General features: G+C 61.0%; 100 protein-coding genes and 3 pseudogenes (1 of these 103 running past the window's edge). 53 read left to right on the plus strand and 50 right to left on the minus strand.

What is annotated here, in order from left to right:
- From C6558_RS11045 to C6558_RS11060, 4 genes are all read left to right on the plus strand, one after another.
- Window positions 1-1,381, plus strand: the 3' portion of a protein-coding gene (locus tag C6558_RS11045; RefSeq protein ID WP_371412253.1) for a phosphoethanolamine transferase. Its footprint begins 347 nt before the window's first position; the window shows 1,381 of its 1,728 coding nt (coding positions 348-1,728); the start codon falls outside the window, past its left edge; its stop codon occupies window positions 1,379-1,381.
- Between the two features lie 182 nt (window positions 1,382-1,563).
- Window positions 1,564-1,941, plus strand: a complete 378-nt coding sequence (locus tag C6558_RS11050; RefSeq protein ID WP_107027245.1) for a hypothetical protein — start codon at window positions 1,564-1,566, stop codon at window positions 1,939-1,941.
- Between the two features lie 197 nt (window positions 1,942-2,138).
- Window positions 2,139-2,807, plus strand: coding sequence for a metallophosphoesterase family protein (locus C6558_RS11055; RefSeq protein ID WP_025428707.1), 669 nt, complete (start codon window positions 2,139-2,141; stop codon window positions 2,805-2,807).
- A gap of 124 nt (window positions 2,808-2,931) precedes the next feature.
- Window positions 2,932-3,606 (plus strand): HAD family hydrolase, encoded by a 675-nt coding sequence (locus C6558_RS11060; protein WP_057211217.1) that lies wholly within the window; start codon window positions 2,932-2,934, stop codon window positions 3,604-3,606.
- Between the two features lie 200 nt (window positions 3,607-3,806).
- Here the strand turns inward: C6558_RS11060 and C6558_RS11065 are convergent, their stop codons facing one another.
- Window positions 3,807-5,396 (minus strand): ABC transporter substrate-binding protein, encoded by a 1,590-nt coding sequence (locus tag C6558_RS11065; protein ID WP_057211215.1) that lies wholly within the window; start codon window positions 5,394-5,396, stop codon window positions 3,807-3,809.
- A gap of 748 nt (window positions 5,397-6,144) precedes the next feature.
- Between C6558_RS11065 and C6558_RS11075 the strand changes: the two genes are divergently transcribed.
- From C6558_RS11075 to C6558_RS11090, 4 genes are all read left to right on the plus strand, one after another.
- Entirely contained in the window at window positions 6,145-7,173 is a 1,029-nt protein-coding gene (locus C6558_RS11075) for an amino acid ABC transporter substrate-binding protein (protein WP_057211213.1), read from the plus strand.
- Window positions 7,174-7,247: 74 nt separating this feature from the next.
- Entirely contained in the window at window positions 7,248-8,396 is a 1,149-nt protein-coding gene (locus C6558_RS11080; RefSeq protein ID WP_057211210.1) for an amino acid ABC transporter permease, read from the plus strand.
- 3 nt (window positions 8,397-8,399) lie between these two features.
- Window positions 8,400-9,506, plus strand: coding sequence for an amino acid ABC transporter permease (locus C6558_RS11085; RefSeq protein ID WP_198956823.1), 1,107 nt, complete (start codon window positions 8,400-8,402; stop codon window positions 9,504-9,506).
- Window positions 9,499-10,941 (plus strand): amidohydrolase family protein, encoded by a 1,443-nt coding sequence (locus C6558_RS11090; protein ID WP_057211208.1) that lies wholly within the window; start codon window positions 9,499-9,501, stop codon window positions 10,939-10,941. Before C6558_RS11085 ends, C6558_RS11090 begins: the two co-directional genes overlap by 8 nt.
- A gap of 64 nt (window positions 10,942-11,005) precedes the next feature.
- On the opposite strand, the gene C6558_RS11095 is transcribed toward C6558_RS11090, so the two are convergent.
- Genes C6558_RS11095 through cysT form a run of 3 tightly spaced genes read right to left on the minus strand, consistent with a single transcriptional unit; the run spans window position 11,006 to window position 13,859 of the window.
- On the minus strand, window positions 11,006-12,115 hold the full coding sequence (locus C6558_RS11095) for a sulfate/molybdate ABC transporter ATP-binding protein (RefSeq protein ID WP_107027246.1): 1,110 nt from the start codon (window positions 12,113-12,115) through the stop codon (window positions 11,006-11,008).
- 15 nt (window positions 12,116-12,130) lie between these two features.
- Window positions 12,131-13,003: a sulfate ABC transporter permease subunit CysW gene (gene cysW / locus C6558_RS11100; protein ID WP_025428467.1), complete on the minus strand. Its 873-nt coding sequence runs from the start codon at window positions 13,001-13,003 to the stop codon at window positions 12,131-12,133.
- Window positions 12,993-13,859, minus strand: a complete 867-nt coding sequence (gene cysT, locus C6558_RS11105) for a sulfate ABC transporter permease subunit CysT (protein WP_225968517.1) — start codon at window positions 13,857-13,859, stop codon at window positions 12,993-12,995. The genes cysW and cysT overlap by 11 nt, the downstream gene beginning before the upstream one ends.
- 42 nt (window positions 13,860-13,901) lie before the next feature.
- Between cysT and C6558_RS11110 the strand changes: the two genes are divergently transcribed.
- From C6558_RS11110 to C6558_RS11120, 3 genes are all read left to right on the plus strand, one after another.
- Entirely contained in the window at window positions 13,902-14,144 is a 243-nt protein-coding gene (locus tag C6558_RS11110; protein WP_057208070.1) for a hypothetical protein, read from the plus strand.
- 264 nt (window positions 14,145-14,408) lie between these two features.
- A complete protein-coding gene (locus tag C6558_RS11115; protein WP_057208068.1) occupies window positions 14,409-15,017 on the plus strand; it encodes an alpha/beta hydrolase in 609 nt (202 codons plus the stop codon).
- Window positions 15,018-15,360: 343 nt separating this feature from the next.
- Window positions 15,361-16,767, plus strand: coding sequence for an FAD/NAD(P)-binding protein (locus C6558_RS11120; RefSeq protein ID WP_057225221.1), 1,407 nt, complete (start codon window positions 15,361-15,363; stop codon window positions 16,765-16,767).
- A 19-nt stretch (window positions 16,768-16,786) separates the two neighbouring features.
- Here C6558_RS11120 and C6558_RS11125 read toward each other — a convergent pair whose 3' ends face one another.
- The 4 genes from C6558_RS11125 to C6558_RS11140 all read right to left on the minus strand — a co-directional run bounded on the left by C6558_RS11125 (window position 16,787) and on the right by C6558_RS11140 (window position 20,250).
- The gene (locus C6558_RS11125) at window positions 16,787-17,623 is read right to left on the minus strand and encodes an ABC transporter permease subunit (protein WP_057208064.1); all 837 of its coding nucleotides are present in this window, start codon (window positions 17,621-17,623) and stop codon (window positions 16,787-16,789) included.
- Window positions 17,620-18,417: a taurine ABC transporter ATP-binding protein gene (locus C6558_RS11130; RefSeq protein ID WP_057208107.1), complete on the minus strand. Its 798-nt coding sequence runs from the start codon at window positions 18,415-18,417 to the stop codon at window positions 17,620-17,622. The genes C6558_RS11125 and C6558_RS11130 overlap by 4 nt, the downstream gene beginning before the upstream one ends.
- A gap of 99 nt (window positions 18,418-18,516) precedes the next feature.
- Complete coding sequence (gene tauA, locus C6558_RS11135) at window positions 18,517-19,524, minus strand: taurine ABC transporter substrate-binding protein (RefSeq protein ID WP_057208062.1); 1,008 nt, start codon at window positions 19,522-19,524, stop codon at window positions 18,517-18,519.
- Between the two features lie 177 nt (window positions 19,525-19,701).
- Window positions 19,702-20,250, minus strand: a complete 549-nt coding sequence (locus C6558_RS11140) for a flavin reductase family protein (protein ID WP_057208060.1) — start codon at window positions 20,248-20,250, stop codon at window positions 19,702-19,704.
- A 185-nt stretch (window positions 20,251-20,435) separates the two neighbouring features.
- On the opposite strand from C6558_RS11140, the gene ssuD reads away from it, so the two are divergent.
- Together ssuD and C6558_RS11155 are read left to right on the plus strand one after the other, a co-directional pair.
- Window positions 20,436-21,605: an FMNH2-dependent alkanesulfonate monooxygenase gene (ssuD, locus tag C6558_RS11150; protein WP_057208056.1), complete on the plus strand. Its 1,170-nt coding sequence runs from the start codon at window positions 20,436-20,438 to the stop codon at window positions 21,603-21,605.
- Entirely contained in the window at window positions 21,602-23,035 is a 1,434-nt protein-coding gene (locus C6558_RS11155; RefSeq protein WP_244494254.1) for an FAD/NAD(P)-binding protein, read from the plus strand. Before ssuD ends, C6558_RS11155 begins: the two co-directional genes overlap by 4 nt.
- A 49-nt stretch (window positions 23,036-23,084) precedes the next feature.
- Here the strand turns inward: C6558_RS11155 and C6558_RS11160 are convergent, their stop codons facing one another.
- Genes C6558_RS11160 through C6558_RS11180 form a run of 6 tightly spaced genes read right to left on the minus strand, consistent with a single transcriptional unit; the run spans window position 23,085 to window position 26,486 of the window.
- The gene (locus C6558_RS11160) at window positions 23,085-23,795 is read right to left on the minus strand and encodes an MOSC domain-containing protein (RefSeq protein WP_057208052.1); all 711 of its coding nucleotides are present in this window, start codon (window positions 23,793-23,795) and stop codon (window positions 23,085-23,087) included.
- A complete protein-coding gene (locus tag C6558_RS11165; RefSeq protein WP_198956849.1) occupies window positions 23,785-24,492 on the minus strand; it encodes a glutamine amidotransferase in 708 nt (235 codons plus the stop codon). Before C6558_RS11165 ends, C6558_RS11160 begins: the two co-directional genes overlap by 11 nt.
- Window positions 24,489-25,064 (minus strand): TlpA disulfide reductase family protein, encoded by a 576-nt coding sequence (locus C6558_RS11170; protein ID WP_057208049.1) that lies wholly within the window; start codon window positions 25,062-25,064, stop codon window positions 24,489-24,491. The genes C6558_RS11165 and C6558_RS11170 overlap by 4 nt, the downstream gene beginning before the upstream one ends.
- A 53-nt stretch (window positions 25,065-25,117) precedes the next feature.
- Window positions 25,118-25,666, minus strand: a complete 549-nt coding sequence (locus C6558_RS11175) for a carboxymuconolactone decarboxylase family protein (RefSeq protein WP_057208047.1) — start codon at window positions 25,664-25,666, stop codon at window positions 25,118-25,120.
- A complete protein-coding gene (locus C6558_RS39645) occupies window positions 25,653-25,889 on the minus strand; it encodes a hypothetical protein (RefSeq protein WP_146160878.1) in 237 nt (78 codons plus the stop codon). The genes C6558_RS11175 and C6558_RS39645 overlap by 14 nt, the downstream gene beginning before the upstream one ends.
- Window positions 25,890-25,904: 15 nt before the next feature.
- Window positions 25,905-26,486, minus strand: coding sequence for a MarR family winged helix-turn-helix transcriptional regulator (locus C6558_RS11180; RefSeq protein WP_244496086.1), 582 nt, complete (start codon window positions 26,484-26,486; stop codon window positions 25,905-25,907).
- Between the two features lie 264 nt (window positions 26,487-26,750).
- On the opposite strand from C6558_RS11180, the gene C6558_RS11185 reads away from it, so the two are divergent.
- The 5 genes from C6558_RS11185 to C6558_RS11205 all read left to right on the plus strand — a co-directional run bounded on the left by C6558_RS11185 (window position 26,751) and on the right by C6558_RS11205 (window position 30,953).
- Complete coding sequence (locus tag C6558_RS11185; RefSeq protein ID WP_107027273.1) at window positions 26,751-27,161, plus strand: pseudoazurin; 411 nt, start codon at window positions 26,751-26,753, stop codon at window positions 27,159-27,161.
- 115 nt (window positions 27,162-27,276) lie between these two features.
- The gene (locus C6558_RS11190) at window positions 27,277-27,828 is read left to right on the plus strand and encodes an MgtC/SapB family protein (RefSeq protein WP_057208043.1); all 552 of its coding nucleotides are present in this window, start codon (window positions 27,277-27,279) and stop codon (window positions 27,826-27,828) included.
- Between the two features lie 271 nt (window positions 27,829-28,099).
- Window positions 28,100-28,651, plus strand: a complete 552-nt coding sequence (locus C6558_RS11195) for a MaoC family dehydratase (protein WP_025428732.1) — start codon at window positions 28,100-28,102, stop codon at window positions 28,649-28,651.
- A gap of 8 nt (window positions 28,652-28,659) precedes the next feature.
- Window positions 28,660-29,820 (plus strand): CaiB/BaiF CoA-transferase family protein, encoded by a 1,161-nt coding sequence (locus C6558_RS11200; protein ID WP_025428733.1) that lies wholly within the window; start codon window positions 28,660-28,662, stop codon window positions 29,818-29,820.
- The gene (locus C6558_RS11205) at window positions 29,817-30,953 is read left to right on the plus strand and encodes an ABC transporter substrate-binding protein (protein ID WP_107027247.1); all 1,137 of its coding nucleotides are present in this window, start codon (window positions 29,817-29,819) and stop codon (window positions 30,951-30,953) included. The genes C6558_RS11200 and C6558_RS11205 overlap by 4 nt, the downstream gene beginning before the upstream one ends.
- A 117-nt stretch (window positions 30,954-31,070) precedes the next feature.
- Here the strand turns inward: C6558_RS11205 and C6558_RS11210 are convergent, their stop codons facing one another.
- A complete protein-coding gene (locus tag C6558_RS11210) occupies window positions 31,071-31,907 on the minus strand; it encodes an amidohydrolase (protein ID WP_057208039.1) in 837 nt (278 codons plus the stop codon).
- A gap of 117 nt (window positions 31,908-32,024) precedes the next feature.
- The gene (locus tag C6558_RS11215; protein WP_057208037.1) at window positions 32,025-32,813 is read right to left on the minus strand and encodes an IclR family transcriptional regulator; all 789 of its coding nucleotides are present in this window, start codon (window positions 32,811-32,813) and stop codon (window positions 32,025-32,027) included.
- A gap of 167 nt (window positions 32,814-32,980) precedes the next feature.
- On the opposite strand from C6558_RS11215, the gene C6558_RS11220 reads away from it, so the two are divergent.
- The 14 genes from C6558_RS11220 to C6558_RS11285 all read left to right on the plus strand — a co-directional run bounded on the left by C6558_RS11220 (window position 32,981) and on the right by C6558_RS11285 (window position 46,463).
- Entirely contained in the window at window positions 32,981-34,300 is a 1,320-nt protein-coding gene (locus C6558_RS11220; RefSeq protein WP_057208035.1) for a sugar ABC transporter substrate-binding protein, read from the plus strand.
- Between the two features lie 179 nt (window positions 34,301-34,479).
- Window positions 34,480-35,376, plus strand: coding sequence for a carbohydrate ABC transporter permease (locus C6558_RS11225; protein ID WP_025428738.1), 897 nt, complete (start codon window positions 34,480-34,482; stop codon window positions 35,374-35,376).
- Window positions 35,376-36,242: a carbohydrate ABC transporter permease gene (locus tag C6558_RS11230; protein WP_025428739.1), complete on the plus strand. Its 867-nt coding sequence runs from the start codon at window positions 35,376-35,378 to the stop codon at window positions 36,240-36,242. Before C6558_RS11225 ends, C6558_RS11230 begins: the two co-directional genes overlap by 1 nt.
- Window positions 36,243-36,247: 5 nt before the next feature.
- On the plus strand, window positions 36,248-37,345 hold the full coding sequence (locus tag C6558_RS11235) for an ABC transporter ATP-binding protein (protein ID WP_025428740.1): 1,098 nt from the start codon (window positions 36,248-36,250) through the stop codon (window positions 37,343-37,345).
- 1 nt (window position 37,346) lies between these two features.
- Entirely contained in the window at window positions 37,347-38,459 is a 1,113-nt protein-coding gene (locus C6558_RS11240) for a mandelate racemase/muconate lactonizing enzyme family protein (RefSeq protein ID WP_057208031.1), read from the plus strand.
- A 10-nt stretch (window positions 38,460-38,469) separates the two neighbouring features.
- A complete protein-coding gene (locus tag C6558_RS11245) occupies window positions 38,470-38,820 on the plus strand; it encodes an L-rhamnose mutarotase (RefSeq protein WP_057208030.1) in 351 nt (116 codons plus the stop codon).
- Window positions 38,813-39,892: a Gfo/Idh/MocA family protein gene (locus C6558_RS11250; RefSeq protein WP_057208028.1), complete on the plus strand. Its 1,080-nt coding sequence runs from the start codon at window positions 38,813-38,815 to the stop codon at window positions 39,890-39,892. Before C6558_RS11245 ends, C6558_RS11250 begins: the two co-directional genes overlap by 8 nt.
- A gap of 2 nt (window positions 39,893-39,894) precedes the next feature.
- The gene (locus C6558_RS11255) at window positions 39,895-40,341 is read left to right on the plus strand and encodes a MaoC/PaaZ C-terminal domain-containing protein (protein ID WP_025428744.1); all 447 of its coding nucleotides are present in this window, start codon (window positions 39,895-39,897) and stop codon (window positions 40,339-40,341) included.
- A 10-nt stretch (window positions 40,342-40,351) separates the two neighbouring features.
- Window positions 40,352-41,086 carry an SDR family oxidoreductase gene (locus tag C6558_RS11260; RefSeq protein WP_107027248.1) on the plus strand — a complete coding sequence of 245 codons (735 nt, stop codon included), beginning with the start codon at window positions 40,352-40,354 and terminating at the stop codon, window positions 41,084-41,086.
- 25 nt (window positions 41,087-41,111) lie between these two features.
- Window positions 41,112-41,957 carry a fumarylacetoacetate hydrolase family protein gene (locus C6558_RS11265; protein WP_057208024.1) on the plus strand — a complete coding sequence of 282 codons (846 nt, stop codon included), beginning with the start codon at window positions 41,112-41,114 and terminating at the stop codon, window positions 41,955-41,957.
- Window positions 41,958-41,978: 21 nt separating this feature from the next.
- Window positions 41,979-43,256 carry an L-fuconate dehydratase gene (locus C6558_RS11270; protein WP_084814741.1) on the plus strand — a complete coding sequence of 426 codons (1,278 nt, stop codon included), beginning with the start codon at window positions 41,979-41,981 and terminating at the stop codon, window positions 43,254-43,256.
- Window positions 43,257-43,503: 247 nt separating this feature from the next.
- On the plus strand, window positions 43,504-44,481 hold the full coding sequence (locus tag C6558_RS11275) for a C4-dicarboxylate TRAP transporter substrate-binding protein (RefSeq protein WP_025428748.1): 978 nt from the start codon (window positions 43,504-43,506) through the stop codon (window positions 44,479-44,481).
- Window positions 44,482-44,640: 159 nt separating this feature from the next.
- Window positions 44,641-45,153 (plus strand): TRAP transporter small permease, encoded by a 513-nt coding sequence (locus C6558_RS11280; RefSeq protein ID WP_025428749.1) that lies wholly within the window; start codon window positions 44,641-44,643, stop codon window positions 45,151-45,153.
- Window positions 45,150-46,463 (plus strand): TRAP transporter large permease, encoded by a 1,314-nt coding sequence (locus C6558_RS11285; protein ID WP_025428750.1) that lies wholly within the window; start codon window positions 45,150-45,152, stop codon window positions 46,461-46,463. The genes C6558_RS11280 and C6558_RS11285 overlap by 4 nt, the downstream gene beginning before the upstream one ends.
- Before the next feature lie 48 nt (window positions 46,464-46,511).
- On the opposite strand, the gene C6558_RS11290 is transcribed toward C6558_RS11285, so the two are convergent.
- Together C6558_RS11290 and C6558_RS11295 are read right to left on the minus strand one after the other, a co-directional pair.
- Complete coding sequence (locus C6558_RS11290) at window positions 46,512-47,807, minus strand: MFS transporter (RefSeq protein WP_025428751.1); 1,296 nt, start codon at window positions 47,805-47,807, stop codon at window positions 46,512-46,514.
- Window positions 47,808-47,845: 38 nt separating this feature from the next.
- The gene (locus tag C6558_RS11295; protein WP_025428752.1) at window positions 47,846-48,241 is read right to left on the minus strand and encodes a MarR family winged helix-turn-helix transcriptional regulator; all 396 of its coding nucleotides are present in this window, start codon (window positions 48,239-48,241) and stop codon (window positions 47,846-47,848) included.
- A gap of 239 nt (window positions 48,242-48,480) precedes the next feature.
- Here C6558_RS11295 and C6558_RS11300 point away from each other — a divergent pair, with 239 nt between their 5' ends.
- Entirely contained in the window at window positions 48,481-48,717 is a 237-nt protein-coding gene (locus C6558_RS11300) for a DUF6500 family protein (RefSeq protein WP_057208094.1), read from the plus strand.
- A 127-nt stretch (window positions 48,718-48,844) separates the two neighbouring features.
- On the opposite strand, the gene C6558_RS11305 is transcribed toward C6558_RS11300, so the two are convergent.
- The 7 genes from C6558_RS11305 to C6558_RS11335 all read right to left on the minus strand — a co-directional run bounded on the left by C6558_RS11305 (window position 48,845) and on the right by C6558_RS11335 (window position 54,062).
- A complete protein-coding gene (locus C6558_RS11305; protein WP_084814740.1) occupies window positions 48,845-49,831 on the minus strand; it encodes a TerC family protein in 987 nt (328 codons plus the stop codon).
- Between the two features lie 326 nt (window positions 49,832-50,157).
- Window positions 50,158-51,051 carry an SDR family NAD(P)-dependent oxidoreductase gene (locus C6558_RS11310; protein WP_057208021.1) on the minus strand — a complete coding sequence of 298 codons (894 nt, stop codon included), beginning with the start codon at window positions 51,049-51,051 and terminating at the stop codon, window positions 50,158-50,160.
- Window positions 51,048-51,833, minus strand: a complete 786-nt coding sequence (locus C6558_RS11315) for a hypothetical protein (RefSeq protein WP_057208092.1) — start codon at window positions 51,831-51,833, stop codon at window positions 51,048-51,050. The genes C6558_RS11310 and C6558_RS11315 overlap by 4 nt, the downstream gene beginning before the upstream one ends.
- A 10-nt stretch (window positions 51,834-51,843) precedes the next feature.
- Window positions 51,844-52,431 (minus strand): protein-S-isoprenylcysteine O-methyltransferase, encoded by a 588-nt coding sequence (locus C6558_RS11320; protein WP_025428757.1) that lies wholly within the window; start codon window positions 52,429-52,431, stop codon window positions 51,844-51,846.
- Between the two features lie 72 nt (window positions 52,432-52,503).
- A complete protein-coding gene (locus C6558_RS11325; protein WP_084814739.1) occupies window positions 52,504-53,088 on the minus strand; it encodes a hypothetical protein in 585 nt (194 codons plus the stop codon).
- A gap of 126 nt (window positions 53,089-53,214) precedes the next feature.
- Complete coding sequence (locus tag C6558_RS11330) at window positions 53,215-53,349, minus strand: hypothetical protein (RefSeq protein ID WP_025428759.1); 135 nt, start codon at window positions 53,347-53,349, stop codon at window positions 53,215-53,217.
- 122 nt (window positions 53,350-53,471) lie between these two features.
- Window positions 53,472-54,062 carry a L,D-transpeptidase gene (locus C6558_RS11335; RefSeq protein ID WP_025428760.1) on the minus strand — a complete coding sequence of 197 codons (591 nt, stop codon included), beginning with the start codon at window positions 54,060-54,062 and terminating at the stop codon, window positions 53,472-53,474.
- 234 nt (window positions 54,063-54,296) lie between these two features.
- On the opposite strand from C6558_RS11335, the gene C6558_RS11340 reads away from it, so the two are divergent.
- Window positions 54,297-55,052, plus strand: coding sequence for an SDR family NAD(P)-dependent oxidoreductase (locus tag C6558_RS11340; protein WP_084814738.1), 756 nt, complete (start codon window positions 54,297-54,299; stop codon window positions 55,050-55,052).
- Window positions 55,053-55,227: 175 nt separating this feature from the next.
- Here the strand turns inward: C6558_RS11340 and C6558_RS11350 are convergent, their stop codons facing one another.
- On the minus strand, window positions 55,228-56,400 hold the full coding sequence (locus tag C6558_RS11350; protein WP_084814746.1) for an MFS transporter: 1,173 nt from the start codon (window positions 56,398-56,400) through the stop codon (window positions 55,228-55,230).
- Between the two features lie 48 nt (window positions 56,401-56,448).
- On the opposite strand from C6558_RS11350, the gene C6558_RS11355 reads away from it, so the two are divergent.
- Window positions 56,449-57,021, plus strand: a complete 573-nt coding sequence (locus C6558_RS11355) for an Lrp/AsnC family transcriptional regulator (protein WP_057214751.1) — start codon at window positions 56,449-56,451, stop codon at window positions 57,019-57,021.
- A gap of 330 nt (window positions 57,022-57,351) precedes the next feature.
- Complete coding sequence (locus C6558_RS11365) at window positions 57,352-57,777, plus strand: DUF4168 domain-containing protein (RefSeq protein ID WP_084814736.1); 426 nt, start codon at window positions 57,352-57,354, stop codon at window positions 57,775-57,777.
- Window positions 57,778-57,961: 184 nt separating this feature from the next.
- Here the strand turns inward: C6558_RS11365 and C6558_RS40640 are convergent.
- Window positions 57,962-58,084: pseudogene (locus C6558_RS40640) on the minus strand (7-alpha-hydroxysteroid dehydrogenase); the annotation flags it as partial.
- Between the two features lie 128 nt (window positions 58,085-58,212).
- Window positions 58,213-59,166: a LysR family transcriptional regulator gene (locus C6558_RS11375; protein WP_084814734.1), complete on the minus strand. Its 954-nt coding sequence runs from the start codon at window positions 59,164-59,166 to the stop codon at window positions 58,213-58,215.
- A gap of 474 nt (window positions 59,167-59,640) precedes the next feature.
- On the opposite strand from C6558_RS11375, the gene C6558_RS11380 reads away from it, so the two are divergent.
- Window positions 59,641-60,483, plus strand: coding sequence for a cytochrome P450 (locus tag C6558_RS11380; RefSeq protein ID WP_158268926.1), 843 nt, complete (start codon window positions 59,641-59,643; stop codon window positions 60,481-60,483).
- Between the two features lie 57 nt (window positions 60,484-60,540).
- Here the strand turns inward: C6558_RS11380 and C6558_RS11385 are convergent, their stop codons facing one another.
- Together C6558_RS11385 and C6558_RS11390 are read right to left on the minus strand one after the other, a co-directional pair.
- Window positions 60,541-61,320, minus strand: a complete 780-nt coding sequence (locus tag C6558_RS11385) for an FkbM family methyltransferase (protein ID WP_025428767.1) — start codon at window positions 61,318-61,320, stop codon at window positions 60,541-60,543.
- 180 nt (window positions 61,321-61,500) lie between these two features.
- Window positions 61,501-61,791 carry a BON domain-containing protein gene (locus C6558_RS11390; RefSeq protein WP_057208004.1) on the minus strand — a complete coding sequence of 97 codons (291 nt, stop codon included), beginning with the start codon at window positions 61,789-61,791 and terminating at the stop codon, window positions 61,501-61,503.
- 272 nt (window positions 61,792-62,063) lie between these two features.
- On the opposite strand from C6558_RS11390, the gene C6558_RS11395 reads away from it, so the two are divergent.
- From C6558_RS11395 to C6558_RS11430, 7 genes are all read left to right on the plus strand, one after another.
- Entirely contained in the window at window positions 62,064-62,564 is a 501-nt protein-coding gene (locus C6558_RS11395; protein ID WP_084814732.1) for an invasion associated locus B family protein, read from the plus strand.
- A 37-nt stretch (window positions 62,565-62,601) separates the two neighbouring features.
- Entirely contained in the window at window positions 62,602-63,057 is a 456-nt protein-coding gene (locus C6558_RS41550; protein WP_107027274.1) for an SH3 domain-containing protein, read from the plus strand.
- Window positions 63,058-63,377: 320 nt separating this feature from the next.
- Window positions 63,378-64,610 (plus strand): glycine betaine/L-proline ABC transporter ATP-binding protein ProV, encoded by a 1,233-nt coding sequence (gene proV, locus C6558_RS11410; RefSeq protein WP_084814729.1) that lies wholly within the window; start codon window positions 63,378-63,380, stop codon window positions 64,608-64,610.
- A gap of 26 nt (window positions 64,611-64,636) precedes the next feature.
- Window positions 64,637-65,515: a proline/glycine betaine ABC transporter permease gene (locus tag C6558_RS11415; RefSeq protein ID WP_057207997.1), complete on the plus strand. Its 879-nt coding sequence runs from the start codon at window positions 64,637-64,639 to the stop codon at window positions 65,513-65,515.
- A 65-nt stretch (window positions 65,516-65,580) separates the two neighbouring features.
- On the plus strand, window positions 65,581-66,447 hold the full coding sequence (locus C6558_RS11420) for a glycine betaine ABC transporter substrate-binding protein (protein ID WP_057207995.1): 867 nt from the start codon (window positions 65,581-65,583) through the stop codon (window positions 66,445-66,447).
- Window positions 66,448-66,531: 84 nt separating this feature from the next.
- Window positions 66,532-66,786, plus strand: coding sequence for a helix-turn-helix domain-containing protein (locus C6558_RS11425; protein ID WP_057207993.1), 255 nt, complete (start codon window positions 66,532-66,534; stop codon window positions 66,784-66,786).
- A gap of 135 nt (window positions 66,787-66,921) precedes the next feature.
- On the plus strand, window positions 66,922-67,809 hold the full coding sequence (locus C6558_RS11430) for an aldo/keto reductase family oxidoreductase (protein WP_057207991.1): 888 nt from the start codon (window positions 66,922-66,924) through the stop codon (window positions 67,807-67,809).
- A 40-nt stretch (window positions 67,810-67,849) separates the two neighbouring features.
- Here C6558_RS11430 and C6558_RS11435 read toward each other — a convergent pair whose 3' ends face one another.
- From C6558_RS11435 to C6558_RS11465, 6 genes are all read right to left on the minus strand, one after another.
- Window positions 67,850-68,575 (minus strand): glutathione S-transferase, encoded by a 726-nt coding sequence (locus tag C6558_RS11435; protein WP_057225293.1) that lies wholly within the window; start codon window positions 68,573-68,575, stop codon window positions 67,850-67,852.
- A 164-nt stretch (window positions 68,576-68,739) separates the two neighbouring features.
- On the minus strand, window positions 68,740-69,855 hold the full coding sequence (locus C6558_RS11440) for a Glu/Leu/Phe/Val dehydrogenase (RefSeq protein ID WP_082523632.1): 1,116 nt from the start codon (window positions 69,853-69,855) through the stop codon (window positions 68,740-68,742).
- 334 nt (window positions 69,856-70,189) lie between these two features.
- Complete coding sequence (locus tag C6558_RS11445; RefSeq protein WP_057207987.1) at window positions 70,190-71,629, minus strand: NAD-dependent succinate-semialdehyde dehydrogenase; 1,440 nt, start codon at window positions 71,627-71,629, stop codon at window positions 70,190-70,192.
- A gap of 242 nt (window positions 71,630-71,871) precedes the next feature.
- Window positions 71,872-73,035, minus strand: coding sequence for an MFS transporter (locus C6558_RS11455; protein WP_057208075.1), 1,164 nt, complete (start codon window positions 73,033-73,035; stop codon window positions 71,872-71,874).
- 366 nt (window positions 73,036-73,401) lie between these two features.
- Window positions 73,402-73,701, minus strand: coding sequence for a putative sulfate exporter family transporter (locus C6558_RS41555; protein WP_082523631.1), 300 nt, complete (start codon window positions 73,699-73,701; stop codon window positions 73,402-73,404).
- A gap of 131 nt (window positions 73,702-73,832) precedes the next feature.
- Window positions 73,833-74,567 carry an IclR family transcriptional regulator gene (locus C6558_RS11465; protein ID WP_234907939.1) on the minus strand — a complete coding sequence of 245 codons (735 nt, stop codon included), beginning with the start codon at window positions 74,565-74,567 and terminating at the stop codon, window positions 73,833-73,835.
- 175 nt (window positions 74,568-74,742) lie between these two features.
- Here C6558_RS11465 and C6558_RS11470 point away from each other — a divergent pair, with 175 nt between their 5' ends.
- The 5 genes from C6558_RS11470 (at window position 74,743) to C6558_RS11490 (ending at window position 79,818) form a co-directional block, all read left to right on the plus strand.
- Window positions 74,743-75,720, plus strand: coding sequence for a tripartite tricarboxylate transporter substrate binding protein (locus C6558_RS11470; RefSeq protein WP_057207978.1), 978 nt, complete (start codon window positions 74,743-74,745; stop codon window positions 75,718-75,720).
- A 64-nt stretch (window positions 75,721-75,784) separates the two neighbouring features.
- Window positions 75,785-76,276 carry a tripartite tricarboxylate transporter TctB family protein gene (locus tag C6558_RS11475; protein ID WP_057207976.1) on the plus strand — a complete coding sequence of 164 codons (492 nt, stop codon included), beginning with the start codon at window positions 75,785-75,787 and terminating at the stop codon, window positions 76,274-76,276.
- Window position 76,277: 1 nt separating this feature from the next.
- The gene (locus C6558_RS11480; protein ID WP_057207974.1) at window positions 76,278-77,816 is read left to right on the plus strand and encodes a tripartite tricarboxylate transporter permease; all 1,539 of its coding nucleotides are present in this window, start codon (window positions 76,278-76,280) and stop codon (window positions 77,814-77,816) included.
- The gene (locus C6558_RS11485; protein ID WP_057207972.1) at window positions 77,813-78,997 is read left to right on the plus strand and encodes a CaiB/BaiF CoA-transferase family protein; all 1,185 of its coding nucleotides are present in this window, start codon (window positions 77,813-77,815) and stop codon (window positions 78,995-78,997) included. The genes C6558_RS11480 and C6558_RS11485 overlap by 4 nt, the downstream gene beginning before the upstream one ends.
- On the plus strand, window positions 78,994-79,818 hold the full coding sequence (locus tag C6558_RS11490; protein WP_057207970.1) for a citryl-CoA lyase: 825 nt from the start codon (window positions 78,994-78,996) through the stop codon (window positions 79,816-79,818). The genes C6558_RS11485 and C6558_RS11490 overlap by 4 nt, the downstream gene beginning before the upstream one ends.
- Before the next feature lie 204 nt (window positions 79,819-80,022).
- Here the strand turns inward: C6558_RS11490 and C6558_RS11495 are convergent, their stop codons facing one another.
- From C6558_RS11495 to C6558_RS11515, 5 genes are all read right to left on the minus strand, one after another.
- Window positions 80,023-80,883 carry a LysR substrate-binding domain-containing protein gene (locus C6558_RS11495; RefSeq protein WP_025428788.1) on the minus strand — a complete coding sequence of 287 codons (861 nt, stop codon included), beginning with the start codon at window positions 80,881-80,883 and terminating at the stop codon, window positions 80,023-80,025.
- Between the two features lie 201 nt (window positions 80,884-81,084).
- Window positions 81,085-82,152 (minus strand): ABC transporter ATP-binding protein, encoded by a 1,068-nt coding sequence (locus C6558_RS11500; RefSeq protein ID WP_025428789.1) that lies wholly within the window; start codon window positions 82,150-82,152, stop codon window positions 81,085-81,087.
- Between the two features lie 10 nt (window positions 82,153-82,162).
- Window positions 82,163-83,002: an ABC transporter permease gene (locus C6558_RS11505; RefSeq protein WP_057207968.1), complete on the minus strand. Its 840-nt coding sequence runs from the start codon at window positions 83,000-83,002 to the stop codon at window positions 82,163-82,165.
- The gene (locus C6558_RS11510; RefSeq protein WP_057214813.1) at window positions 82,999-83,883 is read right to left on the minus strand and encodes an ABC transporter permease; all 885 of its coding nucleotides are present in this window, start codon (window positions 83,881-83,883) and stop codon (window positions 82,999-83,001) included. The genes C6558_RS11505 and C6558_RS11510 overlap by 4 nt, the downstream gene beginning before the upstream one ends.
- A 92-nt stretch (window positions 83,884-83,975) precedes the next feature.
- The gene (locus C6558_RS11515; RefSeq protein WP_057207964.1) at window positions 83,976-85,052 is read right to left on the minus strand and encodes a PotD/PotF family extracellular solute-binding protein; all 1,077 of its coding nucleotides are present in this window, start codon (window positions 85,050-85,052) and stop codon (window positions 83,976-83,978) included.
- 366 nt (window positions 85,053-85,418) lie between these two features.
- Here C6558_RS11515 and speB point away from each other — a divergent pair, with 366 nt between their 5' ends.
- Complete coding sequence (gene speB / locus C6558_RS11520; RefSeq protein WP_057207962.1) at window positions 85,419-86,480, plus strand: agmatinase; 1,062 nt, start codon at window positions 85,419-85,421, stop codon at window positions 86,478-86,480.
- Window positions 86,481-86,604: 124 nt separating this feature from the next.
- Entirely contained in the window at window positions 86,605-87,576 is a 972-nt protein-coding gene (locus C6558_RS11525; protein WP_107027251.1) for an ornithine cyclodeaminase family protein, read from the plus strand.
- A gap of 229 nt (window positions 87,577-87,805) precedes the next feature.
- Here C6558_RS11525 and C6558_RS11530 read toward each other — a convergent pair whose 3' ends face one another.
- Entirely contained in the window at window positions 87,806-88,126 is a 321-nt protein-coding gene (locus tag C6558_RS11530; protein WP_057207959.1) for a ferredoxin family protein, read from the minus strand.
- Window positions 88,126-89,742, minus strand: a complete 1,617-nt coding sequence (locus C6558_RS11535; RefSeq protein WP_057207958.1) for an FAD-dependent oxidoreductase — start codon at window positions 89,740-89,742, stop codon at window positions 88,126-88,128. The genes C6558_RS11530 and C6558_RS11535 overlap by 1 nt, the downstream gene beginning before the upstream one ends.
- Window positions 89,743-89,834: 92 nt before the next feature.
- Here C6558_RS11535 and C6558_RS11540 point away from each other — a divergent pair, with 92 nt between their 5' ends.
- Complete coding sequence (locus tag C6558_RS11540; protein WP_057207956.1) at window positions 89,835-90,641, plus strand: phosphate/phosphite/phosphonate ABC transporter substrate-binding protein; 807 nt, start codon at window positions 89,835-89,837, stop codon at window positions 90,639-90,641.
- Here the strand turns inward: C6558_RS11540 and C6558_RS11545 are convergent.
- From C6558_RS11545 to C6558_RS11565, 5 genes are read right to left on the minus strand one after another with little or no spacing between them, the layout of a single operon-like run.
- A complete protein-coding gene (locus C6558_RS11545) occupies window positions 90,623-91,594 on the minus strand; it encodes an oligopeptide/dipeptide ABC transporter ATP-binding protein (protein WP_057207954.1) in 972 nt (323 codons plus the stop codon). The genes C6558_RS11540 and C6558_RS11545 overlap by 19 nt on opposite strands.
- On the minus strand, window positions 91,594-92,568 hold the full coding sequence (locus C6558_RS11550; protein WP_057207952.1) for an ABC transporter ATP-binding protein: 975 nt from the start codon (window positions 92,566-92,568) through the stop codon (window positions 91,594-91,596). The genes C6558_RS11545 and C6558_RS11550 overlap by 1 nt, the downstream gene beginning before the upstream one ends.
- Window positions 92,565-93,398 carry an ABC transporter permease gene (locus C6558_RS11555; protein ID WP_057207950.1) on the minus strand — a complete coding sequence of 278 codons (834 nt, stop codon included), beginning with the start codon at window positions 93,396-93,398 and terminating at the stop codon, window positions 92,565-92,567. The genes C6558_RS11550 and C6558_RS11555 overlap by 4 nt, the downstream gene beginning before the upstream one ends.
- A 2-nt stretch (window positions 93,399-93,400) precedes the next feature.
- Entirely contained in the window at window positions 93,401-94,375 is a 975-nt protein-coding gene (locus C6558_RS11560; RefSeq protein WP_057207948.1) for an ABC transporter permease, read from the minus strand.
- A 42-nt stretch (window positions 94,376-94,417) separates the two neighbouring features.
- On the minus strand, window positions 94,418-95,980 hold the full coding sequence (locus C6558_RS11565) for an ABC transporter substrate-binding protein (protein ID WP_057207946.1): 1,563 nt from the start codon (window positions 95,978-95,980) through the stop codon (window positions 94,418-94,420).
- Between the two features lie 248 nt (window positions 95,981-96,228).
- Between C6558_RS11565 and C6558_RS11570 the strand changes: the two genes are divergently transcribed.
- Window positions 96,229-97,182 carry a fatty acid desaturase gene (locus C6558_RS11570; protein WP_057208073.1) on the plus strand — a complete coding sequence of 318 codons (954 nt, stop codon included), beginning with the start codon at window positions 96,229-96,231 and terminating at the stop codon, window positions 97,180-97,182.
- A gap of 126 nt (window positions 97,183-97,308) precedes the next feature.
- Here the strand turns inward: C6558_RS11570 and C6558_RS11575 are convergent.
- Window positions 97,309-98,269 (minus strand): annotated as a pseudogene (locus tag C6558_RS11575) (IS30 family transposase); the annotation flags it as partial.
- A gap of 2 nt (window positions 98,270-98,271) precedes the next feature.
- Window positions 98,272-98,415 (minus strand): annotated as a pseudogene (locus C6558_RS11580) (ISNCY family transposase); the annotation flags it as partial.
- Window positions 98,416-98,630: the final 215 nt, after the last annotated feature.

A 98,630-nucleotide genomic window follows, 5' to 3' on the forward strand; every position in this document is an offset into this window, starting at 1 on the left:
CGGCAGCTTGGTGCTGCATCTGTTTCTCTATGCTGTCGTTCCTTCACTGTTCGTGGTCTGGGTCAAGGTACGCCACCAGCGGGTCCTGCCCAAGACAGCAACCACTCTTGCCATTGTCATTCCCTGCCTGCTCGTCAGCGGCGGGCTGATCTATTCGGATTTTGCAAGCGTTGCCTATGTCATTCGCGAGCACAAGGATCTGATGAAGCGCTTCAATCCCACCGGGCCGGTTTCCGCTGCGTTAAAATACGCATCCTCGACCTATAAGGAGCGCAATATTGCCGTTCAGCCGCTAGGCACTGACGCCCGGCAGGGTGCGCGTGTCGCCGCGGCGGGCAAGCCGGTTGTCGTGGTCGTCGTTGCCGGTGAAACCGCCAGGGCGATGAACTTCTCGCTCAACGGTTATGACAGGGATACCAATCCGGAGCTCAAATCTCTCGGCGTGATCAACTATACCGACACGACGAGCTGCGGCACGGCAACGGCGATCTCGCTTCCCTGCATGTTCTCGGTCTATCCGCGCAACGAGTATACGGAGTGGAAGGCCCGCTCGACCGAAAACCTCGTGAACGTTCTGACCCGCGCTGGCGTTTCTGTGTCCTGGTGGGACAATAATACCGGCAGCAAGGGCATTGCCGACCTCATCAGCTTCGCCAGCATGACGAACCAGAAGAACAGCCCGCTGTGCAACAATGGCGAATGCCTTGACGAGATTTTCCTCGGCGAACTGGACAAGAAGCTGACGGCGACCAAGTCGAACAGCGTTATCGTGCTGCACCAGCTCGGCAGCCACGGCCCGTCCTACTATCTGCGTTATCCGGAAAAGTTCCGGAAGTTCAAACCGGATTGCCGCACAGCTGAGCTGATGAAATGCTCAGTCGAAGAAATCACCAACGCCTACGACAATAGCATCCTCTACACGGACCATGTGCTGGCAAGCGTTGCCCGCCTCTTGGAGAAGCATCAGAACGACATCTCTGGCGCGATGATCTACATGTCCGACCACGGCGAATCCCTTGGCGAGAACGGTATCTATCTGCACGGCGCGCCCTATGCGATCGCGCCGCGCGAGCAGACTCAGGTTCCCTTCGTCACATGGTTCTCGAAACCGTATCAGGCGGCAATGGGCGTCGACACAAGCTGCCTTGCCAAGGAGACGGATCAGCCGAAATCGCACGATAACCTGTTTCACACCGTGCTTGGCATGATGGATGTCGAGACGAAGGTCTACAATCGCGAGCTTGATGCCTTCGCCAACTGCACCCGGCAGGATCCGCCCGGCAAATCGAACGGTTCCGCCTTCCAGGCCGCCGATACGGCAAAAGACCTGCCGGCGCCGATTGTCCCGGCAACGATCATGCCGGGTGCGAAGGCGCTCTAAACGATCGGTCCGACCGCGGATCCGGTACAAATCTGATCGACCGGTGGAACAAAGCAACCATCTGCGCACTTCCCTGAATGGCCACTCGTTTGCGCCACAGTGCGGCAATGCAAACGAAGGGTGGCAAAGACGCCAGCGCCAATCGGCGCCGGCGATCCATGCTTTTGCAGAGGGAGAGACTGATGCAGGTCGTCGGAATACAGGTTTCCGCTGAACGCGCCGGCAAGGCCGGCTTCACGGTCGAGTTCGTTGGCGCCGAGGGCGAGGTCGTCACGGTGACATGTCCGCAGGATGCGGAAGGATCGCTGAACAGGTTGAATGCGGTGACGAGGGCAAAGGACATTCTGTCCGCCGCGCTCGGAGCCGATGAAAAATTGCAGGATACGCCAGATCCGCGCGCAAGTGCCGCCGCGCTGCGCCCGATCCCCAATGCGCGGACTGCACATGACCGTAAAACCATGGAAGAACAACTCGACGAAGGTCTCGAAGATACCTTCCCGGCAAGCGATCCGGTCTCCATTGCCAGCTCGGCGATTGCCAAGGGAAACTCCCGCCGTTAATCAGTGGGTTCTCAGTGGTTCAAATCGAGCCCAAGATGGCGCACCATCCTTGACCGGCGCCTTGGCTGGTTTTTCGGCTTGATCATCGCTGGCCTTGCCGTGTTTCTGCCATCCATGCAGTCTATCGGCGCTCGCATCCAAGCGCCGAACATCCGTTGCGGCGTCAACCCTTTCGTCGAGTACCGGAGGACTGGCGCATGAGCGCGCAGCATCTGACCTTTGCCGTCGGCGATATCCACGGCTGTCTGACCGAGCTTCAAGCGCTCCTGAGGCAGATCGAAACTTATGCGCCCGAGGGCAGGGTGATCTTTCTTGGTGACCTGATCGACCGCGGCCCGGATAGCCGAGGCGTGATTGAATTGATCATGGCAGGGCCGCAGAAGCAGGGCTGGTCCTGGCTGACGCTCAAGGGCAATCACGAGGAAATGCTGCTCGGCGCCCGCAGCGGCGAGAGCGATGTCGACTGGTGGCTGCTTAACGGCGGCAAAGAGACACTGGCATCCTACGATCACACTATTCCCGCAGCGCATTTGAAGTGGCTGATGCAGCTTCCCTCCATTATCGTCGAACCGTTTCGCATCTTCGTCCATGCGGGCGTCGATGAAACCATGCCGCTGGAGCGCCAGGGCGAGGAAATCTTCCTGTGGATCAGGCGGCCCGACAATCACTCCGGCGATTATTGGGGAAAACACCTTTGCCATGGCCACACGCCGAGCCGCTCCAATCCACGCACCGTCGGCAACCGGACCAATGTGGATTCGGCTGCCGTGTTTGGCGGCAGTCTGTCCTGCGCGATTTTTGACGATGACGTTCCGGGTGGCCCGATCGGTTTTCTGAGCACCGGGCGTGGCGCTGACCATTCGTAACTTGCCGTTGCCGAAGATGATCACGGGGACACCGAATTGCGTTGTGCCCCTGATCTCCAGGCTGTACGTGTGCCGGGACTGGGCGGGCTTTCTCGCTCATCATCGCAGCTTCAGGGGATCACCGTTGGATACCGCGCCTTCATCTCTCTTTGCCAAGAACTTCGCCGCTCTCCTGTTCGATATGGATGGCACGCTGCTCAACTCCATGGCCGTTGTCGAACGCGTCTGGGGCGCCTGGGCTGTCCGCAACGGGCTCGACCCCGTCGAAATGATGAAAACGGTACATGGCGTTCGCGCCGTGGATACGATCCGCACGCTCGAACTGCCGGGCGTTGATCCGGAGCATGAGGCGCACGAACTCGCGCTCGCCGAAATCGCCGACGTCGAAGGCATCATCGAGATCGAGGGCGCTGTCGCCTTCCTCAATTCACTGCCGCCGGAGAAGTGGGCGATCGTCACATCGGCGCCGCTCGACCTTGCCGTTCGTCGCCTCGCGGCCGCAGGTATTCCCACGCCGAAGCTGATGATCACCGGCGAAGACGTGTCGGTCGGCAAGCCCCATCCCGAGGGCTATCTTTTGGCCGCCGAAAAACTTGGCGTGCGGCCGGAAGACTGCATCGTTTTCGAAGACGCTCCGGCCGGAATTCTCGCGGGCAAGGCCGCCGGCGCCGAAGTCATCGTGATCACCGGCGCGCACTCTGCCGCGGCAGACACGCCGCACCTGACGCTCGCCCGCTACAATGATATCGAGGCAGGCATTGCCGATGACGGCCTGCTGTCGCTGCGCCACCGTCGCTAGAGCGTTTCCGATTTAGACGGAACCGGACAAACGCTCTATCTGTTTGTTTTTACGCATTTCCTGACGGAAAGCGGCATCGCACTTTTCCTGGAAATGCGCTGAGCGCTGCCCTTGAAAGACGCGGGCCGCCATGGCGGTGCCTGCTCGCGACGTTGATGAAAGCCGGAGAGCCTGATCAGGGCCTCCGGCCGTCTCTTGGTTCAGGCCGTGACCCAGCACTTCGTCAAGGCATGGCCGCCCATCAGTTCGCCGTTCGGATCGTCGACCCACCCGCCGACCTTGTCGTTGGTGGCGTCGATATAGTTGTTGAACATCGGCACGATGACGCCGCCTTCGTCGCGCAGCATCATTGCGGCCTGGCGATAGATCGCCTTGCGCTTGGCCTCGTCGAGTTCGCCGCGGGCGGCGAAGATCAACTTGTCGAAGTCATCGCGCTGGAAACGCGTGTCGTTCCATTCGGCCTTCGACAGATAGGCAATCGAATAGACCTGATCCTGCGTCGGTCGGCCGGTCCAATAGGACATGCTGAAAGGCTGCTTGTTCCAGACATCCGACCAGTAGCCGTCGCCCGGTTCGCGCTTCAGGTCGATGGTGATGCCGCATTTGGCAGCGCTCATCTGGAAAAGCTGGGCGGCATCGACGGCGCCGGGGAAGGCGACGTCGGACGTGCGCAGCAGCACGGAGCCGTCGTGGCCGGATTTCTTGTAGTGGAACTTCGCCTTGTCAGGGTCGAAGACACGCTGCTCGATGTCGTTGTCGAAGAGCGGATAGCCATTGATCATCGGCGTATCGTTGCCGACGGTGCCATAACCGCCGAGAACCTTTGCCACCATCTCCTCGCGGTCGACGGCATATTTCAACGCCAGCCGCAGGTCGTTGTTGTCGAACGGCGCGGTGTTGCAATGGGCAATGAACACGTAATGCCCCTTGCCCGGCACATTTCGGATGACCACGCCGGGAAGGCGCTTGATCAGTTCGACAAGCTTCGGCTCGATGCGGTTGATCATATGCATCTGGCCGCTTTGCAGCGCCGCGGTGCGCGCGGTCGAATCGTTGATGACGACGATTTCGATCTGGTCGGCATGACCGCGTTCGGCCGATCCCCAATAGCCTTCGTGGCGCTCAGCGACGTGTTTTACGCCCGCCTCGTTCACGACAACCTTGTAAGGACCGGTGCCAATGCCGGCGGTCGGATCGTCCTTGCCGCCGTTCGGCTGGATCATCAGGTGGTAGTCGCTGACGATATAGGGCATGTCCGCATTGGGCTGCCGCAAGGTGATCACGACATTGTCGCCGTCAGCCTTGATCGTCTCGAACTCCTGCACAAAGGGCAGGGCCGCCGATTTCGAGTCTGCATCGCCGTGGCGCTCGAGCGTTGCCACCACGTCAGCCGGCGTCAAAGGCTTGCCATTGTGGAAGGTGACGTCCTTGCGGATCTTGAAGCTCCAGGTTTTTGCGTCGCTGGAGGCCTCGTAGGACTCGGCCAGGCGGTACTCGATCTCGCCGGTCGGTGCGACTTCCAGCAGTTGCTCGCCCCAGCAGCGACCGAGCGTGTATGGCACCTGGCTCGCCCATGTCGCAGGGTCGAGGCTGTTGGTCGATTCGCCGCCGACCAGGCCCGCCCGCAGCGTCCCGCCCTTGACTGGCCCCGCCGCACGGGCGGCACTGCCAAGCAATGTCTGCGCAGACGCGATCGTCACCCCGAGCGCCGCTGCCCTCCCCAAAAATTCCCGTCGTGACAGGCGGCCCGCTGCAACCTGTCGGCTCATGTATTCCAGTTCTGTTGGCATCGCTTACTCCCTCCCTCGCAAGACGCGCCCGGCATACCGGCAACGTTGCAGGATAGTGTGGGAGAAGAGACGTCTGAGATTCTCACCCGACGACAGTTCATGCCGCAGATGATGAACACAACGTCGTATTCGGCTCTGCCTTAATCCTTAAGTCCATCCGTCGCAGACGCGCGAAGCGGGCTAAGATCAACAAGCAGCGTGAGACCACCTCACGCACGAACCGTGTCTGCGCCGGGGTCCCGTCAGTTCGGCAAGCAGGATGTGATATTCGCCGGCAAGGCGGATGGAGAGCGGCCGCGGTCGGAGACACACGCACTCCTGTCGGCACTGAGATCGACGAAACCTTCGGCATTCAGGCGCACGAATGCACCGCGAACGCTGGTGCGACTGACCTTGAAATGATCGGCGATCGTGTCTTCGGATTGCTTGGTGCAGGGCTTCAGCGCGTGCTCCAGGACGGCCTGCGCAACAACCGATAGACGGACTCGCTGCGACTTGATCTCTCAGACAACGCTGTCCCCCCAAGCAAGCCGGGCGGGTCTGCAATACATGCCCCATAACCTCGATAGTGTCTCCAAACTATACGCGTCAATATTGTATACAATAATGTTGCCATTCGTATCCGGCTATCGTATGCAATTGGTGACACGGCGGGTTGATCCGCTGTGTGCCTAGGCGGGAGGAGGCATGCGACGTGGATCGCATGACCCGCAGAGGCGGAGATTGTCGAAGTCAACGGGAGGGGAAAATGAAGAAAAGAATTCTGCAACTTTGCGCCACCGCAGCAGGCATCGTGGTCGGCCTCACGGCGTTCACCGCCAGCGCCGCCACCACGCTTGAGACAGTCAAGGCGCGCGGCAAGCTGATCTGCGGTGTCTCGATGAGCACGCCCGGGTTTGCGACGGCTGACGCCAAGGGCCACATGCAGGGTTTCGATGTGGACGTGTGCCGTGCCGTTGCGTCGGCTGTTTTCGGCGACCCGGAAAAAGTCGATTTCGTTCTGACGAACATCAACACCCGGTTCCAGGCTCTGCAGTCAGGCGAAATCGACATGCTGTCGCGCCAGACCACCCATACCTTCTCGCGCGAAGTCTCGCTCGGTCTCGATTTCGGCCCGACGGTATTCTATGACGGCCAGGGGTTGATGGTGCCGAAGTCGCTCGGTGTCAACAGCGCCAAGGAGCTGACGGACGCAGCGATCTGCACACTGCCCGGCACGACGACGGCCCAGAACCTCAGCGATTTCTTCCGCACGATCGGCGGCAAGTTCGAACTGGTTGTTTTCGAAAGCCCGGATGAAAACCGCAACGCCTTCTTCTCGGGCCGTTGCGAGGCGATCTCGTCCGACCGGTCTGACCTGGCGTCGATCCGTGCGGTTGCCAACAATCCGGACGACTATGTCGTCCTTCCCGAGACCATCTCCAAGGAGCCGCTCGCTCCGTCGGTCCGGCAGAACGATTCCAACTGGCGCGATATCGTTTCCTGGTCCGTCTGGATGCTGATGGCGGCCGAAGAGCGCGGCATCACCCAGGCCAATGTCGACGAAATGACGAAGAGCGAGGATCCGGAAATCCAGCGCATGCTCGGTGTCAACGAAGAGCTCGGCAAGATGCTCAACCTCGACAACAAGTGGGGCTACAACATCGTCAAGGGCGTCGGCAATTACGGCGAAGTGTTCGAGCGCAACCTCGGCACCAAGACCGCGCTTGGCCTGACCCGTGGGCCGAACACCCGTTGGAGCGAGGGCGGTCTGCTCTACGCACCGCCGTTCCGTTGATATTCGTCGGCCCGCGCCCTGGCGCGGGCCTTTTTCGTCTTCGACGTTCCCCTTTGCCCGGCAGACGTGTCGCCATGTCCCTGTTTTATGACGCGCGCATCCGCGCCTTCCTCTATCAAACGATCGCGATCGGCGCTGTTGTCTTCGTCGCCTGGGCGATGTTCAGCACCGCGAGCGCCAACCTTGCCAAGCAGGATATTGCCACCGGCTTCGGCTTCCTGGCGCGTCAGGCAGGTTTCGTCATCACCGAGACTGCGATCGCCTACGAGCCGACCGACACATTCGGCCGTGCCATCCTTGTCGGCATCGCCAATACCGTGAAGGTTTCGGCACTCGCCGTCTTCTTCGGTACGATCCTCGGTGTGCTCGTCGGCATCGGCAGGCTGTCGCACAATCCGGTCCTGTCGCGCCTGATGCTTGCCTATGTCGAAGCGCTGCGCAATGTGCCGCTGCTCCTCTATCTGCTGCTCTGGTATTCGCTGATCATCTCCGTTTTCCCGCCGGTAAAGCAGGCGATCGAGATGCTGCCGGGCGTGTTCCTGTCAAATAGCGGTCTGGTCATGCCGGCCATGCGATGGGCGAGCGGCTTTGAATCGCTCCTCATCGCCCTGTTCGTCGGCGCCGCTGCCGCTGTTGCGATCGAGCGCGTCCTTGCGCGTCGTCGGATTGCCACGGGCAAGGAGATGCCCGTTGCCACCATAGCGGCGCTTGCCTTCCTGCTGCCGCTGGCGGCAACACTGCTGTTCGCCGACATCTCGGTCTCGATGGATGTCCCCGAACTCGGCCGGTTCCGCCTGACCGGCGGCTATCACGTGCGCCCGGAATTCGTGGCACTGCTGATCGGCCTGACGTTGAGCGCTTCGGCAAATGTCGCCGAGATCGTGCGCGCCGGCATTCAAGCCGTCAGCAAGGGACAATGGGAGGCCGCGACGGCCCTCGGCCTGCCGCGCTCGCGCACGCTGAAACTCGTCATCCTGCCGCAGGCGCTGCGTATTATCGTGCCGCCGTTGACCAACACCTATCTCACGGTCTTCAAGAACAGCTCGCTCGCGATTGCCATCGGCTATCCGGATCTGGTGATGGTTTCCAACACCATCATGAACCAGACCGGCCAGGCCATCGAAGCCATTGCCATCTTCATGGCCGTCTATCTCGGCCTGTCCATCCTGATCTCGCTGGTGATGAACTGGTACAACGCGCGCGTTGCGCTGAGGGAGCGCTGAGCCATGGCCCAGTTCGAAGGCTTCGTTGCCGACCCGATCCTGATGGCGCCCGCCGCCCGCCCGATGGTGCGCAACCGTACCTGGCTTTCCGCCTATTTCGGAACGCCGGGCAACGCACTGATCACCATCCTTTGCCTCGGCACGATCTTCGGCCTTGCCAAGCTCGCGATCGGTTGGCTGTTCGTCGACGCGATCTTTTCCGGCACGCCGGCGGAGTGCAAGGTTTCAAGCGGCGCCTGCTGGCCGTTCCTGTCGACCAAGCTGCGCTATGTCTTCTTCGGCTTCTATCCCTTCGACGAGCAGTGGCGACCGCTCACGGCGATGCTGCTGTTTCTCGGCGCTTGCGGCGTGTCGATGGTGCCGCGCACTTGGGGCCGGGCGCTTGCGGTCACATGGATCGTGGTGATCCTGCCGACGCTTTACGCGCTGATGGCCGGTGGCCTGTTCGGGTTGACCGTCGTGCCGACCACCCAGTGGGGCGGCCTGCCGCTGTCGTTCATGCTTTCCTTCGTCGGGCTCGCCTGCGCCTTGCCGCTCGGCATTGCACTTGCGCTTGCGCGTGCTTCGAGCCTGCCGGCGATCCGCATTCTCGGCGTCGGCTTCATCGAAATCGTCCGCGGCGTACCGCTGATCAGCATCCTGTTCATGGCGACCGTCATGCTGCCGCTGTTCATGCCCGATGGTGTCACCATCGACAAACTACTGCGGGCCCAGGTGGCGATCATTCTCTTTGCCGCCGCCTACATCGCCGAAATCGTTCGCGGCGGATTGCAGGCCGTTCCCAAGGGGCAGATCGAGGCGGGCCATTCGCTCGGGCTGCATTACTGGCAGATCATGCGCAAGATCGTGCTGCCGCAAGCCCTGAAGAAGGTTATCCCGCCGCTCGTCGGTCTGTTCATCGGCTTTTTCCAGGATACGACCCTGGTGACGATTGTCGGCCTGCTCGATTTTCTCGATACCGTGCGCACCGCCATGCGCGATCCGCAATGGCAGGGCATCGCCGTGCTCGAAGGCTACGTCTTTGCTGCGGTCGTTTACTTCTTTTTCAGCGCATTAATGGGCGCTTATAGCCGTTTCCTCGAGCAATATTTCAGGACCACGCATGACTAGCAATATTCACGTCATCCGCAGGGCGCATACGGTTGTCGGCTTCGACACCGAGACGAAAAGCCATGTCTATCTCAACGACGTCGACGTCGCCTATGACGATACCGGTTTCGTCCATGTCGGAGGACATTATGACGGCGCCTTTGCCAGCGAAACCTCCGGTGCCGACCGGATGGTGATGCCGGGTTTCGTCAATGTGCATTGCCACTCCGGCGAGGAACCGATCTCCAAGGGCATCTTCGAAGACGCGGGTACGGCAGCACTTTGGGGCAACGCCCTCTACGAGTATTCCAACCTGCTGGAAATCGACGATGGCGCGATCGAGGCGTCGTTGACCGTGATGCTCGGCGACCTCATGCGTAGCGGCGTCACCACGCTGCTGGACATTGCCGGGCCGCATGAAAGCTGGCTGCCGACCTTGGCGCGAAGCGGTGCTCGCGCCTTCGTCGCTCCAGGCTTCCGCGAAGCGCAATGGCATGTCGAAGACAGCCATCGCCTTGATTTCATCTGGGACAAGGCTCGAGGCCGCGAGGCTTTCGCCCGGGCGCTTGATGTCCTCGACACTGCCGCAGCCCATCCCTCCGGACGCCTTGGCGGGGTGGTGGCGCCATCGCAGATCGAGACCTGCTCGGCCGAATTGCTGCAAGACGCGGCCGCAGAGGCGCGCAAGCGCGGCATGCCGATCACCATCCACTCCGCCCAGACCATGGCGGAACATGAGGAAATGCTGCGCCGGACTGGCCTGACCGCGGTGCAGTATCTGGAAAGCCTGGGGATCCTCGGCGACAACCTGATCCTTGGCCATTGCATCTTCCTCGACAGCCATTCCTGGACGCGCCAGCGCACCGATATCGATCTCGGCCTGCTGGCAGAGCGGCGCACGACGGTCGCCCATTGCCCGGTGACGTTCTCGCGCAGCGGCATGGCGCTGGAATCGGTCGGGCGCTATCGCCGCGCCGGCGTCAACGTCGCCCTCGGGACTGACAGCTATCCCTTCAACATGCTTGAAGAAATGCGCCAGGCGATGATCTGTGCGAGGCTTTCGGGCAAATCCGTGTTCGACGTATCGACCGCGGATATTCTCGATACGGCAACGCTTGCGGGCGCCCGCGCGCTTGGCCGTGACGATATCGGCCGGATTGCCGTCGGCGCAAAAGCCGACTTTCTCATCGTTGACCTGAAACACCACGCGATGCAGCCGGTTTACGACCCCTTGCGCAATCTGCTGCATTGCGCGGCAGAGCGCGCTATCGAGGAAGTCTATGTCGATGGACAATGCGTCGTGCGCCATGGGCGCGCGACCAAAATCGACTACGACGGAGCCGTGGCGCTGCTACAGGACGCGCAGAATTACGCGTGCCGCAAGGCGCCTGAGAATGATCCCAAGAAGCGGCCAATGCGCGACTTGGCGCCGTTGTCGCTGCCCGTCCCTTCCTAGAACACGACGCGGGCGGTAATCATTGATCCAAAGAGCGCCGGCTAGGGCTGGCGCTCTTGCAAGGTCAGGCTTGCGCGACCAGTCGCGGTTTTTCGGTGGCGGCTTCGTCCCGTTTCGACTTCGCGACGGGCTGCCCCTCCCTGAACAACTTCCACTTTGTCGGGCGGAATGCGACCCTTGCGCGGTCCTGTGTTGTGGTGCGTTCGGGCGGCAGTTCGATTTCGGCATGCGGATGGTTGCGGCCGAGGTCGAGTTCGAGATGGCGGGTACCGGCGACGCGGCGGCTGGCGGTGACCAGGCCGGCGAGACAGCCGCCGCAGCCATCGATCAGCTCGATGTCGTGCGGGCGGAAGTAGAGGGTGGCCGGGCCGTCGGGCTCGGTCGGGGCTCTGAGGCCGATCGGCCGGTCCTCGAACCAGATCTCGCCGTTGGCAAGGGTGACGGCAAGCGCGTTCGACTGGCCGATGAAGCCGTAGACGAACGGCGACACCGGATGGTCGTAGATCTCGTCGGGGGTGCCGACCTGTTCGATCGTGCCCTTGCTCATCACCACCACCCGGTCGGCAAGCTCCAGCGCCTCTTCCTGGTCATGGGTGACGAAGATGGTGGTGTGGCCGGTGCGGTCGTGGATCTCGCGCAGCCAGCGCCTGAGTTCCTTCCTGACCTGGGCATCGAGTGCGCCGAAGGGCTCGTCGAGCAGAAGCACGTTCGGCTCGACCGCCATGGCGCGGGCGAGCGCCACGCGCTGGCGCTGGCCGCCCGACAGCTGCGCCGGATAACGCTTCTCAAGCCCGGAGAGCTGGACGAGATCGATGAGATCAAGCGCGCGCTTGCGGATGTCGGCCGCCGGTGGCCGGCGGTTGGCCGGACGCACCTTCAGCCCGAAGGCGACATTGTCGAGCACCGTCATGTGACGGAACAGGGCATAGTGCTGGAACACGAAGCCGATGTTGCGCTCTTGCACGGTCTTTTGCGAGGCATCCTCGTCGCCGAAGAAGATCGTGCCGTCGGTCGGGCTTTCGAGACCGGCGACCAGCCGCAACAGCGTCGTCTTGCCCGAGCCGGAGGGGCCCAAGAGCGCGATCAGCTCGCCCGAGCGGATGTTGAGCGAGACATCGTCGAGCGCCGGAAAGCGGCCGAATTCCTTGCGTATGTTCTGAACGCGGACTTCCATGACGATCCGGACCTTTCAATGCCTGCGGCTGGCGGCGATCTCGGCGCTGTAGCGAAGCTCGAGCGCCGTTTTCAAGACGAGGGTGACCAGCGCCAGCAGCGCCAGCAACGTCGCAACCGCAAAGGCGGCGACGAAGTTATATTCATTATAGAGGATTTCCACCTGCAACGGCATGGTGTTGGTCTGGCCACGAATATGGCCCGAGACCACCGACACCGCGCCGAACTCGCCCATGGCGCGGGCGTTGCACAGGAGCACGCCGTAAAGCAGCCCCCATTTGATGTTGGGCAGCGTCACATGCCAGAAGGTCTGCCAGCCGGATGCGCCCAAGGACAGCGCCGCCTCCTCGTCGCTGGTGCCCTGTTCCTGCATCAGCGGGATCAGCTCGCGGGCAACGAAGGGGAAGGTGACGAAGACGGTGGCCAGCACCAGCCCCGGCACGGCAAACAGGATCTGGATGCCATGGCTCTGCAGCCACGGGCCGATGAGGCTGTGCGAGCCGAACAGAAGCACGAAGACCAGACCGGAGATCACCGGCGAGACCGAGAACGGCAGGTCGATCAACGTCGTCAGGAAGGCCTTGCCGATGAACTCGAACTTGGCGATCGCCCAGGCGGCGGCGACGCCGAAGACGAGGTTGAGCGGCACGGCGATGGCGGCGACAATCAGCGTCAGGCGGATGGCGGAAAAGGTCTCGGCATCGCCAAGCGCCGACAGGAACTCGGCCGGTCCCTTGCGCAGCGCCTCGGTAAAGACGGCGGCCAGCGGCAGCAGCAGGAACAAGGCGACGAAGGCAAGCGCTGCAGCGATCAGGCTTAAGCGAGCAAAGCGGCTTTCCGAGGTGGCGGCGCGCACGTGATGGGCGGCTGTAGCGAGATCAGGCGACATAGACATATCTCCGCCGGCTCCAGGCCTGGATCGAGTTGATGACGAGCAGCATGGCAAAGGAGATCACCAGCATCACCGCGGCAATGGCGGTGGCGGCGGGATAATTAAACTCTTCCAGCCGGATGACGATCAAGAGCGGGGCGATCTCGGAGACGTAGGGCAGGTTGCCGGCGATGAAGATCACCGAGCCGTATTCGCCGACGCCGCGGGCAAAGGCGAGCGCAAAGCCGGTCAGCCCAGCCGGCAGCAGTCCCGGCAACAGCACCCGGCGGATCGTCTGGAAGCGGCTGGCGCCGAGCGTGGCGGCGGCCTCCTCCACTTCCTTGTCGATCTCCTCCATGATCGGCTGCACGGTCCGGACGACGAAGGGCAGGCCGACGAAGATCAGCGCGATGACGATGCCGACGGGGGTAAAGGCGATCTTGATGCCAAGTGGGGCCAGCAGCGCGCCGATCCAGCCGTTCGGGGCATACAGTGTCGCCAGCGCAATGCCGGCGACCGCCGTCGGCAGCGCAAAAGGCAGGTCGACCATGGCGTCGATCACCCGCTTGCCGGGGAAACGATAGCGCACCAGCACCCAGGCGAGGATGACGCCGAAGATCAGATTGACGATGGCGGCGACAAAGGCCGTGCCGAAACTGATCCTGAGTGCATTGAGCGTGCGGGTGTCGAGTGCCAGCGTCATGAACTGCGACCAGCCAAGGCCGCTCGAGCGCCAGATCAGGCCCGACAGCGGAATGAGGATGATCAGCACCAGCCAGAATAGCGTGACGCCGAGCGCCAGACCGAACCCCGGAAGCACGCTCGGCTGACGAAACCGCCAGCGCCTGTTGTGGCCATGCTCTCTCAAATCCAACTCACCTCTCATGCCCAAGGCAAAAAACCCAAGCGGTCCTCAATGATCGACCCGGCCGTTTCCAACCAGGCGATCGCCATTCCGATCAAGCTCAAACAAACCCGACGCCTTAGCACCGCCGGTCGGGCAAAACCTATCTGGTCCGCCGCCAACCTTGCTGTTCTTTCGCCCGGCTTGTCGAGTTGGCCGAACACAGCACCACTCCTCAAAACTTCGATTGCGCTTGCCGCCGAAGTCCTCGCGTCAAACTATCAATTTCGCAGGCACCAACAACGCAATTTTTGACTGCCGGGGGCCTCAAAACGAAACTGATTTCGCTGAGAAACGCGTCAAAGGAAACACTCTGCCTCAAGCATTGTTCCACAGCCGATACGGCAATTTCAGTGCACTGATTCAAAGCCGCAGAAAGCTATGCTATAGATTTTATGGATATTGGGTATTCCTTGCTTACCTCATGCCAGTTGCCTTCGCATAATCGCCCCATGAATTGTTTGATAGGAAGACGATCGGCGCACCGCCACTTGGCCCGTGTCGCAAGAGGCTGATACCATGGCAAAAACCTTGATCATCCCCGGTCTTTTCGGCTCGGGCGCGGGGCACTGGCAGCGTCACTGGCTGGACGACCAGCCGCGGGCGACGCTCGTCGAGCAAGATGACTGGGACCATCCGGTGCTCGAGCGGTGGCGTGACGCGCTGGAGCGCACCATTCTCCGTCACGGTGTCGTGGACGTTGTTGCCCACAGCCTGGGCTGCATCCTCGTTGCCAGTCTGGCGCGTCGACCGCTGGCACGGCAGATCAGAAGCGCGCTTCTGGTGGCGCCCTGCGATCTAGACGTGACGGGGCGGCTGCATCCCGGCTCGATCGCGTTCGGCGCCATGCCCGAGCATCCGTTGCCGTTTCCGAGCCTGATCGTCGGCAGCCTCAACGACCCCTATATGTCGTTCGACCGATTGCGGCACATCTCGACCCGCTGGGGCAGCCGGCTCGTCGATCTCGGTCATGCCGGGCACATCAATGTCGCGAGCGGTTTTGGCCGGTGGTCGCGCGGCTACGACCTGCTGACAGTCCTGAATGGCATCGCACGGCGCGAACAGCCCCCGGCGAGCGCTGCACAAATCGCTGAAAACCGGGAGGGTCGCGTCGTCGCTGGCCGATAGATACCGGCGCGGTTTCACCTTCTACGTGCGGCTCGAAACGCAGGGGCGACACAAAGGGCTTGATGTCCGCTGGAAATCGCGTTTTAATAGCGCATAAACTTTATAGAGTATGCCGTATAGGGATGACCATGTGCCGAGGTGCCAGGCCAGCCAGAACAACGGATACCTCCTCGCCGGCCCATGCGGCTGGCGGCACCATCCCCGACACTGCAGATTTGAGCCCCGTCAGCGGCCGATCTCGGTGCTGGGCGATACCCCAAGGTCCGATCCGTGTTCGGGATCGGAACAGCCATGCGTTTCAAACTTTGCCGACTGACCGCAGTCGGGCCACAAGGGAGCTCACATGACTGTCCACGGATTGTTTGCCAAGATTTCGCCCGACAGTGACAGCCCTCGGGAAAAGCCGCGCATTGCCATCATTGGCCGCGGCTTCTCGGGGATCATGATGGCGATCGCGCTGATGAAGTCGGTGCGAACAGCATTTCATGTTCATCTCTTTGACCCGCAACCGACCATCAGTGGCGGGCAGGTCATGGCCGCCGCCCAGAGCGGCGAAATCCTCAATAGCCGCGTGCGCGATCTGTCGGTGGCCGCCGGACAGCCGGAGGATTTCAACGATTGGCTCTGTGCCAACCAGGATTTTCGCTCCGCCGTCTCAGCCGCCATTCCAGGCTTCCAGCAGATCTTCGTACCGAAGAGCATCTTCAGCGACTACGTCTACCAGCGCTTTTCCGAAGCGTTGACGCGGCGGCCGGATATCTCCATGCAGCTCTCCTGCCAGGCGGTGCTGGGCCTGCGAAAGCTGCCATCCGGGCGCTTCCTGGTCCTGCAGGAAGAAGGCTCGATCGAATGCGACGTTGCGGTACTCGCCACCGGATTCGGTATCCGCGCGCTTGAAATGGAGGTTGCGGACGATGAACGTCCCCTGGTGAGAGCGCGGCGTCTGGTGGTGCCGCGCCATGCGGTGCTGCTCGGCAGCGGGGTGCGTGTCGTCGATCGCCTGCTGCAAATGCGCGACAACGGCTATGCCGGCGAGATCACCATCATTTCGCGGCATGGGTTCCTGCCGCAATCGCACACGCGGCTTTCAGCAGCGCCGACTTTCCCGGTGGATCCGATGCCGACGAGGCTACGCGACATCGTCCGCTTCGTCAGGCAAGCCTGCGCCGAGGCGGAGGCCAACGGTCTGAGCTGGCAGGCCGCCATGAACGGGCTCCGGCGCCGCGCGCGTTCTCTGTGGCAAGCTCTGCCAGAACAGGAGAAGCGTCAGTTCAACCGTCATCTGCGCTCGATCTACGACAGCCATCGCAACCGCCTGCCGGCGCCAATGCACCTGCGACTGCAGCAGGAACTGGCCGACGGCCGCACCGTCGTGCGCAAGGGCTGGGCCGGGCGGCGGCGGCCGGACGGGCTCATGGTCCGCTGGGCAGGAGCGCCGCAGGAAGATCTGCTGGTGGCAGATCAGGTCATCGACTGTCGCTGCTCTGCGCCTGACCTCAAGGCCCCGGTCATTCAGAACCTCTTTGCCGGCGGTCTGGCGCAGCCGGACGAGCTCGGGCTCGGCCTCGCCGTCAGCCCGGCAGGCGAGGTGCTTTCAGACAGCCACCCAACGGCCAACCTCTATGCGATCGGCCCCCTGGGTCTCGGTAGCCTGCCCGATATCGATCTGGTGCCCGAGATCGTCACGCAAACCTATGCTGCCGCCCGATTGATTGCCACGCGCCGCCGGGTGACGCAGAAGTCTGCATAGGAAGAGCCGTGGTTGCCCGTCAGCGGTGGTGCGACCACGGCACCAGCCGCCGCTCGATCCGTCGTGCAACGACTTCAAACAGGAAGGCGACGGCAGCGATCACCACGATGCCGGCTATGACGATGTCGGTGACCAGGAACTGGGCCGCCGATTGGATCATGAAGCCAAGGCCGCGTGTCGCCGCCACGAGCTCGGCGGCAACCAGGGTCGACCAACCGGCGCCGAGCGCAATGCGTGTGCCGGTGAGAATGGATGGCAGCGCGCCCGGCAGGATCACATGCAGCAGCAATTGCCGTCGCGATGCGCCGAAAGCGCGCGCGGCATTAATGTGGTCGGGCGATGCGGATTTCACGCCCGCAGCCGTCGAGAGAATGATCGGCGGCAGCATTGCGAGCGCAATCACGGCGATCTTCGATGCCTCGCCGATACCAAGCCAGATGATGACGAGGGGCAGATAGGCGAGCGGCGGCAGCGGACGCAGAAACTCGACGATCGGATCGAGAATGCCCTTGCCCCAACGGCTGGTGCCGATCGCAAGGCCCGCGGGCACGCCGAGGATGAGCGCGGCACCAAGCGCACCGAAGATACGTGAAAGGCTGGCGGCGATATGCTGGGCGAGTGTCGCGTCGACAAAGCCCGTCAGCGTCAGGCCGCTCAGCGCCCGAAGGACCGCGAGCGGCGATGGCAGGAACAGCGGCGGCACCAGGCCATAGGAGGAAACGAGGCTCCAAAGGCCGACCAGCGCAGCGACGGTTGCTGCTGAAATCCAAAGAACGGGCAGCGTGCGTGGCGGCTTGACCTCGATTTCGCCGCTTGGATCGGGGCGGGTGGACGTCGCTTCCAGGGAAAGGGTCATGCTGCCACACCTTCGTCTTCGGAATGAATGAGACCGGTCAAATCATCGTGCAACCGCTTGAATTCGGCAGCGGCGCGCAGCTCGTTTTGAGGTATTCCGGAGAGATAGTCCCGACCGAAGCTGACCGGAATGATCTTGGCGATCCGGCCCGGGTTCGCGGTCAAGACGACGATGCGCGTCGCTAGCATCAAGGCTTCATCGATGCTGTGTGTGATGAGCAGTGCACCGGCCCGGCTGGCCCGCCACATGTCCAGGAGAAAGCCTTGCATGCGCACACGCGTCAGCGCATCCAATGCGCCGAGCGGCTCGTCCATCAGTAGGAACCGTGGCTGCGAAGCCAGGGCTCTGGCAATGCCGACACGCTGGCGCATGCCGCCGGAAAGCTCCCAGACCTTGCGCTCTGCCGCATCCGGCAAACCGACGCGCTCCAGCAGCGACTGGGCTTCCTTCAATCGTTGGTCCTTGCCGACACCCCGCAGGCGCAAAGGGAATGCAACATTGTCGATCGCGCTCAGCCATGGGTAAAGCGCATCATCCTGAAAGACGACGGCGCGGCCGGAACCGGGGCCGGACAGCGACCGGCCATCAAGCGCGATCCGGCCGCTGCTTGGCGTCAAGAAGCCGGCCGCCAGATTGAGCAGGCTCGTCTTGCCCGAACCGGATCTGCCGATGACCACGACGAAATCGTCGCCGGCAATCTCCAGATTGATCCGATCCAGAACCAGCGGCGCTTGCGATCGCCCTTCGCCAGGCGCGTATCGTAAAGAGATATTCTCGAGCGCAAGCACGGACATTTTGTCGTCCCCATGATCCATGAAGTGGGCCGAAGGATGGGCTAGCGTTTCACGCCCTCAGTCGTGTCGCCAACCGTTCCCGCGGCAATCCCGCCTTGCTCAGAACGAGAGCTTGGCGGCTTCCTGCGCCCAGCGCGCCGAAACGTAAGGGCCATAATCGGTCAGAACTGCCGGGATCTTTTGCTGCTCGAGCAGGAAGGCCGACGTTTCTGCAATGGCCTTGGCCGTTGCGCCGCCGAGAAGATCGGATGTTGCCTGCTCCTCCAACGATGGGAAGTAATATCCCTTGAGCAGGGCGGGCACGTCCTCCGGCTTGGCGCCGGTCAGGCGGGCGATCTTTTCGGCCTGCTCCGATGTGGCATTCCATGTCTCCGGCTTGGCCCGGTAGTCGGCATAGGCATCACCGGTCACCTTGACGAACCCGGTGACGATATCCGGATGTTCTTCGGCGAATTTCTTGCTGACGATCCAGGCATCGAAGGTCGGGCCACCCCACTGGGCAACGTCGGCAGAGGTGGCCAAGACGGTCGATGTCTTCTTGATCTCGGACAGCACCGGATCCCAGACATAGGCGCCGTCGATGTCGCCACGCTGCCAGGCCGCCGCAATTTCCGGCGGGCGCAGGTTGAGGATCTCCACCGATTTAGGATCGATGTTCCAGTGCTTCAGCGCCGTCAGCAGGCTGTAGTGAGCCGTCGACACGAAGGGTGTTGCGATCTTCTTGCCGGCGAGTTCTTCGGGCTTGCTTACGCCCTTGACGGCCAGGGCTTCCGCGTCGCTGATCAGGCCGACGACGAAGATGGTTTCGAACGGCAGTTCCCGGCTTGCCGCAGCCGCCAGCGGCGACGAGCCGACATAGCCGATATCGATCGAGCCGGATGCAAGCGCCGCGATGACATCGGCGCCGCCGTCGAACTTCTGCCAGTTGATTTTCGCGCCGGTCACCTTCTCATAGGTGCCATCGGCCTGCGGCACGCGCGACGGCTCGACGATCGGCTGATAACCGATGGTCAGTGTGGTGTCCGCGGCCTGAGCCGCAAGCAGTCCCTGCGTCGCCAACACCAGCGCTGCGGTTGATACCAGAAGGGTACGTCTTGCTATTGTCATTGCCTGCTCCTCAACCGTTTGCCGATGGCCCCGTCGTGGAGCCTGTATTGATAATCTCAAAACCCATGGAATTTATAGAGATAAAAAATACCCCGTTTGTGCGACGGGGTATGAAGCCATTCCAAACTTCGGTCGATTGGGCATCATCTTTGCCCGCTCGAACGTGGTCCCCTCCAGTTACGGCAGGAAACTGCCGTAACGGCCGCTGTGGTAGAGGACGGGTTCGCCTGAGCCTGCCGCAATCGCCAGGACCCGTCCCAGGATGATGGCGTGGCTATGACGCTCGATGATCTCCTCGACTTCGCAATCGATCGCGGCAAGTGCCCCATTCAGGGCGGAAGCGCCGCTGACGAGGGTCCGCCAGTCTGCGCCGCCGTAGCGTGCCGCGCCTTTGAGACCACCAAAGCCCGCGAAGCGCTCGGCCACGTGCTGCTGCTGGCTTGCGAGAATGTTGACGCAGAAATGCTGGTAACGCTCGATCACCGGCCAGGTGGATGACGTCCGGTTGATGTTGACGATCATCGTCGGTGGATCGACCGAAAGCGCCGTTGCCGACGTTACCGTCGCGCCTGTGCGATCGTCGCCGATACCGGCGGTGATGACCGAGACGCCACCCGACAGGTTGCGCATGGCGGATTTCAGTTCCGATGGCGTGATGGGGTTAGGGCGATCGATCGCATGACTTGATGTCGTGAATGCACTGGAAGCGGCGAGAGCGATGTTCATGGCAAAATCCTCGAAAAATTTGACCTGCTTCCCGGTCGTGAAGCCGCGATCCGGGAAAAAATTTTTCCTCTACTCAAAAATGATCGCCGGATTTTTCATTGTCAATAAATTTTATAGAGTTTATCTTTTTTGGACTGCCGGCCCTGTCTGGCGCCTGCCGTCGATCGTGTCCGAGGAGAATTCACATGAGCAACACGCCTGACAAAGTCAACGTTCTCTGGTTCCTGCCCACTCACGGCGACAGCCGCTATCTCGGCACATCACGGGGAGGGCGCAATGTCGACCTCAACTATCTGAAACAGGTCGCCCAGGCGGCCGATGCGCTGGGCTACTACGGTGTGTTGATCCCCACTGGCCGCAGTTGCGAGGACAGCTGGGTGGTGGCGTCAGCCCTGGCACCCTTGACCGAGAAGCTGCGCTTCCTGATTGCGGTGCGGCCTGGACTGCTTTCACCGATGCTGGCAGCCCGGATGACGGCAACGCTCGACCGGCTTTCCGAGGGACGGCTGCTGATCAACGTGGTGACGGGCGGCGACCCGACGGAAAACAAGGGCGATGGCATCCACCTGTCGCATGGCGAGCGCTACGAAGTCACCGAGGAGTTTCTCAACGTCTACAAATCAGTCCTTCGCGGCGAAGACGTTACTTTCAAGGGAAAACATTTCGATATCGAAGGCGGCAAGCTGCTGTTCCAGTCGGTGCAGACGCCGCATCCGCCGCTCTATTTCGGCGGTTCCTCGGGCAAGGGCCAGGAGGTGGCGGCCAGAACGATCGACAAATATCTGACCTGGGGTGAGCCACCGGAAGATGTCGCCAGAAAGATTGCCGAAGTGCGCGCACTGGCTGAGGCCGAGGGCCGGGAAGTTACATTTGGCATCCGGCTGCATGTGATCGTGCGCGAGACCGCAAAGGAAGCATGGCGGGCGGCCGACGACCTGATACAATATGTCGATGACGAGACGATCGCCGCGGCACAAAAGGTGTTCGAGCGTATGGATTCGGTAGGTCAAAGTCGTATGAGCCGGTTGCATGGCGGCCGGCGCGACAAGCTCGAGGTGGCGCCCAACCTCTGGGCCGGCGTCGGGCTTGTGCGCGGCGGTGCGGGCACCGCCCTTGTCGGTGATCCGGATCAGGTCAAGGCGCGGATGGAAGAGTACCGCGAGATCGGCATCGATACGTTCATCATGTCTGGCTACCCGCACCTGGAGGAGGCCTATCGCTTCGGCGAGCTCGTGCTGCCAAACCTGCCGCTGGGTCACGCGGTTCCCGCGCGCGAAACATCGATCAATACCGGTCCGTTCGGCGAGACCATTGCCGGCGACCACAGGCCCAAGCTAAAGGTGTCGCAATCGTGAAGCGTCGACCCCGCCGACCGGTTGTCGCAATCATCGGCGGTGGCTTCACCGGGGCGGCGGTTGCCGCCAACCTAGCCAAGAACACGACCGGTCAGGCGGTCGATATCATCGTCTTCGAGCCTCGGGGGCGCCTGGGTGCCGGTCTTGCCTACGACACCTCCGATCCGGCGCATCGCATCAACGTACCGGCGGCGCGCATGAGCCTGATACCGGATGAGCCGGACGATTTTCTGCACTGGCTGGCCGCTGAAGGTGAGCCGCGCGACGACCAGGATGCGCTGACCGAAGACGGGAATCTCTACCCTCGGCGCGCGGTCTTCGGCCGCTATGTCGGCGACTTCATCGCACCTTTTCTTCGGAGCGGTCAGGTCCAGCACTGTCACGAACGGGTGGCCCAGATCGTCAGGACGGGCGAGCAATGGCGGATCGCGGCCGATGGAGGAACTGATATCCTGGCCGACATCGCCATCGTTGCCACGACCCACCCGGCACCGTGTGCACCCCGGCACATTGCCAAGGCGCTCGCCAGCCATCCACGTTTCGTCGCCGACTCGACATTGTCAGGCGCCCTATCCGTAATCCGCGGGGAGGATCGCGTCCTCCTGATCGGCAACGGACTGACTTCGGCCGATGTCATCGCCTCGCTCAGACGAAACGGCCACCGAGGGCCGATCACCGCCCTTTCCCGCCGGGGGCTTCGGTCGAGGGGACACGCGACAACGGCGCAGGAGCCATTTGGCGATTTCGTCACCGATCCTTCGCGAACCGCTCGTTCGCTGTTGCGTAGGATACGCCAGGCAGTTCAGGAGGCGCCGACGGCGGGTCATAGCTGGCACGCGGTTTTCGACGCGTTGCGCGCCCAGGGCGGCGAAATCTGGGGAGCCCTACCTATCCCGGAGCGAAAACGACTTGTTCGCCACCTGAGGCCCTATTGGGATGTGCATCGCTTCCGGGTCGCACCACAGATAGATGCGGTCATCGGCCAAGGGCTTGACCACGGCGATGTGAGGGTTCTTGGCGGATCGGTGAAAGAGATAGCCCGGGCCGGCGAGACCATCACCGCCGAGGTTAGACACCGTCATACCGGCAAGTGCGAGCAGATGACATTTGACGCCTGCGTCGTGACCACCGGCCCGGCGCACACGGCTATCCTCAGGAGCCAGGGTTGGCTGGCCGATATGGCCGATGCTGGCCATTTGCAACTGGATGGGGTGGGCCTCGGCCTTGCCTGCGATGAACAAAGCCGCGCAGCCGACCGCGACGGAAAAAGCGACGACGCGCTTTTCATCGCCGGCCCGCTTGCCCGCGGCACATTCGGCGAGTTGATGGGGCTGCCGCAGGTGAATGATCATGCGATCTTCGTCGCTCATCAGGTCGCGCAGCGTCTCGCAAGCCAGTCCCGGTCGAGGCCTGCGGTGCAAATCGCCTGACACAGAGCAGGCTTTCTACGTTTGCCGGGCAAGCAAGCCGGGGCCACATCTACCCTTCGTGCTGGCCCTCAAGACGCCGCGTCCAGTCCTCGACCTTGCGGGTCGCCAGCCGCTTGATCGCGTAGTCGCGCCAGTTCGTCGGCAAGATATCGAGGTTGGCAATCTCCTGAAGGGCGTCCCGGTTCATCGTGTCGACGTAGAGGTAATGCCAGAGTCGCCTGATGGTCCAAGTCGGGTATCGGCGCTCGACCAGAGCGAGGGCGTCTTCCGCGCAAACGCGCCCTTCCTCGATCACGCGGTAGTACCATCCGGTGCGACCGGATTGCTGGACACGGCGGGCCATGTCGCTTTGACCGAAGCGCTTGTTCAGTTTCCAGCACGGCTGCCGGCCCTGGCTGACTTCGAGCAGGGCACGGCCCAGGCGAAACCGATCTCCGACGGCCACATCATCTTCCGTCAGTCCGGATGTCGACAGGTTTTCGCCGAACGCTCCAGGGTGATCGAGAACCGCTGCCGGGCCGATCTCCGACCGCCAGAGCCGGTAATGATCGCCGGGGTAGTGGTGCACAGCCTTCTCGATGCCGCCGTGTCGTTTAAGGTCGCCCTGGTGATCGCCAACGAAGCCGGTCGGCGACAGGTGCAACGCCCCGGCGACCGGCTTCTTGTCGATACCGCTTTGCGTCCCGCGTTCATCGATGGCGGTCAGTGAACCCACCAGCAATGCATTGAGGGCAATCGGCTTTATTTGCTCAGGCCGCATGCAACTGCTCCAACCATGCCGTCATCATCGAGTCGGCGGCCGTCGCTAGTGTGGCCCCGTATTGCGTCGCATCGTCGCGAAGTTTTCCGATGTCGATCTTTGCCGCCACCAGCTCGCAGGCGTGACCGACCAGCCACCGCTCAAACGCCACTCCCGCATCCGCCTCGGGGTGAAACTGAAGCCCGAGAATATTGTTGCCGATGGAAAACGCCTGCTGCACGGTCTTTGGGGTCGACGCCAGCAAAGTGGCGCCGGCGGGAAGATCGTAGGTATCGCCGTGCCAATGCAGCATCGGCACGCCATCCAGATGACGAAGCGGAGAAGCACGGCCGGCCTCGCTAAGGCTGATCGGGTCGAAACCGATCTCCTTGATCCCCAATGGAAAGACCCGCGCGCCGCTTGCGCGCGCAATCAGCTGCGCGCCAAGGCAGATGCCGAGGGTCGGCCGACCGGTCTTCAGTCGTGCTGCCAGCACCTCGACCTCCCGCTGCAGAAACGGGTAGGTCCGGTCCTCGTAGGCGCCGATCGGTCCGCCGAGTACAACGACAAGGTCGGGGGCGTCCGGCGCGAAATCCAGAAAATCGGCAGTTCCGACATCGCGGTATTCTATCCCGTAGTCAGCGCGAAGGGGAGCGGCAAAGGTGCCGAGATCCTCGAAATGAACATGCCTGATCACCAGGGCCGATTTCAGTGTCATCGCTTTCCTGTCTCTATTCGACGTGAAATCTCATCGGGAATTGCGCAGCCGTCAGTCGTGCAGCCGGCGATGTCCACCGGCACAGTCGTTGCCGGCAGCGGTTCTGCAAGTGCTGTCGCCAGCCAAGCTCCGACGAGCAGATCGTCCTCGATCCCGAATCGATGGTGGCGGACCTTGCCGTCGCGGCCAATGATAATGGTCGTGGGCGTGCCACGCATGCCGTAGCCCTGCATCGTGCGCGGTATCGGCGTATCGGGTGATGCCGCGTCGACGCCGATCGGAAAGCTTAGACGGTATTCGTGGATGAACGCCTTGAGGGCCTCCGGACCCATCGCCGTATGATGTTCGAGAACCGTGTGCAGGCCGATCACTTGGAGATCGGTGTCGCGAAACAGCCGCTGCACGCGCTGGGTCTGCGGCAATCCGTACGATACGCAGGCGGGGCAAAGCATCTGAAAGGCGTGGATGAAGACGACGCGTCCGCGCAGCATGCCGAGGCTCAGCGGTGTTGCGGTGTTGAACCAGTTGCTCACGTCCAGTTCCGGCGCCTGATTTGAGAGATCAGCGATCATGAGGCCATTCCTTTTGGGAGGGGCCGGGCAGGCAGGACCTGCCCGGCGGGATGTCAGGCCGCTTCGCGCACGAGCTTGACGCCGGGGAAATCGACCGGCACGGCGAGGGCCACGTTGATGTAGTTGGTGAAGAGATTGAGCGCCACGTGCGCGATGATCTCGACAATGTCCTGATCGTCGAAGCCGGCATTGCGCAACGCCTTGACGTCAGCATCCGAGACCTGACCGCGTTCGTCGACCAGGATGCGGACGAATGAAAGCACCGCCGCGGTCTTCGGATCAGCGGAGTGGCCGCGTTGGGCGTCAGCCATGTCCTGCGCTGTCGCGCCGGCCTTGCGGCCGAGAGCCGTATGCGCCGCCAGGCAATAGTGGCAATCATTGCGGTCAGCGACGGCGACGGCAATCTGCTCGCCGAGTTTGGCGCCGAGCCGGCCATTGCCAAGCGCGCCGAACGAACCCCACATGCTGGCAAGTGCCGCCGGGGAATTGGCCACCGCCTTGAACATGTTCGGTGTCGCGCCGAAGGCCGCGTGGATGCTGCCCAGCAGTTCTGCACTGGCACCGGTTGCCGTCTTGGGGTCAACTAGATTAATTCTGCTCATGGTTTTCTCTTTCTATTTGCATGGAGGGAGAAAATGCCGGTCCGCCGATGGCAGTCGACGGGCCGGCGCCGACATCATCGGGGCCGAAAGCGCGCTTGAATGCGGTGAAATCCTTTGGTCCCGAGGGTGAAGCGGTTTGTCCTGGTGCCGACGTCAGCACGCTGGGGCGTGGCAGCGCCGGTGCATTGGTCGAAACAAATGATGGGTCGGTGGTGTCCTTCATTGCATCTGCCCCACCTCAGGCCGCGCCACGGTTGAATATCTTCCAGGCGGCGGCCTGGCTTGAGGCGTCTGCCGTTTCGTATTCGCCGCAATCGATGCGCAAATCCGCTTGGCCAAACGGTGCGTTGACGAAGGCGCAATGGTGCGGCTCTTTCGAACCCGGATAGGCATTGGGCTGGAAGTATCGGCAGTTCACACACATGCGTTGTTCCGGGATGGCGCCGGACGCCTGCAGCGTGCGGATGATCTTGACCAGATGAAGCAGCAGATCTTCCTGTCCGAGCGTCGATAGCGACGCAAAGGCAGCGTCTGTCGCCGAGGCAATCATGCCGGCGCGGCGCACGGCGGCCTCGCCTTCGGCCGTCGCGGCCACCGCTACGGCCCGCGCATCCGAAGGGTCCGCCAGCTTCTCGACAAAACCCTTGCGCGTCAGTGCATTGATCGAATCCGTCGCAGTCGGTTGGCTGACGCCGAGATGGGCTGCGATCTGTTTGACGCGCATGCCAGCTTTGCCACGGCCCACCAGAAAGATCAGGATCTGCAGTTGTGTCGGGTTCAACCCGATCACGTCGGCTGCCGTCCATGCTTCGGTCCGCATCGCCGTCGCTATCCGTGCGAACCCGTCGCCTATGCGGTCGATAATTGCAGGCGGTGTCGTCGTGTTCTTTGCCATTCCTGATATATATAGGAGTCCTAATTAGTGTCAATTCACCGTCGCCGGGAATCCGCATCCAATTTGACGCGCATCAAATTAGGTGCACGGCCTTCGGACTAATACTGCGGCGAACAACCCAAGCACGGGCTGCTCGGTCAAACGGAGAAGACGATGTTGAAAGCAATCAAGAGCGGATTGGGCCTCGCAATGGCGGTCATGCTTATCGCTGCGCCCGCAACCGCCGCGGATTTCGAAGTGCACATGCTCAACAAGGGCAAGGAAGGCGCGATGGTGTTTGAACCTGCGTCGCTGAAGGTTGCGGCCGGCGACACGGTGACGTTCATCCCGACCGACAAGGGCCACAACGTCGAAACGATCAAGGGCATGATCCCGGATGGCGCAGAGGCATTCAAGAGCAAAATCAACGAAAACTACAAGGTGACCTTCACTGCACCCGGCATCTACGGCGTGAAATGCACGCCGCACTACGGCATGGGCATGGTCGGCGTGGTTCAGGTCGGCGACAGCCCGGCCAACCTCGCAGCGGCGAAGGGCGCCAAGAACCCGAAGAAGGCGCAGGAACGGCTGGACGCCGCATTCACAGCACTCGGCAACTAAAGCAAAGCCACACTGAAACGAGCGGGCGGGGACGGGCCGCTCGACGGCGCCGCCCACCGGGCGGAAGGCGGCGCCATCATGCGGAACCAATGCGAAGCACTCGCGTTGGTTCCGCATGGAGCAAATCGTAGCAGACATGTTTCCGCCGTCGCAGATTCCCTATCCGGTCATCTTCGCGCGCATTCTCGGGGCCTTGCTGATGGGCTCGATCATTGGCTTCGAGCGTGAAGCCAAAGCCCGCCCGGCCGGTCTCAAGACGCACATGCTCGTGTGCCTCGCCGCCTGCACCTTTGCAGTCATCTCGCTTGAAAGCGTCTATATGAAGGGCTTCATAGACGAGCGGGTCCGGATCGATCCCTTGCGCGTCGTTGAAGCGGTCACCGCGGGCGTCGCCTTTCTTGCGGCGGGCACCATCGTACTGTCGCGCGGACAGGTCCAGGGCCTGACGACCGGCGGTAGTCTGTGGTTGGCGGGCGCCATTGGCCTCGCTCTCGGCTTCGGCCACTGGATCATCGCTGCCTTTGCGACAGGATCCGCCTTTCTTGTTCTTTCCGTCGTCGGCAGGCTCGAAGCGGTAGTTGAGGAGGAAGAGCAACCCGGCCCTCAACCTCAGGCATCCAAGCCTCGCGACGAGAAGGTGAGCCGCATCCGCAAGAGCACCCGATAGATTTCGCATCCTGCGCCGCTTGGGACGGCACCATTTTTCACTCACCGCTCTGCAGCGTTTCTTTCGATCCATGGCTTTCTTGGCCGGCAGATCAGGCCGGGCGCAATGGTCATTTGCATCTTGCAAAAAGCCTCCATATGTGAACAGTATCTTTACATAAGAAAATTCATGGAGGAGATAATGCCCAACCAGCACAGCCGCGCCCATATGATAAGCGCGACCACTCGCTGCCAGCTGCCAATGCGGATACGAGCCAGCGCAGGGTTTTCTCATGAATGAATTCTCGCCAACCGTTGGCGTGTCTACGACACGCCCCACCGACATGCCGGAGGATCACGCTGCCCTTCCGGTGTGGAATGCCGAAAACTGGTTTTACGAGGATTGGCCGGTCGGCCAGCGCATCCGCTCGTTGCGCCGGACGATCTCCGAGAGCGACAGCCACCTGTTCAACACGCTGGTCGTCGACATCCACCCTTATGTCCAGGATCAGATGTTCGCGGAACGGGAAGGCATCTTCGGCCGCCGACTGGTGGCTGGCGCCTTCGTTTTTTCGGCCGGCCTCGGCCTCGTCGCCACCAACTGCGTCAACGCTTTTTCCTACGGCTATGACAAGCTGCGCTTCATCAAGCCGGTCTTTCTGGGCGACACGATCTACACGATCCGCACCAACATGGACAAAACACCGCGCTACAAGGAGCTTGGCCTGATCCGGGCCAGTTATCAGGTCTTCAAGAACGAGGGTGAGCTGGTGCTCTACTGCGAGCATCTGCAGACGGTGAAGTACAACAATCCGGCTGACTTCGTCGGCAAGACAGAGAAATAAGAACAGCGATGCACGAGGAAAACGAACTGCCTTTGGCCGGCCTTGTCGTCGTCGACATGAGCCAGTTTCTCTCCGGTCCCTATTGCTCTCTACGGCTGATGGACCTGGGCGCGCGCGTCATCAAGATCGAGCGCCCGGATGGCGGCGATCTATCGCGCCGCCTCTATCTCAGCGACACCGAGATCGGTGGCGATTCCACCATCTTCCATGCGATCAATCGCGCTAAGGAAAGTCTGGCAATCGATCTCAAGGACGAATCCGATGTCGCGGCGCTGAAGGCGCTGCTCGCCAAGGCCGACGTCCTGATCCAGAACTTCCGACCTGGCGTCATTCAACGGCTGGGCTTGGACTACGAGGCCGTTCGGGCGATCAACCCGCGCATCGTCTACGCTTCGATCAGCGGTTATGGAGAGGAGGGCCCTTGGGTCAAGCGGCCCGGTCAGGACCTGCTGGCGCAGGCGCGCTCCGGCGTGATGTGGTTGAACGGCGACGAAGCGCAAGGGCCGGTCCCCTTCGGTCTTGCCATTGGCGATATGCTTGCCGGCGCTGCAGCCGCCCAGGGCATTCTTGCTGGTCTCGTCCGCCGCGGCATCTCCGGCAAGGGCAGCCTGATTGAAACCAGCCTGCTCGAAGCGCTGGTCGACTTCCAGTTCGAGGTGCTGACGACCCATCTCAACGACGGCAGGCGGCTGCCGAAGCGCTCGGATTTCCGCAGCGCCCACGCCTATCTGTCGGCGCCCTACGGGGTCTACCCCGCCAAGGACGGCTACCTCGCGATCGCGATGACGCCGATCTCGAAACTTGCCGACCTCCTGGAGATGCCGCAGCTCGCGCCCTATTGCGACGACCCGTCTTCGTGGTTTTCCGCAAGAGACGAGATCAAGGCCCTGATCGCCGAGCGCATCGGCGAAAACACGGTGGACCATTGGCTGGCCGTGCTCGAGCCGGCCGACATCTGGTGCGCTCGCGTGCTCAACTGGAACGAACTGCTGGAAAGCGACGGCTTCCGCACCCTTGACATGCTGCAGACGGTCAACCGCGAAGACGACGTGTCAATCCTGACCACGCGTTCGCCGCTGCGGGTCAACGGTCGGCGCGCCCAGGTCGATCGCGCTGCCCCCAGAATCGGCGAACACAGTGCATCGATCCGCAAGGAGTTCGGCCTATGACCGTCACCCTCAAGGGCATGACGTGGAGCCATCCACGCGGTTACGACCCCATGGTGGCGTGTTCGAGACTCTGGCAGGAAGAGACCGGGGTTGCCATCCATTGGGAGAAGCGCTCGCTGCAGGATTTCGAGACCTATCCGGTCGAGGAGCTCGCCAAGGCATACGATCTGATCGTTATCGATCACCCGCATGTCGGGCAGATCACCAATGAAGGGTGCCTTGCGCCTCTTGATGTGGCCGGTCGAGAAGCGGAACGTTCCGTGCTTGCAGCCGGGTCGGTCGGGCAATCCTATCCGAGTTACAGCTGGAACGGGCGCCAATGGGCCTTTCCGATCGATGCCGCGGCACAGGTCCAGGCCTGGCGCCCTGATCTCGGAGAGCGTGTTTCGAGCTGGTCCGGCATGTTGGACCTCGCGCGCAAGGGTGCGGTGCTGCTGCCGCTGCGACCGCCGCATTCGCTGATGAGCTTCTACACGCTCTGCGGCAATCTCGGTCACCCCTGCGCAGTGAGCGGACAAGCGGACCTGGTGGACCGTGACGGAGGCGTTGCCGCCTTCGAGATGCTCTCCGAGCTTGTATCGCTGATCGACCCCGCCTGCTTCGCGATGGATCCGATCGCGGTGCTGGAGGCGATGTCGGCCCCGGAGGCAAAAGCCGCCTGCGCGCCGTTAATCTACGGCTACGTCAGCTACTCGGTTGCCGGTTTCCGGCCGTCGCTCATCCGGTTTGGCGACATTCCGGTCGCCGGCCAGCATGGCCCAAGCGGTTCGGCGCTTGGCGGAACGGGCATTGCCGTCTCCGGCTTCTCGTCGTCCATCGACGCCGCGACCGACTTTGCCTATTGGGTTGCAAGCGGTGCGGTCCAGCGCCAGGCCTACGCCTTTGGCGGCGGACAGCCGGGACACGGCGACGCCTGGGACGACGATGCGGTGAACGCGGCGACATCAAACTTTTATCGCGCGACCCGTGCGACGCTCGAAACCGCCTGGGTGCGTCCCCGACACGATGGTTACATGCCGTTCCAGCAGGCGGCCTCGGATCGCATCAATGACGGGCTATTGCGCAAGGAGATGGCGCGACAGGTCGTTGACGATCTCAACCGGCTTTTCACCGAAAGCTTCGCGGCGGCGTAAAGAGAAACACCGGAGATAAGCGATCGGCTCATCTCCGGTGTTCAGCAAAAAAGGCCGACCTAGCGGTTTCAGGCTTTGTCGTGAGGGTGGGTGGCCACAATGGGCCGCGTTGCTTCCTTACGCGAGATTCCAGATTCGACGTGCGTTTGCCGACAGCAGCTTTGTCCGCTCGTCCGGACTGCAGTGCTCCAGCAACGCGTGAGTGGTCGCAACCCAGGTTGAAAGGTTGGCGCCGAGCGTGCAGACGGGCCAATCGCTGCCCCAGACGACGCGGTCCCAGCCGAGAGTAGCGATCGTATGCTCGACGTAAGGTCGTAGCGTCTCGACATTCCAGCTTTCATCCGCATAGGCGACGACGCCGGATATCTTGGCAACCACGTTCGGCCGCTTTGCGATCTCGCGCATATGGTCACGCCAGGGATGTTCGGCGCCGTTGCGGATATCGGGAACGCCGCAATGGTCGAGCACGAACTGCAGATCGGGCACGAGATCGGCAAGGGCAATCGCTTTGGGGATCTGGTGCGGCAGGACGCAGAGATCGAAGGTAAAACGGTTACCGCCAAGCCGCCTGATGTTCTCGCGGAAGAGGGCGCCGTCCGACAAATCGTCCGGGACCACATGCAGGACACGGCGAAACCCCTTGACGAGGGGATCGTCCTGTTGCCGTTCGAGATAGGCGGCAAAGCCGTCCTCTTCCGGCCGGCACGCGGCAATTGCCCCCTTGAGCAGACTGCCCGCTCTTTGCGAGAGTTGCCGAACTTCTGACGTCTCCAGCTCCATTTCGCCGGGATCGACGTCAACTTCCATGTGCAACGCCGTGCCGATGCCGACACGCCGGGCCTCCGCCTCATAGGTCGAATAGAGGAAATCCCGATCCAGCGCCGGGACGCCCGTCAGCCAGGGATAGGTCAACGCGGACTTGTTGATGAGATGCAGATGGGTATCAACGATCACGATGCGGCTTCCTCCATACGCCTCACACTCTCACACGAGAAGAGATCATTCAAATAAGAAATTGACAGTATGCAGCGATCGCGGACGTCGTGTGCCGACCGTAGATCCGGCACCTGCTCATTCCGACGATTGCGCCACATCCGATCCCGCGAGCACCGAAAGCTGTGTTGCCGCGCTGCGCAGGAGCGAGATCGTCTCGGTGATATCAGGCGCAGATGGCGCATTGACCAGCGCAATATAGGGAATGGTCAATGCCGCGATGCCACGGCCGTCAGGCCCGAGAATGGGCGCCGAGAGGTTGTAGACGCCGGCCGTCTGGGCGCTTGCCATCATTTCGTAGCCACGCTCGCGGATCTGGTCGAGCCGGGCATAGAATTCCGGACCAAGCAAGATCTCGTCCTTGCTGCGCGCGTGCTCGGCGATCATCATTTCCCGCTCCTCCGGCGTGCGGAAGGCGAGCAGGATGTGACCGGAGCCAGTATCGAACAGGCTGATGTGCGAGCCGACCCTGATTGAGATACCCCAGTAATCAGGCGCTTCCTGCTGGGCGATGACCACGGCCGAGCCGCGATCGAACACGGCCAACTGGTTGGCCTGCTTCGACCGCTGGGCAAGATCGCGCATCAGTGGCGTCGCATAGGAGGCCAGCCGCCGCACCGGTGCGTGAAGCTGGGCCAGGCCGAAAAGCTTCAACGTCAGGGAATAGCGATCGCCATCGATTCGCGTGACGTAGCCGCGGCGCACGAGCCGGTCGAGCATCCGGTAGAATTCGTTCGGGCTCCGATTGAGCCTTTTCGATATTTCCGCCTGCGTCAGGCCTCCATCGACGCTCGCCAGCAGTTCGAGAATATCAAGTCCTTTGTCCAGCGCGGGGGCGCGGTAGCGATCGGACTCTTCGGTGTCCATGGGCGTCCTCCTTAGTGAATATCGATATCCATATACGCAGAGAAAGCCGCCGACAAAAGAAAGTTCACCCTTGACGAGCGATAAAATTGTTGTTTGTATATGAATTAGTTTCTCACAAATGAGAAATGCGGGCCGGGATGAGGGCGCGCTACAGTGGAGGAGAGGTTATGAACAGGCTGCTTTCCGGCGTCTCGGCCGGAGTCATCATGCTTGCCTGCGCAGTGGGAGCGGCCAGCGCCGCGGAACTGCCCGGCAAGTTCGAAGGCGTCACCATCGACGCCAAGCTGATCGGCGGACAGCAATACGAAAAGCTCTATGAGCGCATCGCCGAATGGGAGAAGGCGACCGGCGCCAAGGTCAATATCCTGTCGAAGAAGAATCACTTCGAACTCGACAAGGAGATCAAGTCGGATATCGCCACGGGCGGTATCAGCTGGTGCGTCGGTTCCAACCACTCTTCCTTCGCCCCGCAATACCCCGACATCTATACCGATCTCCTGGCACTGCTTCCGCCGGAAGAAATCGCAAAGTTCGTGCCGGCTGTCATCGACGCCTCGACGCTCGGCGGCAAGCTCGTCATGCTTCCACGCGCGCAGTTCGACGTGTCGGCGCTCTACTATCAAAAGAGCCTCTACCAGGACGATGCCAAGAAGGCCGCCTTCAAGGAAAAATACGGCTACGACCTCACGCCGCCGGATACCTGGGCGCAGGTCAGCGACCAGGCAGAATTCTTCGCGGCCCCGCCGAACTTCTACGGTACGCAGTTTGCCGGCAAGGAAGAGGCCATCAATGGCCGCTTCTATGAAATGCTGGTCGCCGAAGGTGGCGAATACCTCGACAAGGATGGACGTCCGGCCTTCAATTCCGAAGCCGGCATCCGGGCGCTCGACTGGTTCGTCAAGCTCTACAAGGACAAGGCCGTTCCTCCGGGCACGACCAACTACCTCTGGGACGATCTCGGCCAGGGCTTTGCTTCCGGCTCGATCGCCGTCAATCTCGATTGGCCTGGCTGGGCGAGCTTCTTCAACGATCCGAAGTCGTCGAAGGTTGCCGGCAATGTCGGCGTCAAGGTTCAGCCGGCAGGTTCCTCGGGCAAGCGCACGGGCTGGTCCGGGCACCACGGCTTCTCGGTCACCGAGGACTGCGCCAACAAGGAAGCGGCAGCTTCGCTCGTCTGGTGGCTGACCAACGAGGATAGCCAGAAGCTGGAATCGGCGACCGGTCCGCTGCCGACGCGCACCGCCGTCTGGGAATACAACATCAAGGCCGCCGAGGGCGATGCCTACAAGACTGAGGTGTTGCAGGCTTTCCAGGAAGCGGCAAAGCATGCATTCCCGGTTCCGCAGACTGCAGAATGGATCGAAATCTCCAACGCCGTCTATCCTGAACTCCAGGCCGCCATCCTCGGCGACAAGACGTCGAAGGAAGCGCTCGACACTGCCGCCGAAAAGGCGACCGGCATCCTGGAAGACGCAGGAAAGCTCTGAGTAGAGACAGGAAGGCGGCGCCGATACCAAGGTGTCGGCGCCGCCTTCGTCATTTACTGCGTAACTCCCTGGATCGGAAATGGTCAGGAAGGATTATGCAGCAAGTTTAATGCCTTGCAGCGTCTTTTTCGCGTCATATCTGACGCGCGGCACTGTGATGTCACCCTCAGGAATGCCTGATGAAGCTCAAGAAACTGTCCGCACCGGTCCTTCTGCTGCTACCGGCCTTTGTCGTGCTGGCAGCGGTCATCGTGGTGCCGTTGCTCTTCTCCTTCTATTCGAGCTTCACGCCGTTCCGGCTGACCAAGCCTGAATCGCTCTGGATCTTCGTCGGTCTGCGCAACTACATCACCGTGCTGAGCAACTGGGATTTCTGGGTCGCTTTCGGCCGCACCGTCCTTCTGCTCACCGTCGCACTGAACACGGAGATGCTGCTTGGCCTCGGCCTCGCGCTCCTTGTCAACAAGGCCACCCACGGCCAGCGGCTGCTGCGCACCATCATGATGTTCCCGATGATGTTTTCACCGGTGCTCGTCGGCTTCCAGTTCAAATTCATGTTCAACGACAACATCGGTTTCGTGAACAATGCGCTGCAGTCGCTCGGGCTGACGGACCGCGCCATCCCCTGGCTGATTGACGGCAACCTCGCGCTGATCTCGATCATCATTGCCGAGGTCTGGTCGTCGACTGCGGTCTTCGCGATCCTCATTCTTGCCGGTCTTCTGGCGATGCCGAAGGACCCGGTCGAGGCGGCGCATGTCGATGGCTGCACGCCATGGCAGACATTCCGCTACGTCACCTGGCCCTATCTCATGCCTTTTGCCTTCATCGCCATGACGATCCGCTCGCTCGACGTCGCCCGCGCCTATGACATCGTGAAGATCATGACCGATGGCGGCCCGGCCAAGCGCACCGAGCTTCTGTGGACCCTGATCGGCCGCACGGCCTACGCCGACGCCCGCATGGGGATGGCCAACGCCATGGCCTATGTCGCCATCCTGCTGTCGATCGTCTTCACCGTCTATTTCTTCCGCAAGCTCGCCGCCGCGCGCCAGCAGATCGGAGCCGAGTGGTAATGGATATCAATTCGTCACATCGCCTGCGCCGGCGCCTCCTGAAGACGGCGCATCTGATCGGGCTGTTTCTCGCAATGGCCGTGATCTGCCTGCCGGGCCTCTGGATCGTGCTGTCGTCGTTGCGCCCGACCGTCGAGATCATGGCAAAGCCGCCGGTCTGGATCCCGGAAAGCATTTCGCTGGATGCCTACCGCGCCATGTTCGCCGGCGCCGGGCAGGGCGGGGTTCCCGTCTGGGACTACTTCCGCAACTCTCTCATCATCTCCGTCACGTCGACGGTGATCGCTCTGGCGATCGGCATGGCCGGTGGTTATGCCTTTGCCCGTTACCGCTTCAAGGCAAAGTCGGCGATTTTCCTCGGCTTCATGCTGACGCGCGCCGTTCCCGGCATCGCGTTGTCCCTCCCGCTCTTCATGATCTATGCCCGCACCGGCATCATCGACACGCATTTCTCGCTGATCCTGACCTATGTCGCGCTGAACGTGCCCTTCACTATCTGGCTGATCGACGGCTTCTTCCGTCAGGTACCGAAGGATCTGGCGGAAGCCGCCCAGATCGACGGCTGCACACCCTGGCAGGCATTCTGGCAGGTGGAGTTTCCGCTTGCTGGCCCCGGCATTGCCTCCGCGGGCATCTTCGCCTTCCTCACGTCCTGGAATGAATATGCTCTGGCCTCGCAGATCACCCGCTCGGTCAACTCGAAAACTCTGCCCGTCGGCCTGCTCGACTACACCGCCGAGTTCACGATCGACTGGCGCGGTATGTGCGCGCTCGCCGTGGTCATGATCGTCCCGGCGCTCACGCTCACCTTCATCATTCAAAAGCACCTCGTTTCGGGCCTCACCTTCGGCGCGGTGAAAGGATAACATTCATGGCTCCTGTCACCCTCAGGAAACTGGTCAAACGCTATGGCGCGCTCGAAGTCGTTCACGGCATCGATCTCGAGGTGAAAGACCGCGAGTTCATCGCCCTGGTCGGCCCGTCCGGTTGCGGCAAATCGACGACGCTGCGCATGATCGCCGGCCTCGAAGATGTCAGCGGCGGAGCCATCGAGATCGGTGGCCGCAAGGTCAACGACCTGCCGCCGCGCGCCCGCAACATCTCGATGGTCTTCCAGTCCTACGCGCTCTATCCGCATATGACGGTCGCCGAGAACATGGGTTTCTCGCTGAAGATCGCCGGCCGCTCTACTGACGACATCAAGGCGCGCGTCGATGAGGCTGCGACCATTCTCGATCTCGGCCATCTGCTGGAACGTCGCCCGTCGCAGCTGTCCGGCGGCCAGCGCCAGCGCGTGGCGATGGGCCGTGCGATCGTGCGCCAGCCCGACGTCTTCCTGTTCGACGAGCCACTGTCCAACCTCGACGCCAAGCTGCGCACCCAGGTGCGCACCGAAATCAAGAAGCTGCATGCCCGCATGCAGGCGACGATGATCTATGTGACGCATGACCAGGTCGAGGCGATGACGCTTTCCGATCGCATCGTCATCATGCGCGACGGCCATATCGAACAGGTCGGAACACCGGAAGAAGTCTTCCAGAAACCCGCGACGAAGTTTGTTGCCGGCTTCATCGGCTCGCCGCCGATGAACATGGACGAGGCCGTGGTCGACCATGGCCAGCTGGTGTTTGCGACCGGCGTCCGTCTGCCCATCCCGCCGCGGTTTGTCGGCGCGCTCCGCGCCGGCCAGAAGGTCACATTCGGCCTGCGGCCCGATGATATCTACCCCACGGGCCATGGCCTTCATGCCGGCGATGCCGCTGCCGTGCACGAGGTTGAGCTGCCCGTCACCATCACCGAGCCGCTCGGCAACGAGACGCTGGTGTTCATCCAATTCAATGGCCGCGACTGGGTTTCGCGCATGCTCAATCCGCGTCCGCTTCGCTCAGGCGAAAGTGTGCGCATGAGCTTCGATCTCTCCCGCGCCCATCTCTTCGACATCGAGACAGGAAAGGCTCTGGAAGGCTGACATGGCAAGGATCGAGAAAATTGAACTGCGTATGGTCGATCTGCAGCCGAAGGTGAAGCGGACCGACGCGATCCAGAGCTTCGTCAGCCAGGAAACGCCGATCGTCACGATCACGGATTCCGACGGCGCGACCGGGACGGGCTACAGCTACACGATCGGCACGGGCGGTTCCTCCGTCATGCGCCTGCTGTCCGACCATCTCGTTCCGATCCTGATCGGCGAGGACGTCGATTGCATCGAAGCCATCTGGCACAAGATGGAATTTGCCACCCATGCGACGACGATCGGCCCGATAACGGCGCTGGCACTCGCTGCCGTCGACACCGCCCTTTGGGACCTGCGCGCACGGAAACAGAAGCTGCCGCTCTGGAAGCTTGCCGGTGGCGCCAAGGACAGTTGCCCGCTCTACACCACCGAAGGCGGTTGGCTGCATATCGAAAAGGAAGCCCTCGTCGAGGATGCGCTTCAGGCCAAGGCCAAGGGTTTTTCCGGCTCCAAGGTCAAGATCGGGAAGCCGCACGGCTCCGAGGACTATGATCGCCTGTCGGCGATGCGCAAAGCGCTCGGTGATGGCTTCGAGATCATGACCGACTGTAACCAGGGTTTTACCGTTGACGAGGCGATCCGCCGGGCCGCTCGGCTGAAGGAGTTGGATCTCGCCTGGATCGAGGAGCCGCTGCCGGCCGACGATCTCGACGGCCACATCCGCCTGACACGCTCGACCCCGACCCCGATCGCCGTCGGCGAATCCATGTATTCGATCCGGCATTTCCGTGAGTACATGCAGAAGGGGGCCTGCTCGATCGTCCAGGTCGACGTCGCCCGCATCGGCGGCATCACGCCTTGGCTGAAGGTCGCGCACGCTGCTGAGGCTTTCGATATTCCGGTCTGCCCGCATTTCCTGATGGAACTGCATGTCAGCCTTGTCTGCGCCGTGCCGAACGGCAAATATGTCGAATACATTCCGCAGCTCGATGAACTGACAACCAAGGGCATGGAGATCCGTAACGGACGCGCCATTGCGCCGTCTGAAGCCGGCATCGGCATTGCCTGGGACTGGGATGCTGTGAAGGCGCGCTCGATCAACGAGTTCACCCGGGAATTCGTGAAGTAGGGAGGCCGCCATGCAACGAATGGGAATGGTGATCGGTCTTCAGCCCGACAAGATCGCCGAATACAAGACGCTGCACGCTGCCGTCTGGCCGGAGATCCTTACGCTGATCTCCGAATGCAACGTCACGAATTACTCCATCTTCCTCAAGGAGCCGGAAAACCTGCTGTTCGGCTACTGGGAATATGTCGGCGAGGATTTCGCAGCCGACATGGCCAGGATGGCCGCGCACCCGAAGAACCAGGAATGGTGGTCGGTTTGCATGCCATGCCAGAAGCCGCTCGAAACGCGCGGGGATGGCGAGTGGTGGGCGATGCTGGAGGAAGTCTTCCACCACGACGGAAAGGTCTTGCATCGTGACTGACCAGTTCGATCCGACGTCGCTGCAGCAATCCTGGCCGACACCCGAAAAACCGCGCCCGATCGTCATCTTCGGCGCCGGCAGCATTGTCGGTGATGCGCATCTTCCGGCCTATCGCAAGGCAGGCCTTCCCGTCGCCGGCATCTTCGATCCCGATGTCAAGAAGGCGGCGTCGCTTGCTGCCGAATGGGGCATCCGAGCGTTTGCGACCGAGACCGAGGCGCTGGCAATCCCAGATGCGATCTTCGATCTGGCGACGCCGCCGGCAGCGCATGCTGCAATCCTGTCGAAACTGCCAGTAGGATCGGGCGCCCTGATCCAGAAGCCGATGGGCGCAGATCTGGCAGCAGCCACGGAGATCCTCAACATCTGCCGTGACCGGCAATTGCAGGCGGCAGTCAATTTCCAGCTTCGCTTTGCCCCGATGATGCTGGCGCTGCGCGACGCGATCGAAAAAGGCTATCTCGGCCAGATCGTCGACTTCGATGCGTGGCTTGCACTTGCCACGCCCTGGGGTCTCTGGCCGTTCCTCAAAGGGTTGCCGCGGATCGAGATCGCCATGCACTCGATCCATTATCTCGACCTGATCCGCGGACTGCTCGGCAATCCCGACGGTGTGCACGCCAAGACGATCGGCCATCCCAATCATGAGGTGGCGCAGACCCGCACGGCCGCCATTCTCGACTACGGCGACCAGGTGCGCTGCGTGCTTTCGGTCAATCACGACCATGATTTCGGCCGCAAGTTCCAGGCCTGCGAGTTCCGTATCTCGGGAACCGAGGGGGCGGCATACGTCAAGCTGGGCGTCAATCTCGACTATCCGCGCGGCGAGCCCGACGAACTGTGGATCCGGCCAGCCGGTGGCACGGAATGGGTGGAGGTGCCGCTCAACGGCGCCTGGTTCCCAGACGCTTTTGCCAATCGCATGGCCAACCTGCAACGCTTCGTTAGTGGCGAGGACGAGCAGCTGATCGGCGCAGTCGACGACGCCTGGCAGACGATGGCGCTGGTCGAGGCCGCCTACCAATCCAGCGCGCGGCCTGCAACCGCGATCGCGCCACTTCCCGGACGTTGACGATGTTGGAACAGACAATCCATTTCGAAGACTATGAACTCGGCCATGTCAGGTTGAGCACAGGCCGTACGATCACCGAGACCGACTTCGTGGTCCATGCCGGGCATACGGGCGACTTCTTCCCGCACCACATGGACGCGGAATTCGCCAAAACCTTGCCCGGCGGCCAGCGGATCGCCCATGGCACCATGATCTTTTCCATCGGCGTCGGCCTGACGGCGTCGCTGATCAATCCCGTCGCCTTTTCTTATGGCTATGATCGGTTACGGTTCGTGCGTCCGGTTCATATCGGCGACACCATCCGCACCCGCGTGACGATCTCCGCCAAGGAGGACGATCCGAAGCGGCCGAAGGCGGGACGTGTCGTCGAACGGTGCGAAGTTATCAACCAGCGTGGCGAGGTCGTCCTCGCCGCCGATCATATCCTGGTCGTCGAACGCAAAGCATGAGGGGTCAACAATGACAACGGGTCTTTTGGGTAAGGTCGTCCTTATCACCGCCGCAGCCCAGGGCATCGGCCGCGCCACCGCGCTTGCCTTTGCCAAGGCCGGCGCCAAGGTGCATGCCACCGACATCAACACCGAGGCACTCGCAGCGCTGGCCGCAGAAGCCTCTGTTGAAACCCATCGGCTCGACGTTCTCGACCCAGGCGCTGTCGAGGCGCTGGTTGAGAAGATCGGTCAGGTCGACGTGCTCTTCAATTGCGCCGGTTTCGTGCATGCCGGCTCGATCCTCGACATGAAGGATGCCGACCTTGAATTCGCCTTCGACCTCAACGTCAAGGCGATGATCCGCACCATCCGGGCCGTGTTGCCGGGCATGCTTTCGCGCAAGGACGGCTCGATCATCAACATGGCTTCGGTTGCGTCCAGCATCAAGGGCGTGCCGAACCGCTTTGCCTATGGCGTGACCAAGGCGGCCGTCATCGGCCTGACCAAATCCGTTGCCGCCGACTATGTCGCCGACGGCATCCGCTGCAATGCCATCTGCCCTGGTACGGTCGAAAGCCCATCGCTGCAGGATCGCATGCGGGCACAGGGCGATTACGACGCGGCGCGGGCCGCCTTCATCGCCCGTCAGCCGATGGGCCGGATCGGCACGCCGGAAGAGATCGCCGATCTCGCCCTCTACCTCGCCGGCGCGACCTATACCTCCGGGCAGGCCTATGCCATCGATGGCGGCTGGACCATCTGAGCACTCAAATCAGGGATATGACACCATGAAACTTCTTCGTTATGGCGAACCGGGGCAGGAAAAGCCTGCAATCATCGACGCGAGCGGCACGCTTCGCGATCTTTCCGGCCATGTCGCCGACTTCTCGGGAGCAGCGCTGGATCCTGCCAAGTTGGCGGAGCTGGCCAAGCTCGATCTTGCCAGCCTTCCGGCTGTGGCCGGCAGCCCGCGCCTCGGCCCTTGCGTCGCTGGCACCGGCAAATTCATCTGCATCGGCCTCAACTATTCCGACCATGCCGCCGAAACGGGTGCGACCGTTCCCTCCGAGCCGATCATCTTCATGAAGGCGACGTCGGCCATCGTCGGTCCGAACGATGACCTCGTCATTCCGCGCGGCTCCGAGAAGACCGACTGGGAAGTCGAACTCGGCGTCGTCATCGGCCGCAAGGCGAAGTATGTCAGCGAAGCCGAAGCCCTCGACTATGTCGCCGGCTATTGCACGGTCCACGACGTGTCAGAGCGCGCGTTCCAGATCGAGCGCCAGGGACAGTGGACCAAGGGCAAGTCCTGCGACACCTTCGGCCCGACCGGCCCATGGCTGGTGACGAAGGACGAGATTCCGGATCCGCAGAACCTGCCGATGTGGCTCAAGGTCAACGGCGAGACGATGCAGAACGGCTCATCCAAGACCATGGTCTATGGTGTCGCCTATCTCGTCTCCTACCTGTCGCAGTTCATGTCGCTGCAGCCGGGCGACATCATTTCGACCGGTACGCCGCCGGGCGTCGGCATGGGCATGAAGCCGCCGCGTTACCTCAAGGCCGGCGATGTCGTCGAACTCGGCATCGAAGGTCTCGGCACCCAGAAGCAGTCCGTACGCGCGGACGACTGATCTATTCTCATTGGAGCAAACATGACCCGCATCACCGATCTGCGCGTCTTCGATCTGCGCTTTCCCACATCGCAGAGCCTCGACGGTTCCGATGCCATGAACCCGGACCCTGACTATTCCGCGGCCTATGTCATCCTCGACACCGATAGCCCCGGATTGGCGGGCCATGGCCTGACGTTCACGATCGGGCGGGGCAACGACATCTGCTGCATGGCGATCAAAGCCATGCAGCATCTCGTCGTCGGCAGCGATACGGCGGAGATACTCGCCAATCCAGGCCGCTTTTGGCGACATCTGACCAGCGACAGCCAGCTGCGCTGGATCGGCCCGGAGAAGGGGGCCATTCATCTGGCCACCGGTGCCATCGTCAACGCGATCTGGGATCTGCTCGCCAAGGAAGCCAGCAAGCCCGTCTGGCAACTCGTCGCCGACATGTCGCCGGAAGAGATCGCCGACATTGTCGACTACCGCTATATGACCGATGTGCTGACCCGCGACGAAGCCGTGGCGATCCTGAAGCGTGCCGAAGCCGGCAAGGCGGAGCGTATCGCGACGCTGAAGAGCGAAGGTTACGCCTGCTATACGACGTCTGCCGGTTGGCTCGGCTATGACGACGACAAGCTTCGCCGGCTGGCGCAGGAGGCAATCGACCAGGGCTTCAATCACGTCAAGATGAAGGTCGGGCGTGATCTCGCCGACGACATCAGGCGCCTGACCATTGCACGCGAAGTCATCGGCCCGGACCGCTACCTGATGATCGATGCTAACCAGGTCTGGGAGGTCGGTGAAGCGATCGACTGGGTCAAACAACTGGCCTTTGCCAAGCCGTTCTTCATTGAGGAACCGACAAGTCCCGATGATGTCGCCGGCCACCGTAAGATCCGTGAGGCGATCGGCCCGGTGAAAGTCGCAACCGGTGAGATGTGCCAGAACCGGATCATGTTCAAGCAGTTCATCGCCGAGGGCGCGATCGACGTGGTGCAGATCGATTCCTGCCGCATGGGCGGCCTGAACGAAGTGCTGGCGGTTCTGCTGGTGGCGGCGAAGTATGAGCTTCCAGTCTGGCCGCATGCCGGCGGGGTAGGGCTCTGCGAATACGTCCAGCATCTGTCGATGATCGACTACATCGCCGTGTCTGGGACCAAGGATGGCCGGGTGATCGAGTATGTCGACCATTTGCACGAGCACTTCCTCGAGCCGTGCATCATCCACAACGCCGCCTACATGCCGCCGGAACGTCCAGGCTTTTCGATCGAGATGAAGCCGCAGTCCATCAAGGATTACACGTTCAAGGGCTAGTAGCGCCGATTATCCCTGAGAGGGTATTCATATATAAGGTGTGAATTCAAACGTGTTGCTTGAAGCCGCTGCAGGATCTCTGCGGCGGCTTTTGCTTTTTCCGCCAACGGGACGCGGAATGGCGCTCTCACCTTCGAACGGCCGCGGCACCGAGACATTCCACTTGACGCTTGTGACTCATTCGTAAATAACTTATTCATTCGCTTATGAATGAATTCCGGAGGGGAGTCCGGAACAGGAGGATCCAATGAAGAAGTTCGTGCTCGCGGCTGCCATCGCCGCTCTGTCCTATTGCGGTAGCGCCAATGCGCAGGAATACAGCCTGCGTTTTTCGACCTCGCAGGTGAATCCCAACGAGCCGATCGTCAAGGCGATGAAGACCTTCTCCGAGCGCGTCGAGAAGCGTTCTGACGGCCGAATCGCGATTACCGTGATGACCGGCGACCAGCTCGGCGCGCAGAAGAAGGTCAATGAGATGGTGATGAGCGGCGCCAGCCTGCTCAGCGCCACCGACTACGGCCAGCTCGGTCAGTTCGTGCCCGATATGTCGATCCTGGCCGGCCCCTACGTCTATCCGAGTCTTGAGGCCACGGACCGCCTGTTTGCATCGGACCTCTACAAGGAACTGTCGGGCAAGCTCGAGGCGCAGGGCATCAAGATCATCATGCCCAACGGCCTCTTCGGCTACCGCCACATCATCTCCAACAAGCCCGTCCGTACCCCGGCCGATCTTGCCGGCGTGACGATCCGCGTGCCGTCCTCGCCGATCATGATGGCGACCTTTGGCAGCTACGGCGCACGCCCGACGGAACTTCCCTGGGGCGATGTCTACAACGCGCTGCAGACCGGCGTCGTCGATGCCGCTGAAGGGCCATTCGGTTCGATCGCCGGTGCGAAGCTGAACGAGACCCGCAAGGTCGTCTCCAAGACCGGCCACCAGATCATGTTCACCGCCTGGGTCGCATCGAGCCAGTTCTTCAACGGCCTGCCGGAAGATCTGCAGAAGATCCTTCTGGAGGAGGGGCAGACGATCGCCAAGGAACTGACTGAGATGACGCTCGAAACCGACGACGCCTATGCCAAACAGCTCGCCGACTCCGGTGTCGAGATCGTTACAGACGTCGACGTTCCAGCCTTCGTCGAGGCGTCGCGCATCGCCTATGACAAGGTGCCGAACATTACTCCCGGCATCTACGACCGCGTCCAGAAGGCGATGGCCGAGTAGGCGGACACGCTCGCTCCCGCCGCCAACCCGGCGTCGGCTCGACGGTCGACGCCGGGTTGGCAGATCAGCTCACAGGGAATGTGAGACTGGTACAGCCGACCGCAAATGGGTGGCGCTATCGGCCACCCATATCCTTCTCTTCACATGACCGAGGCCGCCATGGAAACCTCACACCTTCAGGAAGAGACAATTCCTCTTCTCAGTTTTCGCCGCGCCGACGAGGCGATTGGCGTTGTCGCGCTCATCGTCATCGTCTTTTCGATCCTCTGGGGTGTCGTCAGTCGCTATATTTTCCCGCAGCCGGCTGCATGGACCTACGAACTGGCGATCATGGCCTTTGCCTATCTCGTGTTTTTCGGCGCCGTTGCCGGTGTTCGGTTGGGGACGCATGCGGCGATCGATGTGCTGGTCACGGCCTTCCCCGCAGGCTGGCAGAAGGCGATTGCCTGGTTCAATTACCTGTTGCTCGCCGTCTTCTTCCTGGTGATGACGGTGCTGTTTGCCTGGCAGGCATGGACGTCGCGCCAGGTCCACACCATCGCGCTCGACCTGTCGCGCAGCCTCTCCTATGGCCCGCTCGCCCTGGCATCCGCCGGCATGTTCGTTCAGCACCTGATCGTCGAGAGACCGTGGACCGCGCGGGTGCATCGCAATGTGGAATCGCTGATATGACCTTCTTTCATCTTGCCGGCCCGTCGCTGCTGGTCGTCGTTCTCTTCCTTTTGTCCACCCCGATCACCTGGGCGATGGCGATCGGCGCGCTGGCGTTCTTCCTCATCAACATGGACATGATTCCACTTGCCAACTTCGCCCAGGAAATGGCCGAAGGTAGCCAGTCCGTGTCGCTGCTGGCGCTGCCGCTGTTCGTACTCGCCGGCTGCATCATGAACGCCTCGGGCATCACCCGCCGGCTGCTCAACCTCGCAGACGTCCTCGTCGGCCATATGACCGGGGCACTCGCCCAGATGTGCACGGTTCTCGGCACGCTGCTTGGCGGCTTGACTGCATCCGCCAACGCCGATGCGGCGATGCTTGCCAAGACGCTGGGCGTCGAAATGTCGGAGCGGGGATACAGCCGTGCCTTCGCTGCGGTTATCACCTCATCGGCCGCCATTATCACCAGCCTGATCCCGCCGTCGATCGGTCTTATCGTCTATGGCTTCCTTGCCGAAACCTCGATCGGCCGGCTGTTTGCGGCTGGCGTCGTGCCCGGCCTTGTGCTTGCCGGCGGCCTGATGATCACCACCTACTTCATTGCCAAGAAGCGTGGCTACAAGCCGCTGCGCAAGGAGCGGGCGAGCCGTGCCGAAGCGATGAAGGCGCTGGTCGACGGTCTCTGGGCGCTGTCGATCCCGATCGTCATCTTCGCCGGAACTCGCTATGGGCTGTTCACCACCACGGAGGCTGGTGCAGTCGTCGTCGTCTACGTGCTGTTCGTGGCGGTCTTCGGTTACCGTGAGTTCACCATCCGCCAGATCCCGGAAGTGCTTGCCGAGTCGGTGCGCGATTCGGCCGTGGTCATGATCATGATCTGCGCGGCCGCGGCCTTCGGTTTCTATCTCGCCTGGGAACAGGTGCCTCAAGCGATGTCCGGCTGGCTGGGTGCAGCAACCGACAACCCGCTGTTGATGCTGTTGCTGATCAACGTGCTTCTGATCGTCATCGGTACGGCGATCGAGGGGTCGGCAGCGCTGATCATCCTCACGCCGATGCTGATCCCGATCATCGACGGCGTCGGTATCGATCGCGTGCATTTCGGCGTCGTCTTCATCACCAACCTGACCATTGCCGGCATTACGCCGCCGGTCGGTGGTCTGATGTACATCTCGTCGATGGTGCTGAAGGTTCCGATGATGGCCTATGCACGCGAAGTGCTGCCCTATCTCGCGATGATGATGGTGCTGTTGCTGATGCTCAGCATGTTCCCGCAGCTTTCGCTCTGGCTGCCGAACCTCGTTTACGGGACCACGGCAGTTCAATAGTCGATTGCCGGCCGCAATGAAGAACTGCGGCCGGCAACTGCTAGCATTTCACCCCGCCTGCGGCACCAGGTTTGCCGGTGCGCGCTGACCGATGGTCAGGACCAACAGTGCGGCGACGATGCACAGCAAGCCGGCGGCAATAAGCGCTGGCGTATAGGTCTCGAGCGACGTCCTGCTCGCGCCGGCGAGGAATGCAGCGCTCGCCGCGCCGAGCTGGTGTCCGGTAAACACCCAGCCGAAGACCAGCGCCGCCCGCTCTGCACCAAAGCGTTCCGCCGAAAGCTTCACGGTCGGCGGGACGGTCGCGACCCAGTCGAGGCCATAGAAGATGGCGAAGATCGACAGCGTGTAGATGTTGAAGCCGCTGAAGGGAAGGAACAACAGCGACAGGCCGCGAAGGCCGTAGAACCAGAAGAGCAGCCAACGATTGTCATAGCGGTCGGAGAGCCAGCCGGAAAAGACCGTACCGACGAGGTCGAATACGCCGATCAGCGCCAGGAAACCGGCCGCACCGACGGCAGCGATGCCGACATCGCCGCAGATCGACACCCAATGCATCTGGATCAGGCCATTGGTACTGAAGCCACAGACGAAGAAGGTCGCAAACAGCACCCAGAACGTGTTTGAACGGGACGCTTCCTGCAGCGCCTTCAATGGCGAAAGCAACAGGGTGCGCAGATTATGCTTCTGTGCTGGAGCCGGCACGATCGCCCGGCCGCCATAGGGCGCCAAGCCGACGTCAGCAGGCCGGTCCTGCATGAACAGGAGCACGAGGAGGAAGGCAAAGGACAGGACCGCGATGACGACGGTGAGGGCGGTGCGCCAGCCGATCGCCTCGGTGAGAGAGGCGAGGAGGGGCAGGAACACCAACTGCCCGGTGGCATTGCTGGCCGTCATCAGGCCGACAACGAGGCCGCGCCTTTTGTCGAACCAGCGCGTGGCGACGGTGGCGCCGAGCACTAGCGCGGTCATGCCCGTGCCGACGCCGAGAACGACACCCCAAAGCGCTACCATCTGCCACAACTGCGTCATGAAGAACGACGCAATGATGCCGGTAACGATGAGAACCAGCGCCGCGGAAACGACCTTCCTGACGCCGAAGTGGTTCATGAAGGCTGCCGCGAACGGCCCAAGCAGACCGAAGAGCACGAGGCGAATGGCGAGCGCAAACGATATCTCGGCAGTCGACCATCCGAACTCTGTTTCGAGTGGCTTGATCAGAACGCCCGCGGACCCCATTGCACCGGCCGTCGCCAGCATGACGAGGAATGTAACGGCCGCGACAGCCCAGCCATAATGGATGTCACGTTTGGCGAGATATCGCGCAAGCACCGGTCCGAACATCGGCCATTTCCTTCCATCGATCGATTGTGTTGATTTGACTAGAGAGCCTGCAGCAGGGCCGTCAGTTGGGCCGACGCTTCATCCCCGAGCTTGGCCTCGATTGCCGTCTGCACGCCGTCCCAGAGAGGAGCCCCGTCACGCAGGACTTGCCGCCCCTTCTCGGACAATTCGACAGCCGACTCCCTTTGATCCTGCCCGCTCACCATTACGACCAGCGCCATTTTTTCAAGGACCTTGACGTTCCGGCTGACCGTCGAACGGTCGAGTTCCGTGCGCTGGCCGAGATCCGTCAGAGAGATGGGCTCCGCCCGCTGGATGTTTCGCAGCAGACTGAACTGCGCGAGATTGACGCCAATAGGCGCAAGCGCGTCGTCATAGAGCGACGTCACTCGTCTCGAGGCTTTGCGCAGGAGGATGCAATAACAATAGGACATATTGCGTGTATATACACGCAATATTCTGGCGTCAAGCCCTGCGTGCGATGGCACATCCAAGGGTGCGGCAACGGCCGGTCAATCAGACAATCACCCGATGAATCGTGACCGCCCTGTCAAGGATTGCGCAGCCCGACCGGCTGCGGCTAAGACCTCGTCTTGAAAAGAGCCCTTTGAGCGGGCAGGGCGAAGCCGACCCCTTCACCAGAGACAATCAGCAAACGCATTGGAGCCGGATCATGAGAACCGCCTTGCAACGGAAGATATTGGAAGTTTGCGATCGGAAGATCGCTGAAAAGGGACCCGGGGTGGGCCTCTCGTTCTATGCCTTCTTTGCCAACAAAAACGAAGACCCAGAGCTTTTGATGGAGGCGGCCGAATGGTGGATCAGGACCCATCGGCTCGACCATTTCGAGAAAGCCGTGAAGATCCGCGCGATGGTCGCCGCTTTGGGCGAGCAGACGCCGATCCGATAAACGCGAACCGCGGGCGTTCTTTCGAGCACCCGCGGCTTAGCTGATTGTCACTGAAATGGATTGGCTGCCCTCTTGGGCAGCCTCCGGGCGTATCGCCTCGTCTTGACGGAGGTCGCTTTGCCGAGACTTACTCGGCCGGTATCGCCTCCCCGCGCGTCTTGACCAGGCTCCAGATCACGCCGCTTGCGATGATCGCAAAGGTGATGCCAAGCGACAGCGCCGCCGGGAATTTCTCCAGGCCCAGCAGATCGGCAACGAAGATCTTCGAACCGATGAAGATCAGAACCACGGCCAGAGCCGGCTTCAGATAGCGGAAGCGGTGGATCATCGCTGCCAGTGCGAAGTAGAGCGCCCGCAGGCCGAGAATGGCGAAGATGTTGGACGTATAGACCAGGAACGGATCGGTGGTGATGGCGAAGATCGCCGGTACCGAATCGACGGCGAAGATAACGTCAGCCACCTCGATAAGCACGAGGGCCATGAACAGCGGCGTGATGAACCAGATCAGCTTGCCGCTCTTCGGATCTGCCCGCTTGACGAAGAAATGTTCGCCGTGATGGGTCTCCGTTACATTGAAACGGTTCCGCATGAAGCGCACCAACGCGTTGTTGGAGATGTCGGGCTCGGCTTCTTTCATGAACAGCATCTTCAAGCCGGTAACGACGAGGAAGGCAGCGAAGATGTAGAGTAGCCACGAGAATTCAGCGACAAGCGTCGCACCGACGCCGATCATGATGGCGCGCAGGACGATGACGCCGAGGATGCCCCAAAAAAGCACCCGATGCTGGTAGAGACGCGGGACGGCAAAGAATGAGAAAATGAGGGCGATGACGAACACGTTGTCGAGCGCGAGCGTCTTTTCGACGACGAAGCCGGTCATGTAGGCAAGGCCGGCGTCGGCGCCCAGATACCACCAGACCCAGCCGCCGAAAGCGAGGCCAAGCGAGATGTAGAGCGCTGAGAGCTTGATGCTCTCGCCGACCTCGATTTCCTTGTTATCGTTGTGCAGCACGCCAAGGTCGAAGGACAGGATAGCGATGACCAGCGTGATGAAGCTGAGCCACATCCAGATTGGCGTACCCAGCCAATCGATAAACAAAAGGGAAGTATCCACGGAATAGAGCTCCGCCGGCGCAGATGTCGGATAAGGTCCGACATCGCAAGAGCGCCGGAAGCTCTCGCCAGAGGGGCCCGGACCAGCGGGTTGTCCGGCAGATGGGAGGGCGCTGGCTGGCCTTCAAGTGTCTGACACTGCTTTTTTGGTACACGCGTCGACGGGATCCTCCGACATCACCAGTCACTCCGCCATCATCGACCACATCCAATTTTTGAGGCGTTTGACGCAGGTGCCATGGAGCGCATTCGCAAACGGCACCCCTCACATTGGTTGCGGTATCCGGAGGCGATCCGAAGGCGCATTTTTCGACGGTGTCAAACCGATCAGCGGTTTAGAGGGGTGTTTTGCCGCAAGGCATCCCGACGCGAACGGGCGCCACAGCAATCCTTGAATTTTATGCCGGAGCCGCAAGGGCAGGGATCATTGCTGCGACGTTGCAATCGGCCGATCAATGGCAACATGACTGCGGATGGCAGCCACGCTGCGGCAAACGCCGCAAGTTTGGCGGAGATTCCCGGCACGACGAGACGCCGCCCCGACTTGAACCCGCGCCAAGCGCGCTCGGCGACATAGTCGGCATCAAGCTTCGGCAGGACCTTGAAAAGCGGCACGCGATCGGCGCCGGATCGCTGCAGGAATTCGGTCGATACCGGACCGGGAGCAACGCATGTCACCGTGACGCCGGTACGGCGTAATTCCTGGTGAAGGGCCTCGGAAAAGGAGCGCACGTAGCTCTTGCTTGCGTAGTAAAGCGCCATGTTAGGGCCGGGCATGAAGCCGGCAATGGAGCCGAGGTTGAGGACGCCGCCGCGACCGCGCGCCACCATCCCCGGCAGGAAATGAAGAGACAAGTCGGTAAGCGCGCGGATGTTGAGGTCGATGATCCCCAACTGATCTTGGACGGGGAGTGTTGTTGCCGCCCCCCGCAAACCGTAGCCGGCGCTGTTGACGAGGACGTCGCAGCAAAGGTTGTTTGCCGTGAGGAAATCCTCCAGGCGCGCCGCCGTATCGGCCGAAAACAGGTCGAGGTCCAGCACGAATGCTTCGCCGCCGGCCTCTCCAATCTCGCTCGCCACTGCGACCAGATCTTTGTGGGATCTCGCGACAAGTACGACGGGTGCTTTTTCTCGCGCGGCAACTTTGGCGATCGCCCGACCAATACCGCGCGAGGCTCCAATGACCACGACCGCCGGTCGCAATTCGGCCTGTACCATCATGTGGTCTTCCGCGACAGCAAGGGCGTGTGAACGGCTTCGTCTTGAGAAAGACCCAACACTTCCTGGGCAACATCACCGTTCAGGATCGCTTCGAAGCGTTCCAGCGCGCGCGCGACATTGGCACCATCCATGACCCTGTGATCGTAGTGGATGCGTACGGTGACCGTGCCGTCCGCGGCGATGGGGCCGTAATTGAAGAGGGTGGTGAGGGGGGTCAGGGGATTGAGCGATTCCGCCCCGAGGCCCGAATAGACCGACAGTTGGAAGGTGCCGAAGTAGTGGGCGCGCCGCGAGCCGAGATTGAGCGCCAGCCACATGAGCAGCCAACGGAATGGGCCCGGCATGCGGGCAATCTTCAGCGCGCGCCGAAACTCCTTTATCTCCGCCACCGGGCGCGACCGCGCCGCATCGATCAGGGCGGCCAGTTCAGGGATCGGGAGGCGCTCCGGAGACTTGATCTTGCTGAGCAGGACCACCCGCTCGCCGTCATGCTCGCGTTCATGCGCAATGGACGCTACGCTTTCCGGGTATTCATAAAGCTGAGGTCGGGGGAGCTTGACGTATGCACGCCGGAACTCCGGCGTCTCCCGACAAAGAAGCGCGTATCCCTTCAAGAACAGCGCGGTCCAAGACGGCCTGCTGGTCTGGGCGATTCTCGCCCTTTGCAGCGGGTCGAGGTTCATTTGCCGCTGAACGGTAACGCGCGGCACCCCGATCGAAAACCGCATCAGGTCACAGACAAGGCGCCGTGGCACCGAAAGCTTGATGGCTCGGCCTCGCATCATGTCACCTTTAATAGAGATACGGGACGATTCGCTTGGTCCGCTGCATGTAGTCACGGTACTGCGGCCCGAAAATCTCCAGCATCATACGCTCTTCCTTGTCCACCCTTAGAAAAAAAAGCACCGCGAACCCGAGCAAGCCCGCCAGCCCTGCCACCCAATTGGAAAGCAGAAAGGCCTGACCGAGACCCATCAGCATGAAGGACGTATACATCGGGTGGCGAACAAAGGCGTACGGTCCGCCGGAGATCAGCTCGTGCTTGTCACGAATCTCCAACGTGATCGACCAGTTCCGACCGAGCTCCTTATGTGTCCGGCGAAAAACCCACAGGGCAAAGAAAAAAATGACTGCGCCTAGCACGATGGCCCACGGACGGGCCGAATAGTCGGCGGCCCCCGGCATTCCAGTGGCAACGTAGAAAGCTGGGATGATCGCCAGGCCAAGGAGGCCGGACGCAAGCCCGAACATGTCAACCGGCGAGCGGCGGGTGCTGACGACCTGCACGCGCTTTGCCCGGCGTTCGAACGGCACACGAATAAAGTACCAGGCGATGATGCCGACTACCCACACGATTTTGCCCAGAGCGGCGATCGATATGATCACTTCAAGTCACCGAAGCCTTTCTGCGATATACGATCGATTGGGCGCGAAACGCCGGACCGATCGCCTTTAGCCCGCGTTCATCTGCCGGAGTTTTGTAACGAACTGCTGCGGCCTTAGCCAGATGCTGGGCGTCTGATATCCCATGGAACGTGCGATATCTGCGACGAAGGCATTGCAGTTGTAAACCGACGCCTGCCAGAATCGCGATTTGGCTTTAAGTTTCCTGATATCGGCAACGGTCTTGTTGTACTCCGCTTCGGTCAGCATCACGCGCCAGCTTGCTGACCTGTATGCCTCCTCAAGATCACCGTCGCTGGCACCAGTTTCGGCCGGTACGGGCAAAAAGTGACCGAGGACATAGGGAGTTGCGCTGGTACTGGCCGGTGCAAGACCCGCGACTTCGGGATCAATCATCGCACCAGCCTGATCCGTGCGCCCGAAAATCACATAGGTATGGCCGTAGCTTAGGGCGTATCGGGATCTGAATTCGATAAAGTAACCGGCTTCCCGGGCTACGCCTGCGCTCACGGCAGGTGCGCCACTGGTACTCGAGACAAAACGCGGTTCGGGTTTTTTATCAGTTGATTCGCAGGCAGCCGTCGCAAACGCGAGCATTGCCACGAGTGTTAGTCGGCCAATCATATGCGGCATCACTGTGGAATATCTCCTGAACTCCGATGAGCACAGCCCGGCAGACATTGCAGCCTTAGGGCCGGCCCGACCGGTTGGGATGACGTGGGGAGGGCACTTGCCCTCCCCACCCATCAGAAGTTCAAGTTATTTATAGACCGGTGCCGGTTCGGCGGACTCGACCGGCGGCGGGGCTTTACCCTTGCCTTTGCCGATAGTATCGCAGCCACTCAGGCCGACGACGGAAAGCAAGGTAACGATCATGATTAGATTTCTGCTCATCAAGAAGTCCTCTCCTCTATGCGGAATGGGAATCAAAGGCAACGCTTATATTAATAGGGCGTTCTTCGCTCTCGCCTAGTGCAAAAAGAACACAATTTGCGTCGGCGAGCATAAAAGCTTGATCAGATGACCAGAACCTTGGCCCCAACGGGAGTTCGGTTGTACAGATCGACGATATCCTCATTGGTCAAGCGGACGCATCCGCTCGATACTGCCTGGCCTATCGTCCAGGGCTCGTTTGTTCCATGCAGCCGGAACATGGTATCCTGCCCGCCGCGATAGAGATAAAGAGCGGCTGCGCCAAGTGGATTATGGTTCCCACCGCTGACGCCTCCGGCATATTGCCGTAAATGCGGCTTGCGCTCCATCATGCTTTCGGTCGGCGTCCAGGACGGCCATTCGGCCTTGCGCCCGATTGACGCCGGGCCCTTGAGCGTGCGTCCATCTTCGCCGACAGCAACGCCGTAGCGGATGGCCCGACCACCGCCTTCAACCAGATATAGGTAGCGTTCCGTGGTGTCGACGACGATCGTCCCAGGGGGCTCACCTCCGTCATAAGCCACATCTCGACGCCGATAGCGGGAAGACGGGCCACCTCCGAAGGCAGAAAAGATGGGCTCGCCCAATCGTTGTGCCGTTGATGTGCATCCAGATGCCGTTAAAGCCAAACTGCCGAGCAGGATCGCCCGCCGGGTAACGCGGTTACTGTTCATATCCACCTACGAGTAATCGGTGAGCACTGTTTCGTCTTTAACACTCAAGCGTTCGTTGGCCAAGTCGCTATTCTTCGCTTTTCCGAGGAGAAAACTAGTAGTGCAGGAAGAGTAAAGGCCATTGCACTTCGCGTTTCGCAGGTGCAGGCTAACAAAGCACGCCACAATTGATGAACCTGCTTGCAGCTTGCGTCCGCCTCTGGTCGATTGGGCTCTTGAATAAGGATACACAGAATGGAGCTTGGCTTCGCCGGTAAAGTCGCGCTTGTAACCGGCGCAGGGTCTGGGATAGGTGCCGCGGTCGCCCGTCAGCTTGGCGCAGAGGGGGCGAAAGTCGTCGTAGCGGATATCAATGCCGATGCGGCGCGTGCGGTCGCCAACGAGATCTGTTCCTCTGGCGGGACGGCCTTCCCCGTGGAGGTCGATGTCGCCAAAGCCGGCGACGTGGCGAAGCTGGTCGAAACCGTTGTCCAGACACACGGGGGGCTGCATCTGGCGGTCAACAATGCCGGAGTCGACGGCATTCGAAGGGCGACGGCTGATTACCCGGTAGACGAGTGGGAAAGGTTGATCAGCGTCAATCTCAACGGCGTGTTCTATTGCATGAAGTACGAGATCGCCGCCATGGCGGCGCAGGGTGGTGGATCTATCGTCAACATGTCGTCGATTCTGGGCTCCGTCGGCCTGCCGACCGCATCGGCATACACCGCAGCCAAGCATGGGGTTGTCGGCCTGACGAAGGTCGCCGCGATCGAGTATGCAAAAAGGGGCGTACGAATCAATGCGGTCGGGCCGGGCATGATCGAAACGCCACTGCTATCCGAGCAGTCCGAGTTGACAAGCAACCGACGCTTGGAGGCGCTTCAGCCCATGGGTCGACGCGGCACGCCGGACGAAGTTGCAGCTCTTGTGTGTTTTCTCCTGTCCGAACAAGCGAGCTTCATCTCCGGTAGCTACCATCTGGTGGATGGCGCCTACACCGCGCATTAGACCAGGCGCCTCGGCAACCCATCCCGCCTATACGCTGATCGGCGTTCCAACTGGTCGAACGACGAGGGCCGCTAAAGCGCGTTGCGATCTCTCGGATTCGCTTGCTGCGCTCTAAGCTCTTGTTTTTGCGCATGTCGTAATCGCAAAACCGCTGTGCACTTTTGCGCGACATGCTCTAGCGCGGTGCAAGAGCCGCGCAAAGCGCTGCCGCAAGCATCAGACCGCCGGCGGCAACAGGGAGAGCAAAGAAGCTCGCCGCAGAATAGAGGTTGCCAAAGGCAAGTGTGCCGGCAAACAGGGCAAGATAGGTGACGCCACTGTTTAGTCCCATGATGGCGCCGCGCCGGGTGGGGCTGAGCGCCGTCAGCCGCATGATGAGCACATTGAGTCCGAGATGGTTGGCAAGTCCCCAGAAGAAGACGACCGCCAGCATGGCTTTGTAGGAACCGCTGGCTGCTGCCATCGCAACGTAGACTGCGGCGACAACGAGAAAAATGAGCGGCAGTAATTTCCCGGCACCGAGGCGATCGATCAGACGGTCGAGGAAGGCAGCACTTCCAAAACCGACTCCATAGAAGGCCGCAATGAAACCGTTGGCGCTGAGGGGCAGTTCCAAGGCGGCATGGAGATGATCGCCGATATAGGCATAGACGCCATAGAAGGCGGCCATGAAAGCGGCGCAGGCGGAAAGAAGTGGCACGGCCCCACGAACGCCGAGCGCCGTCAACGGCGACGAAGCCGCCGCTTGAGGCGCGTCCCGGACGACAGCCATCCGCACCGCAGCACATACGATAAGGGCGGCCGCGGCGACGACAAGGAAGGTCACGCGCCAGCCGGCGAAATCGGCAATAGCCGCCGACAACGGTACACCTGCGACCATGCTCAGCGTCCAGCCCGTCAACACCAGGCCGATGGTCTCGCTCTCGCGTCCCGCCGGCGCGACAATGGCTGCCAGCGTGTAGATGGCCGGCAGCGCGATGCCGGCGGCAATCCCGACCAGCAGTTGTGCTGTCACAAGGAAGGGGAGCGCCGGTGCGGCCGCGCTGGCGCCAAGCCCGATCGCAAGCAGAAGCAATGCGATCACAAGCATTCGGCTCGGGCCGTAGCGATCAATGAAACGTCCAAGGAAGATGGCGCTCGCCGCCGTACCGAGACCAAAAACCGCCGATGCCGTCATGACGGCCGGAGCGCCCACGTCAAGACTGCGTGCAACTTCTGGCGCAATCGGCCCCAGCGCCAGCGAGTTCGACCCGATGACGCCGATGCAGGTCGTTAACACGAAGGCAAACGGAGGGATGCGGGAGCGCTCGACTGATTTAGTGGAAATATGTTGATCTGCATTCGTCATGGAGCGATGATTGCAGAATGTCATTCTGCCACAAGAGGAAACATCAGAATGGACCAAAATACAGAAGAGGTTCGGCGCAAGCGTCATCCCGAACGTGATCTGGATGCGATGGACCGAAAGCTATTAGGCGCCTTGGTCGAGGACGCGACCATGAGCTACGCCGAACTCGGGGACCGTGTCGGACTATCACCACCGGCCGCGCACGAGCGCGTAAAGCGCCTGAGGCGCTCTGGCGCAATTCGTCGCGTGGCGGCGCTCATCGATCCCGAGGCCGTTGGCAAGACCCTGCTTGCCTTCGTTCATGTCGACACCACCGGCTGGGGCAAGACCCCAGCATTGCTTGCTATTGAAGAACATCCCGAAGTGGAGGAGGTGCATTCGGTGGCGGGGGACACCTGCATGCTCCTTAAGGTGCGCACGGAGAGCACGCATGCGCTGGAAGGACTGCTGGCGCGCCTGTATGACACGCCTGGCGTCAAGGCGACCCGGAGCTATGTCGTTCTTTCGACCTATCTGGAGCGGCCGGTGCAGCCGGGCGTGACGAGCGAATGGCCGGCACTTGCCAAGAACGTCGAGTTTGGTACCGCTGCGTTCAACGACCATCGCGGACGCGGCAGATGACGCTATTCGACCTTGGCGTCCGCAAACGGTGCGCTTTGGACATTCGATATCCGTAGCGTACCGGCTCGCCAACAAAGGCGGCGGCCGACGATCGCATTGCAGTTAAGAGCCAGCCGCGCAGCAAGATTTCCGCAGGGCGACAGGGCCGCGGTGGCGTTTTCGGCGCTCGGTGAAAGCCACAAAGCTGCCGTTCAATGGTCAGCAAATTGCCCTGTCGCTGCCCCACCTGGCCCTTTCGAGGGTTTCATTGTCCAGACCACGCCCCGCATTCATCCGGTTTGGGGGCGAATGAGCAAGGCGCTGTATTGCTGCCTGGCACGTTATAGAGGAATGGACATGATCAATCGTTACGCACTCATTGCATCGCTGACCGCCACACTTGTCAGTTTCACGGCCTTCAGTCCGGCGTCTGCCTTGGAAATGGCCCAGGCACAAGAGACGCAGCCGACCCAGGGCCAGGCCGGCAAGGGCACGGATGCCATCAGCGATCAGAAGATCCAGGCATTTGCAGTCGCTTACCTTCAGGTCGACAAGGTCCGGCAGGCGTATTCCGCGAAGATAGAAGCAACAACGGACGCAGCGGCAAAGGAGAAGCTGCAGACTGAAGCCAGCAAGCAGATGGTGGAGGCTGTGGAATCCTCGTCCGCTATTTCGGTGGAGGAATACTCTTCTATCCTGACAGCCGCCCAAAACGACCCGGCTCTGGCCAAGAAGGTTCAGGAAAAAATTCAAACCACGCCCCCAGCCCAACAGTAAGCTGAGCGCGCCGGGCGTAAGATCGCGTGAGATTGCCGCTGCTGCGAACCGTCGAAATTCGGTCTTGCTGCCTATGGGCAAAAGATGTCAGTGCCCGCCGGTCGGCGGGGACTGCCGTCCGCCGATCCGGCAAGCGGCGATTGGCAAGGAACAGGTCGCCATGGCTCCAAGGCCACGGCAGCTCGATGTGATTGACCGCACGGAGGTCGTTACCCGCCATCGATGCGATAGCGAGTATGGCGCCACCACCGGCCTTTTCCATCTCCGGCGTTGCGATCTGCGCGAGCCGGAATAGCGAAACCACATTGAATGCATCAGGAAGTGGCCGCCCGCTGCGAAGGTGTCTTGTGCTGTCACCAGCTTTTTCCGCAATGCTAAGCTGGACCGTCTACAGCCTCACGTGCTTGTATAGGACCTGCCCAACCGGATTGTGTCTTACGAAGACTCAAGTCTCCCGCCCTGTGGTTGCAGGTCAGCGTTGCCCGTGAAACTGGGAGATGTTCGCAGAAGTTCCAGCAGGCGAAGCGTGGCGGGGCTGAGATAACCGCCACGACGCGTGACCGTGTAAATTGGGTTTGCGACGATCAGGTCTGCAACCCCGACCGTGGCGAGTGAACCTCCGCGCCTTTCCTCATCGATCGCGCTTTCCGGCAGTAACGCAATGCCGAGGCCGGCCTCGACCAGGCGTTTCATCGCATTGAGGCTGTCTATGGCCGACCAGCGGATTTCGGCGACGCCGCGCGCCTGAAACTGGGCAAAGATGTTGTCGGCGAACGTTTCGCGCTGATCGTAAGAATTGCGGAAAGCGAACCAGGTCTCATGGCGCAGCTCAGTCAGAGATTTGATTTCCTTGCCAGCCAGGGGATGGTCGGCGTGACAGATGACGGCCATGGGTTCCGAGGCGACATGCTCGCAGATGAGATCCGGTGCGATGTCGAGGAGATAGCGCAGACCAATCGCAGCTTCACCCCGCCGAACCAGCTCGCTGACTTCGGCGCTGGTTGCGGTGCTGATCGCAAGTTCGATCCCGGGATGCTCGGCCGTGAAGTGTTTGAGAACCACGGTCAGGTTCGTGCCGGCGAGTGTGCCAACAGCGACGATCGCGACACGCCCCACGACGTTCGTTTGCATGGCTTTGATTGCACTCGAGGCATCGCCGAGCGCAGCAAGTACGCGCTCTGCATGTGGGAGCAGGGTGCGGCCCGCTTCGCTCAACACAATGCCACCGGCGGCACGCTCGAAAACCGGCACGCCCAGTTCCTCTTCGAGCAGGGCAATGCGCCGGCTGATGGCGGGCTGGGAGCGGCCGAGAATGTCAGCGGCGCGCGAGAACCCGTTGGCCTGGTGGATGGTCACGAATGTGAGCAGTGCTTCGCTGTCCATGGCCATGCATAAAGCTGATCAGTATCAGAAATACTATAACTTGGACAAATGCAAAGGCAAGGGACATTAAGGGACAAGGCGGCTCATTGGCCCGAACGCAGGAGTATTGCCATGAACACAATCATACTGTCCCCCGACGAACCCGCGCATGTTCGTGCTGCGCCATCTCATCGTGACCCTTCCGCCTATTATAGCCGTCTGGCACAAGAGCAGCCGTTCTTTCATGACGAGGCAAATGGCTGGTGGGTGGCTGCGAGCGCGGCAGCAGTCAAGGAGGTTCTGACGAGTAAGATCTGTCTCACGCGCCCCTTGAGCGAACCGATTCCCGAGGCCTTGCTGGGTGGCGCGGCCGGCCAGATATTCGGGCGCTTGGTGCGTCTGCGCGATGACGACGCCGGTGACAAGTTGAGGCTGGCGGTCGCAAGCGCCTTGCGTAGCGTCGATCTCGGGCAGGTCGCTGTCGTTGCGCATCGGCGTGCCATGGAACTCGACGGTGACGCACAAGAGATGTTCAGCGTGGATAGAACGATGACGTTCATGTTTGCGTTGCCGGTGCAGGTCGTCGCGCAACTGCTTGGCATCCCCAAGGCCAGCTTCGGCGATGTGATGGCGTGGCTCGGCGATTATGGCGCCGCCGCTGCGGCCGCGGCAACCGGGATCCCCGCATTGACAGCAGAACTGCTCGCACGGGGCGACCACGGCGCCCAGGCGCTGTTCGAGCTCGTCATGAAGATCAGGCGCGACAGTCAACAGTGCGGTCCGTTGCTTCACGCCCTGGCAAACGAGGCAAGGCGGGTCGGGTGCGATGATGAAACTGATGTCGTCGTCAACGCCATCGGCTACCTGGTTCAGGGCTATGTGGCGATGGCGTCTCTGATCGGATCGACGCTCCTGGCGCTGGCGCGCCAACCGGCGCTGCGCACGCAGGTCGTCGCGGATCCGACATTGCTGCGACCGCTTATTCAGGAGGTTTTGCGGTGTGATCCCGTCACCAACAGCACTTTTCGCTTCATGGCGCGTGACGCAGAGATCGCAGGTCATATGGTGCGGCAGGGCGAGATGATCATCGTATTGCTGGCGGCGGCAAACCGGGACCCGGCGTTAAACCCGGATCCGGATCGTTTCGATATCACACGGGCGGACAGAAAGTTTCTTGAGTTCGGTGCCGGCGTGCATGCCTGTCCCGCAGAGAAATTCGCACCGCTGATCGTCGAGGTCGCTGTCGCTCATCTGCTCCGCCGCGGCTTGCCGTTCGAGCAACTCGAATCCTCGCTCACATACGCTGCTTCGGGGCACGTTCGCACACCCTTGTTCAAACGCTGAGTACGGAGTGGCGGTACCAACGAGGGCCGCTACTCCTGGGATGCTGTGGATGTCAGCTTAAGCCGTGAGATCGCGGCGCGGCCCGACCGTCGAACTGATGCCGACCGGAGCGAAGCGCAATTCGATATCGGGGAGGCGTGAGGTGTTTGCCGGCAGTTCGGGGCGTGTCTCGCCTGGTGCTGCCGGGTCCAGCAGATCATTCCTCACAAGGCACATTTCGATAACCAATGGATCGCCCTGATCGTCCGTGCCGCCAAAATTGTTCGGGTGAAGGAAAACGATCGAGAAATTCGACATTCCCTCCACAAACCTGCGGATTCGATCTTCGTGTATGTCGATATCGTGGAGTTCGATGACGACGCTGGTAAAGCGGTCCGAATATTTCACGATATCGTCCAGTATCCGGTACTCGGATCCCTCAATATCGATCTTGAGGAAAATATTGTCTTCGGAGAACTCCTTGAGCAGCCCCTTGACGCTAACTTCCCCCGGTTGATCATAGCCGATTCTGATGGGCTGGTGCTCGACGCCTGGCCGGCTGAAGAACCATCGATAATCCAGATATCGCGCCAGTCTGCCCCAGCGAAGCCGCAGAACCTGCTCGACATAATACCGCAGCCAGAACTTCCAAGTGACGGAATGGTCGAAGCAGACGATGCCAACGCCTGCGAGTTGCCGAAACTCCTTCTCGAACTGCCAATCGTCGTTCAGTCCCATGCTGATCAAGCGCTTTGAGGCAAGCACGGCGCGCTTCGGAACGACATAACCGCCGTCGCGTGCGGATCCCAGCCGGATCAGGCCACCGGATTCAATCGGCTTCCATGGTGCAGGCAGCATGACAGCTCTCCCTTTTCAACCCAGGAGTGCTAACATCACCGGCTTTCGATCGCGTTAATTCCAGGCGTTTGACGGCCATGTATGGCCGCACCCTTGCTGCGGAATGAACCTGCCGGGTGTCGTGATCAGCGCTAATCGTCGGGCGCAAAGATGCCGTGACCGATCCCGACGGTCACGTTTTCAAAGGTAACGGTCAATGTGCCACGCAAGCCGGTTTCTGATGGGTGAACCGGTAACTTCAGCAGCTATCTTCTGGGCTGCATCGCGCATCCGGACGGATGACACCACCCCATCCAGGTAGATGACACCGTGTTCGTGCGTTACCGAAATGTCGACGTCCGTCAACACGTCAGAGTAGGCGATGGCAGTCCTGACCGCCACGACCCCAGCAATGTCAATGGGTTGCAAAGAGAATTGTGAAGCGAACGTTAGGCCGAACATGGGCGCCCGTTCCAAACTTTGATCAAACATCTGTTCATCTCCCGTTCATGTTCGCGACTAACCGACCACATGTCGACCCCTCAAGTGAACACAATCCGGTCACGATATTTTTATCGAGGTCGCACGTTCAGTCAGGCGAGGCACAAGCAGTGCATTGCGCGGGACTTGCGCCTGGTCGGCGGCAATGGGCATTTTTTCGGGTGCTTTTCGTTAACACTTTGACAACGATTGCGACCGCGAATGGCGCATCTTGTGTGCGGTCGAAACGCACTGCCTGATCCCTCCATGCCAAAGGAAACAAGATGAAATCCAGAGTTATTGCTGCTTGCGCTATCGTCCTTACCACGTACGCTTCAGCGCAGGCGCAACCCGTAAAGCTCAACTCCTTCGGCGCCTGGGGCGTGTATTCCTACGAAAATGAAGGGCGCGACACCTGCTACATTCTCTCGATCCCAACGACGATGAAACCTGATCACGTCGACCACGGCGACAACTTCTTCCTTGTCGCGCCGTCGCCGCGGCCGGCCACCGGATATGTGCCACAAGCCATCATGGGCTATGATCTCGAGGCCGGTTCCACCCTGACTGCCGCGGTGGGCGACAAGGCTTTCACGCTGGCACCGCAGGGCAGGGCCGCATGGACGCGACGCGAGGCCCGTGATGCCGAGCTCGTAGCCGCCATGAAGGCGGGCGCCACAATGACGCTGAATGCGCGCTCACGCCGCGGCACGGAAACGACCTATTCGTTTTCACTGAAAGGCATGACGGCAGCCCTCAAAGGTGCTGCCCGCTGCACACGATGAGTCCAGCGCCAGATGGCCTCGCTGATCATCTGGCTTTATGTCACGCCCGGTTTGCCGCTCGAGGGTTGTGGAAGAGTCCGGCAACTGGCGAATGATTCGCGACGCGGACGGCGCTATCGGCTGGATGTCGGCAGCGCTGCTCTCCGGTCAACGGATGGCCACCGTCGGAAACTGGCTGGATTCGAACGCAGCACTGAGAAGCGCGCCTGCAGCGACAGCCACGGAGCGCGCCAGCTTGCAAGGCGGCGTGCTGCTCAGGCTTGATCGTTGTGATGGAACCTGGTGCGAAGTGATGGTCAGGCGACACGGTCTCATTGGATATGTCAGGCGGGTGGATTATGGTGCGTCTACCGCAATGAGGTTGTCGGCTAGCCGTCAGCGGTTCCTTCTCGATGTCGCATATCACTCCGGAAAACCCTTTCAACCGGCGTCAAACCGAGCACGCGCATGCGCGCTTTTGCAGGGTGTTCGGGCGTCCACGGGACCTCGTTGAGTTTCTCAGGCGCACCCAGATTGCCAAAAAAATAGAATTTTCAATGGACATCCGGAACTCTGTGTCGTAATAAAGGCAATCCTTTGCGCCTCGGCCATCATTCGCCATTGTAGAAACGACAGTTTCTCCGCGCTCATCAACGCAGCATGTATTATTATAATAATGCTCATCTGACGATTGCCGAGGATTAACTTCACCATATTCCGCGCGATGGAATTGGTGCCTAAAGAAATCGTTTCCTTGAGCGGTATTTGCTTGAGGAATGCTGAAGATCACAAACAAGGAGAGTGCGTCAGCTATTGAGCAGGCGGCAATTTTTTATGGCTTTTACGATGGAACATGAGAACGGCACGTCCGAGAGTTCGACCAAGATAAGATTGAAGGACGTCTACAAGATTTTCGGGGAATACCCGGAAGATGCTCTGGAGCTCATTCGCTCCGCCAAGAGCAAGGCAGACATTCACCGAGCAACCGGTTGCTCCATTGGCGTCAACGACGCCAGCTTCGATATCAAGGCAGGCGAGATCTTCGTGATCATGGGCCTGTCCGGTTCCGGCAAATCCACGCTTCTGCGCCTGCTCAATCGGCTCATCGAGCCGACATCCGGTTCCATCGAGATCGACGGCCAAGACATCACGAAGATGTCGCGCAAGGCGCTGATCGAGCTCCGTCGCCGAGACATCAGCATGGTGTTCCAGTCCTTCGCGCTTCTCCCAAACCGCAATGTTCTAAACAACGCCGCCTTCGGGCTGGAAGTGGCAGGCGTCGGCGAAGCCGAGCGCAAGGCGAAGGCCATGGTGGCGCTGAAAGCCGTCGGGCTTGACGGTTATAGCGAAAGCCGCACTGACGAACTCTCCGGCGGCATGAAGCAGCGCGTCGGCCTTGCCCGGGCATTGGCAAGCGAACCGTCGATCCTGCTTATGGACGAAGCGTTTTCGGCGCTTGATCCGCTCATCCGCACGGAAATGCAGGACGAACTGGTTCGGCTGCAGTCCGAACACAGCCGAACGATCGTCTTCGTCAGCCATGATCTCGACGAGGCGATGCGCATCGGTGACCGTATCTGCATCATGCAGAACGGAAACGTCGTCCAGGTCGGCACACCTGACGAAATCGTCGGCAATCCCGCCAACGACTATGTTCGGTCGTTCTTCCGCAATGTCGACGTCTCGCAGGTTTTCAAGGCCGGCGACGTCGCGCGAAAGACCCAGATCACCATCATAGAGCGTCAGGGTGTTTCCGCCGCTGCCGCGCTGGAGCAGATGAAGAGCCGCGACAGGGAGTTCGCGATCATCGTCGGCCGCGACATGAAATACCATGGCATGGTCAGCCAGGCGTCATTGATGGAGAAGATCCGCTCCAAGGCGGAAGATCCATATCGCAAGGCTTTCCTTGCCGACGCAGCGCCGATCCTTGCCAGCGAACAGCTCTCGAGTGTCCTTGGGCAAGTGGCTGCAAGCGCATGGCCGGTTCCTGTTGTCGACGACCAAGACCGTTACATCGGCGCCATCAGCAAGTCGGCGCTGCTTGAGACGCTCGACCGCGCCAACTGAACCTCACCAGCCAATCGGATAAAATTATGAGCTTCGACATCGGAGACGGCATCGATTCGGCCGTCAATTACATCCTCGACAATTTTTCGCCCGCGCTCGACTTCATCGCTGCGTCGATCGGGTTCGTGACGAACGGATTGCAGAACGGTCTGCTCAGCATTCCCGCGCCGGTTGGTATAGCGATCTTCGCTCTTCTCGCCCTGTGGCGCGTCTCATTCGGCTTTGCGGTCTTTGCCGGATTGTCGCTTTCGCTGGTCGGGCAAATGGGACTGTGGGCAGCGATGATGGAGACGTTGTCTCTTGTCATTGCTTCGACTGTCATCGCGATGATCATCGGCTTGCCGCTCGGCGTCGCCATGGCGCGACGGGATTCCGTCGCCGCGGTCATCCGCCCGGGGCTCGATCTGATGCAGACGATGCCGGCCTTCGTCTACCTCATCCCGGCGGCGATGTTCTTTGGGCTCGGCGCGGTTCCTGGCACCATTGCGACCGTCATCTTTTCCATGCCCCCGGTCGTGCGTCTGACCAATCTCGGCATCCGGCAGGTGCATGTGGAGTTCGTCGAGGCAGGCAATGCCTTTGGCTGCACGCCGACCCAGCTTCTCCTCAAGGTCCAGCTACCCAACGCAATGCCGTCGATCATGGCGGGCATCAACCAGACGATCATGCTGTCGCTGTCGATGGTGGTCATCGCCTCGATGATCGGCGCGGGCGGCCTCGGTAACACGGTGCTGACGGGCATCCAGCGGCTCGATGTCGGCACCGGCTTCGAAGGCGGCCTGGCCGTGGTCATCCTCGCCGTCATTCTCGATCGCCTTACCCAGAGCCTTGGAAAGAAAGGCGCTTCCTGGCGCCTGCCGTTTGTGAAGTTCGCACAGCGCGAGCCCGAGGCCAAGACGGCCTGAGCGCAGCGTCTTCATCGGCGGGCGTTCCGCCCGCTGTCATTCGAAATGCATAGGAAGGATTGGATATGTTCAAGACAATCGCAACCATCGGCCTTGCGGCCATGTTTATTGGCGGGCCGGCAGGCGCAAGCTTCGCGCAGGAGACAAAGCCTGTGAAAATCGGCTGGGCAGCATGGTCGGATGCGGAATTCGTCACCAAGCTCGCGGCGAAAATCATCAAGGATGAACTCGGCCACGAGGTCGAGCTTGTCCAGACAGACGTCGCTCCGCTCTATCAAGGGGTCAGCCGTGGCGATCTCGATGCGATGATGATGGCATGGCTGCCGCAAACCCATGCCGATTACTACGGCAAGGTGAAGGACAAGGTCGAGACCCTCGGCACTGTCTATGAGGGCGCCAAACTCGGCTGGGTCGTCCCGGCCTACATTCCCGAAAGCGAACTCAACTCGATCGAGGATCTGCAGAAGCCCGAGATCAAGGAAAAGCTTACTTCGACGGTTCAGGGTATCGATCCGGGCGCCGGGCTGACGCGTCTCTCGGAAAAGGCGCTCAAGGATTATGGCCTCGACGGCTACAAGCTTCAGATCTCCAGCGAAGCCGGGATGCTGACGGCGTTGGATCGCGCAATCAGAACTGAAAAGTGGTTCGTCGCTACGTCCTGGAGCCCGCATTGGATGTTCGGCAAATACGAGCTTCGCTACATCGCCGATCCGAAGGGCTCGCTCGGTGAGGCCGAGCATGTCGACGTGCTGGCGCGCCAGGGGTTCAAGCAGGACAATCCTGATGTCGCCGCCTTCCTCTCCCGCATGAAACTGCCGATCGGCGATCTGGAGGCTGCGATGTTCCAGGCGCAGGAGACTTCCTATGAAGCTGCAGTCGAGAAATACATCGCCGATCACCCCGATCAGGTGAAGGCCTGGACCGGAAGGTAAGCCGGTCCACCCACGGGAGAAAGAGCCCGGCGTCAGCCAAATGCCGCCGGGCGACCGCTCACATCAGAATGGAAAGGGATACCGATGAACTTCAACAATTATGAAAACACGTTCTGCACCCAGGATGACACAATCGGCGGACGTATGTCGCTTGCGCGCGATGCGCTTGACGTTTCGGCACAAAAGGCCGCCAGGATCGTCGGCGTCGAGACGAGCACGTGGTTCAACTGGGAAAACGATCGAGATGCCCCACGTGCCAATCGCCTGGCGATGATCGCCGGCGTCTTGAGCGTAAGCCTCTCGTGGCTGTTGACGGGACGGGGGCAGGGGCCGCGCTGAAAACAAAATTTAGCGCGCTCACTGGCGCTGCACGGAGGAAATGCGGATCGTCGACATTTACCGCCGCTGCCAAGTTGCTGAAATCAGCAACAGATTATAGCTTCGCGACACAGTGAGCCGACATGGAGAGTAACGATGGAGCGGATTGGAATTGCGGGAGACGTGGAGCTTTCGCGGATTGTCTACGGCATGTGGCGGCTGGCAGACGATCAGGACACGTCGATCGCTCACATCCGCTCAAAGATTGAAGCGTGTCTCGATCAGGGCGTGACCACGATGGATCACGCCGACATCTACGGCGGCTATATGGTCGAAGAACTCTTCGGCAAAGCGTTGCGTGGCAGCGGACTTCGTCAGCGCATCGAGATCGTCACCAAATGCGGCATCGTCTACCCTGCCGGCAGGCACAGCGCCGCGAAGGTCAAGCATTACGACACAAGCGCCCGCCATATCACTGCCTCGGTCGACGAATCGCTCCGACTGATGGCCACGGACTACATCGATCTTCTTCTCATTCACCGGCCTGACCCGTTCATGGATCACGTCGAAACGGGTGCTGCGCTCGACGCGCTGGTCAAGGATGGAAAGGTACGATCGGTCGGCGTCTCGAATTTTCGCCCATGGGATCAAAGCCTTTTACAGTCGGCGATGAGTACAAGGCTCGCGACCAACCAGATTGAACTCAGTCTGTTGGCAACGGCGCCCTTCACCAACGGGGATCTTGCTCATCTTCAGCAAATGTCGACCCCGCCGATGGCCTGGTCCCCGCTTGCAGGGGGTCGGTTGATGACGGAGAGCGGTGTGCTCGCCGAGAAGCTCGACCGTCTCGGCGCCGAGGCTGGCGTCGACCGGGCCGCCGTCGCGATTGCTTGGCTGCTTGCCCACCCAGCCCGAATTCTGCCTGTGCTTGGCACAAACAGCATCGATCGGATCCGCCGTTTTTCAGAGGCGCTTGCGGTTCGCATCGACAGGCAAACCTGGTTCGACCTCTACTCTGCGGCGACCGGAAATGACGTCCCATAGTCGCTCTGCACGCGACCGCAGTGTTGAAGGATCGCAGTGATCACGGATCGATATCGAGCGCGGGATATCTGCGGAAAATGCCGCTTTCGTTGAACGCCAATCGACGCGGCGACGCCAGATAGGAAGCAATAGCGGGACCGTCCTTCACCCGGTCGTGAAGCCGTGCGAGACCCGGATATCGGATGTCGTGGTGCTTCATTGCCTTGGGGAAGGCATAGACCAGCCCTTCGATCATCTGGAACATCGACAGGTCGACATAGCTAAGGCTGTCGCCGACAAGATGGCCGCCTTGTACCGGGTTTTGCTTCAACACGCGCTCGAAATAACCAAGGAATTTCGGCAGGCGGTTCATGACGAACTCCGACGCTCGCGCCTTTGCTTCTTCTTTCTGGTCTTCATAGTACTTGGAGGTCGCTATCGGGTGGTGCGTGTCGTGCACTTCGGCGACGAAATCAGTGATCGTCAATTGAAGTCCGTTGGCGAACCAGCGCGCGTCTTCGTCTCGCGGCGCAAGATCAAGCCGAGCGCCGAGATAGAGCAGGATGTTGGCAACATGGGAGACGAGCTGCCCGCCGTCTTTGAGAAAAGGAGGCGCGAAGGGAATATGCGCCTCCGACGAACTATCGATGAACTGCATCATCTCATCCGTCCCGCGGTCAGGCTCCCGCGTGACATCGACATAGTCGGCCCCGGCGTGCTCAAGTGCCAGCCGCACGAATTCTCCACGGCCCTGAATGCCATCCCAGTAGTAGAGTTCAAATGCCATGACATCCTCGCGGCGATTTGGGCCGACAACGTGCAGATCCGCTGTCAGGCCGACGTTGCGGCTGCCGCATCGGCCAACCCAAAACAATGGGCTCGCTGATGCGGCTGTGCGGGAACATTGAGCAGAAGTCTTCGCTTGTCCACCATCTTGTCGTCTGGGCAAACCTATTGTCTGGCAGTCTCGATGATCTCGCGGGCCATCGTTTCGGCCACGGCGTCGGTGGTCCGGCCCTCGTTCTCGGCGCGTTCGAAGATGCGGGTCAAGATCAAAGGGATCCGGTCGACGCGAACCATCACATCGTCGACGCCGTAGCGACCGCTGCCGATTTCGGCCGCGACGTTGATGACACCGCCGGCGTTGATGACATAGTCGGGCGCATAGAGGATGCCTCTTTCCCTGAGGCGCTCACCGTCCGCAGCGGTCGCGAGCTGGTTGTTTGCCGCTCCCGCAACGATCTTGGCTCGGAGCAACGGGATCGTCACGGCGGACAGAACGCCGCCCAACGCACAGGGCGCGAATATATCGACATCCGCTGCAATGATCGCCTGGCCCTCGACGACTGTCGCGCCAAGCTCTTGAGCGGCGCGTTCGGTGCGGGCTTGGTCGAGATCGGAAACCGTCAGCATGGCGCCTTCGGCGTGGAGCCTCTGGCAGAGCGCCCAACCGACAGACCCCAATCCCTGTACGGCAACGCGAATGCCTTTCAGGTTATCGCTACCGGTGCGATGGCGCAGTGCGGCCTTGAGGCCGAGGAACGTGCCCAATGCGGTAAAGGGCGATGGGTTGCCACTGCCGCCCTTGGTGGTGCCGCTGACGTTCGGCGTGCGCTCGGCAAGGAAGTCCGCGTCCGCAAGCGTCATACCGACATCTTCGGCCGTGATGTATTGGCCAACCAGCGCATTCAGCATCTCGGCATAGGCCGCGAGCATCGCCGGCGTTTTCTCTGTCTTCGGGTCGGCGATGATCACCGCCTTGCCGCCGCCCAGCGCCAGGCCGGCGATGGCGGACTTGAAGCTCATGCCGCGCGAAAGGCGCAGTGCATCGGTGACGCCGGCCTCGAAGCTGACATGCGGCCAGATGCGGGTTCCGCCCAAAGCCGGACCAAGGACCGTCGTGTGAACAGCCACGATTGCCTCAAGGCCGCGCTCGGTGTCGCGGCCCAGCCAAACCTGCTCGTGGGCGTCGAAGCCAGGCATACCTGATGCCTCGCTGGTGATGTCGGTAATATCAAGCGTGGTTGCGGAAGCGATTTCCTGCCGCGGATTCAGCCCATTTCGCATTGCCATTCCTCCCTGTGACCTGCCACAGTGAAGGTTAAACATTCTCAGCGATCTTTGGTTTCGAAGTCAGCACGCCACACGATGGCGCGTTGCGTGCGAGGAAATTTCCGCGCAACAAACGCAAAGCGCATTCGTTTGCAGGAGGGGATGGTTTCAACGAGTGCGCGCCTGTCAGCCGTACCGCCTCAATGCCAGTTGAACCGCCGCGCCATGGATCAACGCCGATGTGGCGGGACCACCTGACCCCGGAGCCGGACGGCCGTATTTTGGCTCGTGGTTCCCCGCCAGGCGAGCGCGCTCTCCCGGCGGGACCAGATAACGGCGTGGCGAGATTTCAGGCGCTCTTGCGCGTCACGAAGCGCGTTTCCAGATAGGCATCTATCGCTTCGGATCCGCCTTCGGTGCCATAACCGGAATCCTTGATCCCCCCGAACGGGACCTCGGGCAGGGCAAGCCCGAGATGGTTGATCGAGATCATGCCGCTTTCGATTTCGGCAGCAATGCGATCCGACTGTTTCTGCGAGCCGGTGAAGGCATAGGCAGCCAGCCCGAAGGGTAGGCGGTTGGCCTCTTCGATCGCATCGTCCAGTTCCGAATACCGGTTGATGATCGCAACCGGGCCGAAGGGTTCGTCGTTCATGATGGCGGCCGAGCGCGGCACGTCTGCAAGCACCGTCGGCTCGAAGAAGTAACCGCGATTTCCGATGCGGTGGCCGCCGGTCGTCAAGCGCCCGCCCTGTTCGACGGCATCGACGATCAGCTTCTCGATTGCGGGAATACGGCGCTCGTTGGCAAGCGGCCCCATGTCCGTCGTGCTATCAAGGCCATTGCCGACCTTGATCGCCTGCGAGGCGGCGGTGAAGCCGTCGATGAACCGATCGGCCACCCGTTCCTGCACGAGGAAACGCGTCGGCGACACGCACACCTGACCGGCATTGCGATATTTGCTGCCAGCCATTACCGCGACCGCCTCGTCGACGTCGGCATCCTCGGTGACGATCACCGGGGCATGGCCGCCAAGCTCCATCGTCGCCCGCTTCATGTGCAGGCCGGCAAGCGAAGCCAGCGACTTGCCAACCGGAGTCGAGCCTGTGAAGGACATCTTGCGGATCACCGGATGTGAAATCAAATACTGCGAGATCTGTGCGGGCACGCCGTAGACGAGGTTGACGACACCATCCGGCACCCCTGCATCTACAAAACACCGGATCAGCTCGGCCGGCGAAGCCGGTGTTTCCTCTGGCGCCTTCACGATGATCGAGCATCCGGTCGTAAGAGCCGCCGAAAGTTTGCGCACCACCTGGTTGATCGGGAAATTCCAGGGCGTAAATGCGGCCACCGGACCAACCGGGACCTTCACCGTCATCTGGGTCACATTGGGCGCACGTGGCGGAATGATCTGGCCATAGGCGCGCCGGCCCTCTTCGGCGAACCAGTCGATGATGTCGGCAGCACTCAGGATCTCGCCCTTCGACTGGCCAAGCGGCTTGCCCTGTTCGCGGGTCATCAGCCAGGCGATGTCGTCGGCGCGCTGCCTCAACAGCGCTGCGGCGGCGCGCATGATTTTTCCCCGATCGAAGGAGGACGTCCGGCGCCAGATCTCAAAGCCTTTCTGGGCCGCTTCAAGTGCCTCGTCGAGATCGGCAACCTCGGCCCAGGCGACAGTTCCGATCGCCTCTTCGGTTGCAGGGTCGACAACCGGAGTGCTCTTGCCTGATCGCGCCGGCCGCCATTTGCCGTCGATGTGAAGAAGGGTATCCGGGTAGCTGGGCATGAAAGAACCTTTTCTGAGGGGGCTGGCTGGCACGACTGTCTGTGGCGCGCGAGGAAGTCTAGGAAACGCGGGGAGACTGCCTGCAAGTGATGCTGAAGATCAACGGGGCAGGGGCCTGATCATGGCCACATAGAACACGGCATCGCTCGCACAATAGCCACGCGTTGCCTTTGACCTTCCGACAACTGATGCGGAAACCGGCAGGCGAATTGTGGACCGGGGCCGACTTCGGGCGTCCGCTTTCAAGTTGATACCAGCACGGGAGCCGCTTTGGTGCCCGGCTTCAGCATGCCGGTCAGCAGCAAGCTCACAGCCAGGAAGGGAACAAGCATCCCCAAACCGAAACGCATGTCGCTTTGCTCGGCAACAAGTCCGATCATTGGCGGTCCAATCAGAAAGCCGAGGAGTGCCACGAAAGACAGTATCGCCACACTTGCGGGTGCCGGCCGGTCTTTTTGGTCGGCTGCCGCTGTGACAGCAAGCGGAAAACCGACCGATACACCGAAGCCCATGGCGGCAAAGCCGATCAGCGCCAACCAGGCAGCCGGGCTTATCGCCACCAAGAGCAGCCCCGCAACACTGGCGAGCCCGCATGTGCGAGCCACAGCGACAGGCCCGTAGATGGTCTTGAGCCGGTCACCGCCGAACCGTCCCGCAGCGACCATGAAGGCGAAGATCGAATAGCCAAAACCGGCGCTGGCGCTGGCGAGCCCGAACACGTCTCGCAGGTAGACTGCCGACCAGTCCGCAACCGCGCCCTCGGTCATGGTGATGCCGAAGACAAAGAAGCAAATACCGAGCAAAGCTCGACTTGGTGGGCGGCGCCTGGTTTTGACGGTGTCCGTCTGCGTTGGCTCTACAACATGTAGGTCCGGCAACGCCTTGGCTGCCAGAAGGCTGATTGGCAACATAACCGCCGCTGCAATCAGTACGGCCCATTCAGGCGGCACGCCCGCTGCAGCAAAGCCGATGCCGACCAGACTGCCCGCCATGATCCCGAGGCTCCAGAAGCCGTGACATGTGCTCATGATCAACTTGGCAGAGCGCTTCTCGATGGCATCCGCCTCGACGTTGAGGCCCAGCTCCAATGTCGCCAACGCAACGCCCACGACTGCGAGTGTTACGAAAAGCAACTCGATGCTTGGCGCCCATGTCGGTAGCCACACCAGCCCGAGAAACACCATGAAGCCGTAGAGGATGGTGGCGCGGCCGCCGATCCGGGCGACGAAGCGGCCAGCGAAGGGCAGGGTTAGCAGGATTCCTGCTGGCATGCCGAGCAGGGCCAACGCCAGTTCGGCCGGCCCGAGACCGAGCTTTTGTTGAATGTCTGGGATGCGTGGCAACCAGGCGCCAAAAGCGATCGGCTGGAGGAAAAAGATCAGCATGATGAGCCGCTGACTGGTCATGCGCATTGCTCCTCGGCGAATTGTGCTGTCGACTTATCCGCAGGCCACCTTCGTCAGCGATGGCTTCGCGTATCCCGGTCTAGTATTGAAAATCATTTTCACAATTTGTGTGACAAGGTCGCGAGACTGTCAACCGACCGACGCCAGGATTGACCGAAATTCCGCGTAACCGACGCGCTTTCTTTGATCGAAATATTAGTAAATACGCAGCTATGGGGCGAATCTTCTCGAAAATATCAAAGAAACGCCCAATTCTGAAGAAGCTCGTCTGACTGCAGCATACGTGCGATGCTCCACCGGCTAAGATACGCCAGTGAAAAAAATGAACACAGAGTGCGGAGTTCCGGGCGCCTTCCCAATTGTAGCTCATCGGGGGCGCACAATGCGCAATTGTGCTTGTGAAGGAAAGCCCGCAGTCGGTGCGGATCGGCCCAGGATTCGCATAAGCCATCGCTGGCGCGAGGTTATCAGCGTCCGAAGCTCTGGTACTTCTCCCTCGCAGCGCTCCACCCAAACCGTAAAAATCAACGTTGAAACCACAACCGTCGCCGCTAACATCAGACCGGTGATCCCGATGCCGGCCAGCTGGTTGAAGGTTAGCTGCAGGCCAAGCATGGCAACCGCTAGACGAAGCAGTTTTTTTCCCCGCGACGGAGATGCCAGCATCGGCAGACGCCGAGAAGCCGACGATATTGGCAAAAACCATCCCCAAAAAAATCGCGGCGATCATTGGGCTGAGAGATAAGACACATCCCGCGATGTTTCCGTCGACGCGTATGCCGTCCTGATCATGGACCTTATGATTGGAGAAGGCCTCTACTGCCTCCGAAAGCTTCCGTCATGTCCGCAGCCGCCCGCAACAGTGGCTCGATCATCTTTCGTATGAAGGGTTCATCCACGCGCGAACGCGGTCCAGCTAGTGTCACTGCGCCCAGCAACGCGTCGCCCGCACCGAAGACAGGTGCGGAAATGCCGACGGTCTCCGGATCGCGTTCTCCGAACGAGATGTGATAGCCATTCTTGCGGATCGTTTCATATGGCTCGCCCGGCTGGCCAGAAAATGCCACCAGCACTCGTCCACCGGAGCCGGCGGAGAGTGGGAGCACGTCGCCTTCACGTACGGTGTAGCGGATCGCATGCTTCGCCTCGATGCGGTAGAGACAGGTTCTGACATCTCCAGCCAGCACATAAAATGCGACGCTCTCCGAACTCTGGTCATTCAGCGCGCGCATGTGTGGCAACAGCACCTCCGCAGTAATCAACGAGCGCTGATAGATCGAGCCTAATCTGAAGGCTGCCGGTCCAATTCGATAGCGACCGTCATCAAGCCGCTCCATCAGACTTGCCCGCAACAGAGAGGCAAGAAGTCGCAGGATCGTGCTCTTGTACAGGCCCGTTCGCGAGGAGATTTCCGCGAGCGTCAAAGAGCGATCCGTCACCGTAAAGGCATTCATGATTGCGATGGCGCGATCAAGCGCGGCTACCCCCTCGGGCGGTCCGCTTGCCTCCTGCTGTGGGTTTTTCGTGTTCAATGCGGCGATCCTAACGTTTCCAATTGTCCTATCACCAAGATTTCTGATTGCATATCGTTCTGTCTGACAGAATATAATTCTGTTTGACAGAACGATAATCCTCTGCGATTTGTACGACCCGGGTCGGGAGGACCCACTTTCGACGCTGTCGGTGGCGTCATAAAGGGAGGAAGCAATGCTAAATCGACGTCATCTACTGGCTTATGCGACTACTTTTGCAGCCGTTGCTCTCGCAGGCCCGCTTGACCCTGCGCAGGCATCGGACGCGCCGCAGCTGCAGATTTTCGTGCCGGCCGCCCCCGGCGGAGGATGGGACCAGACCGCGCGGACGATGGAACAGGTTCTTCGCGCCGAGAACCTCATCTCCGGTGCGCAGATCACCAATGTCGGCGGCGCCGGCGGCACCGTCGGCCTTCCGCAGTTCATCAACCAGTGGAAGGGTCGCGAGAGCGCCATCATGGTTGGCGGCATGGTCATGACCGGCGCGATCATCGCGAACAAATCGCCGGCGACCCTAGATCAGACGACGCCAATTGCGCGCCTGACGGGCGAATTCCTGGCTCTGGTCGTGCCTGCCAATTCGCCGTTCAATTCCCTTCAGGATTTTGTCGAGGCGCTCAAGGCAGATCCCACCAAGGTTCCGGTCGCGGGCGGTTCGGCCGGTGGTTCGGACCACATCCTTTTCGGCCTCGTTGCCAAAGCCTCAGGCGTGAAGCCGACTGACCTGTCCTATGTCCCGTTTGCCGGTGGCGGTGAAGCGCTTGCAGCGCTGCTTGGCAATCAGGTTGCCGCCGGCATCTCGGGCTATGGCGAGTTTGCCGAGCAGGTCAAGGCCGGCACGCTACGCGTGCTTGCTATCTCGGCCGATACCCGACAGGCAGGTATCGATGCCGCGACCTTCAAGGAGGCAGGCCTGGACGTGGAGCTGTTCAACTGGCGCGGTATCTTTGCGCCTCCCGGCATCACCGAGGAAAACAGGGCCGCGTTGATTGCGATGATCGAAAAGATGGCGACGAGCAAGGCCTGGAAGGACGAGACGGACAAGCGCTCCTGGACGCCGATCCTTCTGACTGGCGAGGCCTATTCGCAATTCCTTGTCGAAGACACCGCGAAGATTACCGCGATCCTCAAGGACCTCGGTCTCGCTTCCTAATCCCTTCCCGAGAACGCAACCTAGTGGGCTGCCCGTAGATGGGCCGCCCGCCGGAGGTCAAAAGATGCCCCCACCCATGCATTCGAAACCGGCGTTACCCGAACTGACCCTCAGCATCGGCGTTCTGCTCGTCGCCGGCGTCATTGCCTGGCAGACCAGCCTCATGGCGGTCTCGCCTCTCTATGCCAAGGTCGGGCCGACGGTATTTCCCTATCTGACCGCCGCCGGCCTGACGGTATTGGCCGTGTCGCTCCTGTGGAGCGCCCTTCGCGGCGGCTGGCAGGACGAGGAAGAAAAGTCCACTCCGCCCGATTGGCGATCCATCGCCTATGTCGCGGCCGGGCTCGTTGCCAACGTGGTCCTCATCGGCCGCGTCGGCTTCACCGCTGCCTCCGTCATGATGTTCGTGCTGATCGCCCGTGGCTTCGGCAGCCACCGGCCCCTGCGGGACGCCGCCTGCGGGCTGCTGCTCGCGCTTGCCGCTTATTTCGGCTTTGCCAAGTTGCTTGGCGTCAATATCGGCGGCGGTGTCGTCGAGAGCCTTCTTGGAGGTTGACGTGGAAACCCTAAAACAACTCGCGACCGGTTTTGCCGTTGCCCTGACGCCGATCAACCTGCTCTGGTGTCTGGCCGGCACGACACTTGGGACGGCAATCGGCGTCCTGCCCGGCCTCGGTCCGGCGCTGACGATCGCGCTCCTTTTGCCAATCACCTACCAGGTCTCTCCGGAGGCGTCATTCATCCTGTTTGCAGGCATCTACTACGGCGCTATGTACGGCGGCTCGACCACGTCGATCCTGCTCAACACACCAGGCGAGAGCGCCACGGTCGTGACCGCGCTCGAAGGCAACCGAATGGCGCGCTCTGGTCGGGCCGGCGCCGCTCTGGCGACATCGGCGATCGGCTCGTTTGTCGCCGGCACGATCGGCACGCTCGGCGTCGCCTTCCTTGCTCCGGTTGTTGTCGGCGTGGCGCTGAAGTTCGGACCGGCAGAGTATTTTTCGCTCATGGTCCTGTCGTTCGTCATGGTCTCGGCCGTGCTGGGTCCATCGTCGGTACGTGGCCTCACCAGCCTGTTTGCCGGCTTCTTCCTCGGCATGATCGGCGTCGACATGCAGACCGGGCAGGCGCGCTTCACCTTCGGCGTGCCCGAACTGCTCGATGGCACGAGCATGATCGTCGCGGCAGTTGGCCTGTTTGCGGTCGGCGAGACCCTCTATGTCGCCGGCCGTCGTTATGCCGGCAAGGATGAGATCACCCCCTTGCGCGGCTCGCTCTACATGACGCGTGCGGAATGGGCGCGCTCCTGGAAGCCGTGGCTGCGCGGCACGCTCATCGGCTTTCCGATCGGCTCCATGCCGGCCGGCGGCGCCGAAATCCCGACCTTTCTTTCCTATGCGATCGAAAAGAAGCTGTCACCGCACCGGGACGAGTTCGGAACGACGGGCGCGATCGAAGGAGTTGCTGGTCCGGAGGCCGCGAACAACGCCTCGACGGCCGGCGTCCTTGTGCCGATGCTGACGCTTGGGCTTCCCACCTCTGCAACGGCGGCGATCATGCTGTCAGCCTTCCAGAGCTACGGCATCAATCCCGGCCCGTTGCTGCTTCAGACGCAGCCGGCGCTCGTCTGGGGATTGATCGCCAGCCTGCTGATCGCCAACGTCTTGCTGGTGCTCTTGAACCTGCCGCTGATCGGCCTGTGGGTTCGCTTGCTCAAGATTCCGCCGCCGCTGCTCTATGGTGGCATCCTCGTCTTTGCGACCATCGGCACCTACGGCATTTCCCAGTCCTCTTACGATCTGGTTCTTCTCTACGTGCTTGGTGCGATGGGCTTCGTTATGCGACGTTTCGATTTCCCGACGGCGCCAGTTCTGATCGGGATGATCCTTGGGCCGATGGCGGAGACACAGTTTCGCCGGACGATGACGATCTCCAACGGCGATTGGTCGGTTTTCGTTACGCACCCAATCTCGCTGTCGCTGCTCGTGCTCGCTTTCACGGCGTTGATTGGACCGAGACTGTGGAAGCATTTTTCGGATCGTCGCGCGGCGACGGTCGAACACGCACCCGCGCTTGACCGAAGGAACAACCGATGACGAAAAAACTCCTCGACGGCCTGCGCATCCTGGACCTGACGAACGTGCTCGCGGGTCCCTATTGCGCCTATCAGCTCGCCCTCCTCGGCGCCGATGTCATTAAGGTTGAAACGCCTCTGGGAGGCGATCTTGCCCGCCAGCTTGGCGCCTCTGCCCAGCTCAACGCGCAAGGCATGGGCGCTTCGTTTCTCGCGCAGAATGCCGGAAAGCGCTCCATCACTCTGGATCTAAAGAACGAAACCGATAAGCAGCACTTTCTTCAGCTTGTCGCGACGGCCGACGCGCTGGTGGAGAACTTCCGACCCGGGGTCATGGAGCGGCTGGGCTTCGGCTACGACACTTTGAAAGTGATACGTCCCGATCTTGTCTATTGCGCCATCTCGGGCTTCGGCCAGGACGGCCCGATGCGCGACAACCCGGCCTATGATCAGATCATTCAAGGGCTTTCCGGGATCATGAGCATCACCGGCACGACCGAGACCGCGCCAATGCGTGTCGGCTATCCCGTCGCCGACACGCTGGGCGGCCTATTCGGTGCGTTCGCGGTTGTGTCGGCTCTATTGCGCAGGTCACGGTCGGGTGAAGGCGCCTTCCTCGACGTGTCGATGCTCGAATGCACCCTAAGCGCGCTCGGCTGGCCGGTCTCCAACTATCTAATCTCAGGCGTGGAGCCGGCGGCGATGGGCAATGAGAACATGACGGCAGCCCCTTCGGGCTCCTTTATTACGGGAGACGGCCTGCTCAACATCGCGGCGAACAAGCAGGAACAGTTCGTCGCGCTATGCGACGAAATCGGCCGGCCTGAACTCGCCAACGATCCGCGCTTCGAAAAGCGCGACGAGCGCAAACGCCGCCGCGGCGAACTGAAGCTGCTGATCGAGCAGGCATTGGCGCAAGCGCCAGCGGTAGAATGGGAGCGGCGCTTCAATCGACGCGGCATACCGGCAGGGCGGATCCTCACGATCCCGCAAATCCTTTCAGAAGACCAGGTCATCGGGCGGAAACTGATGACGACATTCCCCGAAAGCGACGGTGCTGACCGTTTGACTGTTGTTCGCGGCGGGTTCCTGGTCGACGGCGAGCCGCCGGTGCCATCACGCCGGCCGCCGAGGCTCGGCGAACAGACGGCCGAGATCTTGGCCGAGATCGTTTCGCAGCAGGCTATCAGGGTACGCGCATGAACAAGCAAGGTATGGAACAGGGGCGCCAACGGGCCGAGGATTGGTGGAGGACCGATATTATCGATATGCGCCCCGGCGTCATCCGGCTGCGCGGCCACGAGATCCAGGATCTGATCGGGAACATCAGCTTCCCGGCGATGATCTGGCTGATGTTACGTGGCGAACTGCCGACAGAGGATCAGGCTGGGCTGCTCGGCGTGGCGCTGTCGGCCGCGGTGGATCATGGCCCTCAAGCGCCCTCGATCGCGATCGCGCGCATGGCCGCGACCTGTGGCGTCGGCATCAACAATGCCATGGCCTCCGCGATCAATGTGCTTGGAGACGTGCACGGCGGCGCCGGTGAACAGGCACTGGTCTTTCTGCAGGAAATCGCCGTAGGCGTCGACGCCAAGGGCTTGCCGCAGGCAGTTTCGGACCGTCTTGACCGCTTTTTTGAGGGGAGCAATGGCTATGTGCCGGGACTCGGCCACCGCTTTCATCCCGTGGATCCGCGAGCACCGAGGCTGCTCGATATTACGAGGACCTACGCTGAGAACGGCACCGTCGCCGGTAAACTGGTCAATATCGCGGTCGAACTCGAACGCCAGGTTGCTTTGCGCAAGGGCAAGCTCATTCCTCTCAACATCGATGGTGCCACTGCAGTCGTTTATGGCGAACTTGGATTCCCGGCGCCGCTCACACGGGGGCTGTTTGTGTTGTCCCGCTCTGTCGGCATTCTGGCGCATGCCTGGGAGCAATCTCAGAAGCCCGAGCGCAACAAGGGCCCCTTGCCACGTGAATGGCTGTGGCGCTATTCGGGGGATGAGGCGGCTTTGGAGTAACCTTCGGGTTGCTGGCGGCTCTTTCGGACCCGCCAGCAGGTGTTCGTGGGCCGTCCGGTTGTAGGCCCAGAAATGCCCAGAATTGACCATTTCGCTCTCGAGTCTGTCCTCCTCCGAGGCTAGCCTGAGCCGAAGGCGTTGGGCGGCGAACTAGTATTTCAGGGTCTTACAGATGTTTCTCCCGAAGTCGTCTCAGAATGGAGATTAAGGGCGGTCACCCATTGCCGTATGGCGGGACACAAATTCGACCAGATAGCGAACGCCCTCGGACACGTCCGATTGCGCGTAGAAGCCGATCTCGATCCGGACAGCGGTCGGCAGGTCACTCGACTTGTCGAGTGCGCGACATCCATCCGGAATCGTCGCAGAAATCATCGGGCCAATCCCGATGCCGACCCGCACGGCCGTTGCCATCGCCACCAGCGTGGAGGCAACGCACGCGGTTTTCCATTTTATGTTTCTTTGGGACAAGGTCGCGATCGCCTGAACATTCCAGGGGCAGCTGTCGTCGAACATGATGAGCGGGAGCGGCTGGCTTGCGTCGACGACGAAGTCAGATCTGACGGCCCACATCAGGTATTCGGTCCAGATCAGAATTGGCTTTCGGCCAAGGCAGGCGATGTCGCAGACCGCGACATCCAGCTTTCCGTCTTCGAACATCTCCGCCAGACGGCGATTCGGCTCGACGATAATGTCGATCTCGACCTTGGGATTCTGATCCCTGAAGTCGCGTAGGATGTCGATCAGCCGGCTGGCGGCGAAATCCTCGACGACGCCGAGGCGGATCCGCCCCTCGATCACCTTGCCCGTCAGTCTGCGGCCAACTTCGTCGCTGAGCAGGACGATTTCACGCGCATAGGCAACCATGATCTGACCATGGGACGTGAGCTCCAGTCCCTTGGACGACCGGGAGAAAAGCGTGACACCGACGAGTTCTTCGAGCTTGCGAATCTGCATGCTGACTGCAGCCTGCGTGCGATGCAGTTTTGCGGCCGCGCCGTTGACGGTTCCTATTTCCGCGACGGTCAGGAACGCCCGGAGCAAATAAGAGTCGAGATCGAGCATGGAAGCACCGTGCTTTCGCCGCTGTTGATGAGTGCGGACCGAAGACGTCTTGGGCTTCCGCATCCGGAACGCGGACGGGTTCGCCAAATGGCGACATCGGCAGCTGGATCGGACATTGAACGATCCGTAAGCCGGGCGCAACAGGGCGCGACCAGCGGGGCAGGCAACACAATCGCTGCCCGCCCGCTCAGGTCGAGACCATCATGCAAACAGGACGCAGGCCTGCGGCGGCATGGAAATGCTGATCTCTTGCCCCCGTTCGAAGGAAATGTCCGGGCGGTTCGCACAAGCGGAAATGACCCGGTCGCCGCTGGAAAGCTCAACGGACACATGTCGGAAAGCGCCGAGCGTAACGACGTCCGCGACGCGTCCAGCCATGCCTCTCGCCGCAGCGTCCCTGGTGCTCGACGATATCTCGACACTCTCCGGACGGACGCAAACCTCCTTCATGGCTGCACCGTCGCGTGACGAGGCGACCGGAAACTCCCATCCGGATTCCGAGCGAAACTTCGAGACGGCACCATCGGTCGCGACGACCGAGCCCCGGATCCAGTTCGTTCGCCCCATAAAATCCGCGACGAAACGTGATTTCGGACGCCAATAGACATCGTCCGGCTTGCCCGACTGCATGATCTCGCCACGGCTCATCACGAAAATGCGCTCGCCGAGGCTCATCGCTTCTTCCTGGTCATGTGTCACCACGATCGCCGTGGAGCCAACCGCGGCAAGAACATCCTTCAGCTCCGTGCGCAGTTCATGCCTCAACTTCGCATCAAGCGCGGACAACGGCTCATCCAGAAGCAGCAGGCTCGGATGGGTCGCGAGTGCCCGCGCAAGGGCCACGCGCTGCTGCTGCCCACCGCTCAGTTGATGCGGACGGCGATGTCCGAAGCCGGTCAGCCGCACGAGTTCCAGCATTTCTCCGACACGGGCGGGGATCTCGTTTGCCGCGTGACCGCGGTGACGAAGTCCGAAGCCGATGTTCTGTTCGACGGTCATGTGCGGAAAGAGGGCGTAGTGCTGGAACAGCAGACCGACATTTCGTTCATACGGCTTCAATCCGGCCATCGACTTGCCGCCGATGGTGATCGTGCCGCTGTCAGGCCGTTCAAAGCCGGCGATGAGACGAAGGATCGTGGTCTTGCCGCAACCGCTCGGTCCCAAAAGCGCGATCGTCTCGCCGGGCTTCACCGAAAACGAAATGTTGTCCAGCGCGACGGTTTCGCCGAAGCGCTTGCCGACACCTTGAAATTCTACGGCAGAAATCATCGTATTGTCCTCATGAACGAAATAGACCCTGGCCTACGACGTTGTCGAACCCGACCAACCGGTCGAGGACAACGATCAGCAGCACCGTTACAGCCATCAGGATCACAGCAGCTGCCGCGATCGTCAGGTCGAAAGCGGCCCGCATGTTGCTGACCAGGGTAACGGGCAGGGTGGTGGCCGACGGGTCACTCAGGAAAAGGCTGATCGATACGTCGTCCATCGAGATGGCGAAGGCAAAGATCGCCCCGGTGATGATCCCTGTCTTCATCAGCGGTATGGTAATGGACCAGAACGCCTGACGCTCCGTGGCGCCGAGAATCATGGCCGCTTCCGTTAACCGTTTGTCGGCGCCAAGAAGGCTGGCAAGGCTGGTTCTGATGCAATAGGGCACGGTCACGATCACGTGCCCGAGAAGCAGCCGCGCCATACCGTTGGTAATGCCGGCCTTGGACAGAAACAGCAGCAAGCCGAAGCCTATGACGACGGGCGGAACGATCAGCGGCGAGAGGAAGGCGGATGTCAGGGTCGCCTTTCCGGGAAAATCTCCGCGTGCAAGGCCAACGGCGGCAGCGGTTCCGATCGAAACCGACAGGATCGTCGTCAGCACGGCCAGAACGAGGCTGGTGCGAAGGCTCGAAAGAATGTCTGCCTGGGAGGCAAGACGCTCGAACCAGTGCAACGACAATGCCGGCGGCGGCAAGGGTCCGAGAAATGTTCTTGCGTCGAACGCCATCAGGCAGGTTATAGCAAGCGGGATTGCGAGAAAGGCCAGTCCCAGGCCGACGACGCCGTAGGCGAGCGCGCTGGCAGCCCGGTCGCCGGATCTGGCGGTACGAGAATGTGTGCTCATCGCGGGCTCTTCCATGCGTGCGCCAACGTTATGACCGAAATCACCGCCAGGGCTGCGGCGAGCATGACGAGTGAAATCGCCGCCCCGCTCGGGTAGTTGGCGATATCGCTGAACCGGGTGTAGATCACGTTCGACATGAAGAGGACGCGGCCCCTCCCGAGAACCATCGGTATGACAAAGGCGCTGATCGCAAACGTCAGCGAGATAAGCGTGCTCGATATGAGGGCCGGAAGGCTGAGCGGAAGCGTGATCGACAGATGCGCCTTCCATCCCGGCGCGCCGAGTGATTGGGCGGCGTCGAGGAGGCGCGGGTCGATGGACTGCATCGCACCCATCAGCGTCAGTGTCGCGACCGGTATGATCGAGTGCACCAGCCCCGCGATGACGACGATATTGATGTATTCACGACTGTTCGGCGACAGGCCGACTGTCAGCAGCAAGGGCCGCAGAATGCCGACCGAGCCGAATGTCAGCTCGATCGCATAGGTCTTGATCAAGACGCTCGACAGCACAAGCGTGATCAGAAAGCCGAGTGTCAAGGTGCGCATGCGTGCGGAAAGGCGTCGCACGATGAAATAGGCAAGCGGAAACGCCACGAGCTGTCCGACGATCGCCGCCACGCCGCCGATCCAGAACGTCGTCAGCAGGACATTGGCAAACGCCTGGTTTGCAAGCTCATGGTAGTTCTGAACCGTCGTCGCCGCGTTTTCCACGGAACCGACGCGTCCCGGGGTGAACTCCTTCAGGCTTTCGATCGCCAGGTTGATCAAGGGCGAAAGGAAACCGAAGGCGAGAACCAGCACCGCGGGCGCGAGCGTGATGGCCGCATCGCGACGATCGGGAATTGAAACTGCAGCGGTTTGCTGCCTGGCGTTGGTCATGATCGGACAGCCTGTTTGTCGCCCTTCCGGGCCCCGAAAGAGAATTGCCGAAGGAACGCTTCGCGCCTCCGGCAATCTTGTCGCACTGTGATTTAGAGCAGCGGTGCGATGTCCTGTTCCCAGCGCTTGGACCAGGCATCCTGCTGCTCGAGGACGACGTTGTAGTCCGGCACATAGACGAAGCTCGAGAACTCCTCCGGCGTGAAAGCGAGATGCTTGAGGTTGTCGGGCGTGGACGCCTTGCTGTTGAGCGGCGCTTCACCGGCCACCTTGGCGTAGAGCGAGCTCATTTCCGGGCTGATGGCAAAGTTGATGAAGTCGAGCGCCGCCCGGGTATTGGGCCGGTTTTTCATGACGCCGAAGCCGCTCTGGTAGAGGAATGCCTTGAAATTGCTGTCCTTGGTGAAGCGCGTCACGGGGAAGTTTTTCGCCACGGCAGCCCAGCCCGGCTCGGCGAAGAAGCCGACCGATGTTTCGCCTGATGTCAGCGAGTTGGTAAAATCGATATCGGTTACAGCGACGCGCCCGATATTGCCCGATTTCGCCAGGTCCTGCATCAGCTTCCAGCCGGGTTCCATATTGGTTTCGCTGCCGCCGGCATGCAAGGCAAGCGCCACGATCTGCAGCATCATGCTCTGCGTCGGTCCGGGCCAGCAGATTGCACCCTTCAGATCGGGGCTCAGGAGATCGTCGATGGTCTTGACGACCATGGGCGCAGTGTCGGTTCGTGCACCGAAATACATGCCTCCCACTGCGCGCGGAACAGCCTTGATGTTGCCCTTGCCGTCGCGAATGATGATCTTCTCGGGAATGTCGGCGAGATTGGGAATGTCTGCCGGATTGATGGTTTCCAGCCAGTCTTCCTTGACCATGCTGTTGAAGGACCCCTCCCATCCGGCCACATAGTCGTAATCGACGTTGGGCCAGACCGCCTTAATCTTCGGAAGGATTGCGCCCGCGCCGCCCTGATGCAGAACCCAGTTGAAAGTCGATGCATCCTGGGCAGCCGCAATCTGCTTCATCGCTTCGACGACATCTCCGCCCCATTCGACGGCGGTAAGCTCGCTGCCGGCAGCGAACGCCGACCTCGCCAGTCCCGTCATCGTTCCAGCAATCCCGAGCGCAGCAGCGGATCCCATAAACCGGCGGCGTGTCATATCCATGATCAGTTCCCCTTATTTGTGGCCGCTTCTGTGCAGCCTTGTGATCGCGGGGAGACTGAGGGGACGCCGTTCGAAGCGGTAGTGGGAAAATTATCTCCGGGATATAAGGATTCGTGAATGGTCAGCCGCGGTGTGGCGCGGCGTTTTTACTCTTCTCGCCACTTTTGACTATCAGGGATCCTTATAGGCTCTCATGAATTTTCAAGGTTCCAAAAGGCGCTCCCCGACGCGAATGATGTCGTTGCGACGTTACAGCGCCGCGCGTCCAAAGTGACGCGCAAGGTCGCTGCAACACTTTTAATTCGCTGCATAATTTCATCCTCAAATCGGTTTCGATTTCAGGAATATACAGTTGAAACGTGGGAGCCTATTTTGACGATTGACCGGGATTTTCTGGAAGACTTGCGAAGTCGCTTCGGCAATGCGGCAGGCGGTGAAATGCAGGACCCGCATTTCCGAGAAGTTGCGGCCAGCGTCTTCAAGGACGGCGATAGCCGCAAATGGCCATTTGCAGGCCCGGCCACATTTCTTGACGCGCCATTCATCGAAAACGGGCTGCGGTCCGACATCCTGGAGGCGCTTGACGTTGCCCTGATCGGCGTGCCGATGGATCTCGGCGTGACCAACCGTGCCGGCGCGCGACTGGGACCCCGCGCGGTTCGTGGAATCGAGCGGGTTGGCCCTTACGAACATGTGCTTCGGGTCGCGCCGATGGGTCGGCTGAAGGTTGCCGATGTCGGCGACGTGCCGATGCGCAGCCGGTTCGGCCTGGCTGAATGCCATGCCGACATCGAGGCCTGCTACCGGATGATTGCGGGCACGAAAATCATTCCGCTCTCGGTGGGCGGAGATCACTCCATATCCGGCGCCATCCTCAAAGGCCTTGCCGGCCACGAACCCGTGGGCATGATCCATATCGATGCCCATTGCGACACGGCCGGCCCTTATGAAGGGTCGAAATTTCATCATGGGGCGCCCTTCCGAGAGGCTGTGCTCGCGGGTGTGCTCGACCCTCGACGCACGATCCAGATCGGCATTCGCGGCGGCGGCGAATATCTTTGGGAATTCTCGTTCGCCTCTGGAATGACCGTCATTCACGCGGAAGAGGTTGCCGAGATGGGCATCAAGGCAGTGATTGCCAGGGCCTTGGAAGTGGTCGGCTCCGGCCCCACCTATGTCAGCTTCGATGTCGACAGCCTGGATCCCGCCTTCGCCCCGGGTACAGGTACGCCCGAAGTCGGCGGGCTGCAGCCACGGGAAGTGCTGACGATGCTCAGGGGCTTCAAGGGTATCAATCTAGTCGGTGGCGACGTGGTGGAAATTGCGCCGCAATATGACGCGACCACCAATACCGCGCAGATCGCAGCGCAGGTGTTGTTCGAACTTCTATGCCTGGCGATGTTCAGCCCGTCCGCAAGGGTGAACAGGCGTTAAAGGCCACTCCGGGCCGCAGCACAAAAAACTGGTTGTGCCGGCTCGGATGCCGGCTGCGTCCGGCCCAGCAGATTTCACCTCTTCGGCCGCATGACGGCCGACCTATTTTCGGAAGGTTGTTTCCATGACTGACGCGCCAGTTCGCATCCTCGACGCCCAGGCGACCGCTGCACTGCTCCCATTCGGCGCCTTGATCGATACCCTGCGGCGGTCCTTTGCCGAGGGCTGCGTCGTGCCGGTTCGCCACCATCACACCATCGCAAACGACGGGGAACCGGATGCGACACTGCTGTTGATGCCCGCCTGGCATGACGCACAGCGACCGGCGCGCTATCTCGGCTTCAAGATCGTCACCGTGTTTCCCGGGAATACCGCCCGCGGCATTGCCGGCCTGACCTCGACCTACATTCTTTACGACGGGCGAACCGGTACGCAGCGAGCGCTCATTGATGGAAACACGATCACGGCGCGCAGAACAGTGGCAGCATCGGCGCTTGCTGCAGACTATCTCGCCCGGAAGGACGCCAAACGCCTGCTGGTGATCGGCGCCGGCCGGGTGGCAAGCCTGATCCCGGACGCCTATCGCGCCGTCCGGCAGATCGAGCACGTGGACATCTGGGATATCGACGCGGGAAACGCGGCGCGATTGGCGGACAGCCTTGCACAACAGGGGCTCAGAACCTCCGTCGTCTCGGATCTTGAAGCATCGGTGCGTGCCGCCGATGTCGTAAGCGCAGCAACCTTGGCAACCCAGCCGATCATCAGGGGCCAGTGGCTGCGTCCCGGCACTCATGTGGACCTCATCGGTGGCTTTACGCCCGCGATGCGTGAGGCTGATGACGATGCTGTGCGGCGGTCTTCGGTCTACATCGACACGCATGAGGCCCTACATGAAGCCGGAGACCTGGTTCAGCCCGTCAAGGCGGGCCTGTTTTCGGAGGCCATGGTACGCGCGACGCTCGACGAATTGTGCCGCCGCGATGTGACGGCAAGAACCTCGAACGAGGAGATCACGCTCTACAAGGCAGTAGGAACCGCCTTGGCGGATCTAGCCGCCGCGACGATGGTGTATGAGACTGCGTCCGCCAACAGCTGAGTGGCTTGCGATCGACCCATCCGCGGCTGCGAGGTATTGCCCTGCCACGATCGCTGGGCCGGCTTGCGCTGATATGGGGGCGCCCGTGTCGCGGACGCGGGTGACATCGAGCTTTACGGCCCGGCAATTGTCTTCAGGTTCTCGATCGCGCCATGGACCGCGGCAAACACCGGTGCGCTTTGGTCAGGCGTTCGCCCTCGACCGGGAGGTTTGATTCCAGAGCGGTAGGCTATTGAGGCAATCTGTAATGATCGTCGATGTGACGTTGATGACGGGTGTCCTTGTGCCAGCCGATGGCCCTCCTGTAGCTGCCGAAGAGATTGCTTTTGCGCACGACATCGACCGTCAGTCCATGCACTGCCTCGGCGTCCGGATCGACGTAGAGCGCGTCCACGGGACAATAAAGCTCGCACATGAAGCAAGTCTGGCAGGCCTCCTGCCGCAGGATACGGGGCGGGCCGTACGGCATGACCTGGAAAACGTTGGTCGGGCAGACCTGGACGCAGAGATTGCAGTCCGTGCAGGTGTCACTATCCAGTACCTCGATCATTATTCTGCAGCCTCCTTGTAGTCGCTTGGTTTTACCGGTTCCGTCCGGATTGTGATTGTGTTGAGGCCGCATACGACCAGCCGGTAACGTTGTTCTGGGTCCTGATTTGGGAAATCGTCGCGGCGGTGCATGCCGCGCGTTTCCGTACGCGCCAGGGCGGCGCGATACATGAAGCGAGCGGTGGCGGTCATTGCCTGTGCCTGGCGCAGTGGTAGCACCTGGCTCTCGTCCGCGGCCGTAGCGTCGGCGATCTCTTGCCACAGCTGGTCGAGCCGCTCCAGCGCTGCCGACAGCCCGGTATGTGTCCGGAAATAGTTGATGTTGAGCGGAAAGACCGCATCCTGTACCGCCCTGATGATGGTTTGCGGATCAGCGGTAATCGCGTTTTTGCTAGCCCAGGCTGCGGGCCGGGCAACATGAGTATGAGACACATTGGCTCTACCCCGCGCGAAGGCTGCGGCCGCCGCGCCGGCAAAAGAGCCGGTGGAGATCGCCCAGGCAGCATTGTGGCTGCCGCCGCCGGTAAAACCGCCGCAGATAGGCTCGCGGGTGGCGTTGTCGCCGGCGGCATAAAGGCCGGGCGCAGTGGTTGCGCAGTCGAGCCCGGTCAGCCGTAGCCCACCGGTGCCGCGAACCGTACCCTCAAGACGCAACTTCACCTCGAAGAACTCCGTGAAAGGGTCTATGCCACGGCGGTCGAAGGGTACGAAGAAATTCGGCTGGGCGCGGCGCAGGATCGCCTTGACCTCGTCGGTTTCGGCAAGATCGAGGCGCGCGTAGACGGGTTCGGACAGGAGCGTGCGGGCAATGATTGAGCGTCCGCGGGCGGAGCCTGCGCCGTCGATCAGACTATGGTCCTTGCGGTAGAACTGCCCGAAGCGGTATAGCGCCGTCTTGGTGATCGACGCAAAGGCCGGCGATATGGCATACGCAGATGAGAACTCCATGCCCGAGAGTTCCGCACCGGCCTCGACCCCCATCAGGTAACCGTCACCGGTCAGTACGTCACAGCCGAGCGCTTTGCTCATGAAGGCACAGCCGCCTGCTGCAAGCACAACAGCGCCTGCCCGGACCGTCCACTGTCCTCCTTCCTGCCGGCGCAGTCCGCTTGCCCCGACGACAGCCCCGCCATCTGTCAGGAGCTGCGTTGCTGGATGATGATCGAGAATGGTGACGCCCGCATTCTTCACTCGGCGTCGCAACAGCCGCATATATTCCGGTCCCTGGACCGAAATGCGCTGCTGTTCGCCTTTGTCATCACTGGGGAAGGGGTAACCCCAGTCGGCCAGGCGGTTGACGCTTTCGAAGGTCTTCTCGAGAACGGGCACCATCCAGGCACGCTCGGAGAGATAGCCGCCCATGGCCTCGCGGCTCGCCATGGCCGCTTCCCGCTCGGCCGGGTCCGGCGGTACATACCAGATCTGGGTGCCGGCGGAAGCCGTTGCGCCGGAGCTACCGCAATAGCCCTTGTCGACCAGCACGACTCTGGCCTTGGTGCTAGCTGCCTCCAGCGCTGCCCAGCACCCTGCGGGGCCGCCGCCGATGACCAGCACGTCGCTGATGATCTCGCTTGTGGAAGAGATGGCGGAGTGGGCTTCCTGCGGAGGTAAGCTCATCGCTGGGATCCTTTCACCGAACAAATTTCGTTGCGGTTTAAATCTATGCATTGCATAGATTTTAGCACTTGTGTTTTTGGGAGTTTCATTAGATGTCGCTTGCCAGCCTCGCCATGTACGTCAGCCCGCCGCCGGTTCAGGAGGCGACGCGGCTGTTCTGGGGCGCGTTGGGCGCACGCATTCGTGCCAATGGGCTCGATGCCCCGGCAACGTTGAACGACGATGTGCGTTATGACGAAGCCTGGCTTCGACCCGACCTGCTGTTCGGCCAGACCTGCGGATATCCCTACGTCCAGCATCTGCGCGGAAAGGTGCAACTTGTGGCGTCGCCCGTCTACGGATTGCCGGGCTGCGACGGACCGCTCAAGTGCAGTTTCATCATCGTCAATGCCGGGTCGTCGGCACAGTCGATTGAAGAATTGCGAGGCATGCGAGCCGCAATCAACGAGCCCGGCAGCAATTCGGGCTATAATCTGTTCCGCGCATTCGTAGCGCGCCATGCCATTAAAGGACGGTTCTTTTCTTCCGTGTTGGAAACCGGAGGCCATCGGGCGAGCATCGACGCGGTATCGAGCGGGGAGGCGGATGTTGCGGCGATCGACTGCGTGACCTTCGGCAATACTCTGCGATTCGACCCTGATCGTGTCGCCGGTGTTCGCATCCTTGCGGAGACCGCCAAGGGACCGGGCCTGCCCTTTATCACGGCCGCCGGAACGCCGACCAAGGACCTGGCGGTTCTGCGCCGCGCCTTGGCGGAGACGATAGCCGATCCGGAGGTCGCCGATGTCTGCGACACGCTTTCGCTGCGCGGGATCAGCCTGCTGGGTGATGCCGACTACGAAAGGTTGGCGGAATTTGATCGGGATGCTGTGCGTCATGGTTATCCCGCTATCGCCTGAGGCAGGACGATGGCTTCTGCGGTGAGCGGGAAGTGGCATGCGACGCTACGTCCATCCGCTCCGGCCTGAAGGGTGGGTGCTTCGCCGACGCATCTCGGCTTTGCCAGTGGACAACGCTTGTGGAAGCGGCACCCGGAGGGCGGGTTGCTCGGGCTAGGAAGCTCGCCCGAGAGCACAATGCGCACGCGTCGGCGACCGGGATCGAGCGTGAGGTTGGCCGAGAGCAGTGCCTGTGTATAGGGGTGCGCGGGATCGCGAAATAATGCGGCCGTCGGCCCGCTTTCGACAATTTGGCCGAGATACATTACCGCCACACGATCGGTCACGCGGCCGACTACATTGAGATTGTGGGAGATGAGCAAGTAGCTGAGGCTGAGACGATCTCTCAGTGCCCGCAGAAGGTTCAGAAGCTCGCCTTGGATGGAAATGTCGAGACCGGCCGTTGGTTCGTCGGCAACGATGATCGACGGTTCGGCCGCAAGTGCCCGCACGAGCGCCACGCGCCGCGCCTGTCCGCCGCTCAGTTGATGCGGATAGCGCGACAGAAGCTGTTCGCCAAGACCGATGCCTTCCGCCAGCGCCGATATCCGCGCCCAGCTTTCGGGCGTGTGTACCTTTCTGATTTTTAGCGGCTCGGCAAGCAAGGAGTGCACCGTCATACGCGGAGAAAGTGAGGCGGCCGGGTCTTGAAACAGCAGCTGGATCCTGCGCTGCAGATCGCTGCGGCGCCGACTGGTCAAATCCTGCAGCGTCTCGCCCTCGATCGTCAGCTTACCGGCCGCAAGCGGCTGAAGCCCCACGATCGCGCGGGCGACAGACGACTTTCCGCAGCCGCTCTCCCCGACGAGACCCAGGGTCTCGCCGCGTCGCAGCTCCAGCGAGACGCCATCGACTGCCGTCAACCGATCGTAGCGGACGACAGCATCCTTCAGGATGAGTGCCGTAGGGGTCATCAGGCAGCCTCCAACCAGCAGGAGTAGGCCTGTCCGCTGTCCGCCTGCCGGCGGGGCGGCTTGTCGCTGCAACGGTTGTGGCGGGAGGAACAGCGGCCGGCGAAGATGCAGCCTTCAGGTCGGCGGGCGGGATCGGGGACGTTGCCCGGGATCGTCGCGAGGTCCTGCGACGGGTGGAAGGCGGCGTAGGGATTGACCTCGCACGCAAGCAGCGCGCGGGTGTAGGGGTGTCGCGGACGATGCAGCACGTCGCGTACGGGCCCGCTTTCCACCACCGTTCCTGCATACATCACGATGACACTGTCGCAGAGTTCGGCGATCAGTCCCATGCTGTGGCTGACGATGAGCATGGACGCGGCCGTCCGTTGTCTCAACCGGTGCAACACTTCGACGACCTGCGCTTCGATCGTCGCATCGAGCGCCGTGGTCGGCTCATCGGCAATTAGCAGTTTCGGCTCGACCAGAAGCGCCATGGCGATCACCACACGCTGACGCATACCGCCGGAAAACTCGTGTGGGTATCGGCGCATGCGCGCTGCTGCGTCTTGCACACCAACATCGGCAAGCATCGTTTGAGCCCGACCCCAGAGCTTCCGTCGGCTCTCCTTGGGAAACCGCCGACGCTGAATATCGACGAGTTGGGTGCCGATGGTGAACATCGGATTGAGCGCCGTCATCGGGTCCTGGAAAATCATCGAGATATCGGCACCGCGTAGCGCCGCCGTTTCCTTCACGGCGAAGTTGGTCTCGCGGCCGTCGAACACAGCGCGGCGTGCGGAAACCTCTGCATCGTCGGCAAGCAGCCCAAGCATTGCCAAGGCCACTGTCGATTTGCCACTGCCGCTTTCGCCGACGAGACCCACCGATTGCCCCCGTCCGATGATGATATCCGCACCATCGAGAATATGAGCCGTGCGCCCCGACCCCCGGTAGGATACGTTCAGGCCTTCAATTGTGACGAGGGCGTCTTTCATAGGGTCTTCCTCAGCTTGGGGTCGAGCGAGTCACGCAGAGCTTCGCCCAGGAGCGCGAAGCCGAGAGTGGCGAGAACCAGCACCAAGCCGGAAAACGTGGCCAGCCAGATCGACCGGTCGAGATAGGTATAGCCATCGTTGAGCAGATTGCCCCAGCTTGCGAGCGGCGGACGTACGCCAAGACCAAGAAAGCTGAGCCCCGCCTCGATGGTGATGACAACGGGAATGTCCATGCAGGCCAGCACGAAAATTGGGCTGATGATATTTGGCGTGACGTGATGAAGGATCAACCGCCAGGACTGAGCACCGAGTACTCTTTCGGCCTCAATGAACGGGCTGTTGCGGATCGCGATTGTTTGGGCGCGGGCGACCCGGCCGAAATGGGGGATAAAGACGATGCTGACGAGCAGGACGACATTGCCGAGGCCCGGACCGAATACGGCGACCAGCGCCAGTGCTAGGATGATGCTCGGAAACGAGGTGACAATATCGAAGACGCCGATGACGAACAGATCGACGGCGCGCGGCGAAAGGGCGGCCGCGATCCCGAGGGTTACACCAATTATCAGGGAAATGGCGATGACCGAGAGCGAGATGCCGAGCGCCACCCGCGCGCCGTAGATTAGGCGGCTCAGGATGTCACGACCGAGATGATCCGTTCCAAGCAGATGCTGCAGCGAGGGGTCCATCAGTCGGTTGCCGGGCGCGATGGAGTTCGGGCCATAAGGTGCGATCAGCGGCGCGGCGATCGCGACCACACAAAGAAGCGTCACCGCAATGAGCGCGAAAGTGCCGCCTGGACGTCGGGGGAGGTCAAAGAGGACGGCCATCCCTAGTGTCTCCCCACGGCGAGGCGCGCGCGCTCGCGCGGATCGATCAGGCTCTGGCCAAGGTCAGTGATGAGGTTCGTCAACACATATAGAGTGACGATGACGAAGACGCCGCCCTGAACGACCGGGTAGTTGCGCGTCCGAATGGCGTCGTAGATCAGCGAGCCGAGGCCAGGGCGGTTGAAGATCACCTCGGCAAAGACCGCGCCGCCAAGAAGATCGCCAAACCCCATGCCGAGCACTGCAACGGTCGGCAGTACTGCTGGCTTCAGCGCATACTTGAGCAAGATAACCGTTTCGCTAACGCCATAAGCGCGCAGCGTGCGGATATGGTTTTCACCGAGCACCTCGAGCAGCGAGGACCGTAGAAGGCGAGCGATATAGCCAATCCAGCCAGCAGCGAGTGCAGTGGTCGGAAGCACGAGATGCCAAAGCTGATCACTGAGATCCCCGCTTTCGCCCACACCCAGAACTGGAAACCAGCGGAAGGTCACGGAGAACACCATCAGGAGGAAAATCGACACGACGAAGCTTGGCGTCGAGATGAAGGCGACACTCAGGTATGCGATCAGCCGATCGACCTTGCCACCCGGACAGCGGGCAGCGAGCAGGGCGAGCGGCACACCGAAGGCGATTGCGCACAGCATAGCGGAGATCGCAAGCGCCGCCGTGTTCGGCAGAGTGGCGGCAACGAGGGCAAGAACCGGCCGACCATTAAAGACATCTTCGCCGAGATCGCCGGAGAAGAGCCGACCGAAGAAGGCGAGCACCTGCGCGATCAGCGGCTTGTCGAGCCCGATGCGGGCGTTGAGCGCAGCGACCGCTTCCGGTGTTGCGCGCGAACCAAGGACCACGGTTGCAGGATCGCCCGGGATCAGCCGCGTCAGAGCCATCAGAAGCACGACTGAGCCGGCAACGGCGAGAAGCGCCGTCGCCAGTTTGAAGGTGAGATGAATCTGAAGGGATGCGCTTCTCATCGCGGCGCATCCCGTTTTGTCCGTGTAAGCGCAGTCACTGGATCAAGCCGTCGCTTCCGTAAAGGCCGTGTAGAGCCAGTTGTTGCCATTCGGCAGGACGCCGGGTTTCAGCCACTTCCGGGAAGCGAAAGCGTTAAGGTTGTGGGTGATCCAGATGAAGGCTGCGGATTCATCAAGCAGCTTCTGCGCCTCAATGTAGATCTTCTCGCGCTCAGCCGGATCGACGGTGACGCCACCCTTTTCGTGCAGGGCGTCGAAATCGGTGTTCTTCCAACGCTGCCAGTTCCATTGACCGACCTGTGCTGACGTGAACCACTGCGTCTGGAAGCCGGGGTCGAACTTGCCGTTGTATTTGATCAGCGACAGTTCGAGATCCTTGCTGGCATCGTTTTCGCCGAGCGCCCAATAGGCTGCGGACTCCAGTGCCTCGATTTCGACCTCGATACCGACTTCGGCAAGATTGGCCTGGATTATCTGGGCGATCGCCTCATAGCGCGCATTGGCTTCGATCGTCAGCTTCGTCTTGAAGCCATCGGCGTGGCCCGCCTCAGCGAGCAGGCTCTGCGCTTTTTCCAGGTCGCGGGCATAGACAGGCGCATCCTTCCAGTAGCCGAGCAGGTTCGGTGCGAGCAGCGCGTTGGCACGCGGATAGATGCCGGAATAGGCGCCCTGCAGGATAGCTTCGATATCGACGGCGTAGCGGATCGCCTGGCGAACCCGGATATCGTCAAACGGTGCCTTCTCGATGTTCGGCCCGAACCAGACATAGTCGATGGCGGGAATTTCCGTCACGCTTGCATCCGGCAGATCAGATAGCGCTTTGCCGCTTTCCGGATCGATGGCAGTAAAATCGATCTCGCCGGACTGGAAGGCGATTTCTGCAGTCTTCTGTTCGCCGATTGGCTTGCCGACGATCCGCTGGAAGTACGGCTTGATCGGCCCCTTGTAGTTTGGGTTGATTTCGAGAACGAATTGCTCGCGCGGGGTCCACTGCTTGAGTACATAAGGACCGCTACCAATCAGTTTTGTAGCGATGTCCTTGCCGTGCGCTTCGAAAGCCTTCTTCGAGATGATGCGGCCCGAACCATCGGCTAGCGCGATCGTGTAAAGCGCCGGCGCCGGGTTCTTCAGGATGATGCGGCCTTCGAGTGGCCCCGTCACCTCGACGCGATCGAGTGCGGACCAGTCCTTGGCATAGGTGACGGGCTTGCCATCGGCATCGGGATTGATGAAGCGCTCGAAGGAGAACTTCACGTCCTCGGCCGTTAGGTCGCCATAGCCGTCGGTAAAGGTGAGGCCGCCGCGCAGCTTGAAGCGGATTTCAGTGTCGTTCACCTGCTCCAGTTCTTCGGCCGCATCGAGCTCCCACTCGGTCGAACCTGGCTTGAAGGAGATCAGGCCCTGTTGCACGGACCAGATAACGTTGAGATCGACCGGGCCGGAGCGGTGGGCCGGATCTAAGTTGGAAAGGTCCTTGTCGATGCGCACGGTGATTTTGGTGCGATCGGTATTGGCGAAGGCGGGATGGACGCCACCGAGCGCGACGACGGTCGCAATAGAAGCGCCGCCGATCAACACCTGTCGGCGTGTAGGGTGGAATGTCATTTAATGTCCCTCCAATCATGAGCGCCCGGCCACAAAGTGGAAAGGACGGCTGTCAATTCGATGAAGGGATTAAAGCCAATAATCTATAAATTACATAGAATAAATATTTTGCGATCCGGCTTTTTTGCGCAACCGGTTTCCTTTTTTCGCGGCTCCGCTGCAAAGCCATGCGGCGCGGCATGAGGCATCGGCCTTTTATATTGGCGCTTGAAATCTATCGCTTTTTCCCCTTTGCCGGAACCTGCTTCATGTCCAGCCACCTGTCGTCTGACACTCTTCCTTCGCAATCTGCCCTTTCAATCATCGCCCGTATTGAATGGCAGACTGTGGCCTTGGCTCTCGTCATCTATGGTGGTTTCTTCGGCTTGACTTGGTTCTGGCAAGCAATGCCCGCGGCTGCAGTATTTGGCTTAGGTGGCTGGCTGATTGCTTGGCACGGGTCGCTTCAGCACGAAGTCATCCACGGGCATCCAACCCGGAACCGTCTTGTAAACGACGCGATCGGGTGGCCGCCATTATCCCTTTGGTTGCCCTACGCGATCTATAGGGAAGAGCATCTGGTTCATCATCGAGACGAGCATCTTACGGACCCAATTGAAGACCCCGAATCCTCCTATTTTACCCAAAATGCCTGGGAGGCGATGGGCCGTCTTGGCAAGGCTCTTGCATCCTGGAACACAACGCTGCTTGGAAGGCTAACGATCGGGCCGCTCGTCATGATCGTGAATTTTCTGGCACAGGAAACGATGCAGATATTAAAGGGTGACCGCCAGCGAGCGTACATCTGGGCGCGGCACATCATCGGCGTCGCATTTGTATCAGCTTGGGTGTTTTGGATTTGCGATATGCCGCTGTGGCTCTATCTTCTTGGCTTCGTCTATTTCGGTGCGGCACTCAGCAGATTGCGGTCGTATGCCGAGCACCGATATGCAGATAATCACGATGAGCGTACGGCGATCGTTGAGAATAGTGCTCTCTTCGGGGTGCTCTTCCTCTTCAACAATTTGCATGTGCTGCATCATCAGCGTCCCGGCGTGCCGTGGTACCGGATTCCATTTCTTTACCGTCGATACAGGACTATTCTCATCGAGGCCAACGGTGGTCTTGTCTACGATGGTTATCGGGATGTCGCACGACGGTTCCTGCTACGACCACACGATGACCCTCGTCACCCCCGGCACTGCCAGCGGAGCGATCCATGAACGGGTTGGGAAAAGAGACTTCGATCAAAGCATTCTCGTGGCGGCGGGAGTGATCCAGCGACATATCGCCGGATCGGAAGGCATCTGTGAGTTCACGACGAACCGCGACCTGCGGGCTTTGCGACGCTAGCCCGTGCGCCTGTTCTGCGCGAGCAGTTTCTGGCGAAAGACTTCAGCTGGCGTTTTGTAGCCAAGGCATTTTCGTGGCGTTGCGTTCAGGTGATTGCAGATCTCGGTGAGATCGCGATCATTGAGAGACAATGGATCGACCTCTCTCGAAAGCCATTTCCTTGCCCGCCTGTTGGTGTTTTCAACGGTACCCTTCTGCCAAGGAGATTGGGGGTCGCAGAACCATGTTTGTGTTCCAATGCTTGCCTGCAAGTAAGACCAGTCCGTGAACTCCGTGCCGCGATCGAAGGTAATCGAGCGACGGGCGAGGTGAGGGAGGGATTGCAGCACTTGGATCAGCCCATCCATCACCGGCCGTGATTGCCGGTCGTTGTTGCGCAGAAAAACGGCAAATCGGCTAACCCGCTCGACCAGCGACGTCACATTCGCCTTGCCGAACTTCTTGCGGAATTGAATGAGATCGCATTCCCAATGACCGAACTGCTTGCGCGCAGCAACGGTGTCGGGACGGTAGAGAATGTTGACATCCGGGCTGAACCGCCTGCCATGACGACGCCTGGCATGCCGCGGCCGACGTCTGGCGCGGTGCTCCGGCAGATGCCGCCAGAGCTTGATCGCATGCCCATCCGCGGAGTAGGCGAACTTGTAGATCGTCTCATGGCTGACAGAAATCGGATGGCGCTCCAACTGCAGTCGGCCGGCGATTTGTTGCGGCGACCAACCATGCATGATGCGCTCGATCACCGATTGGCGGCAGATGCGAGATCCGGGCAAGTTTGCGCAGCTTGGCACGCCGCTCTCGCGCCATGTCGTTGGCGGTCACGCAGTAATAGCCGTTGAGGTCCGGCATCTTTTCATCCTCAAACGCGTTGCGTCGCAGTTCGCGAAAAATCGTCGAACGATGTCGTCCGAGTTTCTCGGCGATTACGTCAACGCTGATGCCAGCCGATCGCCAGCGCCGATCCGGTCCAACAGACGACGCACCTGGCGGGTACTCAAGCCAAGCACATGCGCTGCCGAAACCAACGTCATCCGCCCGGCGGTCACTTTCGACAAAATCTCGATCCGCTGCAGGTCACGCTCGCTCATCGCAATCAATCCCATCCGCAATCTCCCAGGTCATCAAAACCCGGGGAGAGTGACATTCCAACTTTGAGGGATCAGGACACTTCAACTTTGCGGCTACAACAACTGTGGCAGCAAGGTTGAACTGTCCACGTTGGCGCAAAGTAGAAATGTCACTTTGGGCGGCGCGTCGTCAGCCATTTAGACATGCGACACTCGACATCTCCACTGGCGCTGAGGCAAGCCCCCGACCG

It is taken from the genome of Ensifer sp. NM-2, from assembly GCF_003024455.1.
Taxonomy (GTDB): domain Bacteria; phylum Pseudomonadota; class Alphaproteobacteria; order Rhizobiales; family Rhizobiaceae; genus Ensifer; species Ensifer canadensis.

What these genes read in the sequence shown, in the direction of transcription:
- C6558_RS11275 (WP_025428748.1), top strand. Translation starts at nt 43,504, where the DNA reads ATGAAGAAGTTCGTGCTCGCGGCTGCCATCGCCGCTCTGTCCTATTGC.
- tauA (WP_057208062.1), bottom strand. Translation starts at nt 19,524, where the DNA reads ATGACAATAGCAAGACGTACCCTTCTGGTATCAACCGCAGCGCTGGTG.
- C6558_RS11050 (WP_107027245.1), top strand. Translation starts at nt 1,564, where the DNA reads ATGCAGGTCGTCGGAATACAGGTTTCCGCTGAACGCGCCGGCAAGGCC.
- C6558_RS11295 (WP_025428752.1), bottom strand. Translation starts at nt 48,241, where the DNA reads ATGTCCTATTGTTATTGCATCCTCCTGCGCAAAGCCTCGAGACGAGTG.
- C6558_RS11140 (WP_057208060.1), bottom strand. Translation starts at nt 20,250, where the DNA reads ATGAACATCGCTCTCGCCGCTTCCAGTGCATTCACGACATCAAGTCAT.
- C6558_RS11230 (WP_025428739.1), top strand. Translation starts at nt 35,376, where the DNA reads ATGGATATCAATTCGTCACATCGCCTGCGCCGGCGCCTCCTGAAGACG.
- C6558_RS11335 (WP_025428760.1), bottom strand. Translation starts at nt 54,062, where the DNA reads ATGAACAGTAACCGCGTTACCCGGCGGGCGATCCTGCTCGGCAGTTTG.
- cysW (WP_025428467.1), bottom strand. Translation starts at nt 13,003, where the DNA reads ATGTCGCCTGATCTCGCTACAGCCGCCCATCACGTGCGCGCCGCCACC.
- C6558_RS11490 (WP_057207970.1), top strand. Translation starts at nt 78,994, where the DNA reads ATGAACAAGCAAGGTATGGAACAGGGGCGCCAACGGGCCGAGGATTGG.
- C6558_RS11330 (WP_025428759.1), bottom strand. Translation starts at nt 53,349, where the DNA reads ATGAGCAGAAATCTAATCATGATCGTTACCTTGCTTTCCGTCGTCGGC.
- C6558_RS11245 (WP_057208030.1), top strand. Translation starts at nt 38,470, where the DNA reads ATGCAACGAATGGGAATGGTGATCGGTCTTCAGCCCGACAAGATCGCC.
- C6558_RS11255 (WP_025428744.1), top strand. Translation starts at nt 39,895, where the DNA reads ATGTTGGAACAGACAATCCATTTCGAAGACTATGAACTCGGCCATGTC.
- C6558_RS11380 (WP_158268926.1), top strand. Translation starts at nt 59,641, where the DNA reads ATGGAACTCGACGGTGACGCACAAGAGATGTTCAGCGTGGATAGAACG.
- C6558_RS11215 (WP_057208037.1), bottom strand. Translation starts at nt 32,813, where the DNA reads ATGGACACCGAAGAGTCCGATCGCTACCGCGCCCCCGCGCTGGACAAA.
- C6558_RS11200 (WP_025428733.1), top strand. Translation starts at nt 28,660, where the DNA reads ATGCACGAGGAAAACGAACTGCCTTTGGCCGGCCTTGTCGTCGTCGAC.
- C6558_RS11415 (WP_057207997.1), top strand. Translation starts at nt 64,637, where the DNA reads ATGAGCTTCGACATCGGAGACGGCATCGATTCGGCCGTCAATTACATC.
- C6558_RS11560 (WP_057207948.1), bottom strand. Translation starts at nt 94,375, where the DNA reads ATGAGAAGCGCATCCCTTCAGATTCATCTCACCTTCAAACTGGCGACG.
- C6558_RS11110 (WP_057208070.1), top strand. Translation starts at nt 13,902, where the DNA reads ATGATCGACCCGGCCGTTTCCAACCAGGCGATCGCCATTCCGATCAAG.
- C6558_RS11390 (WP_057208004.1), bottom strand. Translation starts at nt 61,791, where the DNA reads ATGTTTGATCAAAGTTTGGAACGGGCGCCCATGTTCGGCCTAACGTTC.
- C6558_RS11165 (WP_198956849.1), bottom strand. Translation starts at nt 24,492, where the DNA reads ATGACACTGAAATCGGCCCTGGTGATCAGGCATGTTCATTTCGAGGAT.
- C6558_RS41550 (WP_107027274.1), top strand. Translation starts at nt 62,602, where the DNA reads ATGTCACGCCCGGTTTGCCGCTCGAGGGTTGTGGAAGAGTCCGGCAAC.
- C6558_RS11170 (WP_057208049.1), bottom strand. Translation starts at nt 25,064, where the DNA reads ATGATCGCTGATCTCTCAAATCAGGCGCCGGAACTGGACGTGAGCAAC.
- C6558_RS11565 (WP_057207946.1), bottom strand. Translation starts at nt 95,980, where the DNA reads ATGACATTCCACCCTACACGCCGACAGGTGTTGATCGGCGGCGCTTCT.
- C6558_RS11555 (WP_057207950.1), bottom strand. Translation starts at nt 93,398, where the DNA reads ATGGCCGTCCTCTTTGACCTCCCCCGACGTCCAGGCGGCACTTTCGCG.
- C6558_RS11220 (WP_057208035.1), top strand. Translation starts at nt 32,981, where the DNA reads ATGAACAGGCTGCTTTCCGGCGTCTCGGCCGGAGTCATCATGCTTGCC.
- C6558_RS11340 (WP_084814738.1), top strand. Translation starts at nt 54,297, where the DNA reads ATGGAGCTTGGCTTCGCCGGTAAAGTCGCGCTTGTAACCGGCGCAGGG.
- C6558_RS41555 (WP_082523631.1), bottom strand. Translation starts at nt 73,701, where the DNA reads ATGCTGGCATCTCCGTCGCGGGGAAAAAAACTGCTTCGTCTAGCGGTT.
- C6558_RS11290 (WP_025428751.1), bottom strand. Translation starts at nt 47,807, where the DNA reads ATGTTCGGACCGGTGCTTGCGCGATATCTCGCCAAACGTGACATCCAT.
- C6558_RS11525 (WP_107027251.1), top strand. Translation starts at nt 86,605, where the DNA reads ATGACTGACGCGCCAGTTCGCATCCTCGACGCCCAGGCGACCGCTGCA.
- C6558_RS11265 (WP_057208024.1), top strand. Translation starts at nt 41,112, where the DNA reads ATGAAACTTCTTCGTTATGGCGAACCGGGGCAGGAAAAGCCTGCAATC.
- C6558_RS11470 (WP_057207978.1), top strand. Translation starts at nt 74,743, where the DNA reads ATGCTAAATCGACGTCATCTACTGGCTTATGCGACTACTTTTGCAGCC.
- C6558_RS11300 (WP_057208094.1), top strand. Translation starts at nt 48,481, where the DNA reads ATGAGAACCGCCTTGCAACGGAAGATATTGGAAGTTTGCGATCGGAAG.
- C6558_RS11315 (WP_057208092.1), bottom strand. Translation starts at nt 51,833, where the DNA reads ATGCGAGGCCGAGCCATCAAGCTTTCGGTGCCACGGCGCCTTGTCTGT.
- C6558_RS11395 (WP_084814732.1), top strand. Translation starts at nt 62,064, where the DNA reads ATGAAATCCAGAGTTATTGCTGCTTGCGCTATCGTCCTTACCACGTAC.
- C6558_RS11185 (WP_107027273.1), top strand. Translation starts at nt 26,751, where the DNA reads ATGGCGGTCATGCTTATCGCTGCGCCCGCAACCGCCGCGGATTTCGAA.
- C6558_RS11535 (WP_057207958.1), bottom strand. Translation starts at nt 89,742, where the DNA reads ATGAGCTTACCTCCGCAGGAAGCCCACTCCGCCATCTCTTCCACAAGC.
- C6558_RS11125 (WP_057208064.1), bottom strand. Translation starts at nt 17,623, where the DNA reads ATGACCCTTTCCCTGGAAGCGACGTCCACCCGCCCCGATCCAAGCGGC.
- C6558_RS11285 (WP_025428750.1), top strand. Translation starts at nt 45,150, where the DNA reads ATGACCTTCTTTCATCTTGCCGGCCCGTCGCTGCTGGTCGTCGTTCTC.
- C6558_RS11495 (WP_025428788.1), bottom strand. Translation starts at nt 80,883, where the DNA reads ATGCTCGATCTCGACTCTTATTTGCTCCGGGCGTTCCTGACCGTCGCG.
- C6558_RS11190 (WP_057208043.1), top strand. Translation starts at nt 27,277, where the DNA reads ATGGAGCAAATCGTAGCAGACATGTTTCCGCCGTCGCAGATTCCCTAT.
- C6558_RS11550 (WP_057207952.1), bottom strand. Translation starts at nt 92,568, where the DNA reads ATGAAAGACGCCCTCGTCACAATTGAAGGCCTGAACGTATCCTACCGG.
- C6558_RS11075 (WP_057211213.1), top strand. Translation starts at nt 6,145, where the DNA reads ATGAAGAAAAGAATTCTGCAACTTTGCGCCACCGCAGCAGGCATCGTG.
- C6558_RS11080 (WP_057211210.1), top strand. Translation starts at nt 7,248, where the DNA reads ATGTCCCTGTTTTATGACGCGCGCATCCGCGCCTTCCTCTATCAAACG.
- C6558_RS11545 (WP_057207954.1), bottom strand. Translation starts at nt 91,594, where the DNA reads ATGACCCCTACGGCACTCATCCTGAAGGATGCTGTCGTCCGCTACGAT.
- C6558_RS11350 (WP_084814746.1), bottom strand. Translation starts at nt 56,400, where the DNA reads ATGACGAATGCAGATCAACATATTTCCACTAAATCAGTCGAGCGCTCC.
- C6558_RS11175 (WP_057208047.1), bottom strand. Translation starts at nt 25,666, where the DNA reads ATGAGCAGAATTAATCTAGTTGACCCCAAGACGGCAACCGGTGCCAGT.
- C6558_RS11475 (WP_057207976.1), top strand. Translation starts at nt 75,785, where the DNA reads ATGCCCCCACCCATGCATTCGAAACCGGCGTTACCCGAACTGACCCTC.
- C6558_RS11085 (WP_198956823.1), top strand. Translation starts at nt 8,400, where the DNA reads ATGGCCCAGTTCGAAGGCTTCGTTGCCGACCCGATCCTGATGGCGCCC.
- C6558_RS11425 (WP_057207993.1), top strand. Translation starts at nt 66,532, where the DNA reads ATGAACTTCAACAATTATGAAAACACGTTCTGCACCCAGGATGACACA.
- C6558_RS11440 (WP_082523632.1), bottom strand. Translation starts at nt 69,855, where the DNA reads ATGCGAAATGGGCTGAATCCGCGGCAGGAAATCGCTTCCGCAACCACG.
- C6558_RS11270 (WP_084814741.1), top strand. Translation starts at nt 41,979, where the DNA reads ATGACCCGCATCACCGATCTGCGCGTCTTCGATCTGCGCTTTCCCACA.
- proV (WP_084814729.1), top strand. Translation starts at nt 63,378, where the DNA reads ATGGCTTTTACGATGGAACATGAGAACGGCACGTCCGAGAGTTCGACC.
- C6558_RS39645 (WP_146160878.1), bottom strand. Translation starts at nt 25,889, where the DNA reads ATGAAGGACACCACCGACCCATCATTTGTTTCGACCAATGCACCGGCG.
- C6558_RS11310 (WP_057208021.1), bottom strand. Translation starts at nt 51,051, where the DNA reads ATGATGGTACAGGCCGAATTGCGACCGGCGGTCGTGGTCATTGGAGCC.
- C6558_RS11365 (WP_084814736.1), top strand. Translation starts at nt 57,352, where the DNA reads ATGGACATGATCAATCGTTACGCACTCATTGCATCGCTGACCGCCACA.
- C6558_RS11235 (WP_025428740.1), top strand. Translation starts at nt 36,248, where the DNA reads ATGGCTCCTGTCACCCTCAGGAAACTGGTCAAACGCTATGGCGCGCTC.
- C6558_RS11280 (WP_025428749.1), top strand. Translation starts at nt 44,641, where the DNA reads ATGGAAACCTCACACCTTCAGGAAGAGACAATTCCTCTTCTCAGTTTT.
- C6558_RS11445 (WP_057207987.1), bottom strand. Translation starts at nt 71,629, where the DNA reads ATGCCCAGCTACCCGGATACCCTTCTTCACATCGACGGCAAATGGCGG.
- C6558_RS11130 (WP_057208107.1), bottom strand. Translation starts at nt 18,417, where the DNA reads ATGTCCGTGCTTGCGCTCGAGAATATCTCTTTACGATACGCGCCTGGC.
- ssuD (WP_057208056.1), top strand. Translation starts at nt 20,436, where the DNA reads ATGAGCAACACGCCTGACAAAGTCAACGTTCTCTGGTTCCTGCCCACT.
- C6558_RS11505 (WP_057207968.1), bottom strand. Translation starts at nt 83,002, where the DNA reads ATGAGCACACATTCTCGTACCGCCAGATCCGGCGACCGGGCTGCCAGC.
- C6558_RS11430 (WP_057207991.1), top strand. Translation starts at nt 66,922, where the DNA reads ATGGAGCGGATTGGAATTGCGGGAGACGTGGAGCTTTCGCGGATTGTC.
- C6558_RS11225 (WP_025428738.1), top strand. Translation starts at nt 34,480, where the DNA reads ATGAAGCTCAAGAAACTGTCCGCACCGGTCCTTCTGCTGCTACCGGCC.
- C6558_RS11540 (WP_057207956.1), top strand. Translation starts at nt 89,835, where the DNA reads ATGTCGCTTGCCAGCCTCGCCATGTACGTCAGCCCGCCGCCGGTTCAG.
- C6558_RS11500 (WP_025428789.1), bottom strand. Translation starts at nt 82,152, where the DNA reads ATGATTTCTGCCGTAGAATTTCAAGGTGTCGGCAAGCGCTTCGGCGAA.
- C6558_RS11160 (WP_057208052.1), bottom strand. Translation starts at nt 23,795, where the DNA reads ATGCGGCCTGAGCAAATAAAGCCGATTGCCCTCAATGCATTGCTGGTG.
- C6558_RS11485 (WP_057207972.1), top strand. Translation starts at nt 77,813, where the DNA reads ATGACGAAAAAACTCCTCGACGGCCTGCGCATCCTGGACCTGACGAAC.
- C6558_RS11355 (WP_057214751.1), top strand. Translation starts at nt 56,449, where the DNA reads ATGGACCAAAATACAGAAGAGGTTCGGCGCAAGCGTCATCCCGAACGT.
- C6558_RS11510 (WP_057214813.1), bottom strand. Translation starts at nt 83,883, where the DNA reads ATGACCAACGCCAGGCAGCAAACCGCTGCAGTTTCAATTCCCGATCGT.
- C6558_RS11240 (WP_057208031.1), top strand. Translation starts at nt 37,347, where the DNA reads ATGGCAAGGATCGAGAAAATTGAACTGCGTATGGTCGATCTGCAGCCG.
- C6558_RS11435 (WP_057225293.1), bottom strand. Translation starts at nt 68,575, where the DNA reads ATGGCATTTGAACTCTACTACTGGGATGGCATTCAGGGCCGTGGAGAA.
- C6558_RS11420 (WP_057207995.1), top strand. Translation starts at nt 65,581, where the DNA reads ATGTTCAAGACAATCGCAACCATCGGCCTTGCGGCCATGTTTATTGGC.
- C6558_RS11120 (WP_057225221.1), top strand. Translation starts at nt 15,361, where the DNA reads ATGACTGTCCACGGATTGTTTGCCAAGATTTCGCCCGACAGTGACAGC.
- C6558_RS11095 (WP_107027246.1), bottom strand. Translation starts at nt 12,115, where the DNA reads ATGGAAGTCCGCGTTCAGAACATACGCAAGGAATTCGGCCGCTTTCCG.
- C6558_RS11205 (WP_107027247.1), top strand. Translation starts at nt 29,817, where the DNA reads ATGACCGTCACCCTCAAGGGCATGACGTGGAGCCATCCACGCGGTTAC.
- C6558_RS11180 (WP_244496086.1), bottom strand. Translation starts at nt 26,486, where the DNA reads ATGCGGACCGAAGCATGGACGGCAGCCGACGTGATCGGGTTGAACCCG.
- C6558_RS11115 (WP_057208068.1), top strand. Translation starts at nt 14,409, where the DNA reads ATGGCAAAAACCTTGATCATCCCCGGTCTTTTCGGCTCGGGCGCGGGG.
- C6558_RS11055 (WP_025428707.1), top strand. Translation starts at nt 2,139, where the DNA reads ATGAGCGCGCAGCATCTGACCTTTGCCGTCGGCGATATCCACGGCTGT.
- C6558_RS11260 (WP_107027248.1), top strand. Translation starts at nt 40,352, where the DNA reads ATGACAACGGGTCTTTTGGGTAAGGTCGTCCTTATCACCGCCGCAGCC.
- C6558_RS11385 (WP_025428767.1), bottom strand. Translation starts at nt 61,320, where the DNA reads ATGCTGCCTGCACCATGGAAGCCGATTGAATCCGGTGGCCTGATCCGG.
- C6558_RS11065 (WP_057211215.1), bottom strand. Translation starts at nt 5,396, where the DNA reads ATGCCAACAGAACTGGAATACATGAGCCGACAGGTTGCAGCGGGCCGC.
- C6558_RS11570 (WP_057208073.1), top strand. Translation starts at nt 96,229, where the DNA reads ATGTCCAGCCACCTGTCGTCTGACACTCTTCCTTCGCAATCTGCCCTT.
- C6558_RS11530 (WP_057207959.1), bottom strand. Translation starts at nt 88,126, where the DNA reads ATGATCGAGGTACTGGATAGTGACACCTGCACGGACTGCAATCTCTGC.
- C6558_RS11455 (WP_057208075.1), bottom strand. Translation starts at nt 73,035, where the DNA reads ATGACCAGTCAGCGGCTCATCATGCTGATCTTTTTCCTCCAGCCGATC.
- C6558_RS11325 (WP_084814739.1), bottom strand. Translation starts at nt 53,088, where the DNA reads ATGCCGCATATGATTGGCCGACTAACACTCGTGGCAATGCTCGCGTTT.
- C6558_RS11195 (WP_025428732.1), top strand. Translation starts at nt 28,100, where the DNA reads ATGAATGAATTCTCGCCAACCGTTGGCGTGTCTACGACACGCCCCACC.
- C6558_RS11375 (WP_084814734.1), bottom strand. Translation starts at nt 59,166, where the DNA reads ATGGCCATGGACAGCGAAGCACTGCTCACATTCGTGACCATCCACCAG.
- C6558_RS11090 (WP_057211208.1), top strand. Translation starts at nt 9,499, where the DNA reads ATGACTAGCAATATTCACGTCATCCGCAGGGCGCATACGGTTGTCGGC.